We start from the raw sequence: 115,343 nt of genomic DNA on the forward strand, positions 1-115,343 counted from the left end.
CCGGATTATTCCAGGTCGACTTCGGATGCAGCCCGGCATCCATGCCTGATCCGACCGAGGACAGCGTCGGCGCCTTGGTGAACACTTCGGCGTCGGGACCGATGCCGACCTCGAGATACTGGCTCCAGGCATTCTGATCGATCAGCACCTGCTTCAGTTTCATCGCCTGCTCGGAGCCGGGCTTCAGCTTGGAGAGATCGTCGCCGACCAGGCGCACCACTTCCTTGCGGATCGCGTCCGCCGAGGACGGATTGCCGCGCGCCCGCTCCTCGATCACGCGCTCCAGCATCGAGATCGCGAAGGTGACGCCGGCGGCCTTCAGCACCTGGAGATCGACCGGCGCCAGCAGGTGCGGCCTGGCCTTGTCGCGGCCGTCGGGCGGGGTGTTGGCGAGGATCGCCTCGAAATCGCCGATCCGCTCGCCGCCCGTGGCGCGCAGCGCGGCCGCGGGATCGCTTTCCTCGCAGAGCGCGCTCACCGTCGGGAACCGCGCCGTGACATCGAACACACCGTCTGCCCGCACCGCGACGACGGCCGGCCCGCCGGCCTGCGGCAACCAGACCCGCCCGACCAGCGTGCCGGCGGTGCCGTCCTCCGGCAGGACGTCTTTTGACGTGAGTGAAATCATCGGCACATCTCCCTTTTTGGTTTTGTCGGCTTGTTAGCACAGTCCGCCCGGCGGCGTGAAACAGCGGTCACGGCATTGTCATAGAGGGGTAACATCGCCCGTCAATGCTGCCGTCCGATCCATCTAACACACTGAAAGACGGACCTTGATGACGACCTCCGCCCTCACCGACGAAGCCTTGCGGGATGAAGCCTTGCGCGCCCGGATCCATCAGGAGATGGCCGACAGCCTCGACGAGGAACTCGAGCTCGAGCTCGACGACATGAGGCTCGACGAGCTCGACCATGACGGCGCCGCCGGCAGGCCGTCGATCGACCGCAAGTTCTATTTCCGCGAATTGCTGCGGCTGCAGGGCGAGTTGGTCAAGCTGCAGGACTGGGTGCAGCACGAGAAGAAAAAGGTCGTCGTGCTGTTCGAGGGCCGCGATTCCGCCGGCAAGGGCGGCGTGATCAAGCGCATCACCCAGCGGCTCAACCCGCGGGTCTGCCGGATCGCGGCGCTGCCGGCGCCCAACGAGCGCGAGCGCACGCAATGGTACTTCCAGCGCTATGTCTCGCATCTGCCGGCCGGCGGCGAGATCGTGCTGTTCGACCGCAGCTGGTACAACCGCGCCGGCGTCGAGAAGGTGATGGGGTTCTGCAGCGACGAGCAGTATGAGGAATTCTTCAACTCGGTGCCGGAATTCGAGCGCATGCTGATCCGCTCCGGCACCGTCCTCCTGAAATACTGGTTCTCGATCACCGACGAGGAACAGGCGTTCCGCTTCTCGATGCGGATCCAGGATCCGCTGAAGCAGTGGAAGCTGAGCCCGATGGACGTCGAGGCGCGGACCCGCTGGGAGCTCTACACCAAGGCGAAGGAAACGATGCTGGAACGCACGCACCTGCAGGACTCGCCGTGGTGGATCGTCGATGCAGTCGACAAGAAGCGCGCCCGGCTCAACTGCATCTCGCATCTCTTGAGCCTGATCCCCTATCAGGCGGTCACCCACCAGCCGGTGGTGCTGCCGCCGCGGGTGCGCAGCCCGGACTATCACCGCGGCCCGATCCCGCAGGAGATGTACGTGCCGGGACGATATTGATTCTGGGCACGAGCACGCTCTGTCCTCCCCCGCTTACGGGGGAGGATCACTAAATCGCGATTGTAGATTGTGAGGCAGCTCACTGGTCCTTTTGCGCCCTCCCTTTAAACCAGAGGTTGCTCGCAATTCGCGGGCTAGAAGGAGGCGTACGCTATGTTGAAAGAACATCTTGAAAGCAAAAGCTCGGCGACCGACCAGCCAGAAAGCTATAAGGGTGTTGCGACACATGCCATCCAAACCCTTGACCTCAGTTGGAGCGCGCCTATTCGTTACGGCGATTGCAAGCTGTCCGGCTTCTTGAACGGCACCCTGAACAACGGCCCCACTCTCAGGCTTCGTTCTGACGGAACAGCAGAATTGCTGGCAAAATTTTTCTCGACCGACGACGGTGATGTTTGGGTTATCGATCGTCTCGTTCTTTTGGACATTCACGGGACGGTGCTTTTTCAGTTTCCACACCTTTCAAGTCCAGAAACCCAGACAGACAACCAAGTGCTCGATTGGGTAGCCGAACTGAGCTTCCCCGCCGTTTTCTTTTCTTCGGTCACAGGGGCGAACATGACCTATCGTTGCTAACCCCTAGGGGCGCGGTTCGCGGCTTATTCGACCTCCCCCACAAGCGGGAGAGGTGAAGTCCGGCACGTAGGCGACCGCGCCCTCGCCTTGCCTACCAATGGTGCAGGCGCGCGCACTTGCTGGCACCGGATACCGACGCTAGGCTTCCCCCGATCTGGTGCAGGGAGGCCCGCTTGACTCAATCCGACGACATCAAAATCTCCGAAGATCGCCGCGACGCGCTGCGCTATGCGCTCGGGATCGGCAGCGGCGCGGCGCTCGCGGCCGCGATGGCAACGCCGGCCTCGGCGCAGACGCCAGCCGACAACACGCTGGATCGCATCCGGGCCAACAAGGTGCTGCGGATCGCGGTGCTGCCGGGCGAGCTGCCCTATTTCAACAAGGACCTCGCCTCGGGCACCTGGTCCGGCTTCTCGATCGAGATGGCCAACGACCTGGTCAAACTGCTCGACGTCAAGCTGGAATATGTCGAGTCGACCTACGGCAATTCAATCCTTGATCTGCAGGCCAACAAGATCGACCTCGGCTTCGCGCTCAACCCGACGCCGCAGCGCGCGCTGGTGGTCGATTTCACCAATCTGGTGTTCCCGCATCCGTTCGGCGCGATGCTGAGGAAGGGGCTGGAAGCCAAGACCTGGGCCGACATCAACAAGCCCGAGGTCAAGATCGCGGTCGACGTCGGCTCGGCCAACGAGGCGGTGGCGCGCCGCTTTGCGCCGAACGCCACCATCAAGTCGCTGAAGTCGCGCGACGAGGTGATGCTGGAAATGTCGTCGGGTCGCGTCGATTGCGTGGTCAACGCGCTGGTGCTCGGGCTGACCGCGATCGCCAAGAACCCGAACCTCGGCACCTACAAGATCCTGGCCTCGCCATCGGTGACGATCGCGAGCGGCACGGCGGTACGGCGCGAAGCCGACAAGCGCTGGCGCGATTTTCTCTCGGTGTGGATCGACTACAACCGCGGCATCGGCCAGATGCGCGAATGGTTCGTCAAGGGCCTCGGCCTTGCCGGCGTCAAGCCCGAGGATGTACCGGTGGAGTTGAGTATCTGAGGCGATTGCCGAGACGGCAGTGATCCCCCTCTCCCGCTTGCGGGGAGGGCCGGGGTGGGGGTGTCGCCACAAGCGACACCCTATGTATGGAGAGAGCCCCCACCCGGATCGCACCTAACGATGCGATCCGACCTCCCCCGCAAGCGGGAGAGGTCAGGCAACTCACACCTTGTCGTAGGTCAGCCCGCGCTCCAACCGCCTCGCCACCAGCGTCGACGGGAACAGGATCGCAAAATAGATCAGCGCCACGATGGTGTAGACCTCGAGCGGCCGGTAGGTGTCGGCGTTGATCAAGGTCGCGTTGTAGACGAGATCGGGTACCGCGATGATCGAGACCAGCGAGGTGTTCTTGAGCTGCGTGACCGACTGGTTGACATAGGGCGCCATCATCGGCTTCAGCGCCTGCGGCAGGATCACGAGCCGCATCAGGCGCCAGCCGCGGAAGCCGAGCGCCTTCGCCGCGTCCCACTGCCCGACCGGCACGCTCTCGATCGAGCCGCGCACGATCTCGGCGTAGAATGCGCCGCCATAGAGCGACAGCACGCTGACGGCGGCGACATGCGCCGGGATGTTGACGCCGATCACGACCGGAAACGCGTAGTAGAACCAGATGATCTGCACCAGCAGCGGCGTGCAGCGGAACAATTCGATATAGGCGATCAGGAGCCAGTCGATCACGGGAATGCGCCGCAGCCGCAGCATGCCGACGATCAGGCCGATCAGGGTCCCGAGGATGATGGTGCCGATCGTGTAGGCGATGGTCCAGCCGAGCCCGAGCCAGAACAGATGGCTGTACTTGGCAAGGATGCCGAAATCCCAGACGTAGTTCATCCTGCCCCTCGGTTGCCGCGCGCTTGATCGCCAAGCATTGCAGGCGGTCTCGCGCGAGTCACGCGATATACCGGGCGGGCGAAAATGCCCGCACCTCGAACGGCGGCGCATCGCACGCGATCATCGCCGCAATTGCGGCGCCCGTTCCGGGGCCAGTGGTGAAGCCGATATGCTGGTTGCCGAAGGCGAGCCAGAGCCCGCGATGTCGCGGCGCCTCGCCGATCATCGGCAGGCTGTCGGGCAGCGTCGGCCGCGCGCCGCGCCAGCGCTCGCCGAGCGCATCGCCAAATTCAACCACGCTGCGCGCCATCGGCACCACCGCCTCGAGCTGCGAAAAATTCGACGGCGCGTCGCGCGCGGTGAGCTCGACGCCGCTGGTGACGCGAACGCCCTGCTCCATCGGCGTCATCAGAAAGCCGCCCTCCGCATCATGGATCGGCCGCAGCAATTTGCGTGCCGGGTTCGGCACGAAATGCTGATGATAGCCGCGCTCGAACGCCAGCGGCACGCGATAGCCGAGCGGCTGCAGCAGCTCGGCCGACCACGGCCCGAGCGCGACCACGACATGGCGCGCGGCGATCTCGCCGTCGGCGAGCTGCACGCGCCAGCCGTCGCCGTGCGGCTCGATCCGCCGGATTCCGGATTGCCTGATCGTGCCCCCGCCAGCGGCGAACATCTGCGCGTAGGCCTTGACCACTGCGCCGGGTGAATCGACCGATGCCGTCTGCGTGTGCAGCAGGCCGACGCTATAGGCAGGAATGATGTTGGGCTCGAGCGCGGAGATCGCCTGGCGATCAAGCACCTCGCTCCTGATGCCGAACTCGGCGAGCGCTGCCTGCTCGGCCTGGGCGGCGGCGAGCCCGTCGCTGCGCCAGGCCTTGAGCCAGCCGGTCTCGCGGATGCGATGGCTGGCGCCGGCCTGCACGATCCAGTCGCGATGCAGCTTCAGCGAGGTCCCGATCAGGCCGTGCAGCGCGGCGGCGCGCGGTTTGGTCTGCCACGGCGTTGCCGCCGCGAGGAAGCGCATCACCCAGCCGGCATTGGCGAGCGCCCACGCAATGTTCCAGCGCAACGCCGGATGCGCGTTGGTCAGATATTTCGGCAGGTTCTTCAGCAGCGACGGCGTATTGAGCGGCAGGATCGAGCCCGAGGAGATGATGCCGGCATTGCCGTAGGAGGTTTCGCTGCCGGGCTCGCGGCGATCGACGACGACGACGGAGAGCCCGCGCTGTTGCGCGGCGAGGGCCGCCGAGACGCCGACCATACCGGCACCGAGCACCGCAACATCGACCTGCTCTGTTGGTTCGCCCTCGCTCATGGCGTCACATCAAGGTCAGCCCGCCATCGACCGGCAGCGTCGCGCCAGTGACGTGGCATGCTTCCGGCGACAGCAGGAAGGCGACGACGGCCGCGACCTCGTCGGCCTCGGCCAGCCGCTGCATCGGATTGGCCTTTGCGACGCTCTCCCAGGTCGCGGTATCAAGCGCGCCGAACAGACCGGGATCCTTGCGGGTGTAGCCCGGCATCACGGCGTTGGCGGTGGCGCCTGACGCGGCGAGCTCGATCGCGAGCGACTTCACCAGCACCTCGAGCGCGGCCTTCGCGGCGGCCGATCCCGGATAGGTGGCGCCGGGCACGAAGCGATGCGGCCCGAAGCTCGACACCGCGACGACGCGGCCTTGCGCGCTGCGCGTGAGGTCGGACAGCGCCGCCGCCGCGATTTCATGGAAGGCCGCAGCCATCACCGCGAAGGCGCGCTCCAGCGCCTCGCGCGGCAGGCTTAAGAATTCGCGCCGGTCGGCAAAGCCCGCGGCGTGCACGATGCTGTCGATCGGCCCGAACGCGGCCCGCGTTGCCGCGACCAGCGCGGTGCCGGCGCCGGCCTTGGCGAGATCGCCGGTGCTCACCTCGACCTTCGCGCCCTTGCTGCGGCATTCCTCCGCGACCGAATTCAGCCGCGCGAGGCCAGCGGCCTCGACGCCCTGTCCGTGCAGCATCAGGGATTGAGCGGGGCCGGCGAGCCGGCGCGCGACTGCGGCGCCGATGCCGGAGCCGCCTCCCGTGATGATCGAAATTCGCATGAGGTACGTGCTGTCAGTGCGATACGAGACAGCGAACTATAGATTCGGCGTCACGAAATGCAAACCGCGCCCCTGGCCATCAGTTTAGCGCCAGGTTCAACGCCAAATCAGCGCCACGGCTCGACCAGGATCTTGGTGTGCGCCTCGGGATTGGCGAGATCGGCAAACGCCTGCGCGACGCCGTCGATGCCGACGCGGCCAGTGACCAGCGATGCGGCATCGACCTGGCCTTCCGCGATCAGGCGCAGCGAATAGGCGAATTCCTCGGGCGTGTAGCCGAGCACATATTGGACGTTGAGCTCCTTGATGATGCCGAGCATCGGCTCGGACTTGTCGGTCTCCATGCAGACGCCGACCACGACGACACGGGCGCTGCGCGGGGCGCCCTCGAACACCTGCTGCAGCACGCCGGGCACGCCGACGCATTCGAAGATCAGCGCAGGCTTCAGCGGCGGCAGCAGCGCCTGCATCGGCGGACGCGCCGCCTTCTCCGCATCGGTCATCTGGGCGTGCTCGGCCCAGCTCGCATAGGGCTGCGTCCTGGCGGGATCGACCACCACATCGGCGCCCATCTTCTCGGCGAGCAGGCGCCGCGCCGGCGAATAATCCGCAGCAACGATCGGTCCGAGCCCCCTGATCTTCAGCGCCGCGATCACCGCCAGCCCGACCGGTCCGCAGCCGATCACCAACGGCACCTCGCCGCCCTGGATGTTGGCCATCGCCACCGCATGCACGCCGACCGCAAGCGGTTCGGTGAGCGCGGCGTGCTCGGCCGCAAGCCCGTTCGGCACTTCGAGCAGCAGCGGCTCGCTGAGCAGCATCTGCTCGGCATAGCCGCCGAGATAATCGTTGGAATAGCCGATGCCCTTCGGGCCCTCCGGCGTCAGCAGCGCCGGCAGCGAGCACACTTTCGTCCCGGGCTTCAGCTTGCGCGTCGTGTTCGGGCCGTAGTCGAGGACCTCGCAGCAGAACTCATGGCCGAACACGACGTCGCGCGACAGATCCATCGGCGTGCGCCCGGGCAGGAACTTGCTCAGCTCCACCATGCGGTGGGCATGCTTGCGTGCGTGCAGATCGGAACCGCAGATGCCGCAGGCGAGCGATTTGACCAGCACCTGGCCGGCGCCGGGCTTCGGCTCGGGCACCCGGTCGACGACAATCTCGCCGTTCCTGAAGATCGCTGCGCGCATATTCCCTCCCGCGTGGGTTTTGTCCCACTCATTTTGATGCGTATTTCGTCTCGCGAAATGCTGTCGCGGATCAAGTCCGGGACAAGCTTTCGCAGCCAGGAGGCTATAGCACGGAGGGTCACCACGTATAGCGCATAACGCCCTTGCCGGCGTAAGACTGTGTCACGTTGGAGAATTCGCCCTCGAAGGTCGCGGCGGCCGACCAGCCATTGCGCCACTTCAGCTCGGCGGAGGCGGTGGTCAGCGCCGAGTCGCTGGCCTGCGCCGCGCCGTTGACCATGAAGGCCGCGCCGGGCAGCGTCTGGAACACCGCACCAACGGCGCGGTCCGGATTGAAGTCATGCGCCCAGGCAACGCGGCCGCGCAGCGTGAAGATGCCGCCGTCAATAACGAACGATTTGTCGGAGCGCAGACCGAGTTCGCTCCGGACGTCGGTGACGCTCTTCGCGGCATAATTCAGCGCGAAGGCACCGCCGCCGGAGACCACGCTCTCCGCATAGGCCGGCAGCTCGAAGCTCGTGAACTGCGCCGCCGCATAAGGCGTCAGCCCGATCCACGGCGTGGCAGTGCGATAGCCGCCCTCGAGCCGGCCCGACCAGGCATTGGCATTGAAGTTGGCGCGCAGATGATCGGCGCCGGCCGCGGCGACGATGCGATCGGTGGTGACATCCTGCCAGCCATAGGCGAGCGCCGCGCTCAAGTACGCCGCGCCGACGCTGTGGCGAACGAACGCACCGGCCTGGAACAGATCAGAGCGGCCCCAGCCGAGACCGTTGACGCTGAAGCTGCTCGCGCCGCCGGCGAGCGCAAAGCCGGCAATGGTGTTCGGCGAGAAGCGGTAGTCGGCGCCAACCGCGGTGCCATAGAGGCTGCTGCTGGTGTTGTTCGAGCCCAGCACCGCATTGCCGCTGGTGGTCTGCGAGCCGCCATAGCCCGCCGCCCATACGCTCCAGCGCTGCTCGAAATCGACCAGCCGCGGCGGCGCCTTGGTATAGATCGCGGCCAGCGCATCGCGCGGCTCGCTCTGGCGCGCCGCATAGGCGAGCGGCATGCTCTTCTCGGCGAACGGCGTCGCCCCCGCGCCGCCGCCAAACCCACCATCGCGCCCGGCGACGAACGGATCGGTCAGCAGACCGAGGAACAGGCCCATCGCGTTGAACGTCGCCTGCTGCGAACCGGTCGCGCCCTCGCCCGAGGCCTGCGTCAAGCCGGCCGGCGACAGCCCGGCGAACACCGCGTTGATACCGCCATTGGCGTTGAAGAAGTTCTGCAGTGTGGCGGCGACGTTCTGCTGATTGACGTTCAGCTTCGACTTCGCGCCGTAATCGAGCGTGAAGTTCAGATAGGTGTTGCTCGCGTCATAGCCGAGCGTCGCGACGAGGTTCGACGGCAGCCCGGTTGAATCGATACCGGCGAACGTGCCGTTGCGGCCGCCGGCCGCCGACAGGATGGTATATTGCTTGGCAATCGTACTGCCGGCGGCGACGCTGACGCCGACCGATCCGGCCAGCGTCGCACTGCCGCTCACCTTGGCCAAGGTGGACGCCGTCGAATTGAGCCCGACGAGGTACAGTGCCCCCGACTGGAAGGCGAGGTTGCCCGCCACGTTCAGGGATGTGCCTGGTGTCGCGTTGCCGGGCATCAGGATGCCGCCGCTTGCAATCGTCGTGTTGCCGACGGTGCCGATGCCGGAGAGCGCGCCGCCGGCATTCACCGTGGTGAGGCTCGACGAGGCGATCGAGCCGTCGACCTGCAGGATGCCGCCATTGACGACGGTGGTGCCGGTGTAGGTATTGGTGCCCGACAGGGTCAGCGTGCCGCTGCCGGTCTTTTCAAAATTCGCCGGACCGGTGCGACCGCCGCCGAAACAGCCACAGATATGGAATGGGTTCAACGGATCGAAGTCGGCAAGCACGCCGCTGAGCGTCGTCGAGAGATTATTGCTGCCAACGGCGAGGGTGTTGCCTGAGCCGATATAATAGAAGCCAGAGCCTGCGATCGAACCCGCGGTGATGCGCCCGTCGCCGTTCAGCCCCGTGCTGAGCGAGAAATCGACCAGTCCGGTGCCGTTGGTGATGAACTGTGCGTTGCCGCCGGTCGCGTTGTTGAAGAACTTAATGGTACTGCCGGCTTCAGTGGTAATGGTGGCGTCGCCCGCGGTAGCGAACGCCGTGAAGATGTGTTGGCTGCCGGCCTGGTTGTCGATAATCGCATTGCCCGCGGTGGCATAGGCATCGAACTGGAGAACGCCGCCAGCCCGATTGACGATCGTCGCGTTGGCCGCGGTCGGCGCCTCCACCGGGTTGATACCGACAGATCCGAAATAGAGCACGCCGCTGTTGTCGAAACTGGCGTTCGCCGCCGTGCTGTTCTGAAAAAAGGCGACCTGACCGCCCGCGAGCGTAACGATGGTTGCCGAAGCCGCAGATGAGGACTCGAAAAACTGCGTCGAGCCGCCATTGGTGCCGTTGGTGATGGTGGCCTGCCCTGCATTGGTGTGGCCCAGAAACACCGCGGCGCCGCCGTTGGAGTTGTCGATCACGGCCTTGGCGGCCGTGCTGGTGTCGGAGCCGCCGGGAGGACCAAACGCGTCGCCGAACACCACAGTGCCGCCGTTGGTGTTGGTGAACCTGGCGTTGCCGGCAGAACTGGTGTCGCGGAACACTGTGAGCGCACCATCGGTGTTGCTCACGGTGGCATTGCCAGCGGTGCTGCTGTCGCGAAACTCCGTGATGCCGAAATTCTGGTTGACGATCGTCGCCGTCGACGCCGTGGTGGAATTGTAGAACGTCGTGGTGGCGATCCCGTTGAAGCCGTCGTTGACGATCTTGGTGATGCCCGCGGTGTTGGCATTCACGATGTCGAACTTGCCGTCGACGGCGACCTCGCCGACGATCGAAGCGGTGTGGCTGGCGTCGCCGAGTTGCAATGTCGCGCAATCGCAGATCGTGGTGCCGCCGGTGTAGGTGTTGGTGCCGAGCAGCACCACGCGGCCGAGGCCGCCTGAATTATCCAGCACCGTCAGCTTGCCGGGGCCGTTGCCGTCGGCGATGTTGCCGGCGATCGTGAGCGTCACGCCATTGGCGTCGATCGCGCTGCCGATCGCCGACGTGTTGATCTTGAAGTTGTTGCTGAAAGTCAGGTTGATGAGGCCGTCGGCCTGAAACGAGGCATTGTCGAGCGTGACGGTGCCTGACCCGACCGAACTGTTGTTGCTGACGACAACGGTCGTATCGACCACCAGCGTGCCGCCGGAATAGGTGTTGGCGCCGGAGAGCTGCACATTGGAGAACGCGGACGCCGACGAGTCGATCAGGCGCAGAACCCCGGCGCCGACGCCGTCGGCGATCACGCCCTGGAGATTGACCTGGGCGCCGTTCGCATCGACCGTGCCGCTGGCCGCATTGACCGCGATGTTGTTGGCGAAGGCGACGCTCGAAACCGTCGGCGACTGCATCTGGAACGTGCCGCCATTGAGCGTGATAGTGCCGGTGCCGACCGAATCCGCATTCGTCACCTGCACGGTACCGGCGGAGATCAGCGTGCCGCCGGAATAGGCATTGGTGCCCGCGAGCACCAACGTGCTGTTGCCGAGCTGCTGCACCATCGCCGGACCGCCAATGCCGTCGGTGAGGTTGGCGTTGATCGTGATGGTCTGGCCGTTGTTGGCCTGGTTGATCAGGCCGCCGGTCGGCCCGGACAGGCTGAAGCCAACCGGGTTGCCATTGATCGTGTAGGATTGCGAATTGGCGGTGAAGCTCCAGGACCCCGGCAGCATCAAGCCGGGCCCGATGGTGACCGTCGCCGATCCCGATGAATCGAAAATGGCTGACTGGTTCGGGAGGATCGGCGGCGCGCCGGCCGACGTGGTCGACCAGTTGGTCGGGAGTTCGTAGACATCGGTGCTCGTCGAGCTGCCCGTGCCGCCCCAGGTGTAGCTCTGCGCTCGTGCCGAACCGGTCGGCAACGCGATTGCGCTGGTCAGGGCGCAGAGTGCCAGGGCCATCGCAGCGCGAGACGACCGACCAGCTGACAGGAAAAAGAACGAACCAAAATGCACGTACCCGACCCCCAAACGCTCTGCGGCGCTCTTGGGGCTAGGGTTAGCACGCGGCGAACCGTGAGGTTCGCCGATCGTTTCCGAAATCCGGTGATTCAGCGATCCGAGATCAAAGATTTCGGCCCGACTGTTGTACCCGCGCAACGCTAGTTGAAGCCGGCTTCGCAACCGACGCACGATTTCGTCCGGACGCTCAGGCGTTCGGCGACGGCTCGCTGGCCACGGTCAGCAGCTGCGACCGTCGGACGCGCTCGCGATGCGCGGTGTAGAGGCCTGAGGCGACGATGAAGCCGGCGCCGAGAATGGTCCAACGGTCGGGCACTTCGCCGAAGATCAGGAAGCCGAGGATGCTGACCCACAGCAGCTGCGTGTAGGAGAACGGCGCGAGCACCGAGGCATCGCCATAGCGGAACGCCAGCACCACGATCCACTGTCCGACGGTGGACGCAACACCGATCAGGATGCCGAACATGATGTCGTGCCAGCTCGGCGTGACCCAGACGAACGGCACCAGCGCGCTGACGATGGCGACGCCGACGATCGACGAATAGGTCATCACGGTGATCGGGCGCTCGCTGCCGCTCATCATGCGCGTCAGGATCAACGTGGCCGCCCACGCCAGCGCCGAGACGATCGGAAAGATCGCGGCGGGATGGAAGGCACTGGTGCCCGGCCGCAGGATGATAAACACGCCGGCGAGGCCGACCGCGGTCGCGATCCAGCGTCGCATACCGACCCTCTCACCGAGGAAAGCGATCGACAGCGCGGTGACGAACAGCGGCGAGACGAAGCTGGTGGCGGAGGCTTCGGCGATCGGCAGGAAGCCGAGCCCCGTGATGAAAATCAGCGAGGAGCCGAGCAGCGCGGCGCCGCGCAGCACGTGCAGGCCGGGACGGCTGCTGCGCAGCGCGAACAGCGGCGAGCCTGGCAGCATCGCCGGCGTCATGATCATCGCAAACACCAGGAAGCGGATCCAGGCGATCTCGATCGAGGGCAGCGTGGAGGAGAGATATTTTGCCGTGACGTCGGAGGTGCCCAGGAACACGGTCGACAGCAGGATCAGCGCGATGCCCTTGAACGGCCGGTCGGTGCGGGTGGGCGCCTTGCTTGTCGCTGCGGGCGCGGTCTTTGCGGGCAATGAAAGGGGAACGCTGTCCAGCCTGGCGGCCACGGCTGCGGGGGGCGGTGTCACGGCAATCTCGAAGGCAAAATAAAGGGAATCTGCTCCTCGTACAAAACGCCAATTCCGCCGCGAGAACAATGCCCGAAAACGGGACTCCGATATGCGCCAGCGCGCGCGACCGCCCGCCGCAGGCCGTGTGCCGCCGCAACTGCAACAGTTTGTTAAGAACTGTGTGGAGCGGAACGCCCTCAGAGCATCGGCAGCGAGCGCGGCTTCGGCCCGCGCGGGAACGCGGCATCGAGCGCGGCGAGTTCATCGCCGCTGAGCTTCAGAGTTCCTGCCGCCGCATTCTCCGCCGCGTGTTCCGCGTTCGACGCCTTCGGAATCGCGAGCACCGACGGCAGCCGCGTGAGGAAACTTAGCGCCACCTGGCGCGGCGTTGCCTTGTGCGCCTGCGCGATCGATTGCAGCAGCGTGCCGGCCCTGCTCGACGACGAAGGAAAATCATTGTGACCGAACGGCGAATAGGCGACGACGGCGACGCCGTGCTGCTCGCACCACGGGATCACGGCGTGCTCGATGGCGCGCTCCTGCAGATGGTAGAGCACCTGGTTGCAGGCAATCTTGCCTTCACCCGCGACATCGAGCAGTTCGTCGAGATCCTCGGTGTCGAAATTACTGACGCCCCAGGACCGGATCTTGCCCGCCGCGATCAATTCGTCGAACGCCGCGACCGTCTCGGCAAGCGGAGTGGTTCCGCGCCAGTGCAACAGATAGCAATCGAGGCGATCGGTCTTCAGCCGCTTCAGCGAGCGCTCGCAGGCGGTAATAGTGCCGCGCCGCGAGGCGTTGCTCGGCAGGACCTTCGAGACCAGGAACAGTTCGTCGCGCCGGCCGGACATCGCATCCGCGATCACAAGCTCGGCGTCGCCATACATCTCGGCGGTGTCGATATGCGTCATGCCGGCATCGATGCCGCGCTTCAGCGCAGCGACGGCCGCCTTGCGGTCACCGCGATCGAGATACCAGGTGCCCTGCCCGATCACCGAGACCTGCGGGCCGTTGTCGCCGAATTTTTTCGTCTGCACGATCGCCTCGTTCTGCGTAGTTCCCTTGTGGCTCCGCGCAGGACGATAAAGCATACCGACGACCATGTCTCCACATCGTCATCCCGGCGATATCTCCACATCATCGTCCCGGCGAAGGCCGGGACCCATACTCCGCAGCAGTCGTCGTTGGCGGGACTCGCCATTCCACCCGTTGTGCAACAACAGATATTCGTGGTTATGGGTCCCGGCCTTCGCCGGGACGACAGCTGTATTGTGACGCGCGCTCTCGCGTCTCTCGACGCGCATCAAACGTTGAGGTTCATCCACACCGCCTTAGGCTCGGTAAAATTGTCGAGCGCGGCGGTGCCGTGCTCGCGGCCGAGGCCGGAATCGCGCTCGCCGCCCCACGGCAATCGCACGTCGGTGTAGCCATAGGTGTTGATCCACACCGTGCCGGCGCGGGCCTTTTTGGCGAAGCGCTGCACGCGGCCCATATCCGCGCTCCAGACGCCGGCAGCGAGGCTGTAGGCGGTGCCGTTGGCGATGCGCAGCGCATCGGCCTCGTCCTTGAACTTGATCACGCTGACGACGGGGCCAAAAATCTCCTCCTGCGAGATGCGCATCTCGTGCGCAACGTTGGCGAACACCGCGGGGCTGATGAAATAGCCGAGGTCACCGACCCGCGCACCGCCGGTGGCCAGCAGCGCGCCCTCATGCTTGCCGATCTCGACATAATCGAGGATCGAGCGCATCTGCTTCTCGGAGATGACTGGCCCGAGCGCGGTGGCGCGATCGGCGGGATCGCCGATCCGCAACGCTTCCGCACGGTCGACCAGACGCTCGACCACCTCGTCATAGGCGTTCTCCTGCACCAGCACGCGCGAGCCGGCCGAGCAGACCTGCCCGGCGTTGAAGAAGATGCCGGCAGCCGCGGCCTTGGCAGCGGCTTCGAGATTGGCATCGTCGAAGATCACATTGGCGGACTTGCCGCCGAGCTCGAGCGAGACCCGTTTGAAGTTGCCGGCGGCGCCCTTCATGATGCCGCGGCCGACGCCGGGCGAGCCGGTGAACGTCACCTTGTCGACATCGGGATGATTGACCAGCGCGTCGCCGACGACGCGACCGGGCCCGGTCACGATGTTGAGCACGCCCTTCGGCAAACCGGCCTCGAGCGCGAGCTCGCCGATGCGCAGCGCCGACAACGAGGTCAGCTCGGCCGGCTTCATCACCACCGTGCAGCCGCAGGCGAGCGCCGGCGCGAGCTTCCACATGCCGATCATCAGCGGGAAATTCCACGGCACGATCGCGGCGACCACGCCGACCGGCTCGCGCACCATATAGGTCAACGCGTCGTCGCGCGCCGAGACCACATCGCCGCTGATCTTGTCGGCCCAGCCGGCGTAATAGGTCAGCGTGTCGATGGCGGCCGGAAAATCCTGGCGCAGCACACCCGCAATCGGCTTGCCGGCATCGAGGCTTTCGAGCGCGACAATCTCGTCGGCATGCTGCTTCAGCAGTTCAGCCCATCGGAGCAGAATGTGGCCACGTTCGGCCGCGCGCATGGTGCGCCACGGCCCCTCGAAGGCGCGGCGGGCAGCCGCCACGGCACGATCGACATCGGCCTCATTGCCTTCGGCAATCGTAGCGATCACCTGCTCGGTGGCGGGATTGAGCGACTTGAAGGTATTTCCGGACAACGAACGGACGCGGGCGCCGTCGATCAGCAGCAGTTCGTCCCTGATGGTCGGGGCGCGGCGGGCGTCACGCTCATAGTCATATGCAACGGACATCATATTTCCTCCTGGTGTTGTCACTCAACCTAGGAGACTTCGATCAGCAGTAAATATGATATCTTGTGCCTATTGGCATGCCAAGGATATGAAGTCAATTTCATAAGTGGTGACCACGATGCTGCAGATCGAGATCGAGACCGTCTGGCGCTTTCGGAAAGAGGATAGCCCGCAGACCGCGGTCGTGATGCTCGGCATCCTCAACGAGATCCGGAAGACCGGAAAGATCACCAGTGCCGCCAGCGATGCGCAGCTGTCCTATCGCCATGTCTGGAACCTGATCGAGCAATGGACCGAGTTCTTCGGCGTGCCGCTGGTTGAAACCCACCGCGGCAAGGGCTCGAAGCTGACGCCATTCGGCGAGAAGCTGGTGTGGGCCGGCGAGCGCATGCAGGCGCGGCTCGGGCTGCAGCTCGAGAACCTCGCGCAGGAACTGGTCACCGAGATCAAGCCATTTCTCGAGCAGCGACCGTCGGTGATCCGGGTCCATGCCAGCCACGGCTTTGCGGTATCCAAGCTGCGCGAATTCCTTGATCGCGCGGGCGGCGTCGGCGTCGATCTGCGCTATGTCAGCAACCAGAACTCGCTGGTCTCGCTGGCGCAGGGCGCCTGCGATCTCTCCGGCGTGCACCTGCCGCGCGGCGAATTGCGCGCGCAGGGCATCAAGGCCTGCCGCGAATGGCTCGATCCGCGCGAGGACCGCGTCATCAATTTCGTGACCCGCGAGATGGGCCTGATGGTCAAGCGCGGCAATCCGCTGAAGATCACGACGCTGAAGGACCTCGTCGAGCGCAAGACCCGTTTCGTCAACCGCGACCACGATTCCGGCACGCGGCTGCTATTCGATCAATTGCTGAGGCTGCATAAGATCCCTGAAGGGCGGATCAACGGCGCCCAGCATATGGAATTCACCCATGCGGCGGTCGCCGCCTATGTCGCAAGCGGCATGGCGGATGCGAGTTTTGGCGTCGAGGCCGCGGCGCGGCAGTTCGGGCTCGATTTCATCCGCCTGCTCACGGAAGATTATTTCTTCGTGTGCAAGCGCGCCTTCCTCGAGACCGAGCCGATGCAGCGCGTGCTCGACATCATGAAGAGCAGCGAGTTCCACAAGGCGGTGGGCGCCCTTCCCGGTTATGTCGCCTCCAACACCGGCGCCGTCAGCGGGGTGAAGGAGTTTCTCGAGAAGCTGCATTCCGACCGCTGATCAGCCAGACCCCGGCAACGGCCGACCTGATGGCCGTCGATCCTTCGGGACTCGCGCCAAGTGCGATAACGATGGTCGACAGTCAGGAAGATAGCTAGCCGAGCCCGCTGATGTCGGCGACCAGCACCGAGCCAGTCACCGATTCCGTGATGTAGAGGCGGTCGCGGTCGGCGCCGCCGATGGCGACATTGGTGCAGCTCGGCCCGGCGCAGGACTTGATCCGCGCGATGCACTCGCCGTTCGGCGCAAACACGAAGACATGGCCGAGCGAGGCGTGCGCGACGAACAGCCGACCGGCGACGTCCATCGTCATGCCGTCGGGTCCGCTCGGGCCGAATAGCGAGCAGAAGCGGCCGACCTTGGAGACGCTGCCGTCCTTCATGAACGGCGCGCGCCAGACCGCATTGTCGCGCGTCATCGCGACGAACAGCACCGCCTCGTGCGGATCGAGCACCAGGCCGTTCGGGCTGATGCCGGTGTCGATCAGGCAGTCGAGCGCTCCGTTCACCCGCAGCCGATAGACGCGGCCGGTCGGATCGTGCAACCCGGTCTGGCCCTGATCGGTGAAATAGATGTCGCCGTTCGAGGCGATGTGCAGGTCGTTGCAGCCGCGGAACGATTCCGAGTTGCGCGAGCGCAGCAGCGGCGTGACCTCGCCGGACCTGGCGTCGAGCTCCATCAAGCCGTGCCGATAATCGGCGATCAGGATGCGGCCCATCGCATCGATCTTCAGCCCGTTCGGCCAGCCGTCATACTCGGCAACCTGCGACCACGACTTGTCCGGCGCGATCCTGAAGATGCGGCCAAACGGAATGTCGACGATGTAGAGATTGCCGTCGGCATCGAACGACGGTCCCTCGATGAAGCAGTCAGTCACCGCGCCCGGGCGGTTGGCGTCGGCCCATTCGCTCGCCACCCTGCGGCGGAATTCCGCCGGCACGACGGAGAAGATTTCAGTCGCGATCAGTTTCGGCGGCGTTTCCAGGAACATCATTGTTGGTTCACCCGTTGGCGGAACGGGGCGAACCATAAAGAAGATTGCTGGCGCCGTCGAATACCCCAAAGCCCACCACGTCATTGCGAGCGAAACGAAGCAATCCATACCTCCATGCGTGGCAAAATGGATTGCTTCGTCACTTCGTTCCTCGCAATGACGGTTGGACAGCCGTCCTGTGCTTACGACGTTTTCCTATTCGGCCGGCTGCGCCGGGCCATAGGCTTCCGAGATCATGTAGCCGGACAGCGTGCCGTACGCCGCGGTCCACGCGGCGGCGACGTCAGGCGTCCAGGCTTCGCCGAGCCCCTTCTCCAGCGTCCACAACAACGCGCCGCCGACCACCGGATAATGCTCGGGCTTGGCGCCGTAGCTGACATGCCGCTTGGCCAGCGCACTCGCGGCCGGCAGGATCGTGTCGAGATTGCTCAGCCCATTCACGACGACGGCAAGCGTCGTCATCAATTTCTTGCGCTGCTCCTTCATGTCGACCGGAAACATCGCCTTCACGGCGGGCGCGACTTCGAACAAGCGGTCGTAGAAAATGACCGCGGCCTGCTCCGAGATCGGCGCGACCTTGCCAAAGCTGTCCTGAACCAGCTTGATTTGAGCCGGATTCATCTCAATTCTCCTCGGTCATGAAATGAGTGCTGCAACGATTTTTCAAAACGCGAGCATTGGTAACCGAAGCCGGCGCTTCGGTTCAAAGCGGAAACGCTTGCCGTCGACGTGATCATCACGCCGCCTCGACGAAGCTGTGGCGCTCATAGAGGAATTCGAGCACGCGCTGCCGGCACTTCAAGTAGCCCTGGTTGGTCGCGAGCTCGAGCCGCTTGCGCGGCCGCGCCAACGGCACCTCGAGCACCTCGCCGATCCGCGCGCTCGGACCGTTGGTCATCATCACGATGCGGTCCGACAGCAGCACCGCCTCGTCGACGTCGTGGGTGATCATCAGGATGGTGTTGCCGAGCTTCTGGTGCAGCGCCATCACCGAATCCTGCAGATGCGCGCGGGTCAGCGCGTCGAGCGCGCCGAACGGCTCGTCCAGCAGCAGCACCTTCGGCTCCATCGCGAGCGCACGCGCGATGCCGACGCGCTGCTTCATGCCGCCCGAGATCTCGCTCGGCCGCTTATCCTTGGCATGCGCCATTTGCACCAGGCTGAGATTGTGCATAACCCAGGCGTCGCGCTCGGCCTTGCTCTTGGTCCTTGCAAACACCTTGTCGACGCCGAGCTTGACGTTCTCGTAGACGGTGAGCCACGGCAGCAGGCTGTGGTTCTGGAACACCACGGCCCGATCCGGCCCCGGCGAATTGACCTCGCGGTTCTCCAGCAGCACGCCGCCATTGGTGGCGCCGGTGAGGCCGGCGACGATGTTGAGCAGGGTCGACTTGCCGCAGCCGGAGTGACCGATGATCGAGACGTATTCGCCCTTCTCGATCGTCAGGTTGATGTCCTTCAGCACCTCCGTGGTGGCGTTGCCGCGGGTGAAGGTCTTGTCGATGTGATCGAGCTTCAGATAGGCCTGCATGACTTCCTCCTCAGTTCGCCGCCGTGCCGCGGGTCACCACTTTGCCGAGGCCCGCAATGAGCCGGTCGAGCACGAAGCCGATGATGCCGACATAGAACAGCGCCAGGATGATTTCGCTGATATGCGAGGAATTCCACGCATCCCAGATGAAGAAGCCGATGCCGACGCCGCCGATCAGCATTTCCGCGGCGACGATCGCGAGCCAGGACAGGCCGATGCCGATGCGCAGGCCGGTGAACATGTAGGGCGCGGCCGCCGGGATCATGATCTTGGTGAAGAACTCCAGCGGATTGAGCTGCACGACCGCCGCGACGTTGCGGTAGTCCTGCGGGATGTTGCGGATGCCGACCGCGGTGTTGATGATGATCGGCCACACCGAGGTGATGAAGATCACGAAGATCGCCGAGGGCTGGCCATCGCGGAATGCGGCCAGCGACAGCGGCAGCCAAGCGAGCGGCGGGATGGTACGCAGCACCTGGAACAGCGGATCGAGCCCGCGCATCGCCCAGACCGACTGTCCGACCAGCGTGCCGAGCGCGATGCCCGCAATCGCCGCCAGCGAATAGCCGTAGGCGACGCGCTGCAGGCTGGCGGAGAGATGCCAGAACAGGCCCTTGTCGATGCCGCCATTGTCGAAGAACGGATCGAGGATCAGCTCCTTGGTATCTTTGAACACTTTCGACGGCGGCGGCAGGCTGGAGCCGGCGCGCCGGCAGATCAGCTCCCACACCACCAGCAGCAGCGCGACCACGATCAGCGGCGGCACCACACGCGCCGCGGTCTCCTTCGCCATCCTGGCGTAGATCTCGGCGCGCGGCGCGCGCTTCGGCGTCATGGTCACGACCGGCGCGGCGGCAGCGGCCGTCGGGATCGCGACCGCCGACACTTCGGTCTTCATGGCAGGCATCGACATTGAACGAAAATCTCCATGGTCAAAAAAAGGAGAGCCGCACTGCTCGCGCGGCTCGCTCAAATCAGACGTCAACACGCTTGATGGACAACGACTTCAGATAGGCCGCGGGATCGGCGGGATCGAACACCTTGCCGTCGAAGAAGGTCTCCTTGCCGCGCGAGGTCGAGGCCGGAATGTCGGACACGCCAAGCTCCTTGGCGGCCTCTTTCCAGAGATCCTCGCGGTTCACCTTGGCGATCAGCGCCTTGGTGTCGAAGCCTGCCTCGTACTTGCCCCAACGGATGTCTTCCGTGAGGAACCAGAGGTCGTGGCTCTGATAGGGATAGGAGGCGTTGTCGCTCCAGAACCGCATCTGCTGCGGCGAATTCTCGATCACGCGGCCGGTGCCGTAGTCGAACTTGCCCTTCATGCGGTCGGTGATGTCCTCGACCGGGCAGTTGATCCACTGCCGCTTGGCGCAGATCGCCGCGGTCTCCGCGCGGTTCTCCGCCTTCTCGCACCACTGCTGGGCTTCCATGACAGCCATCAGCAGCGCCTTCGCGGCCTTCGGGTTCTTGTCGACCCAGGCGGCGCGCAGGCCGAACGATTTCTCCGGATGCTTGTCCCAGAGCTCGCCGGTCGTGATCGCGGTATAGCCGATCTCCTGATGTATCAGTTGCAGATTCCACGGCTCGCAGACGCAGAAGCAGTCCATCGTGCCGACCTTCATGTTGGCCACCATCTGCGGCGGCGGCACCACGATGGTCTCGATGTCCTTGTCGGGATCGATGCCGCCAGCGGCGAGCCAGTAGCGGATCCACAGATCATGCGTGCCGCCCGGGAAAGTCATCGCGGCCTTCACCGCCTTGCCGGAGGCCTTCTTCTTCTCCAGCGCCGCCTTGAACGGCGCGGTGTCGATGCCGACCTTGAGATCGGCATATTCCTTGGCGACCGAGATGCACTGGCCGTTCAAATTGAGCCGCGCCATGATGTACATCGGCGTCGGCTGATTGTTCTGCGTTACCTTGCCGGCCGAGATCAGATACGGCATCGGGGTCAGGATATGCGCGCCGTCGATACCGTTGCCCTCGGAGCCGAGCACGAGGTTGTCGCGCGTGGTGCCCCACGAGGCCTGCTTCTGCACCTCGACATCGGGCATGCCGTATTTGGCGAAGATGCCCTTCTCCTTGGCGACGAACAGCGGCGAGGCATCGGTCAGCGCAATGAAGCCGAGTCTTGGCGCCCTTCACCTCGGGACCGGCGCCCTGCGCGAACGCGCCTGCGGGAAAGTTGAGCTTGGCCGCGGCGAGCAGCGCGGCGGCGCCGCTGGTTGCCTTCAGGAGCTGACGGCGGCTGAGGCCGCGGCTTGGCGGCTTGTCGGTGGGCTTGGTCATCGGTCGTCCTTTGCGTCGTTGCGTTGCGGTGTTGCGTCAGTGCGTCGAGCGCCGTCCTCCGGATGGCGACGCGCGCAGGGCGCAAAAGGGGCGTGCACCGGGAAGGCCCCAGTCTGGCGGCGTCAGAAATCCGATGGGGTAGCCTCGAGGGACGGCTTCAATGGCGTCGGCTAATGATGATTCAAGCCTTGTGCCAATCTACCGCAGTGCAAAAATCGATTTTGACGCAAAGCCTTGCGCAACATGTCGCAGCCCGCGCGAATTTTCCGCGCGCTGCCAAAGCTTGCGATTCGCCCAATCCTTGTGCGGCGCACAAGAATTGGGCAGAAGCGTTCGGAAACCGATCAGGCGTCTTCGGTGACCTTGGCGCCGAGCGGCGCGGGCGCCATTCCGCCGCCGGGCTTCACATGGAATTCGTAGGTCATCAGGCTCCACGGCCCATCCGAACGCTGGCCATCGGGCATGACAGGATCGGTGCGGCGCTCGACCTTGGCGATCAATTCATCCTTCACGCCGAACACGACGTCGGAATCGATGTACTTGTCGCCCTCGACGAAGACATGCGTGATCAGCGGCTCGTAGCCCTTGGCGTTGACCAGGAAGTGCACATGCGCCGGCCGCATCGGGTGACGGTTGGTCTGCGTGATCATCTGCCCCACCGGGCCGTCGGTCGGGATCGGATAGCTGCACGGCACGATAGTGCGGAAGAAGAAGCGGCCGTCGGCATCGGTGATGAAGCGCGCCCGCGACGACGGACCTTCGGTGGCATAGCTCGGCTTCTGCGAGTCATAGAATCCGTCATCGTCCGCGTGCCAGATATCGACCGGCACATTGGCCAGCGGCTTGCCGCCGAGGTCGGTGACGCGGCTCTGCACGAACATGCGCTCGCCCGGCAGGCTTGCCGAGATGTCGGTGCCGTGCGGCGTCACCTTGTGCTCGCCGACATAGAACGGGCCGAGCACGGTGGTCTCGGTCGCGCCATCGCGATCGCGATGGTTGACCGCATCGACGAGCATCGACACGCCGAGCACGTCGGACAACAGGATGAACTCCTGGCGAATGTCGGTGCACTTCTGCCCGGTGCGGGTCAGGAAGCCGATCGCCTGGTCCCATTCCTCGAAGGTGAGATCGGTCCTGCGCACATAATCGTGCAGCGACTTCACCAATTCCTGCAGCAGGAACTTGGCCCGTGGATCGGGTGTCTGGTCGAAGCTGCGGATGACGGCGGCGGTGAGCTCGGTTTCGTTGAACTGGGTCATCTCGGCGTTTCCCTTGACGGATACCTTGGCAGATACTTTGGGCCCCTTCGGGGGCGCGATTGCAGGGGCGACGGTACACCACCAGCTCAATGCCGGTAAGCGGCAGCGGATTGGTGCAGCAGACACTTTTCGGCTATCAAGGCTGCCTTGCAAGCCGGAGAAACGCCTGATGCTAGCCCCCACGCCTGCCTCGCCCGAATCCGCGGGAATGTCGACCACTGCCCTCAACCGCCTCGAAGCGCATCTGAAGAGCCGCTACATCGATGCCGGCCGTTTTCCCGGCACGCAGGTCCTGATCTATCGCCGCGGCAAGATCGTGCATTCCACGGTCCAGGGCTTTGCCGATCTCGAGCGCAAGGCGCCGGTCAAGGACGACACCATCTTCCGCATCTATTCGATGACCAAGCCGATCACATCAGTCGCCTTCATGATGCTGGTCGAGGAAGGCAAGGTCGCGCTCGACGAGCCGGTCGCGAAATATATTCCGGAATGGAAGAACCTCGGCGTATTCGTCGCCGGCACCGCGCCCGCCTTCCTGACCCGCCCACCGACGCGGCCGATGCAGATCGTCGACCTCTTGCGCCACACCTCGGGCCTCACTTACGGCTTCCAGCAGCGCTCGAATGTCGACGCGGCCTATCGCGAGAAGAAGATCGGCGAGGTCATCAAGGCCGGCACGCTCGACGGCATGATCGAGGACCTGGCGAAGATCCCGCTGGAGTTCTCGCCGGGCGAAGCCTGGAACTACTCGGTCTCGACCGACGTGCTCGGTTATCTCGTCGGCAAGATCTCCGGCCAGCCGTTCGAGCAATTCCTGAAGGAGCGCATCTTCAAGCCGCTCGGCATGAACGACACGGATTTCTTCGTGCCGGCCGACAAGGCGCATCGGTTTGCCGCCTGCTATTCCGCCGATCCGCAGGGCGGCTTCAACCCGCTCGCCGCCGAGCGCAAGGGCACACTGACGCTGCAGGACGATCCGACCACCAGCTCGTTCCTGGCGCCGCCTTCGCTGATCTCGGGCGGCGGCGGACTGTGCTCGACCGCGGCCGACTACCTGACCTTCTGCCGGACGCTGCTCAATGGCGGCGAGCTCGGCGGCGTCAGGCTGCTCGGCCCGAAGACGCTGAAGCTGATGACCTCGAACCATCTGCCCGGCGGCGTCGACCTGCCGGCGATGTCGCGCTCGATGTTCGCCGAAGCCGCCTATAACGGCATCGGCTTCGGCCTCGGCTTCGCCGTCACCATGCACCCGTCGCAGACGCTGATCGCCGGCAGTCCAGGCGAATTCAACTGGGGCGGCGCCGCGACGACGTCGTTCTTCATCGACCCGGCCGAGGAGCTGATCACGATCTTCATGACCCAGGTGCTGCCGTCGAGCGCCTATCCGCTGCGGCGCGAGCTGCGCACCATGGTCTACGCCGCGATCACCGAGAGCAATCTCTGACACGACGTCATTGCGCGGCGCACACTCCTCGTTCGAGCATGATCCTTTCGGAAAACCGCTTCACACTTTTCCGGATCTTGCTTTGGGCGCCGCGGAACCTTTCTGATATAAAACTATTTCCTTTGGCGAATTTTTCCCGCCTCCCCTAAGCTCGCAGCGAATGGGCACCGACCCGGGGACTTCGTGCCGAAACTGACATTGCCAGTCCGTCTCGCGCTTCTGGTCGCGGGAACGATGTTGCCGCTGATCATCTTCGCGGTCGGGATCGTCTTCCACAATTATCAGCGGGATCGTCAGGCGGCCACGCAGCGCGTGCTGGAGACGGCGCGCAGCATCCGTCTGCTGCTCGATGCGGAAATGCAGCGCATGACCGGCGGGCTGCAGGTGCTGGCCCTGACCAACTCGCTGCGCAACAGCGACTTCGACAACTTCCGCCGCGTCGCGGTCGGTTTCATCGACCAGTACGGCAAGGAAGGCGTGGTGCTGGTGGCAGACCGCGCCGGACGCCAGGTGTTCTCCTCGCTGACGCCGGACACCGCGAGCCTGCCGCCGCGCAACAATCTCGAGATCCTCGAGAAGGTGTTCGCGACGCGGCAGCCGCAATACTCCAACCTGTTCTTCGGCGCGGTGAAGCAGCGGCTGATCATCACCGTCGAGGTACCGGTGATGCGCGACGGTGAGGTGCTCTACGACATCTCCTTCAGCCCGCCGATCGAGGTGTTCCAGGCCATCATCGAGAAGCAGCGCCTCAACCAGGACTGGACCATCTCGATCTTCGACAGCGACGGCGTCAACCTCGCGCGGGTGCCAAATCCGCAGGCGACCATCGGCCAGCGCGCCTCGCCATCGCTGTTTGCCGAGATGTTCCGCCGCGGCGAGGCGACGCTGCCGACCGTGTCGCTGGAGGGCGTGGCGCTGATCACCGGTTTCACCAGGTCGCGCGTCACCGGCTGGACCGTCGCCGCGGGGATCGCCGAGAACTCGCTGGTGGCGCCGCTGTGGCGCTCGCTGGCGATCACCAGCGTGATCGGCGGCATCCTGCTGCTGGTCGGGCTCGGCTTTGCGGTGCGGATGGCAACCACGATCGCGCGCGGCGAGATGCTGCACGACCTGCTGATCGAAGAGCTCAACCACCGCGTCAAGAACACGCTGGCGATCCTGCAATCGATCGCCACGCAGACCTTCCGCAGCGCAAGCCGCACCGAGCGCGACAAGTTCGAGGGGCGGCTCGGCGCGCTGGCGGAGGCGCACAATCTGCTCTCCACCGACAAATGGCAGGGCTCCGACTTCCAGGACGTCGTCAGCCGCGTGCTGCGGCCCTACCTCTTGAACACGTCCGAGCGGGTCAGGATGTTCGGCCCCCGCGTGCCGCTGTCGCCCCGGCTTGCCTTGGTGCTGTCAATGATCCTCCATGAGATGGCGACCAACGCCGCCAAATATGGCGCACTGTCCAACGACACCGGCACGGTGACGCTGGACTGGGAAATCCTCAACGAGAGCCCCGGACCGAAGCTGCGCATGATCTGGACCGAAACCGGCGGCCCACAGGTCACCGCGCCGGTCCAGCGTGGCTTCGGCTCCCGGCTGATCGAGCGCAGCGCCCGCGACCAGCTAGGTGGCGAGGCCACCGTGGATTTCCTGCCCCACGGCGTCGTCTACACCGTGACCAGCACTCTCGAAATCGACGGCTGACCCGACAGGAGTGGCCGATCCTGCGACATCTTGGCACGCAAGTTGCTATGATTGGCGGGTTCGGCCGGCCAGAAACAGGGGGAAGTCATGTCGACCATCGCAGCGGAAGCGACAGTTGCGCGCAAGCCGCTTTACACATCACTGTTCGTGCAGGTGCTCGTCGCGCTGCTGCTCGGCATCGTCATCGGCATGGCCGCGCCCGATTTCGCGATCGGGTTGAAGATCTTCAGCGATGCCTTCCTGAAGCTGATCTCGATGATCGTGGCGCCGATCGTGTTCTGCGTCGTCGTGCACGGCATTGCGGGTGCCGGCGACCTCAAGAAGGTCGGCCGGGTCGGCGTCAAGGCGCTGGTCTATTTCGAGGCGATGACGACGGTTGCGCTCGTGGTCGGCCTGCTGCTCGCCTATCTGTTCGGCCCCGGCCACGGCATGAACATCGACACCTCGACGCTGGATGCCAAGGCGCTCGGCAACTATGCCAACAACGCGCAGAAGCTGAAGGGCGAAGGCATCGGCAGCTTCCTGCTCAACATCATTCCGACCACCTCGTTCGACGCGCTGTCGCGCAACGACGTGCTGCAGGTTTTGTTCTTCGCCATCATCTTCGGCGTCAGCCTGGCGCTGGTCGGCGGCGAGAAGGGCGAGAAAATCTCCTCCTTCATCGACGCGGTCTCGACCGTGCTGTTCCGCGCCATGGGCCTGATCGTGCGCTTCGCGCCGATCGGCGTGCTCGGCGCCGTCGCCTATACGGTCGGCAAATACGGCGTCGGCTCGCTGAAGCAGCTGCTCTCGCTGGTCGCGCTGTTCTACGTGTCGGTCGCGATCTTCGTGCTCGGCGTGCTCGGCGCCGTGATGGCACTCGCCGGCATCAACATCCTCAAATTCCTCGGCTACCTGCGCGAGGAGCTGATGATCGTGGTCGCCACGGCATCGTCCGACGCGGTGCTGCCGCAGGTGATGCGCAAGCTGGAGCGTTTCGGCGTCAAGGATTCGGTGGTCGGCCTCGTGATCCCGACCGGCTATTCCTTCAACCTCGATGCCTTCTCGATCTACCTGACGCTCGCGGTCGTGTTCATCGCGCAGGCGACCAACACGCCGCTGTCGTTCGGCGACCTGATGCTGGTGCTCGGCGTGTCGCTGATCACCTCGAAAGGTGCGCACGGCGTGCCCGGCTCGGCGATCGTCATCCTGGCGGCGACGCTCAACGCCGTGCCGAGCATCCCGGCGATTGGCCTCGTGCTGGTGCTCTCGGTCGACTGGTTCATCGGCATGGCGCGCGCAGTCGGCAATTTGATCGGCAACTGCGTCGCCACCGTCGTGGTCGCGGCATGGGAAGGCGACCTCGACCGCGACAAGGCCCGTCGCGTGCTCGAAGGCGCCGAGGCGGTTGACGTGACCGCGGGCTGAGCCGCGCGTCCCAAGCCGAGCGGCGTCCCGCGCGTGGCGCGGGGCGCTGACTTACTTGATCAGCCTCAAATACGGCGGCAGTTGCCGGGCCGTCGATTGTTCCAGCACGGGCTCATCCGAAGCGATCATGTCACAGAGGGCCTTCAGCTCGGAATCCGTCACCTTGTGGAGCTCCATCCGAAGCTCGAGGATGGCGAGAGACAACAGCCGTGCCGTCTCCGTGTTCGCCCGGTCGGTCAGGAACGCCTGACATTCCTCCAGCGTTGCAAGCAGCGCCAGCAACCGTTCTTCCGTGTTTGCGACCGGCATATCTTCAACTCCCGAAGCCGCGAGGTAGAGTCGAGGCGTTCCCCTCTTTCGCTTCATTGGCCCCTCCCGCCAGAGTTCGCCGGCTTGTCGTAGGCACACATTTGTTCCAGATGATTGAGAACTTTTGGGCAATTGTCCAGCAACATTCCGAAAGCCTGACTTGGACTTACGTCAAACTCTTGCAAATCGGATGATTCAGTCAAGCACCCGCCGGCCCCTTCTCGACCTCAGGCTGCACTAGCTGGGGTTGCATCCGTGCAACGACGCCCGTACAATATAGTGGCCCGTAGAACTACGGGCGCTGTGCATTGACGCCTATTATGCATGTGCGCAAAATCTGTGTCGATCAAACTCGCGCTAGTTGTGGTTTGGTCAATATTTTGCCAAATGTAGAGGGCGGGGTGTCGACAGACACCTTGGCGCGGTCGACTTCAGGTAGTCGACCGAGTCGGTACTAGGGTGTTTCCTTGCGCGTTTGCGTTTGGATACCATCCCGCGATCTTCCTGGATTTCGTAGTTCAGACGAACTGGCGATCCACTCGAGCTTAACGCGGTACATCATGAACGTGTCCCTGACCCAGCCGGGCCAGGGATTCTCGATTTGAAGGACGGGTCACAAGAATGAACAGATCAGCAGCAAAGAAGATGAAGCAGCGCAGTGCCGGCAAGCCGGACATTGAGTTGGGCAAGCGGATTCGCCTGCGCCGTGTCGAGCAAAAGATCTCGCAGGCCGAACTCGGCGACAAGCTTGGCGTCAGCTTCCAGCAGGTTCAAAAGTACGAGAAGGGCGTCAACCGTGTCGGCGCTGCCCGCCTTCAACAGATCGCGACCGCGCTGGATGTGCCGGTCACCTTCTTCTACGACGGCGACAATAAGGCCCGCGAAGTCGAGAGCCTGCTGTTCCTCGACAGCGCGTTCAGCCTCCGGTTGCTGCGCGCCTACAGCAAGATCAAGGATCAGACGGTGCAACGTCAGCTGGTGTCGCTGATGGAATCGATCGCCGCCAACGAAGACTGAGCGCGGATCGGGTCGCGTCGCCGCGAACGCGATCCCACCACACCGCAACGGCCGGTCACCGGCCGCTGCGGCTGCACACGCCGGTCGGGCCAGGAAGACGTCGAAGCGCTGCCATCGCCGATGGTAGCGCTTTTTCTTGAGGCGCGGCTGTCTTTCAAGATTTTGTGATCCAGGCGGATAGCTTCAGTCCCCGCCGGATGCGCGGTCATGAAGCGGCGACGAGCATCGCGTCATGATCCCGCCGCTCCACGTGAGCATGATCTTCGCGCAGGTAGCCGCGCATGCGCGCCGCTCTTTTCAGCTCGCGCTTCGACTGCCGATCTCGCGCAGCGCATGCGCGCGCAATGCGTCGCTATTCTGTCGCGCGGCCAATTGTCGCCCGCACATCAGGCGACCTCATAACTCCCGCATTTCCTCAGTTGAACCGGCGCCGCCAGAACCAAGTGCACGAGCTTGTCTTTTTTGTCGCAGCAACGAAGTGGCCCGCATGGACGTTCTCAGGCTTCAACCAAGGAGATCTCGATGAATATCAAGCTTGCCGTTATTGGACTCGCCGCGCTTGGAAGCGCAGCGTTGATGTCCGGCGCGGCATCCGCGATGCCCAACGGGCTTCCGCAAGCCGGTCACATCGCGGGCGAAACGTCCAATGTCGACAAGGTGCGCCAGGTCTGCGATCGCTGGGGCCGCTGCTATTGGCGACCGGGCGCATACGGCTACTACGGACCGCGCCATCACGGATGGCATCATCGTCCGCAATTCCACCATCGCCCGCATCATTACGGGCACCGCCCTCATCACGGCGGACATCATGGTGGCCATCACGGCGGACACCATCGCTAATCATCAGCGAGGGGGCTTCGGCCCCCTCACCCTTCCGCGCTAGAGCGCTGCCAATACCGCCTTCGCGACATCGGTCGTGCCGTTGCTGCCGCCGAACTCAAACGGCTTGATGCCGTCGGCGTAGACCTTGTCGACCGCGCGCTCGATCCGTTCGCCGGCTTCGGCGGCGCTTTCGAGTCCATGCTTGTCGGCGAGCCAGTCCAGCATCATCGCGGCCGACAGGATCATCGCGGTCGGATTGGCCTTGCCCTGCCCCATGATGTCGGGCGCCGTGCCATGACACGGCTGAAACACCGCGTAGCGGTCGCCGATGTCGGCTGACGGCGCCATGCCCATGCCGCCGATCAGACCGGCGGTGAGATCGGACAGGATGTCGCCGAACATGTTCTCGGTCACCATGACGTCGAAGTCCCACGGACGCTTCACCAGCGCAGCCGCGGCCGCATCGATGTAGAGGTGGTCAGCCCTGACGTCGGGATGACGCCTCGCAGTCTCGTCGAAGATGTTCCGGAAGAATGCGAACGCCTTGAACACGTTCGCCTTGTCGACGCAGGTCAGCCCGCCATTGACCTTGCCGCGCGCCTTGCGGCGTTCGGCGAGCCGGAACGAGAACTCGAACAGCCGCTCGGAGGTGTGGCGCGTGATCACCATCGTCTCGCGCGCCTCGCTGTCGGTGACGACGCCCTTGCCCATCGAGGCGAACAGGCCCTCGGTCGATTCCCTGATCACGACGAGGTCGATACCCCGCTGGTCGGCGCCGACGATCGTGCTCGATACGCCGGGGATCAACCGCGCGGGCCGCACGCCGGCGTAGAGATCGAAGATCATGCGCAACTCGATCTGCGGCGCGATCTCGGTGTTGTCGGGGTAGCGCACCGACGGCAGGCCGCAGGCTCCGAGCAGGATCGCGTCGGCCTCCTCGCACAGCCGGATCGTGCTCTCCGGCATCGACTTGCCGGTTTCCTTGTAATGGCCCGCGCCGGCCGGCGCCTCGGTGAAGCGAAATTTGAGACCGGCCGACGCCTCGATCTTGCGCAGCACGTCGAGCGCCGGCGCCATCACCTCGGGGCCGATGCCATCGCCACCGAGGACGGCGATGTGGAGTGCGTTGTTGGCCGACATGAGATTCTCCGGAGCACAACAGTCATTCCGGGGCGATGCGGAGCATCGAACCCGGAATCTCGAGATTCCGGGTTCACGCTTCGCGTGCCCCGGAATGACGGAAGGGAGACTACGGCGTCAGCACCGCGCGGCCGACCAGCTGGCCCTTCTGCAGGTTGGTCAGCGCCTCGTTCGCCTTTGCCAGCGGCATCGGCGTGACCGGGATCGCCGGAATCTTCTTGGTCCGCACGAGGTCGAGCAGCTCCTGGGTCCTCGCGCAGATTGCCGACATAGCTGCCCTGGATGGTGACCGCCTTGATCGGGATCAGCGGCAGCGCCCAGGGCGCGCCGCCGCCGAACAGGCCGACGATCACGAGCTTGCCGCCCTTGGTCAGGCAGTCGAAGCCGAGCTGCGAGGTCTGGGCGTTGCCGACCAGATCGATCGCGGCACGGATCGGCTGGCCGGCCTTCTTGACAAGCTGTTCCAGCGCGTCGGGCGCCTTGCCGTCGACGGTCGCGAGCGCGCCGGCGGCTTCGGCCGCCTCACGCTTCCTGGCGTCGATATCGACCACGATCGCACCCTTGCCGCCCATCGCCTTCAACAGTGAGAGCGCCATCAGCCCGAGACCGCCGGCGCCGAAGATCACGATCGGTGTGTCGAGATCCTTCTCGACCTTCTTCAGCGCGCTGTAGGTCGTGACACCGGAGCAGGCATAGGGCGCGGCCGTGACGGGATCGAGCCCCTTGAGGTTGAGCAGATACTTCGGATGCGGCACCGTCATGTGGTCGGCGTAGCCGCCGTCGCAATAGACACCGAGCGCATTCGGCTTGATCGCGCACATGTTCTCGTCGCCGCCGAGGCAGGTCGGGCATTTGCCGCAGCCGAGCCAGGGATAGGCCAGAGCGATATCGCCGACCTTGAGGCCGCCCTTGTCGGCGTCCCTGACGTCGGGCCCGAAGGCCACGATCTCGCCGACCGTCTCATGGCCCATCGTGCGCGGCAGCGAGACGCCGCGATCCTTCAGGGACAGCGGCTTGCGGCCGTGGCCGAGATCATAGCCGCCCTCCCAGATATGCAGGTCGCTGTGGCAGACGCCGGCGGCCTTGACCTTGATCAGCACCTGCGTGCCCGACGGCTGTGGCGTCGGCTGATCGACCTCCTTCAAGGGGGCGTTGAAATCGACGACCTGGAAACTCTTCATCGCTGTTCTCCCGTAGCTTGTTCTTGCGGCGGACCTTGCCACGCCTGCCCGTCCGGGACAAACGCGGTGTCGGCCTCCGGATATTTAGATCAGGGGATGATGGCAAGCCGCGAACTGGCCGGGCGCAACCACGCGCAGTTCCGGCACTTCGCTGGCGCAGCGCGCGTCGGCCCGCGGGCAACGGGTGCGGAAGCGGCAGCCGGAGGGCGGCGCGATCGGCGACGGCGGCTCGCCGACCGGCACGCTCTGGGTCGGGCGGACATCCGGATCCGGCACCGGGATCGCCTCGATCAGCAGCGCGGTATAGGGATGCGCCGGCCGTGCAAACAACTGCTCCGACGGGCCGACCTCGCAGAGCCGGCCGAGATACATCACCGCGACGCGATCTGAGACTGCCTTCACCACGGCGAGGTCGTGGGCGATGAACAGCAGGGTCAGGTCGTAGCGCGCCTTCATCTCCTCCAGCAGATTGAGGATCTGGGCGCGGATCGAGACATCGAGCGCGGACACCGGCTCGTCGCAGATCACGAATTCCGGATTGAGCACCAGCGAGCGGGCGATGCAGATGCGCTGGCATTGTCCGCCGGAGAATTCATGCGGCAGGCGTCCGCTCACCAGCGCCGGATCGAGGCCGACCGCCGACAGCACGTCACTGACGCGCCGCCGGCGTTCCTCGGGATCCTTGACGCCCGCGATCACCAGCGGCTCGGCGACGATGTCGCCGATCCGCCGCCGCGGATTGAGCGAGGCAATCGGGTCCTGGAAGATCAGCTGCACGCGCCGGCGCATCTTGCGCAGTGGCTCGCCCTTCAGTGTGGTGAGATCGTGCCCATCGAACAGCACCTTGCCGGAGACGGCCTGGCGCAATTGCAGCACCGCGCGGCCAAGGGTGGACTTGCCGCAGCCGGATTCGCCGACCAGCCCCAGCGTCTCGCCGCGCGCGATCTCGAGACTGACATCGGAGACGGCATGGATGGTCTTGCCTCCCACCGAATATTCGACGACGAGGTTTTCCACCTTCATCAGCGGATCGGGTGCTGCCTGCAGCATCATGCGCGGACCCCCGCGGTGATCGGATGGAAGCAGGCGTAGAGATGCTCCGGCGTTTCGGCCCGGCTGAGCTGCGGCTTCTCCGCGCCGCAGCGCTCCGCGGAATAGCGGCAGCGCGGCGAGAACGAGCAGCCCTTGAGCGGCCGGGTCGGATCGGGCGGCCGCCCCGAAATCGCCGGCAGCGGCGTATGCGGCGCGACGTCGAGCTTCGGCAGCGCGGCGAGCAGCGCCTCGGTGTAGGGCATCCGCATCTGCTTGAACAAGGCAGGCGTCGGCGCGCGTTCGACGACGCGTCCGGCATACATCACCGCGACCTCGTCGGTGCGGCCGGCGACCACGCCGAGGTCATGCGTGATGATGATCATCGCCATGTGACGGCGCTGCTGCTCGCGCGCCAGGAGATCGAGGATCTGCGCCTGGATCGTGACGTCGAGCGCGGTGGTCGGCTCGTCCGCGATCAGGAGCTGTGGCTCGCAGGACAGTGCCACCGCAATCGCGACGCGCTGGCGCATGCCACCGGAGAGCTGGTGCGGATATTGCGCGAGGCGCTGCTCGGGCGCGGGAATGCCGACCGCCGCCAACAGTTCGATGCTGCGCTGCCGGGCCTCGGCGAGATCGAGCTCGAGATGTTCCACAATGGTCTCGATCAGCTGGGTGCCGATGGTCAGCACCGGATTGAGCGAGGTCATCGGGTCCTGGAACACGACCGCGAGCGAGCGACCGCGCAGCTTGCGCAATTTCTCCGCCGGCAGTTTCGTCAGATCCTGCCCGTCGAACATCACGCGGCCGGACAGTTTCGCCTTCTTGGGCAGCAGCTGAAGGATCGCGCGCGACAGCATGGTCTTGCCGCACCCGGACTCGCCGACGATGCCGAGCGTCCTGCCGGCGCCGACGGCGAGATCGACATGATCCACCGCCCGCAGATTGCCGCGCGGCGTCGGCAGGTCGACCACCGCATTCTCGACCGAGAGCAGCGTCCGGCTCATAGCGCCCCCTGCCTGGGATCGGTCAGCGCACGCATCGTATCGCCGATCAGGTTGAACGAGAGCACGGTCAGGAACATCGCGATCGCCGGAATGAAGGCGACCCGCGGCGCCACCTCGAGGCTCTCACGCCCCTCCCCGATCATGCTGCCCCAGCTCGAGATCGGCGGCGGCACGCCGAGGCCGAGGAACGACAGCGAGCCCTCGACCACGATGGTGACGGCGACGCCGAGCAGGAAGAAGGCGAGCAGCGGCAGCATCACATTGGGCAGCAGCTCGCGCAGCAGGATGCGCGCATGCGTGGCGCCGAGCGCCTGCGCCGCGATGACGAATTCGCGCCGCGCCAGCGACAAGGTCGCCGCCCGCGCCACCCGCATGAAGGCTGGAATGCCGAGCACGCCGAGGATGCAGGTCAGATTGAAGATCGACTGGCCGAGGTAGGCGGTGACCGCAAGCGCCAGGATCAGCGGCGGGAACGCCAGCAGCACGTCCATGCTGCCGACCACGAAGGATTCGAAACGGCCGCGGAAATAGCCCGCGAGCATGCCGAGCGCGCCGCCGATCGTGACACCGATCATCGGTGCGCAGAGACCGACGATCAGCGAGATGCGCGCGCCATAGATCAGCCGCGACAGCTCGTCACGGCCGAGACCGTCGGTGCCGAGCCAATGCTCGGCGGAGATCGGCGCCCGCCGCTCCAGCATGTCCATGTCGGTCGGGCTCGGCAGCGGCAGCAGGTCGGCAAAGATCGCGACCGTGAACACCAGCGTCATCCAGCCGATCGCGATCCAGAACAGCATGCCGAGCCCGCGGCGGCGCCGAGCCGGCGTCGCACCGGCCTCTTCCTCGAGGCTGAGCTCAAGCGTGGCCATGGCGGATCCTCGGATCGAGAAGGGCGTAGAGCATGTCGACGATGAAATTCATGATCACGAAGCCCGCGGCAACCAGCAGCACCACGCCCTGCAGGATGATCAGATCGCGGGTATAGATCGCGCCGACCAGGAGGCGGCCGATCCCCGGCAAGGCGAAGATCGACTCGACGATGACGGCGCCACCGATCAGGCGGCCGATATTGATGCCGGTGATGGTGACGAGCGTCAGCGACGACGGCTTCAGTGCGTGCACGAACAGGATGCGCGACGGCTTGAGGCCCTTCGCCTTGGCGAGCGCGATGTAGTCCTCCTGCAGCGCCGCGATCATGTCGGAGCGCAGCACGCGCATGATGCCCGGCCATTCCGCAAGCCCGAGCGTCAACGCCGGCAGCACCATGAAGCGCAGATTGGCGACCGGGTCCTCGGTGAACGGCACGTAGCCAGTCGCCGGCAGCAGGCGCAGCTCGACCGCAAACAGATAGATCAGCAGGATCGCGGACAGGAAGGTCGGCACCGACAGCATGCCGAAGGCCGAGCCGGTCATGAAGCGGTCGAACGCGCTGCCCGCCTTGGCCGCGCAGGCGATCGCCAGCGGCACGCCGATCGCGAGCCCGATCAGCTCGGCCAGGATCATCAGCTCGAACGAGACCGGGACGCGGTCGCTGACAGCCTGCAGCACCGTCTGCCCGGTGCGGAAGGATCGTCCGAAATCACCCTGCAGGATGTGCCACAGCCAGCCGAGGTAGCGCAGCCAGATCGGCTGATCGAGCCCCATATCGTGACGCAGGGCCGCGACGTTCTCCGGCGTCGCCTGGTCGCCGAGGATCACATAGGCCAGATCGCCGGGCAACAGCGAGGCGATCACGAAAGTCAGGACCGAGACCGCGATCAGCACCGGTACCAGGTACAGGAGCCTGCGCGCGACGAAGAACAGCATGAAAGGCTATTCCTTCCAGGCGTCGGAGACGTCGAGCACCCCGTTGAACATCTTCGGCACGCCCTTCACCTTCGCGCTCGAGATTGCGTAGTAGGTGTTCTGGAAAGTCCAGAACCAGATTGCTTCCTTGTTGATCAGGCGGCTGATCGCGCAATAGTCCTCGGTGCGCTGGGCGACGTCGGCCGTGGTCCGCGCATGCTCCAGCAACCGGTCCAGCTCTGGATTGGAGTAGTTCGCGAGCGCCACCGGGCTTCCGGTGTGGAAATTGGCGTACATCTGCGGATCGGGATCGGCGAGATCGACGATGCGCCACGGCGTGAGCTGGAACTGGCGCATGAAGGCGCGCGGCGGAATGGTTGCCTGATCGACCTGCTCGATCTCCATGTTGGCGCCGATGCGCTTCCAGAATTGCTGCAGCACCTGGCCGCCGGTGCGGCCGCGCGGCGTCGCCGTGACCAGCATCTTGAATTCGACCGGCTTGCCGTAATCCCTGATCAACGCCTTGGCCTTTTCGACATCGTAGGGCAGCGCGCCGTCATCCTTGCACTTCACCCAGGACCCGTCGCCGTAGGGATTGCTGGCCGGTCGCGCCAGACCATTGGTAATCGCCTGCGACATCTTCGTGCGGTCGAGCGCCATCACCAGCGCCTGACGCACGCGCACGTCGTCGAACGGCGGGACCTTGGTGTTGAAGGCAGCGACTGCAGCCCCCGAGCCTTCATAGGTATGCACGGTCAGGCTCGTGTCCTTACGCGCCCTGATGATGTTGTCGGCATCGGCTTCGTCGTCCCAGATGATGTCGGCCTCGCCCGATTGCAGCGAGGCAAAGCGCGACTGTGCATCCGGCAAGGGCTTCAGGACGATGCGGTCGAGATACGGCTTGCCCTTGTTCCAGTAGTCCGGGTTCTTCTCGAGCACCATGCGGTCGCCGGCGGTCCAGGACTTCAGGATGTAGGGACCGGTGCCGACCGGGTTGCGGTTGTAGTCGTCGCCCTTGGTCTTCCATGCGGTCGGCGACGGCATGACGTTGTTGGAGCTTTGAATGGTCTGCGTCGCCGGGAAGTTCACGGCCGGGTCGCTGAAATTATAGACCACCGTCAGGTCGTCGACCGGGTTCACGCTGATGATGTTCGTGATGTAGAAGGCGCAACGGCATTTGTTGGCGGGATCCTTCTGGCGGTCGAAATTCTCCTTCACCGCCTGCGCGTTGAATGGCGTGCCGTCATGGAATTTGACGCCTGGCCGCAGCTTGATGGTCCAGGTCTTGAAGTCTTCCGAATGCTCCCATGACAGCGCGAGCTTCGGCTTCACCTCGCCCTTGTCGTCGAGTGTGGTCAGCGTGTCGAAGATTGCGGCCGCCGCGGTATTGGCTGAGGTGTCGTAGACGCCGACCTTGAGCGGGTCGAAGCCGGGAATGTCGAGTTCCTGGCCAACGTTGAGCGTGCCGCCCAGCTTCTGCGCATTGGCCGATGCAGCGAATGCCGCGGCACTGAATCCCGCCACAAGAAATATGCGCGCAACGGCGTGCGCGCGCCCGACCAGCTTCATCAATGCTCCCTCCCAGGTGGGCGACGTCCGGTGTTCCGGATCGTCGTCTGTTGGGCGGCAGATTGTCCGGAATCGCCGCGCGCGACAAGACCGTAATGCGGATGAAAAGCCGCAGGCTTAATGACGCGCCGTCTTTGCCGGTTGCGCCGCGAAGCCTGCGATCTGATCCTCGGAGAGCCCGATCTCCTTCAGATAGGACAGCGTGTGCTCGCCGAGCGTCGACATCCGCTTGCGCGCACCGACCGCAGCGCCGGACATGCGGAACGGCAGATTGAGCACCTTGAAGCTGCCGCCGCCGTCCGCAACCTCGGCCAGCGCGCCGCGATGGGCGATTTGCGGATCGGCGAGCGCCTCGCGCACGGTGCGATAGGCCGATGACGGCACGCCATACTCGTTGAGCGCGGCAAGGCAGGCCTGCGTGCTGACCGAGCGCGACCATGCCTCGACGCCCTCCATCAGGCCCGCCCAGTTCTCCCGCCGATCGGAATATTTGGCGAAGCGCGGATCGGACACCCAATCGGGACGACCGATCACCTGCATCAGGTTCTGGAACGTCTTCTCGCTGGCGATCGCCACCATCACGTAGCCGTCGGTGGTCTCGATCGGGCCGAACATCGGGCGCTGGGTTTGCTTCACCTCGAATTGCGACCATTGCAACTCGTTCAGGGTCAGGCTCAGCATCGATTCCAGCATCGAGACGTCGATGTGCTGGCCCTTGCCGCTGGCGGCGCGCTGGTAGAGCGCCGCCGAGATCGCACCGAAGGCGTAGACGCCGGTCAGCACATCGGCGTGGTAGATGCCGCAATAGTCCGGCCGGTTGCGGCCCGGTTGGTAGGCGAGATGCGCCATCTCGTAGCCCGAGGCGGCATGGATCACCGGCGCATAGGCCGGCAATTCCGCCGACGGGCCGGTCTGGCCGTAGCCGGAGATCGAGCAAAAGATCAGCTTCGGATTGATGTCGCGGATAGAGGCATAGTCGAGCTTCAGCCGCCGCATCACGCCGGGACGGAAATTCTCCACCAGCACGTCGGCGGTGGCGATCAGCCGGCGCACGGCTTCGACGCCGGCCGGCGACTTCAGGTCGAGCACCAGGCTGTTCTTGCCTATATTGAGCTGGCCGAACGCCGTCGAGCAATTGTTGCGCACCGGCGGCCGCGTCCGCATCGTCTCGCCCTCGGCGGGCTCGATCTTGATCACCTCCGCGCCCATGTCGGCGAGCATCCGCGTGCAATGAGGTCCGGCGATCGTGGTCGAAAAATCGAGCACGCGAAGGCCGTCGAAGCTCCGTGTCAAATTCCCCTCATCGTCAGCGGCTATGGTCGTCGGCAAGGCTTCCTCCACCTTCGTCATTGGTTGTTCGGCGTCGCGTGACCCTAAAGTGAGCCGCCCTGGCAGGAAAGCGTCTCGTCCAGACCGGGAGCGCGGGCCGTCTTGCATTTTACTCAAAGGCAGATTGGACCCGATCTTGCATAGCCATGTCACGGGCTGGAACGAGGGCGCTTGTTGAAGGTCTTATTCGTCACGACGGAGATGGACGATTTCGTCCGCGTGGGCGGGCTCGCCGCCGTTTCCGCCGCCCTTCCACGGGCGCTCCGCCCGTGGAGCGACGTCAGGATCATGCTTCCCGGCTACCGGGATGTGGTCGAACAGTTCACGCATATTGAAATCGTTGGGCAATGCCGAGCGCTCGCCGAGATGCCGGCCTGCACGCTCGGGCGTGCGTCGACCAGGGACGGACTTCCGGTCTACGTGCTGCTGTGCCCGCAACTCTACGAAAGGCCGGGCAATCCCTATGGCGATGAGTCCGGCCGCGACTGGCCCGACAACGACATCCGCTTCGGCCGCTTTGCCTCCGCCGCTGCCGAACTTGCAGCCGGGATGCTGGACAAGAATTGGGCAGCGGACCTCGTACACGCCAACGACTGGCAGGCCGCGCTCACACCGGCCTACCTCGCCTGGCGCGGCGCGCGGATCCCCTCGATCCTGACCATCCACAATCTCGCCTATCAGGGCCTGTTTCCGAAGGACTCGCTGCGACGGATCGGCGCACCGGAAAGCTCATTCCACATCGACGGGCTGGAGTTCTACGACAAGCTCTCCTTCCTCAAGGGCGGCCTCGTCTACGCCTCGCATCTGACCACGGTCAGCGCGACCTATGCCAGGGAGATCACGACCGCAGAGCTCGGCTGCGGCCTGGAAGGCCTGCTCCGGGTGCGCTCCGACGCCGACCAGCTGACCGGGATCCTGAACGGCATCGACGAGAGCTGGGACCCGCGCCACTGCGCGCAGCTCGCACAGCCGTTCGGCTCCGGCGACTGGAAGGGCAAGCAGGCCAACGCCGACTATGTCCGCCGCCAGTTCGGCCTTGCGGTCTCGCGCGGGCCGATCTTTGGCCTCGTCGCCCGCCTCGTGCATCAGAAAGGCGTCGACCTCGTGCTGTCGGCCGCCGACGAGATCGTCAGGGACGGCGGACAGATCGTCGTCACCGGCAGCGGCGAGCCGGCCATCGAGGATGCGCTGGTGGCCGCGCATCGCCGCCGGCCCGATGCGATCGGCGTGATCATCGGCTTCAACGATGGGCAGGCGCGCCGAATCTTCGCCGGCAGCGATTTCACCCTGATGCCGTCGCGCTTCGAGCCCTGCGGCCTCAGCCAGATGTATGCGCAGCGCTTCGGTTCGCTGCCGATCGGCCACCAGACCGGCGGGCTTGCGGAAACCATCGCCGACGGCGAGACCGGCTTCCTGTTCGCGCAGCCGTCGGCGGAATCCTTCCTCGGCGGCGTCAGGCGCGCCTTCGACGCCTACCGCGTCAAGGACCGGCTCAACGCCATGCGCTCCAGCGCGATGGCCAAGTCCTACAGCTGGGACCTGTCGGCCGCCTGCTATGGTGCGCTGTACAAAAGGCTGATCATGACGCGCGTGATGGCGTAGGCGGCTCGCCTCGCGGGCTTGTGAAGCCCGGCGTTTGTGGGATCCCACCGGCCCGGTAACAATCGGGTCATTGCACCGAACCTTTCAGGCAATCACGTCGCCACACGGCTGGACGACGACGCATGCGTGAAATTGCGAATGATGACTTTTGGCCAAACGCGATTGCGATGGAGGAACATCATGGACGTCAACGAAGAGCGCCTCAATTCATTCATGGGAAAGATGATCGGCGATGTCGGCGCGGCGATGAATGCCTCGTTGATGCTGCTGGGCGACAAGCTCGGGCTGTACAGGGCCCTCGCGCAGGGCGGGCCGATGAATGCCGCGGCCTTGGCCAAGGCAACGGGAACGGCCGAGCGCTACATCCAGGAGTGGCTGTCGGCGCAGGCGGCCTCCGGCTACATCGAGTACGACAAGGCATCCGGAAAATTCTCGATGCTGCCCGAGCAGGCGCTCGCGCTGGCCGACGAGGACAGCCCGGTCTTCCTCGGCGCCGTCGGAAGCCTGGTCGGCGCGACCTTTCTCGATGAGCCAAAAATTACCGACGCCTTCAAGACCGGCAAAGGCGTCGGCTGGAACAGGCGCAGCGAGTGCCTGTTCTGCGGCACCGCCCGCTTCTTCCGCACCAGCTACAAGCACTATCTGGTGCAGGAATGGCTGCCGGCGCTCGAGGGCGTCGTCGACAAGCTGAAGAAAGGCGCCGTCGTCGCCGACGTCGGCTGCGGGCACGGCGTCTCGACGCGATTGATGGCGGAGGCGTTTCCAAAATCAACCTTCTACGGCTTCGATTATCACGAGGGCTCGATCGAGGCGGCGCGGAAGTCCGCGCGGGAGGCGGGATTGTCGGACCGCGTTCATTTCGAAACGCATTCCGCCAAGACATTCCCGGCCAAGGGCTATGACCTGGTGTGCTTCTTCGACTGCCTGCACGACATGGGCGATCCGGTCGGCGCCCTCAAGCATACCCGCTCCACCCTCGCCGACGACGGCACCTGCATGCTGATCGAGCCGTTCGCCAACGACCGGCTGGAGGACAACCTCAATCCGATCGGGCGCGTCTACTACGCCGCCTCGACGATGATCTGCACGCCGGCGTCGCTGGACCAGGAGGTCGGGCTCGCGCTCGGCGCGCAGGCCGGAGAGGCAAGACTGCGCGAGGTGGCGCGCCAGGGCGGCTTCTCGCGGTTCCGCCGCGCCGCGGAAACGCCGTTCAACCTGATCCTGGAAGCTCGCCCGTAAGACGGGCAACCGCACAATGCGATTGGGCGGCGACATCACGCCGCCGCCCAACGCTGCAATGCTGATCTCACGCCCCGGCCGCTCGTTGCGGCCTGCGTCCTCGACGCCCCGCTACCAGTCCTGTTGCGATTGCCAGAAGTACTGGCCGCCGCGCCGGCGCGGATTGGCCGCTTGCGGATTACCGTAAATCTGGGGATTGCCGTACTGAGGATTGCTGTATTGGGGACTGCCATACGGAGTACCGTATTGGGTGCCCGATTGGGGATTCCAGCTGCGCTGATAGAAGAAGCCGAAACCGTCGTCGTCTCTGCTCGCAACCATGTCGTCGGTCATCATGGGCCGGGTCGGCTTGCGCGTGATGAAACCGCCCTGAGGCTGGTTGCTCAGAACGGCGACGAATTCGGTGCGATAGTTGGTCTCGGCGCTCAATGGCTCGTCCGAGATGATGATCGAAGAGCGCGCAACGGCGGTCGGCGCGATGCGATCCAGCACATCCTGCGGGATGGTGATGCGGTCGAGCGCGTTCCTGGCGCTGTCGCCGTCGTCGATCGACACCTCGGTCCAGCGCAGACCGCCCGCGTCGTTGCGTGCCATCGCCGTGTAGATGTGCGTGCCGATCGGTTTGTCCGGATCGCGAATCGTGACTGGAACCTCGATGCTCGAGTCGAACACTTCGCCGCCATCAGCCCACGGCTTGTGGGTGTTGCGCCGAACGTAAAGCTTCTGCGTCGCGCGGCTGATGTAGACGGACACCGGCTCCAGCGCGAGCTTCGCCTCGGTCGCCGCCTTCTGGGTATCGGCTTTCCTGGTCTCGGCCGCCTTGGTGGCGTCCTTGGCGGCGGCTGCGGCGTCGAGCTTCGGCTTGGCGTCGCCCTGGGCGGCCTCGAACTGCGTGGTCGCTTCCGCGGCCTTGGCCACCGCCTTCTGCTTCAGATCCTCGGCGCGCGCCTTGGCCTGGTCGGTCTTGGCCGCGGCGAGCGTCTTGTCGGCCAACGCAACCGCAGCATCGGCACGGGTCTTGATCTGTTGCAATTTGCGCAGCGACGCCGGTGTGAACAGTGCGGCCTCCTTGGTCGCGGCTATCGAAGCCTTCTTCGCCTCGTCGGCTGCCTTGGCGGCATCCGTGGCCTCGCGGCTGAGCTTCTCGGCGCGCGCCGGAGCTGCCGCAATGGCTTGCGCGTTCGGCACGAACAGCGCCGGATGGGTGAAATCGACCGGGGCCGGGTCGTTCGGCGCGATGATCACCCGCATCCCGATCCGGGTCTTGTCGAACAGCTTCTCGGCAAAATCGTAGGGCATCCGGACGCAGCCGTGCGAGGCCGCATATCCCGGCAGCGGCCCGCCATGCAGCGCGATGCCGTTCCAGGTGATGCGCTGCATGTTGGGCATCCAGGCATCGTCATACAGGGTCGAGTGGTGATCCTTGTCCTTCTCGATCAGCGCAAAGACGCCGGCCGGCGTCTCGCGTCCCTTGACGCCGCTCGAGACCGGCGCACGGTAGATCCAGCCCTCGGCGTCGTAGAGCGTCACCTTCTGGGCCTTGATCGACACGATCGCCATGATCGGCTCGCCAGCGGTGCGCGGCGCGGTCGCCTCGACGGCTGCCGCGGGACGCTGCTCTTTCGCCGCGACGCCACCGGTCAGTGACGCAAGTGTGACCATCGCTGCGAAAGTCACAAAGGCGGGTTGGCCCCAACGCCGCATCGCTCCGGTGGTTTGCGCCGTCGTCGTTCGATGTACCATGCCGCTCCTCGGTCGAAATGCCTGCCCGCGCTCCGTCAATCCCGTACCAGACCGCGATTTTGGATTGATTAATCGCCGCCACGGTCCAACGCGCGAACTCGCTCCTGGGGACCATCGGACTCGTTCCAGCAGCAAATCACTTATGTATTCACTCATATATGACGGCACATGCAGGAGAAAGGGTGCCGCGCAGCAAAACCGACCGGTAGCCGTATCCCAGTCTGGTCGGTGGCGGCCAATGGTGCCGCGGTTGCGCCCTGCCATCATGCCGTCCGCCGCGTCTCCGGCATCACCAGCCAGATCACGAACAGCCCGAATGCGGCGATCCCGGCGAGGCCCATGAAGGCCGTGCTGCTGCCGAGCTTGTCGCTGACATAGCCGGCCAGCACCGTGCTGAGCGACGCGCCAATGCCGACCGCGGTGCCGACAATGCCCTGCGCCAGGTTGAAATGGCCGCTGCCGAAGGCGATGTCGGCCACGATCAGCGGCACCATTACGCTGAAGATCGCCGCGGTGATGCCGTCGAAAATCTGCACCATGACCAGCACATAGGGGTCACGCACCGTCGCGAACAACAGGCCGCGGATCGCCAGCGCGGCGAATGCGATCAACAACAGCGGCCGCCGCCCCCAGGCCTGGGCCTTGCGGCCGACCGACGGCGAGGAAAGCGCGACGATCGCCTGCGGCACAATGATGCAGGCCGCGATCAGAACCGGCGCCCATTGGCTCGACCGGGTCGTCACCACGCCCGCCATCAGGGGCAGCATCGCGGCATTGGCGAGCTGGAACAGCATCATCGCGCCGGCGAAGATCAAGAGCGGCCGCTGCCGCACCAGGCCGACGACGCTGGTGGCGCGCTTGTCGGGGACTTCCCGTTTCACCTCGCCATGGGCCTGCGCGATGTCGATCTCGCGCTCGCGGATCCGGGCCAGCGACAACAGCGTCGGGATCGCCAGGATGAAGGTGACGAGGAACACCGAGCGGCTCGACAGCAGATAGCCGCAGGCGCCCATCAGTGCTGCGGCCGAGCCGCTGCCGAGCGAGGCGAAGCGCGCATTGCGGCCGAGCCGCTCGCCGATCGCAAGCGGCCCGACCAGGCCGAGGCTGATCGCGGCGATCGCCGGACCGAGCACGCAGCTCGCGAGCGCGTGCAGCGTCGCGGCGAGCGTCACCACGGGAAAGATCGGCCAGAGCGCGTAGGCCAACGCGCTGGCGCCAATCGCGGCCACCGCACAGCCCGCAACGACCCGCTCGGAGCGCGCCGCATCGACGATCGCTCCGCCGGGCATCTGGCCCAAGAGTCCGATAATGCCGCCGATCGAGAGCACGAAGCCGATCTCGACCTGGGTCCATTTCTGCGTCGTCAGATAGACCGCGACGAACGGGCCGAAGCCGGTCTGCACGTCGGCCAGGAAGAAGATGAACCAGTCGAGGCCGCGCTGGCTTTCCCGCGACGGCCCGCGCGGTTCCTCCGGAGTGGGCTGATCGGGGACAATTGACACAACGTTGGTGCTGCCGGCTGATCGCTCGCCACGATCGTCGCCAACCGTCTCTAAAGAAGAGTTCGGACGCGCGACCAGCTCTACCCCCCTAATGTTCGTAATCCCATGGATGCAGGCTTCCCGCCGCGCCCAGCACGATCAGCGGCGTATCTTCCTTGTACTCGGGCGCAGCGCTCACCTGCTGCTTGTTGAGGTCCAGCGTGATGCTGTCGCTCTTGCTGGAAACACCGGCGAAACGCAGCGCGTTCCAATCGACCACGATCTTGCGGCTGCCGACGCCGAGGAAGCCGCCGAAATCGATCACTGCGGCGCGGACCTTGCCGTCGCGGTCGACAATGACGTCGACGATACGGCCCATGTTCTCATTGGCGGAACTGCGAACGTCGCGCCCGAGAATGCCGTGCGCATCGCGAGCACCGATCACGGTCACCGACGGCGGCGGCGACGGTTCCTTGGACGGTTCCTTGGACGATTCCTTTGAGGGCTCCTTCGCCTGCTCCTTCGGCGTCGCAGAGGCTGCTGGCGGCGCCTGGGCTGCCGGCGGCGCAGGAGTTGCTGGCGTTGCTGGCGGCGCCTGCACGGCCGGCGGCGATGGTGCAGGCGCCGGCGCTTCGTCGTCGGCGGCCCGGACACCCGCGCATGCCAGCAGCGCCGCTGCGACCAGCATCATCATCATCCTCGGACGCATGTTACCCTCCCCGCGATTTCCCGGCGCACGCATGCCGCGCGACGACGCTCAATGCGTCAGCACGATAGACACCTGGATCTGGCCGCGCGTGCGCAACACTTCGAGCGACACCTCGTCGTCATGGCGGCGCAGCCTCAGATCGACGCTGGAAGCGCCGAGTCTAAGGTCGCGCAGCACCACGTCGTTGAGGAACTCCGGCAGCCGCGGATCGCGCAACCTAATCTCGCCGCGCGCGGTGTCGAACTCGAGGCCGAGCGCCGCCTCCAGCAGCGTGAACGGCGTCGCGCTCGCCCAGGCCTGCGGTGCACAGGCCACGGGATAGAGCACCGGGCCGCGCCGGCGCTCGCGGCGGAAGCCGCAGAACAATTCCGGCAGCCGCCGCAGTTCCATATAGCTCGCGGCGTCGAACAGGCCCTTGAACAGATGCGCGACCGAATGCTTGAGGCCGTAGCGGGCAAATCCGAGCGCGATCAGCGCATTGTCATGCGGCCAGATCGAGCCGTCGTGATAGGACATCGGGTTGTAGCGCACTTCGCCCGCGGCGACGGTGCGGATGCCCCAGCCCGAGAAGAACTTCTGGCTCATCAGATCGGCGGCGACCCGCCGCGCGCGGTCTTCCCGCACCATACCGGAAAACAATGCCTGGCCGGCATTCGACGTGCGCACCTTGCAGGGCTGCTTGGCGCCGTCGAGCGCGACCGCATAGGTGCCGAGCTCCTCGCACCAGAATGCTTCCTCGAACCGCTCGCGCAGCCGCTCGGCCTCGGCTTCCAGCTTCGCAGCCTTGTCGGCAAAGCCGAGCTTGCGCGCCGCGCGCGCGGCAAGCTGCTTGCCGGCAAACACGTAGCCCTGCACTTCCGCGAGCGCGATATTGCCCTCGGCAAGCGTTCCGTCGGCGTGGAAGATGGCGTCGAACGAATCCTTCCAGCCTTGATTGCGCAGCCCCTCCTCGGTGGCGCGCTGATATTCGACGAAGCCGTCACGGTCGGGATCGCCCGGGCCGTCGATCCATTGCAAGCCGGCCTCGACCGCGGGCCACAGCTCGCGCAGCGTCTCCAAATCGCCGGTGCGCTCCAGATAGAGCCCGGCGAGCAGCACGAACAGCGGAGTCGAATCGACGCTGCCATAATAATGCGCGAACGGCACCTCACGAAGCGCGGCCATCTCGCCGCCGCGCATCTCGTGCAGGATCTTGCCTGGCGCGGCATCGGCCAGCGGATCGACCGCCTTGGCCTGGAACAGCGCGAGCCGCTTCAGCACGCCCTTGGCGATCCGTGGATCGACCCACAGCATCTGCAACGCGGTGATCAGCCCGTCGCGGCCGAACGTCGTCGAATACCAGGGAATGCCGGCATAGGGGTAACGGCCCTGCGGCGTCTCGGTCATCAGCATGTTGAGGTCGGCCATCGCCTGGCACAGCACCTCGTTGAAGATGTTGTTCGAGGTCTCGATGCTGGCTGCGCCGGCCGACGAAGTCCGCATCTCGCGGCGATGCGCCAGCAGGCCGCGGAAGAACGGCACCGGCTTCTGCATGATCGGCTTGTTGCAGGAGACCGCGACGAACAGCGACGTGACCTGCCCCGGCTCGAGATCGAAATGATAGGTCGCCGCGTTGACCGACAGCCGCGTCGGCCGCGGATCGAAATGCAGCGCGGTGATCCGCGTCTGCTCGTCGAGGCCGCAATATTCCAGCACCACGTCGGTCGGGCCGAGCAGCTTGCTCGAGCCGATGCCCCGCCGCGGCCGGCGCTCGCCGCGCACTTCGAACAGATCGGCAAAGTCATTGTCGAACAGCAGCGTGAGATCGAAGCTTGCGGCATGATCGCCGTGATTCTGCAGGCCGATGCGCTGATAGGCCGTGCCGCGCCACAGAAAGATCGAGCGCACGATATGCAGCGTGTCCTTCGGCAGCGTGAGGCGGTCGTCGCGATAGACGTCGGAATTGGTAAGGTCGACCGTCAGCGCCGAATTGTCGTCGCGCATGTTGGAGCCGAGCAGGAGCGGCTGCACGTCCTCCAGCACCATTTCCAGCCGCGCCAGGTAGCGGGTGTCGGCGTTGAACAGGCCGTCCGGCCCGCCGGCCGAGGCGCCGATGTCGCCATGGCTGTCGAGCACGATGAAGGTGTCGTCATGCTTGAGCGAGCGCCGCGGCCGCGCCGCGGGCCCAGTCATCGGAATGTAGAACGGCGATTCGGCGACGTGCTCCGTGATGCGAGCGGTGATGATCTGCGTAACGACGTCAGCTGCCATCTGAACCTCTGGCGACTTTGCTTGGCCCGTATCCTGGTTCGAACGAACGCACCGGAACGCACAAACGCACTTGACGACGCGGGGTCAGGCCGCGCTGGTGGAAAGTCGGCCCATTTCACGCGCGACCAGGTCGCGGTAGGGGCCCCTTCCCTTCACGAGGATATCGGGCGGACCGTCCTCGACGATCCGGCCGCCCTGCAGCACAAGCACGCGGTCGAAGCTGCGCAACGTCGCGAGGCGGTGCGCGATCGCGACCACGGTACGCCCGCGCATCAGCCGCGACAACGCCTCGCGGATCGCCTCCTCGGAGTCGGCATCGAGCGCCGCGGTGGCCTCGTCGAGCAGCAGGATCGGCGCATCCTTCAGGAAGGCGCGCGCGATCGCGATGCGCTGGCGCTGGCCGCCGGAGACCTTGACGCCGCGATCGCCGACGATGGTGTTCATGCCCTCGGGCAAAGTTTCGATGAAGTCGCAGCGCGCCGCGATCGCCGCCCGCAGCACCTCGTCGTCGGTGGCGTCCGGCCGGCCGTAGCGGATGTTCTCCAGGATCGAACGGTGGAACAGCGAGATATCCTGCGGCACCACCGAGATTGCGGCGCGCAGGCTTTGCTGCGTGACGCGCGAGATGTCCTGGCCGTCGACGGTGATGTTGCCCTGCTCGACGTCGTAGAAGCGCTGCAGAAGGGTAAACAGTGTTGACTTGCCGCCGCCGGAGTGGCCGACCAGGCCGACCCGCTGGCCGGGCTGGATGCGCAGGCTGAAGCGCTCGAACACCTGCAGGCCGCCGGGATAGCGGAACGAGACGTTGTTGAAGGCGATCGCGGCGCCGCTCTTCACCAGCGCCTCGGCCTCCGGATGGTCCTTCAGCTCGTGCGGCTGCAGCAGCGTCGCCAGCGCCTCGGTCAGCCGCGCGACATGCTGGGTGACGTCGACCAGCGCGACCGCGAGATCGCGGGTGGCGCTGAGGATCGAGATGCCGAGCGTGCAGACCAGCACGACGTCGCCGGTGGTCGCCGCGCCCTGCTGCCAGAGGCTGAGCGCCCAGGCCAGCATCGCGATGGTCAGGATGACGGTCACGCCGGCGTGAATGAGACGAAGCTTCTCGAGGTAGCGCAGGGAACGGCCACGCGCGACGAGTTCCCGATTGACGGTCGCATCGAAGCGTTCGTGCTCATAGCCGAGGCCGCAGAACGCGCGTACCAGCGGCAGGTTGTTGATGACGTCGACCATTTCGCCGTCCACGGCGGCCGCCCTGTTGGCGAAATCGTCATGCAGCGGCCGGCCGGCGGCGGCGATGCGGAACATGGCCACCACCATGGTTCCGGCGATCAGGATCAGCACTGCTGACATTGTCACGCTGACTGTTCCAACCAGGGCGATCGCCGCGAAGGTCGCGATGCAGGGCGGCAACACGTTCCATACGAACATATTCTCGACGGTGAACACCGCGTTCGAGGTCGCCGTGATCCGGCTGGTCAGCATGCCCGGCAGCCGGTCCGTGAAATAGCTCGGCGCGTGGCCGGTGAGATGGCGGAACATGTCGCGGCGAAGATCGCCGGTGACGCTGACAAAGGTGTAGCTCGCGGTCCAGCTCGCGATCCGCCACAGGAAGTTGTCAGCTGCAATCAGTGACATGAGCAGAGCGAATGCCAGCCATACGCCGTTCGCGGCCGACGGCCCTGCCGACAGCGCATCGACCAGATTCTTCACGCCGTATTGCGTGCCTACCGAGCAGGCAACCGCCGCAACAACGGCTGACAAAATCACAACATGCGACGGCAGACGCCGGCGCAGATAGCGCAACACAAAGGGAAACGGACGATGCGCGTATCCTGACAGATGGTCCATGACGTCCTGCAAAGCTGTTGAAGGTGAACGAGAAAATTCTAGTCGAAGCTCTCGCGCACGATGACGTGAAGGGCGGCGGTGGGATTCCTTGATGCAGCCATCACTGCGCAACAATTTTGCAACGCTGGCATAGGCAAAACCGTGTTGGAGCGTGATGGCATCAGCAAGACCACAGTGTGATGGAAGAAAGAAGCGGCAGATCTCCCACATCTAAGGAACCTCGCACGTGCGAGAACGTTCCCGTCTTTGGCATGTCGGTGCCATCTGAGGGCTGAGGGTAGTTCATTCCACATTACAAACAGGAGACGGAGAGATGCGCATCGCGCAGGTTGCCCCGCTGACGGAGGCTGTTCCCCCCAAGCTCTACGGCGGCACCGAACGGGTCGTGCACTGGCTGACCGAAGAACTTGTAACACTTGGACATGACGTGACGTTGTTCGCCAGTGGCGATTCTCAAACCTCCGCGAAGCTCGATGCGACCTGGCCGAAGGCACTGCGGCTCGACGGCTCGGTCCGCGATCCCAATGCGCTCCACATGGTGATGCTGGAACGCGTGCGGCAGAAGGCCGACGACGAGGAGTTCGACTTCCTGCACTGCCATCTCGACTATTATCCGTGGTCGCTGTTCGCGCGGCAGCCGACGCCGTTCGTCACCACCTTGCACGGACGGCTCGACCTGCCGGAGCATCAGCCGGTCTTCAACACCTTCTCGAAGATTCCGGTGATCTCGATCTCCAACGCGCAGCGGCGGCCGGTGCCGCAGGCGCATTGGGTGCGCACCATCCATCACGGCCTACCGGAGAATCTGCTGACGCCGCAACCGGCGAAGCCGTCCTATCTCGCGGTACTCGGGCGCATCGCGCCGGAGAAAGGCGTCGATCGCGCGATCAAGATCGCAACCCGCTGCGGCATTCCGCTGAGGATCGCGGCTAAGGTCGATCGTGCCGACCAGGAATATTACGATGAGTTGATCAAGCCGCTGATCACCAGCAACCCGTTGGTCGAGTTCATCGGCGAAATCAGCGACCGCGAGAAGCCGGATTTTCTCAGCGGCGCGATCGGGCTCCTGGTTCCGATCGACTGGCCGGAGCCGTTCGGCCTCGTGATGATCGAAGCGATGGCCTGCGGCACGCCCGTCATCGCCTATAACCGCGGCTCGGTGCCGGAGATCATCGAGGATGGCCTGACCGGCTTCATCGTCGAGGACGAGATCAGTGCGATCTCCTCCGTCGGCCGCCTAGGAACGCTCAATCGCGACGCGATCCGCAAGCAGTTCGAGACCCGCTTCACCGCGCGGCGCATGGCGCTCGACTATCTCGCCGCCTTCCGCGGCCTGATGGAAGCCGAGCCGCGCTTCAAGCTGGTGGCCAGCGCAGAGTAGCAGTTGCAGCGGCCGATCGAATGATCCGGCGGGCCGGCCGGCACCATCCGTGCCGGTCCGTCGGGTCGTTCGATTGTCAATAATACCGTCGTGAGCGGCGGCAACTCTCACGCAGCAAAACACTACGCATGCCCGCGTCGCACGATTGCTGCGACGCACCAGCGATGACAGGTTTCCCCATCAGTTCGGCTGATATCGCCTTTGCGAATGCCAAATTACGTGCTCTTATGCGCCGCGCTTGAGCAAAAAATAATAAGCGAGCGGACGGAGCAACCGTGCCGAGATCGCGCAGGGGGAACGTTATGACAGGGGACCGCAAGCCGTCGGCCATTAATAATGCCGCACCGACCAGAGCCTCACAAAACAAGCTGAACCGCCGCAAATTCCTCGCCAAGACCGGCGGCGTGCTGGCGGCAGGCGCGTTCGGCGCCGTTCCGCTGCGCGGCTGGGCGGCCGATCCGATCAACATCGGCGCGCTCTATCCGACCACCGGCAGCATGGCGCAGATCGGCGTCGGCTGCGTGGCTGCGGCCAAGCTCGCGGTCGACATGGTCAACGAGGCCGGCGGCATCAAGTCGCTCGGCGGCGCCAAGCTCAACCTCATCGTCTCGGACGTGCAGAGCGACACCACGGTGACGCGCACCGAGACCGACCGCCTGATCACGGGCAACAAGCTGTCGGCGATCCACGGCTGCTATGCCAGCGCGCTGACCTTGATCGCGAGCGAAGTCTGCGAACGGGCGAAGGTCCCGATCATCACCGGATCGAGCTCCGATCAGCTCAACAAGGGACGCACCTACACCTTCACGCCGTTCGCGCGCGCTTCGCAGTTTGCCAAGGCGCAGCTGCAGATGGCCAAGCTGGTCAGCGAGCAGGCCAAGGTCGCCGTAATCTTCGAGAACACCGCGTTCGGCACCTCGACCTCGAACGGGCTGAAGGAGCTGGCGCCGGGCGAAGGCGTCGAGATCGTGATGTTCGAGCCCTACTCGGCCGGCTTCACCGACGCGAGCCCGCTGATCAACAAGGTCAAGGCCTCCGGCGCCAACACGCTGTTCTCGCTGTCCTATCTCAACGACCTCATCCTGATCGTGCGCACCGTAAAGCAGGTCGGGCTCAACATCGCGATCAACGGCGGCTCCGGCGGCTTCGTGATGCCGGACTTCTACAAGAATGTCGGCAATGCCGCCGAGGGGCTGCAGGGCGTTGCGCACTGGAACCACGACGTCAGCGACGACGCGCAGAAGGTGAATGTCGAATTCAAGAAGCGCACCGGCGAGTTCGCGTTCGAATATGCCGGCGGCCTGGTCGCGCAGACCTTCATGCTGGCCGACGCGCTGGAGCGCGCCGCCTCCGCCGATCCCAAGAAGGTGCGCGAGGCGCTCTCGACGCTCGATGTTTCCTCGGGCTTTGCTGCGATGGCGCCGGGCGGCAAGGTGAAGTTCGGGCCGGACGGCAAGAACGTCTACGGCCGCCCGGTCGGCGTGCAGTGGCAAAACACCGATCTCGTCAGCGTCTTCCCGAAGGAAGACGCCCGCGCCCCGCTGATGAAGACCTGAACCGCGGTCGCATCGCATGTGGGAGACACTGGCCCAGGCCGTGATCAACGGCCTGCTCATCGGCGGCATCTACGCGCTTGTCAGCATCGGCGTCACGCTGATCTTCGGCGTGGTCAAGATCGTCAACTTCGCCCAGGGCGAGTTCGTGATGATCGGGATGTATATCTCGTTCTTCCTCGCCACCCAGTTCGGCATCGATCCACTGGTCTCGCTCGTGGTCTCGATGCCGGTGCTGTTCCTCGCCGGCGTCCTGATCCAGCATTTCCTGATCCGCAGGGTGCTGGGGCCGAACGACATGCCGCAGATCTTCCTGACCTTCGCGCTGTCGCTGTTGCTGCTCAATCTCTCGCTGATGTTGTTCAGCGCCAATTACCGCACAGTCCACACGTCCTATTCGGATGCGGCGTGGCATATCGGCGGGCTGTACATCCCGGTGGCGAAACTGATCGCCTTCGCGGTCGCGATGGCGCTAAGCGGGCTGCTGTGGGTATTCCTGCACACCACCGATCTCGGCCGCGCGATGCGCGCCGCATCGCAGAACCGCGACGTCGCGATGCTGATGGGGATCAATCCGAACCGCGTGTTCGCGGTCGCGTTCGGCACCGCGCTGGCGCTCGCGGGCGCCGCCGGCTCGCTGCTGATGCCGTTCTATTCAGCCTATCCATTCGTCGGCCAGGTGTTCGTGCTGATGGCGTTCGTCGCGGTCGTGATGGGCACGCTCGGCAATGTGATGGGCGCGCTGATCGCAAGCCTGATGATGGGCGTCGCGGAATCGCTCGGCATCCAGTTCGTCGGCGCCGATTCCGGCTTGATCGTGGTGTTCGCGCTGCTGCTGCTGACGCTCGCGTTCAGGCCGAGCGGGCTCGGCGCCAGGAGGGGCCGGTGATGCAGACGTCCAGCAACTTCAAATGGCTGTGGCTCGCGATCGGGGCGGTCGTCATGCTCGCCTTGCCCCAGCTCGTCACCTCATCGTTCGCGATCGACATCTTCATCCGCATCCTGCTGTTCTCCTTCATCGGCGTCGCCTGGAACCTGATGGGCGGCTACGCCAAGCAGCTGTCGCTCGGCCACGCCGCCTATTTCGGGCTCGGCGCCTACACCTCCACCATCATGCAGGTGAACTACGGCATCTCGCCCTGGATCGGGATGATCGCGGGCGGCGTGGTCGCGATGCTCGCAAGCCTGCCGATCGGCTGGCTCTGCTTCCGCCTGCGCGGTCCCTATTTCACCATCGCCACCATCGCGACAGCCCAGGTGCTGATGCTGATCTTCCTCAAGTTCCGCGACTTCGCCTGGGGCGCCGAAGGCACCACGATCCCGAACCTCGGCAGTGCGCCGTTGATGATGCAGTTCGAGGAAAAGTCGTCGTACTATTACGTCGTGCTCGGCCTGCTCGTGGTCGGGCTGTGGATCACCTACAGAATCGAGAAATCCTGGATCGGCTACTATCTCGTCGCGATCGGCGAGGATGAGGACGCCGCCGAGGCGGTCGGTGTCAACGCGCCGAAGGTCAAGCGCGACATCTACATGATCAGCGCGTTCCTGACCGCGCTCGCCGGCACCTTCTACACGCAATACATCTACTTCATCGATCCCGCGACCGCGTTCAGCTTCAACGTCTCGATCGAGGCGGCGCTGGTGTCGATCGTCGGCGGCATCGGCACGCTGTGGGGACCGGTGATCGGCACCGTGCTGCTGGAGACCACGTCGGCGCTGCTGCAAAGCTGGCTCGGCAGCTCGGTCGGCGGCATCCAGCTCACGGTCTACAGCCTGATCCTGATGGCTGTCATCCTGTGGCGGCCGACCGGACTGATCGGGTTCGCGACCGACATCTATCACCGCACCGCCCGGCGCAAGCCGGCGCGCGCCTGAGGTCGTCGCGATGGCAGAAGCACTCGTCATCAAGGGTCTCAGCAAGCGCTTTGGCGGCCTGCGCGCCGTGCAGGACGTCAGCTTCACGGTGCAGGAGAACGAGACGGTCGCGCTGATCGGGCCGAACGGCGCCGGCAAGACCACGAGCTTTCATTTGATCACGGGATTTCATCGGCCGGATTCCGGCTCGGTGCTCGCCTTCGGTCACGAGATCGTGGGGCTCAAGCCGCATGATGTCTGCGCGCTGGGCCTTGCCCGCACCTTCCAGGTGGCAAAGCCGTTCGGCGCGATGACCGTGCTCGCCAATGTGATGACCGGCGCGTTCCTGCGCGACCGGCATATCGCGGCCGCGCGCAACAAGGCGCTCGAGGCGATCGAGTTCGTCGGCCTCTCCGTCAAAGAGCAGACCCCGGCCAAGGACCTCACCACCATCGACCAGCGCCGGCTGGAAATGGCCCGCGCGCTGGCAACGCAGCCAAAGATCCTGCTGCTCGACGAGGTGATGGCCGGACTCAACCCGGCCGAGATCGACCAGGCGGTGGCGCTGGTGAAGAAGCTCTCCGCCAGCGGCCTCACCATCGTGATCGTCGAGCATGTGATGCGCGCGATCATGGCGGTGGCTCGCCACATCGTGGTGCTCGACCACGGCCAGAAGATCGCCGAGGGCGCGCCGAAGGAGATCGTGGAGAATCCGGAAGTGATCCGCGCCTATCTCGGCTCCTATGTGCATCCGCCGGCGCAGGGAGACGCCCATGCTTGAGCTCTCGCGCGTCAGCGCCAGCTACGGCTCGGTCCCTGCCATCACCGATGTCAGCATCTCCATTGGCGAGGGCGAAGCCGTCGGCCTGTTAGGTGCCAATGGTGCCGGCAAGAGCACGACGCTGCGCGCCGTCTCCGGCCTCGTCAAGCTGTTCGGCGGCAAGGTCACGTTCGACGGCGTCGACCTCGCCACGCTGTCGCCCTACCGGATCCCCGAGCTCGGCATCGCGCATGTGCCGGAAGGCCGCCAGGAGTTCCCGGAAATGACGGTGCAGGAGAATCTCGAGATCGGCGCCTACACGCCGAAGGCCAAGGCGGATCGCGCGCGCACGATGGAGCTCGTTTACAGTATCTTCCCGCGGCTCGCCGACCGCAGGAAACAGTTCGCCGGCACCATGAGCGGCGGCGAGCAGCAGATGCTCGCGGTCGGCCGCGGCCTGATGCTGAAGCCGCGCCTGTTGATGCTGGACGAGCCCTCGCTGGGCCTCGCGCCTGTGATGACCGACGTCACCTTCGAGAAGATCGGCGAGATCCACAAGATGGGCACCGCGATCCTGCTGGTCGAGCAGAATGTCAGCCGCGCGCTGTCGCTGGTGCAGCGGGCCTACGTGCTGGAAAGCGGCAATGTGATCATGCAAGGCAGCAGCGCCGAGCTCGCGGGCAACAAGCAGGTGCAGGCGGCGTATCTCGGGATTTGAGATACTTGCCAACTCAGTGCGTAAGTTAAGTGCCACGTCATTCCGGGATGGTCCGAAGGACCAGACCCGGAATCTCGAGATTCCGGGTTCGATGCTTCGCATCGCCCCGGAACGACTTCGTCACGTCACCGCCGTCCGCTTCGGCTCGACGATCTCGAACATCCGCGGGAATTCGTCCATCAGCGCCATCAATTCATCGAGCCGCTGCAGCTCGCCGGATGTCTTGATCCTGCCGGCATCGACGGCGTCCGGGAAAGTGGTCAGCTTGGCGATGACCTCGTCCAGCACGCTGCGCGCCAGCGTGAAGCTCGCCTGCGCATCGGCCGCCTGCGCACCCCTAACGTAGGTCAGGGCTGAATTCTCGAGATTGAGCACGAAGGTCTCGCCGGTATCGGTAAAGCTCCAGTTCAGCACGATGCGCTTGCCTTCGGCCTTGGGGCCGTTGAGGCGGATGCCGAGCACGTCCCAAAGCTGCTCGGTGCGCAGCGCAGCCAGCGTCTCGCGCGGCATCGGCGAGCGCGGCGGCGTCTTCGGCATGCCCTGCCGCAGCTCCTGCGCACCGAACAGATAGGCGTTGCGCCAGGTCGAGCTTTCCGCGGCATAGCCGAGCTGCTCGAACGTGTCGGCGAGGAGCGAGCGCGCGGCCTGATTATCAGGCTCGGCGAACACGAGATGGCTGACGGCCTGCGCCACGAAACGGAATTCGCCCTTGGCAAAATCCGCCGCGGCGCGTTTCAGGATCGCGTCGGCGCCGCCCATATACTCGACATATTTCTTGCCGGCCTCGACCGGCGGCAGCGGATCGAGGTTGACCGGATTGGCATCGTACCAGCCGAGATATTTCTGGTAGATCGCCTTCACATTGTGCCTGATGTGGCCGTAATAGCCGCGGCCGTGCCAGGCGCCCTCCAGGCTCTGCGGCAGGCGGATCGTCTCGGCGATCTCGGCTGCATTGAGCCCATGGTTCATCAGACGGATGGTCTGGTCGTGCGCGTATTTGTAGAGGTCGCGCTGCTCGCGGATCATGCTGTCGATCCGCTCCCGCCCCCACACCGGCCAGTGGTGCTGGCCGCACATCGCTTCCGCCTTGCCGCCCCACATCTGCAACGCCTCGCCGAGATATTTCGACCAGGCCAGCGCATCGCGCACATCCGCGCCGCGGAACGGCAGCAGATTGTGGAAATTGTGCGTGCAGTTCTCCGCAAGATTCAGGAGCTTGTAGCGCGGGATGAAGAAATGCATCTCCGCCGGCGCCTCGCTGTTCGGCGCCATCTGGAATTCGAACTCGACGCCGTCGATCACGCGCTTGTCGCCGGTCGCGATGATCAAATCGGTCGGCCGCAGCAGCGCCACGCCGCCCGCCGCCATAGTCTTGCCGAGGCCGCAGTCGACATGGCCGCGCACGCCCTTGGCGAGGAACGGCCCGAACTGGTATTGCGCACGGCGCAGCATCGCCGGCCCCGCGATGATGTTCTCGGAGACCGCATGCTCCATGAAGAGGTTCGGCGCGATGATCGGCACGCCCGTCGCCAGCATAGCGTCGTCGAGCACACCGCGGGCGCCGCCCCAATGGTCGGTGTGGGTGTGGGTGAAGATGACGGCGGCGACCGGCCGCTTGCCGCGGTGCCGGAAGTACAATTCCATCGCGGCGCGCGCGCCCTCGATCGAGGTCAGCGTGTCGACCACGATGACGGCCGTGTCGCCCTCGATCAGGGTCATGTTGGCGATGTCGAGGCCGCGCACCTGGTAGACACCCGGCACCACCTCGAACAGGCCGTGATGCATGTTGAGCCGCGACTGCCGCCACAGGCTCGGATCGACGGTCGCGGGCGCTTTCTCCTCGGACAGGAATCCGTAGGGCTCGAGACTCCAGACCGCCCTGCCCTGGGCCGAGGTGACGCGTGCGTTCTCGATGGTGCCGAGAAAGCCGCGCGCGGCGTCGTCGAAGTCCCTGGTGTCGGCGAACGGCAGCGCCTTCAGCGTCGCCGCGTGCTGCGCGATGACCGGCGCGGATGCCGCCTTCGGACTTTCGTGCGACGTTTCGCTTGCGGTTGTCTGGGCCATACTCAAGCACTCCCTCGATTGGCGGAAATCGGTTCCGATCGCGCTTCCCTCAGCGGAATTGCACGCCCTCGAACTGGCCGCTACGGCGCCAGCCGTCGATATATTTGAAGTAGGCCAGCGCGCCCGAGGGATGGCCGACACTGAGCTTGGCCGCGGGACCGGGCTCACGGCCCTCATTGTTGTAGTAGCCGGGCGTGCAATCCGGCCCGCCGATCATCCGGCCGACGCCAGTCAGCAGCAGTTCGACCCAGCGATCCTCGGCTTCCTTGCTGACCTCGATTTCCATGAAGCCGTTGTCCTGCGCGTGGCCGACCATCAGCGCGATGGTGCGCGCCGCTTCGGTCAGATTGTGTGGCACGTTGGAGATCAGATTGGCGCCCTGGGTCGGCTGCACGAAGAACACGTTGGGGAAGCCGTGCACGTGGATGCCGTGCTTGGTACGCATGCCCTCGGCCCAGTGCTCCGATAGCTTGATGCCGTCGCGGCCGGTCAGATCGAAGCCCGCGCGCCGCTTGTACTCGGTACCGACCTCAAAGCCGGACGCATAGATGATGCAGTCGAGCTGATACTCCTTGCCCGCAACGACGATTCCGTTCTCGGTGATCTCATCGACGCCCTTGCCGTCGGTATCGACCAGATGGGTGCCCGGCGTACTGAACGCCTGCAGATAGGCGTCGTGGAAGCATGGCCGCTTGCAGAGCTGGCCGTACCAGGCCTTGAGATTCCTGGCAGTGTCGGCATCGCGGACGATGGTGTCGACCCGGTTGCGGATTTCCTCCATCTTCTCGAAGTCAGAATCCTCGAACGCGGCCCGCATGTTCTCCACGCTTCGCTGCTCGCGCGGCAGCAGCATGATCTTGGCGCGGATCCGCTTCGACAGGTCGGTCCAGCCGTCCTGCACCAGATCCTCCTCGGCCGATCCGCCGGCCTGGTTGGCGGTGAAATTCTCCAGCCAGCGCTGTTGCCAGCCCGGCGTCGCGATCTCGGCAAACCAGTCGGGATCGATCGGCTCGTTGCCGCGCACATCGACCGACGATGGCGTACGCTGGAATACGTAGAGCTCCTTGCAGGCGCGCGCGAGGTGCGGAATGCATTGCACCGAGGTCGCGCCGGTGCCGATGATGCCGACGCGCTTGTCGGCCAGCTTCTCCATCAGCGCGCCCTTGGGGTCACCGCCGGTGTAGTCGTAATCCCAGCGGCTGGTGTGGAACGAGTGGCCCTTGAAGCGCTCGATGCCGGGAATGCCGGGCAGCTTCGGCACGTGCAGCGGGCCGGTGCCGATGCCGACATATTGCGCGGTGAACGCGTCGCCCCGCGTGGTGCGGATGATCCAGCGCGATTGCGCCGCGTCCCAATCGAGGCTCGTCACCTCGGTGTGGAACAGCGCATTGTCGTAGAGATTGAATTGCCTCCCGATCCGCTGGCAGTGCGCGAGGATCTCCGGCGCATGCGCGTATTTCTCGGACGGCATGTGGCCGGTCTCTTCGAGCAGCGGCATGTAGACCATCGACGCCGTATCGCACTGCGCGCCGGGATACCGGTTCCAGTACCAGGTGCCGCCGAAATCGCCGCCCTTCTCGACAATGCGGACGTCCGTGAGCCCGGCCTCGGTCAGCCGCGCCGCGGTGGCGAGCCCGGCGAAGCCGCCGCCGATAAAGGCGAAGGTGACGTGATCGGTCTTCGGCGCGCGCTCAACGACCGGCGTGTAGGGATCGTCGAGATAATGCGCGAGCTGGCCCTTGATCTGGAGATACTGGTCATTGCCGTCGGGACGCAGCCGCTTGTTGCGCTCCTCCTGATACTTCAGGCGCAGCCTCTCCTTGTCGATCGCGGCGGGCTTTGCGTCTCGGGCTTGCTCGGTCATCGTCATCGGGAGTCGCCTCGCTCCAGCGGTTCCTTGTCCTTATTCCCGGCAGATAAACCGATATCGACACGATTTGCAAATTCATTCCGATATATTGACAAATCAGGCCATCTGCGACCAATATTCCGTATGATAGCATCTTCCCCTGCCGAGACTCAGGCGGACCCGTCCTTTGCGACCACCCTTGCGCATGGGCTCGATGTACTGGCGGCGTTTCGCCGTCATCCCGGCTCGCTGTCGAACGCCGAACTCGCGTTGCATACCGGCCTGTCGCGGCCGACGGTGTCGCGGCTGACCTACACGCTCGAGCAGCTCGGTTATCTCAGGCGCGACACCAAGGGCCGCTTCGTGCTCGGGCTGGGTGCGCTCGCCGCCGCCTATCCTGTGTTGTCCGCGCTGAAGGTGCGTCAACTGGCACGTCCGCTGATGCGCGACTTCGCGACCTATGCCGGCGGCACGGTGTCGATCGCGATGCCGTTCGGGATCGACTTCATCTATGTCGAGACGCTGCGCACGACGGATACGGCGCCGCACGTGCCCGACGTCGGCTTTGTCAGCACGCTGGCGCCGACCGCGGTGGGGCGCGCCCTGCTGTCGCTGTTCACCGAGGACGAGCTCGGCGCCTATGTCGCGCGCGTCAAGGCCGAGCGCCCCGACGAATTCGATTACGTGCAGAAGCGCACCTTGCCCGACATCGAATTGTGCCGCGAGCGCGGCTTTGCCGTCTCGCTGGGCGAATGGCGGCGCGAGATCTTCGGCGTCGCCGCCCCGCTCTATCGGACGCCGACCGGCGAATGCCTGTCGGTCAATTGCGGCGTCCCCTCCTTCCGCTTCAGCGCCGAGCAGATCGAGCGCGAATGCGGTCCGCGCATCCTCGGACTCGCCCGCAGCATCCGCGCGCTGGTGGAGGAAGGTTAGGCGGCGCGCTGGCGGCACAGGCTGCCTGCCATCGCGCCACGCGACGGCCGCCGCTTCACCTCGCCCCCGCGTGCGGAACGCATCGTTAGATGGGTTCCGGGTGAGGGGGAGCCTCCGCAAACGCAACTATCACTGTATTCGCGGAAGCAGCCCCTCCCCCCCCCTCTCCCCGCGAAGAGCGGGGCGAGGGAGCCCAGCCCTTCGCCACTCGACGCGACAATACCACGCTCTAATCATGCGATGCCGGCCCGCTGTCGCGATAGGCCCACAGGCATTCGCGCGGCAACGCGACCTGTGCCTCGACGCCGACCTGATGGCGCGCGGCGGTGCCGAGCTCGATCGCTTCCAGCCGTTTGCCGAACAGCTCGATGCCGTAGGCGGTCTGGGTGCCCTGATATCTACGGTCGAGCACCTTTGCCGAGAACGTGTTGGCGCCGTCGGGCCGGCCGATCGCGATGTTCTCGGGCCGCAGCGCGATCCGCACTTTCTCGTCGGGCTTGAGCGCCTGGCACAGCGCGACCTCCCCCTGCCGGCCGTCACCGAAATCGACCACGCCATAGCGGCCATTGCATGTGACGAGCGTGCCCGCGAGCTCGTTGGTGGCGCCGGTGAAATTGGCGACGAACAGATCGGCCGGACGGTTGTAGATCACGTCGGGCGTGTCCATCTGCAGCAGCTTGCCGTCGCGCATCACCCCGATCCGGTCGCCGAGCACGACCGCCTCGGCCTGGTCATGGGTGACGTAGAGCGCGGTCATCCCGGTCTGCTTGAGGATGACGCGAAGGTCGTCGCGCAGCCGCAGACGCAGTTTGGCATCGAGGTTCGACAGCGGCTCGTCGAGCAGGAGGAGTTGCGGCCGGTACACCGTGCTGCGCGCCAGCGCGACGCGCTGCATCTGGCCGCCCGACAGCGCCACCACCGGCCGGTCGGCATAGTCGGACAGTCCGACCAGCGCCAGCGCCTCCTCGACCATGCGGGCAGCATCGGTGCGCCCGATCTTGCGGTGCTTCAGCGGATAGATCACGTTCTGCCGCACCGTCATATGCGGCCACACCGCATAGGACTGGAACACCATGCCGAGATCGCGCGAACGCGGCGGCACGAGGATGCCGCTTGCCGGCGAGGAGACCACCCGCCCGGAAATGCTGATCTCGCCACCGGTCGGATGCTCGAGCCCGGCGACGCAGCGCAGCGTCGTGGTCTTGCCACAGCCGGACGGCCCCAGCAGCACCACGATCTCGCCGGCCGGCACGCCAAAGCTGACGCCGTCGATGGCCGGGCGGCCGATCGAGAATTGCTTCCTGAGATCGGTGACTTCGAGCGTCGCCGTCATCGCTGCACCATCAGCCTATTGCCGGTAGCCAAACGTCTTGTCCCAGTCCGCGACCCACGCCGCGTGCAGCTTCACATACTCGTCGAACTTCGGATACCAGAGCTTGACCACCTTTGGATCGAACCCCTCCGGATATGCCGGCGGCGCCTTCAGGGATGTGAGATTGCCAAGCTCCTTGATCATGAAGGTCTGTCCTTCCTTGGACAGACACCAGTTCAGGAACAGCTTTGCTGCATTGGGATGGACCGCCGTCTTCGGAATGCCGGTCGCGTAGGGATTGACCGGAGCGCCTTCGGGCGGAAAGAAGATCTCGATCGGCGCGCCGTCCTTCTTCTTTTGGTAGATCACGTTGTAGAGCAGCGGCGCGATCGCGATCTCGCCGCGCACCAGCGCATCGGCCGTCGGCGCGCCGGAGGGATACAGCACCGGATGGGTCGCGGCCTGCTTTGCCCAATAGTCCTCGCCGAGCACCTGGCGCTCGAACATGATCCGCGTCCAGGTGGTGCCGCCGGACTGCGCGAACACCTGCCCGATCAATTTGTCATACTGCGGCTTGGTCAGGTCCATCCAGGATTTCGGCGGGTCCTTCACCAGCTCGGCGTTGTAGGCGATCGACCAGGCGATCGTCGCGCGCGGCCAGTATTTCGGCGAGATCAGCGCGTGCGGATCGTAATCGGCCGCGTTCGGCGGCGCGTAATCCTGGAACAGGTCTTCCAGCGGCTGCATCAGCGCGCGGTCGGAATGGTCGACGACGTCGGCGATCAGCTTGCCGGCCGCGGCCTCAGTCTTCACGCGGGTGATCAGCTGGCCGCCGGGCGCCCGGACCATCTCGACCTTGATCTCGGGAAAGCGCTTATTGAAGGCCTTGATGACCTGCTGCTCGATCTCGGCGAAGTTCGCGGTGTAGTAGACGAGCTTGCCTTCGGACTTGGCCGCCGCGATCAACTCCGCCGAGCCGAACTCCTGCGCCTGTGCCGCAGGCGCCAATGCAAGCGTCGCCACGCTTGCAAAGGCCAGTGTGGTGAAGGTTCGTCTATCCATCGCAATCCTCCCCTTATTCGTTGTTATCCGGTCCGCGCCACGTTGCCCTGCGCCGATCCGCGCGACAGCCAGTTGGCGCCGCCGATCAGGACACCGAGCAGCACGGTCTGCACCAGGCTGAAGGCCGCGGTCTTGCCGATATTGCCGCCCTCATAATAGTCGAGCAGCAGCACCGACATCACCATGGTGTTGCTGGTGTAGAGGAACAGCGACGAGCCGAGCTCGCGGATCGCCAGCACGAACAGCAGCGTCATCGACGCCAGCACCCCCGGCCGCGCCAGCGGCAACACGATCGTCCTGATGGTGCCGAGCATGCCCTTGCCGCAGACCCAGGCGGCCTCCTCGAGTTCGCGGTGGATTTGCAGGAACGAGGTCGACAGCGCCTTCACGGTGTCCGGCATGAAGCGCGCAATGAAGGCCAGCGCGAGAATCCAGATCGTGCCGTAGAGCCCGCCCGGCACGCCGATCCAGGCCCAGAGATAGGCGACGCCGAACCACCAGCCCGGGGATCGCGACCGGCAGCGTCGAGATCAGGTCGATGGCGCCGCGTCCGCTGACGCGGGTGCGATGGATGGTGTAGCCGATCGCAAAGGCGAGCGCGCCGCCGACAACGGCCGTGATGACGCCGACCTCGACCGCATTGTAGATCGAGCGCATCGTCAACGGATTGTCGAAGATGCTCTCGAAATGCGTCAGCGAATATTGCCGCATGTCGAACAGGCTCGCGACGTCGCGGATGAACATGAACTTGCGGAACGCCGCGACGATCAGCGCCAGCGACGGCAGCACCACGACGATGAGGAGGTAGACGATCCCGATCGCGAAGGTGAGCCAGCGCCATGGGCCGAGATCGAGGCTGCGCGGCCGGAACGCCTTGCCCGCGACGGTGGTATAGCTGCGTCCGCTCAGCAATTTCTGCTGCAGATAGACCAGGAGCCCCGTGACCACCATCAGGATGATCGCGACCGCAGCCGCGGTGTTGTAGAGCGGCGGCGACCAGTTGGTGAGCTTGAAGATGTAAGTGGTGAGCACGTTCAGGTTGGTCGGCGCGCCGAGCACGGCGGGGATGCCGTAGATGCCGAGCATCACGATGAACGACAGCAGCATGCCCGAGACGATCGCCGGCATGATCAGCGGGAACGTCACCGTGAACAGGGTCGCGACCGGGCTCGCGCCGGAGATCTCCGCGGCCTCCTCCAGGCTCGGGTCCATGTTGCGCAGCGCCGACGAGGTGAACATGTAGACATATGGCGCGTAGTAGATGCCGAACACGAACACCAGGCCCCACATCGAATAGAGATCGACGCGCAGGTCGGAGCCCATCCACTTGAACATCGTATTGATCAAGCCGGTCTTCGGCGAGCCGAGAATGGCCCAGGCCACCCCCGCGACCAGCGGCGGCGCGAACAGCGGCAGGATGCTGGCCGCGGCGATGAAGCCCTTGAACGGCGTGTTGGTGCGCACCACGATCCAGGAGAACAGGAGCCCTATCGCGACCGCGATCACCGTGCCGCCGCCGCAGGCAATCAGCGTGTTGAGCAGCGCTTCGGCGACGTTCGGATTGGCCAGCACGGCGAGGAAATTGGCGATCGACAAATGGCTCAGGCTGAGACGGATGCCGTCGACCACCGGATTGGTGTCGGTGAGCGCGCCGAGCAGCAGCATGAAGACGGGATAGATGACCAGGAAGGTCAGGATCGCCAGCAATGCCGCGACCCAGAGGCCGGTGAACGCGCGGCGGCGAGTTCCCTCGCTGGCGCTTCGCATGGCTTCGCTGCGCCGGTCGGCCTGTCCGTGCAATGCGCGTTCCCTCTTGCGGCCCGATCTGACGCCGGGCCTGCTTGTATACCAAGGGTAGTCGATCGCGACTGTGACGCAAGCTATCCGAAAGTCGCTTCGGCGCGATTCTGTGACGCACCGCGGGAACACGAAATCGATTGATCGCGTTCGCACGCTGCTCCACCGCCGTCGTCCCGGCGACGGCCGGGACCCATACTCCGCGGCGGATGTCTTGAACGGGACTCGTCGTTCCAGCACGCCCAACAAGCAGCATCGGTGGTTATGGGTCCCAGCCTGCGCCGGGACGACGATGCGGGTGGGGCGGAATTCGAGATGCCAAAACAGCCACTCGGTGTCATCACCCGCGCAAGCGAAAGCGGGTGATCCATCACTGACACCTCACTCCAAGGCATGGACGGCCTCCCGAATCGGACCAATCCAGCCAATGTTGATGTGTCAGCTATGTCTCCGAACACCCGTCAGTGATCTGTCCGGGCTGAACATCGAGCCGGGCGATGACAGATGTGGATGGGACGCAGTTGCGTCGCTACAGGCTGCCGTGACGCCGGCCCGGAACAGTCCGGGCCGGCGTCGGCATTCTAGGCAAGGTAATTGCCTTCGAGCGCCGGCATGATGTCGAGCACTTCGAAATAGTGGTCCCAGAACCTCGTCTCGCGCAGGTGGTCGCAGAACCACGCCCAGGCCGAGAGGTCATCGGTCTCGCAGATCATGACGTCGGTCGCCCTGGTCGAGAAGGCCTCCGGCTCGAACCAGCGCACCTTCAGCTCCGGGCGACGCCGGAGCAAGGGAATGACCTCCTCATGCAGGAAGGCGAGACGCTGCTCGGTCTTCAGATCGAGCCAGTGCCGCGTGGTCTTGACCATGACGAAGATATGAAACCTGTGCGGATCGTCCTCGTGTTCGGGAAGCACGGGGGACGAGGTCGTTTGCAGTGTCACCATTGATCGGTTCTCCTTTCACGGCCATAATGTGAGTAATTGCTCATATTCCACAACTCGCGTTTTGGGAGATGCCCCTCATGCCGGCGAAGCGGCGCATCAAGGCCCGGAAACAGCCGCTTCAGCAGCGTTCGCGGGAAACCGTGGCGGTGATTCTGGAAGCGGCGGCTCGCGTTTTGGAAGCGGGCGGGCTCGAGGGCTACAACACCAATGCGGTCGCCGAGCGCGGCGGGATCAGCGTCGGCTCGGTGTACCAGTACTTCCCGAACAAGGACGCGCTGACGCTGGCTTTGATCACGAGGTTCGAGGACGCGCTGCTGGCGAAAGTGCGGGATGCGGTCGCGGCATCCGAGGGCAAGAGCCTGACGGTATCGCTCAGCCTGATCGTTCGGGCCCAGCTCGAGGCGCATGCCGAGCGCGCCGGGCTCAATCGCATTCTGGAGGCCGAGGAGGATCGCCTGCGCCCGGCGTCATTGGGCACGTCAGCGACCGGCGAATTGAAGGAACTGGTCGCCGCCCTGCTGGCGCGGCATCGTCGTGAGATCGCAAGGTCAGTCGACGATGACGCCATCGAGGATCTGATCGTGATCAGCCGCGCCATGGTCGACCACGCGCTTCAAAACGACCTCTCGCAGGCTGCGGCCAGCCGCCGGGTGCTGCGCGCCATCGAAGGATATCTGTTCGGTCCGCGGCGGGACTTCTGACGCTTCCGGCAAGGCCGCTTCGCATACGCATCATGCAATGGCGCGGCTGGGGAACGGGATGCCGGCGTAGTACATGGCGGTCGCGGAGACATTTCAGGCATGCTCGAGAAGACCCCGACCACCGCGGCAACGGCGCCGATCACCGATGGGTTGCCTTGGGAACGCCGCCGCTGGGCGGTGGCCGCGATCTTCACGGCGCTGGCGATGGCCTCGCTCGATACCGCGATCGCCAATATCGCGCTGCCGGCGATTGCGAGCGATCTGCATGTCAGCCCTGCGGAAGTGGTCTGGGTCGTCAACGTCTATCAGATCGCGCTGGTCGCGACGCTGCTGCCGCTCGGCGCGCTCGGCGAGATCGTCGGCCACCAGCGAATCTATCTCGGCGGCCTGCTGCTGTTCACATTGGCGTCACTCGGCTGTGCCCTGGCGTGGTCGCTGCCGAGTCTGCTGGTTGCGCGCACCTTGCAGGGGCTCGGCGCCAGCGGCCTGATGAGCGTCAACACAGCGCTGGTGCGCTTCGTCTATCCGAGCCGGATGCACGGCCGCGGCTTCGGCCACAATGCGCTCGTGGTCGCGACCGCCTTCACGCTGGGGCCGACCATCGCCTCCGGAATCCTCGCGCTCGGCCCATGGCCCTGGCTGTTCGCCGTCAATATTCCGTTCGGCGTCGTCGCGTTGCTGATCGGCATGAAGACGCTGCCGACGACGCCGCGCGCCACCCACGCCTTCGATTTCGCCGGCGCGGCGCTGGCCTGCGCCTGTCTCGGCCTCTTCATCATCGGCATCGGCAGCGCCGCGCACAAGGCCGCGCCGGCGCTTGTCATCGCCGAGCTTGTCGGCGCCGTCCTGTTCGGATGGATCCTGACCCGGCGGCATGCCGACCATCCGGCGCCGATGCTGCCGATCGACCTGTTCCGGCGGCCGATCTTCGCGCTGTCGGCCGCGACCGCCGTCTGCTCATTCGCTGTGCAGGGCCTCGCCTTCGTATCGCTGCCGTTCTACTTCGAGGACATATTGCACCGCTCGCAGGTCGAGACCGGCTTCTTCATGACGCCCTGGCCGCTGGTGGTCGCCTTCATGGCGCCGATCGGCGGCCGGCTGTCGGACCGCTATCCGGCCGGCATCCTCGGCGGCATCGGCATGCTGCTGCTCGGACTTGGCATGGTGCTGCTCGCGACCCTGCCGACCGAGCCCAGCGTCGCCAACATCGTCTGGCGCACGATGATCTGCGGCATCGGCTTCGGTTTCTTCCAGACCCCGAACATGAAGGCGATCATGTCGAGCGCGCCGTCGCATCGCAGCGGCAGCGCCAGCGGCATCGTCGCGACCGCGCGGCTGACCGGGCAGACCAGCGGCGCCGCCCTCGCCGCGCTCTGCTTCGCGCTGGCCGACCGCGAGGGCGCCACCGTGGCGCTGGCGCTGGGTGCCGGATTCGCCGCGCTCGGCAGCGTCATGAGCTTCCTGCGTTTGGCGGTCGCTTCACCGCAAAAGTCATGACAGGTATGCGGCGCGCACAGTCCGCGGCCAAACACCACAGCATCAACTTTCTTTCGCGCTGCGAGCGCATTTTCTTGATTTGAACCGTTCCAGTTTCAAGGCCAACATCGCGCTGCAGTCCGGTCGGAGGATCGGACCATTCAGGGGATCGCGATGGCAAACCTCAAAATTAACGGCAAGACAATCACTGTAGACGTCGAGGACGATACGCCACTGTTGTGGGCTATCAGAGAGAACGTCGGACTGACGGGGACCAAATACGGCTGCGGCATCGCCCAATGCGGCGCCTGCACCGTGCATATCGACGGCGTCGCGATGCGCTCCTGCGGCGTCACGGTGAGCGAAGCGGCCGGCAAGGAAATCACCACGATCGAGGGTCTCGCGGCGGGCGGCGTGATGCACAAGGTGCAGCTCGCCTGGATCGCCAGCGACGTGCCGCAATGCGGCTATTGCCAGAGCGGCATGATCATGGCCGTCGCGGCGCTCTTGAAGGACAATCCGAAGCCGACCGACGACGACATCAACGACGCCATCACCAATATCTGCCGCTGCGGCACCTTCCAGCAGGTGCGCGAGGCGATCCATGCTGCCGCGAACGCATAAGGACGCAGCGATGAACCAGCACGTCATGCCAAAACTGAATCGCCGCGCCTTTGTGATCGGCACCGCAACCGCCGGCGCCGGCCTCGCGCTCGGCCTCGACCTGCCGTTCGGCGGCCCCGCCGTGGTGCGCGCGGCCGACGGCGCGCCTGAAGTCAACGCCTGGGTCGTGATCCGGCCCGACGACACCGTGGTGATCCGCATCGCCCGCTCCGAAATGGGCCAGGGCACGCTCACCGGCCTCGCCCAGCTCGTCGCCGAAGAACTGGAATGCGACTGGTCGAAGGTCACGACAGAATATCCGACGCCCGGCCAGAGCGTCGCCCGCAAGCGCGCCTGGGGCGACTTCTCGACCGGTGGCAGCCGCGGCATCCGCACCTCGCAGGATTATGTCCGCAAGGGCGGCGCCACCGCGCGCGTTATGCTGATCCAGGCGGCAGCCAACGAGTGGAAGGTGCCGGCCTCGGAATGCAAGGCCGTCAACAGCGTCATCACCCACACGCCCTCGGGCAAGACGACGACCTACGGCAAGGTCGCGGAAGCCGCGGCCAAGCTCGAGCCGCCGGCCGACGTCAAGCTGAAGGACCCGAAGGACTGGACCATCGCCGGCAAGGGCCTGAAGCGGCTCGACACCGTCGACAAGACCACCGGCAAGATGGTCTACGGCATCGACGTCAAGCTGCCGGGCATGCTGAACGCCGCGATCAAGGATTGCCCGGTGTTCGGCGGCAAGGTGAAGAGCTTTGACGAGGCCAAGGTCGCTGGCATGAAGGGCGTCAAGAAGGTGGTGCAGGTCGGCGACAGCGCCGTTGCCGTCGTCGCCGACACCTGGTGGCACGCCAAGACCGCGCTGGATGCGTTGCCGATTGTCTGGGACGAAGGCCCCAACGCCAAGGTCTCCAGCGAGACGATCGCGACGTGGCTCGCCGAAGGTCTCGACAATGCGCAGCCGGCCTACATTGGCAACCAGAATGGCGACGCCAAGGCGGCGATCGCCGGCGCTGCCAAGAAGGTCGAGGCGATCTACAGCTATCCCTACCAGAACCACGCCACGATGGAGCCGATGAACGCCACCGTGCTCTACACGCCTGACAAATGCGAGGTCTGGTGCGGCACGCAGAATGGCGAGGCGGCGTTCGCGGCGGCGCTGGAGGCCTCCGGCGTGCCGGCGGAGAAGGTCGACGTGCACAAGCTGATGCTCGGCGGCGGCTTCGGCCGGCGCGGCATGACCGACTATGTGCGGCAGGCGGTGGCGATCGCCAAGCAGATGCCGGGCACGCCGATCAAGCTGCTGTGGTCGCGCGAAGAGGACATGCAGCACGGCAAGTATCACCCGATCACGCAGTGCAAGCTGACCGGTGCGTTCGATGCCGACAACAACCTGGTCGCGCTGCACTACCGGCTGTCGGGTCAATCCATCCTGTTCTCGGTGCGCCCGGAAGCGCTGCAGAACGGCATGGACCCCGCCGCGTTCCAGGGCGTCGCGCAAGCCGGCGAGGCCGCGATCGGCTATTCGGTGCCTAACCTGCTGGTCGAGCATTCGATGCGCAACCCGCACGTTCCACCGGGCTTCTGGCGCGGCGTCAACGTCAATCACAACGCGATCTACATGGAATGCTTCATGGACGAGCTGGCGCTGGCGGTCGGGCAGGACCCGCTCGAATTCCGCCGCAAGCTGATGGGCAAGCACCCCAAGCATCTCGCCGTGCTCAACGCCGTGGCCGAGAAGATCGGCTGGGGCACGCCGGCGCCGCAGGGCGTCTATCGCGGCATCGCGCAGGTAATGGGCTATGGCAGCTATGTTGCCGGCGCCGCCGAGATCTCGGTGACCGACGGCAGCAAGATCAAGGTGCATCGCATCGTCGCCTCCACCGATCCCGGCTATGTCGTCAACCCGGCGCAAGTCGAGCGGCAGATCGCGGGCTCCTTCGTCTACGGCCTCAGCGCGCTGTTCTACGGCGGCTGCACCGTGAAGGACGGCCGCATCGAGCAGACCAATTTCGACACCTACAACTCGATGCGCATCAACGAGATGCCGAAGGTGGAATCGGTGATGGTGCCGAGCGGCGGATTCTGGGGCGGCGTCGGCGAGCCGACCATCGGCGTTGCGGCGCCGGCGGTGCTCAACGCCTATTTCGCCGCGACGGGAAAGCGCATCCGCAGCTTCCCGCTGCGCAACCAGAACATCAGCTTCGCCTGATCAAACCGGAAGCGGCGGCCCCGACCGGCCGCCGCCTCCTTTTTTCGGATTCTCGTGCATGGCCGTCACGCGTCATCAGACGCGCAGGGATGTGATCCGTGGCGCCGCTGCCGTCGCAGCGGCCGCCTTGGCGCGTCCGGCGTTGGCGCAGGCGGCGCCGCGCATCGCGGTGATCGGCGGCGGCTTCGGCGGCGCGGCCTGCGCGCGGGCGCTGCGGCGGCTCGACACCAAGCTTCAGGTTACGCTGATCGAGCCGAACAGGACTTTCACCGCCTGCCCCTTCAGCAACGAGGTGATTGCAGGTCTGCGCGAGCTTGCCGCGCAGCAATTCACCTATGACAAGGTTGGGGCCGACGGCATCACGATTGCCGCACAGGCGGCGACGAAGGTCGACGCGCAGGCGCGCAGCATCGCGCTCGCTGATGGGACAACGCTGTCCTATGACCGGCTGGTGCTGGCCCCCGGCATCGACATGCGCTTCGACGCCCTCTCCGGCTATGACGAGGCAGCGGCCGAGAAGATGCCGCACGCCTGGAAGGCCGGCGAGCAAACCATGCTGTTGCGCAAGCAGCTTGAAGCCATGGACGATGGCGGCCTCGTCGTGATCGCGGTGCCGGCTGCGCCGCTGCGCTGTCCGCCCGCGCCTTACGAGCGCGCCAGCCTGATCGCGCATTATCTGAAGGCGAACAAGCCGAAGTCGAAGATCCTGGTGCTCGACGCCAAGGACAATTACTCGCAGCAGAAGCTGTTCGAGAAGGCCTGGACGGAGCTCTATCCCGGCATGATCGAACGGATCGCGCTGTCGCAGGGCGGACGGGTGACGTCGGTCGATCCGGCGACCAACGAGATCGTCACCGACTTCGGCAACTACACCGCCGCGGTCGCCAATGTGATCCCGCCGCAAAGGGCCGGCCGCATCGCTGACATCGCCGGCGCCGCCGACCACACCGGCTGGTGCCCGATCGATCCCGTCACATTTGCTTCAAAGCTCGTGCCCAACATCCACGTCATCGGTGATGCCGCGATCGCCGGCGGCATCCCGAAATCCGCCTCCGCGGCGGCAGCGCAAGGCCGCGCCTGCGCGGCCGCGATCGTGAGCGCGCTTGCCGGCAAGGCGCCGGAGACGCCGCGGCTGGATGGTGCCTGCTACAACACGGTCGCGCCGGGCTACGCCTTCTCGCTGAAGGGCATCTATCAGCCGAAGGAAGATCAGTACGCCGAAGCGGAGGTCACCACGAGCCCGGTCGATGCGCCGCGCGAACTGCGCCAGCGCGAGGCCGATCAGGCGCTCGACTGGTTCAAGAGGATCACGGGAGATGCCTTTGGCTAGGCTCGCCCTCACAATGCTTCTCGCCGCGGGACTGTTCGCGGCCTGCTGGCCCGTCGGCGCCGAGGAGCTGCGGAATTACACCGTCGTGGGCGATGCGATTCCGGCCTCGCTGACGGGAACCAGGGGCGATGTGGCGCGCGGCCGCGCCCTGATCGTCGAGCGTTCCTCCACTTGCATCCTCTGTCACAGCGGCCCATTTCCCGAGCAGGCGTTCCAGGGCGACCTCGCGCCGAACCTTGCCGGAAGCGGCAGCCGCTGGTCGGAAGGACAGTTGCGGCTCCGCCTGGTCGATGCGTCGCATCTCAACGCGGCGACGATCATGCCGTCCTACTATCGGGTCGAAGGGCTCGTGCGGGTCGGCACCTCTTGGCGCGGCAAGCCGATCCTGTCGGCGGAGCAGATCGAGGATCTCGTGGCTTACTTGACGACACTGCGGAACTAGGACCAATCAATCGATGGCGAATTCGGACCACACCACACGCCGGACGTTTCTGAGCCTGACTGGCGGCGCCGCCGCGCTGGTGATCGTGCGCCCCGTGGACGCGACGCCGGCGATGCTGTCGGCCGCGATCCGCAATGTCGTCGGCGAGGCCGATGTGCACACCGGCAAGGTCAAGCTCGACATTCCGCCGCTGGTCGAGAACGGCAACACGGTGCCGATGACGGTCAGCGTCACCAGCCCGATGACGGCGGACGAGTATGTGAAGAGCATCCACGTCTTCAACGAGAAGAACCCGCAGCCGAACATCGGCAATTTCCATCTCGGGCCGCGCGCCGGGCGCGCCCAGGTGTCAACCCGCATCCGCCTCGCTGACAGCCAGAAGGTCACCGCCATCGCGCGGCTGTCCGACGACACGTTCTGGTCTGCAACCGCCGACGTCGTGGTGACGCTCGCTGCCTGCACCGAGGAGGCGATCTGATGCCGTCGGCCCTGATCAATGTCCCGGCCAAGGCCAAGCGCGGCAGCGTCATCGAGATCAAGACGCTGATGTCGCACATCATGGAGACCGGCTACCGCCACACGGCCTCGGGCAGCGTGGTGTCGCGCGACATCATCACGAGCTTCACTTGCCGCTTCAACGGCAAGGAAGTGTTCCGCGCCGATCTTTATCCTGCGATCGCGGCCAATCCGTTCATCACCTTCTTCACCACGGTGACCGAGAGCGGCAAGTTCGAATTCGAATGGATCGGCGACAAAGGGTTTTCGGAGACCGCGCAGGCTTCGATCACGGTCGAATGAGGATTGCGGTCTGCATCGCGCTGCTGACGGCGATGGCGGGCGCCGCGCTCGCGACCGAGATCCCGCGATCCGAACGCCGCTCCGGCTACAGCTTCATGAGCGCCGACAGCAAGGCGATGCAGGACGAGGACACCGCCAATCCCGGCATGCTGTCCGTGCTCGACGGCGAGGCCTTGTGGACGCGCAAGGCCGGTACCGCAAACAAGGCCTGCGCCGACTGCCACAACGACGCCCGCGTCAGCATGAATGGCGTCGCGGCGCACTATCCGGCCTTCGACAAGGCGCTAGGCAAGCCGGTCGACCTCGAGGGACGGATCAACCTCTGCCAGAGCAATCACCAGCAGGCCTCGCCTTTCGCCTATGAAAGCCGCGAGCTGCTGGCGCTGACCGCCTATGTCGCACGGCAATCGCGCGGCATGCCGATTGTGGCCGACGACGATCCGGAGCTCGCGCCGTTCGTCGAACAGGGCCACGCGCTGTTCATGCAGCGGCAGGGCCAGCTCAATCTCGGCTGCACCAACTGCCACGATGATAACTGGGACAAGAAGCTCGCGGGCAGCGCGATCACGCAAGGGCAGCCGACCGGCTATCCGCTGTACCGGCTGGAATGGCAGGCGCTCGGATCGTTGCAGCGGCGGCTGCGCGCCTGCATCACCGGTATCCGCGCGCAGGCTTATGATTACGGCTCGCCCGAGCTGGTCGAGCTCGAGCTCTATCTGATGACGCGGGCGCGTGGCATGCCGGTCGAGACGCCGGCGGTCAGGCCTTGACTACACAGCTCCATCCGCGTCATTGCGAGGAGCGGAGCGACGAAGCAATTCATCCCTCCGCGCGCTGGGTAGCAATGGATTGCTTCGCTTCGCTTGCAATGACGGCGAAATGTGCGGGCTTCAGCGCTCGGCGAACGCCTTCTCGACCACGAATTGCGCGGATTCGCCGTGATTGCCTTCGACGAAGCCGCGGCCGTTCAGCAGCGTGCGGGTGTCGGCGACCAGCGCCGGCGAGCCGCAGATCATGACGCGGTCATGCGCGGCATCGAGCGCCGGCAGGCCGATGTCGGTGAACAGCTTGCCCGAGGTGATGAGGTCGGTGATGCGGCCGCGGTTATGGAACGGATCGCGCGTCACGGTCGGGTAGTAGATCAGCTGGTCGCGTACCAATTCGCCGATCAGTTCGTCCTGCGGCAGCTTCTCGGTGATCATCTCGCCATAGGCGAGCTCCTTGACGCGGCGGCAGCCGTGCAGCAGCACGACCTTCTCGAACCGGTCGTAGGTCTCGGGATCCTTGATCACGCTGAGGAACGGCGCGAGGCCGGTGCCGGTGCCGACCAGATAGAGGTTGCGACCATCCTCGAGGTTGTCGATGACCAGCGTGCCGGTCGCCTTGCGGCTGACGATGATCTCGTCGCCTTCCTTGAGGTGCTGGAGGCGTGAGGTCAGCGGGCCGTCCGGAACCTTGATCGAGAAGAACTCCAGCGTGTCCTCGTAATTCGCGCTGGCGACGCTGTAGGCCCGCAGCAGCGGCTTCTCGCCGACCTTGAGCCCAATCATGGTGAACTCGCCGTTGCGGAAGCGGAACGACGGGTTGCGCGTGGTCTTGAAGGAGAACAGCGTGTCGGTCCAGTGGTGAACGCTGAGGACGCTTTCCTGGTTGAAATTGCTCATCGTCAGTTTCCTTGACGCGCGGGCCGGATTGGCGGCAAAATCATTTGTACACGATCGTTCGTATACAAATGAATAATCCAGCTTGATCCGGCCGTCAAGCCACGGGCACAATGGCCGGCGAAGGCGTTGAACCTAAAGGAAAAACCATGGCGCACGATGCACCCCAGGCGACCGGTCCGAGCAAGCTGGTGATCCGCAATATCGGGCTATTGCTGTCGGGGGCCCTGGAAAAGCCGATCCTGGATGCCGACACCATCGTCGCCGAGAACGGCAAGATCACTGCGATCGGCCGCCTCAAGGATGTCGACACCGAAGGCGCCACCACCATCGTCGATGCCAATGGCACGACGGTCGCGCCCGGCCTGATCGACAGCCACGTCCACCCCGTCGCCGGCGACTGGACGCCGCGGCAGAACCAGATCAACTGGATCGACAGCTATCTGCATGGCGGCGTCACCACCATGATCTCCGCCGGCGAAGTGCACATGCCCGGGCGGCCGCGCGACGTCGTCGGGCTGAAGGCGATGGCGATCTTCGCGCAACGCGCGTTCTGGACGCTGCGTCCGGGCGGCGTGAAGGTGCATGCCGGCGCGCCCGTGATCGAATGCGAGATGGTGGAGGACGACTTCAAGGAGATGGCCGCCGCCGGCGTCAAGCTGCTCGGCGAGGTCGGGCTCGGCGGCGTCAAGGACGGACCGACCGCGCGCAAAATGGTCGGCTGGGCGCGCAAATACGGCATTCAGAGCACGATCCACACCGGCGGCCCGTCGATCCCGGGCTCCGGCCTGATCGACAAGGACGTGGTGCTGGAGGCCGACACCGACGTGGTCGGCCATATCAATGGCGGCCACACCGCCCTGCCCGACGACCAGATCCGCTGCATCTGCGAGGGCTGCAAGCGCGGGCTCGAGCTGGTGCATAACGGCAATGAGCGCTCGGCGCTGTTCACGCTGCGCACCGCGCGCGAGATGGGCGATTTGCACCGCGTCATCCTCGGCACCGACGCGCCCGCCGGCTCCGGCGTGCAGCCGCTCGGCATCTTGCGGATGGTCTCGCTCTTGTCCTCGCTCGGCGAGCTCCCGGCCGAGCTGGCGTTCTGCCTGGCGACCGGCAACACCGCGCGGATGCGCGAGCTCGATTGCGGTCTGATCGAGGTCGGCCGCTCGGCCGATTTCGTGCTGATGGACAAGGCACAGCATTCGCCGGGCAAGAACATCCTGGAGAGCGTTCAGCTTGGCGATCTCCCGGGCATCGGCATGACCATCATCGACGGCATCGTCCGCACCCAGCGCAGCCGCAACACGCCGCCCGCGGGCAAGGTGCCGGAGGTGGTGGCGAAGTGACGTGCACCAAAGCCGTTGCGCGGAGGTGACGGGGTGAACAGCGGTGCAACATATCCGGTGTCGCCCCGGGCGAAGGCCGGGACGGCGCTGAGCGTTTGGTGCCACTCGTCAGTCATACATTCAATTGCTCTCAGGCTGATGTGCTGGATCGGTTGCTCAACCCCTTGAGCGGGCTGCCAGATCGCGCGCCCGGCGGCGCGCGGCTTTGCCGCGCCGGCGCCGTCACCGAACCTTGTTTTCAGCTGTCACCGTTGAGGTGTAGTCTGCCCGCAAGCGAACCTTAGCCGGCAGCACTCGCAAGAGGCATTTTTCGATCCGGATTTAAGTTCTTGCTGCTGCATGCCGCCGTGCCGTGTCGATCCACATCACACAATCAGGAGGCAGCCGATGACGATGAGGCCAGATCCTACGTTCCACGCCTCGCCGAAGCTCGCGATGGAAGCGCCGGCCGAGAGCTTTGCCTACACCGTGCTGCTCAGTCCGGATTTCTCGAAGCCGGACGCACTCGCGGTGATCGACGTCAAGCCCGGCTCCCCAACCTACAGCAAGATCGTCCATACGGTGACGATGCCCAACAAGGGCGACGAGTTCCACCATTTCGGCTGGAACGCCTGCTCGTCGGCGCTGTCCCCGCTGGCAGGACACGCCTTCCTCGAACGTCGCTATCTCATCATCCCCGGCATGCGATCCTCCCGGATCTATATCGTCGACACCAAGCCGGACCCGACGCAAGCCAAGATCCACAAGATCATCGAGCCGGAGGAAATCTTCAAGAAGACCGGCTATTCGCGACCGCACACCATCCACTGCGGGCCGGAAGGCATCTATGTCAGCACGCTCGGCGGGAGCGGCAAGGACGGCACCGACGGCCCGCCCGGCATCTTCATCATGGACTGCGAGACATTCGAGGTGCTCGGCCGGTGGGAGATCGATCGTGGGCCGCAGACCAAGCATTATGACTTCTGGTGGAATCTGCCGCGCGACTACATGGTGAGCAGCGAGTGGGCCTTGCCGCCGCAGTTCGAGAACGGCATCGTGCCGGAAGACCTGCTGTCGAACAAATACGGCCATCGGCTGCATTTCTGGGACCTGCGCGCCCGACGCAATGTCCAGACCATCGACCTCGGCGCCAATCATCAGATGGCGCTGGAGGTGCGTCCGGCGCACGATCCGGTTCGCGAACACGGCTTCGTTGGCGTAGTGGTCGATACCACGAACCTCGAGGGTTCGATCTGGACCTGGTGGCGCGAGGGCGGCAAGTTTCACATCGAGAAGACGGTGACGATCCCGCCCGAGCCTGCATCGAAAGACCAGTTGCCGCCGTTGCTGCAGGGTTTCGGCGCCGTACCTCCGCTGGTGACCGATATCGACTTGTCGATGGATGACAAGTTTCTCTACGTCGCCTGCTGGGGCACCGGCGAGATGCGCCAATACGACGTCAGCGATCCGCGCAAGCCGAAGCTCGCCGGATCGGTCCGCATCGGCGGCATCGTTCATCGTGCGCCTCATCCGAACGGACAGGCTTTTGCCGGCGGGCCGCAGATGGTCGAGATCAGCCGCGACGGCAAGCGGGTGTACTGGACCAATTCGCTCTACTCGACCTGGGACAACCAGTTCTATCCGCAAGGCATTCCCGGCGCCGAGGTGATGGCGAACGCAAGCCCGGGCGGAGGCCTCGAGCTGGCGAAGGACTACTGGGTCAGCTTCCCCGACGGCTACCGGGCGCACCAGATCCGGCTCGATGGCGGTGACTGCTCCACCGACTCGTTCTGCTATCCGTCGGTCTAGGGCGTTCGCGAGCGAAGTGGGTACCGGTTCGCGTGAAAAGAAACGCGTCAAAGCAAGAATCCAGAGCCCGTTCCGATTCGATCGGAACGGAAAAGGCCCTGACGTGAGCCCCGCCGACTGGACTCCGGCCTGGCTGTGGCTGGCGGTCATCGCGAGCGGCCTCTACCACGGGATCAACCCGGGCATGGGCTGGCCGCTCGCGGTTTCTGCGGGGTTAATGCAGAGGAGTTCGCGCGCGCTGGTGACCGCGCTTGGCCCGCTCGCGATGGGTCATTTGCTGGCGATGTTGCTGGTGATCCTTCCGTTCGCGCTGCTGATCACGCTCGTCGAATGGCAGCGCACGATCCGGATCGGCGCGAGCCTGCTCGTCATCCTGTTCGGCGTCTATCGGCTGATCGACCGACGCCATCCGCGCGCCCTGGCGCGGATACCGCCGACGCAACTCGCTTTGTGGTCGTTCGCCGTGGCGATCGCGCATGGCGCGGCGCTGATGCTGGTGCCAATCTATCTGGGGCTGTGCCGCGAGGCTGAAGCCGACCAAGGCCATGCGGCCGCCAACAGCCTGATCGACACCAGCCTCACGATGGCCGTACTGGTCTCGATCGTCCATGCCGGCGCGATGATCGCCGCCGGCGGATGCCTGGCGTGGCTGGTCTACCGCTATCTCGGCCTCAAATTCGTATCCCGGAGCTGGTTCAACCTGGACACGGTTTGGGCGCTCAGCCTGGTGCTGGTGGGTGTCGTCGCGCTGGCGCTTGCTCTTGCGACGTAGTGCGGGCGCGGCACCCTGCCCGTAGGTAAGACGCTGGAGATCGCACGAAGCAGTAGCGGCGACCCGTCACCCTGAGGTGCACGCGCAAGCGTGCCTCGAAGGGTGAACAGCCCACGGCAGAAGTCGGGGCCGTCGACCCTTCGAGACGCCACGCTGCGCGCGGCTCCTCAGGGTGACGGGGATAGATAATGTCACCGCAGCCTGCCGAGCAGCGCGATCAGCGTCTCGCGCTCCTTGGCGTCCAGCGGCGCCAGCGTTTCCCTGGAGATCACCAGCGCATTGGGCGCGGCCTTGTCGGCCATTTGCTGGCCGGCGCGCGTCAGGCTCACCAGCAGGCGGCGGCCGTCGTCGGGATCGGGCGAGGTCTCGGTCAGGCCGCGCGCGGTCAGGCGATCGATCACGCCCTTGATGGTCGCAACGTCCATCGAGGTCAGCCGCCCGAGCTGGTTCTGCGAGCAGGCGCCGACCTCCGACAGCTTCGACAGCGCTGCCCACTGCGTCGGCGTCAGATTGATGCCGATCTCGCGGGCGAAGATCACGGCGTGGCGCTGCGACACCTGGCGCAGGATGAAGCCGATCTGCTCGTCCAGCACGTATCCCGGCTTGGTCGCCTTCCCGTTTCGCTTCGGTGCCGCACTCCTCGCCATTGTCTACTCCGCCCTTTACAGCGACAGATGCGCGTCGCGGATATCCGGACGCGCATCGAGTTCCGCCATGGTGCCGCCGAAGCAGATCCGGCCGCGCTCGATGATGTAGGCGCGATCCGAGATCAGCCGGGCGAAATGCAGATTCTGCTCGGAGACGACGATGCTGACGCCCTCTTTCTTCATCGCCAGGATCGCATCGACCATCTGCTCGACGATCTTGGGCGACAGGCCCTCCGAGGGCTCATCGAGCAGCACCAGCGACGGATTGCCCATCAGCGTGCGCGCGATCGTCAGCATCTGCTGCTCGCCGCCGCTCATGCGCCCGCCGGGCCTGCCGCGCATCTCGCCGAGGTTCGGGAACAGCTTGAACAGTTTTTCGCGATCCCATTGCGGCGCGCCTGCCCGCTTCGGCTGGCGGCCGACCTCGAGATTCTCCTCGACCGTCAAATCCGTGAAGATGCGCCGCTCCTCCGGGACATAGCCGAGCCCGCCGCGCACGATCGCGTGCGTCGGCAGATCCGAGACGTCCCGGCCCTCGAACATGACGCGGCCGGAGCGGTTCTCGACCAGGCCGACGATGGAGCGGAACGTGGTCGATTTGCCGGCGCCGTTGCGCCCGAGCAGGGCAACCACTTCGCCTTCGCCGACCTCGAGCGCGATGTCGAACAGGATATGCGCCGGGCCGTAGAAGCTGTTGAGATCCTTTACCGTCAGCTTCATGCCGATGCCCCCTCGCGGTGCCGGGCGTCATAGACGAGGCCCTCGCCGAGGTAGATCGCCCGCACCTGGGCATTGCCGCGGACTTCCTCGGGCGAGCCTTCGGCGATCAGGCTGCCGCGGTTGAGCACCAGGATGCGGTCGGCATGCTCGAACACCACGTCCATGTCGTGCTCGGTGAACAGCACGCCGATCGACTGCTCGCGCGCGATCCGCGCCGTCAGCCGCATCAGCTCGACGCGCTCGCGCGGCGCCATGCCGGCGGTTGGCTCGTCCATCAAGAGCAGCTTCGGCTGGTTGGCGAGCGCGATCGCAAGCTCGAGCCGCTTGACGTCGCCATAGGCGAGCTCGCCGCAGGGCCGCTCCGCATAGGCACCCATGCCGACCAGATCGAGCAGCCGCCCGGCCTCGTCGCGGGCGTGGCGGGCGGTCGAGGCCCACAGGTTGAACAATTGCCCGCCATGCGAGACCAGCGCGACCTGCACGTTTTCGCGTACCGTCATGGTGGGGAATGTCGCCGCGATCTGGAAGGTGCGGCCGACGCCCATGCGCCAGATCACGCGCGGCTTCTTGCCCGTGGTCTCCGCGCCCAGCACGCGAATGCGGCCGCTGTCGGGAATGTTCTGGCCGTTGAGCATGTCGAAGCAGGTGCTCTTGCCCGCGCCGTTCGGCCCGATCAGCGCCAAAATCTCGCCGGCACGCAGTTCGAAGGAGACGCCGCGCACGGCATGCACGCCGCCATAGGATTTGGTCAGCCCCTCGACCGACAGCAATGTGGGAACCATGCTCATTCGGCGCTCTCGATGCGGGAGGTCAGCAAGGGCGATACCGACGACGAGGATTTGCGCCGGCGATGCATGAAGGCTTCCAGCGTGCCGACGATGCCCTTCGGGAACGCGACCACGATCAGCACCACGAACGCGCCGAGCACGAGTTTTGACCAATCGGTCTGGCTGACCAGCCAGATGTTGAGCGCCTTGTAGACGATGGCGCCGACCACCGCGCCCGACACCGTCTCGACACCGCCGAGCAGCACCATGACCAGCGCATCGACCGACAGCGAGATGCCCATATTGTCGGGGAACACGCTGCCCTTGAGATAGGCGAACAGCGCGCCGGCAAGGCCAGCGACCGTGCCCGCAATGACGAAGGCGGTCCACTGGATGCGCTTGCCGTCGATGCCGATGGCTTCGCTGCGCAGCGGCGAATCGCGCGTCGCGCGCAGCGCGAAGCCGAACGGCGAGAACACGATGATGCGGAGGATCACCACCGCGAGCGCGGCGATGCCGAGCGACAGCCAGTAGAAATGCGACGGGCTCGCCGCCCATTTCTCCGGCCAGACCCCGAGGATGCCGTTGTCGCCGCCGGTGACCGACACCCATTGGAACGCGATCGACCAGACGATCTGGGCAAAGGCCAGGGTCAGCATCGCGAAATAGACCCCGGAGAGCTGCACCGCGAAGAAGCCGAATACGGCGGCGCCGAGGAGCCCGAGCAGCGGCCCGAGCAGCAGGCAGGCAATCATCGGCAGGCCGGCCATCTTGGCGAGCAGCGCCACGCCATAGGCGCCGAGGCCGAAATAGGCGGCGTGGCCGAACGAGGCGAGCCCGCCGACCGACATCAGGAAGTGCAGGCTGACCGCGAAGATCACGAAGATCGCGATCTCCGAGCCGACCGTGAGCAAATAATTGCCGGCGACGAACGGCAGCGCGGCGGCGAGGACCAGCACGGCAATCGCGGCGAACCGCTCGTTCATCGTCAGCGGACGCCACGGATTGACGGTCAGCCCCGGCGTGCGCCGTGCCGGTGCCTCCGGCTTGCCGAACAGCCCCCACGGCCGGACGATCAGCACCACCGCCATCACCAGGAACACCAGGATGATGGAGATCTTCGGGAAGATCAGGATGCCGAAGGCGTTGAGCTCCGAGACCAGCACCGCCGCGACGAAGGCGCCGATGATGCTGCCGAGGCCGCCGATCACGACCACGACGAAGACCTCGACGATGACGCGCAGATCCATCGCGTGATTGACCGCATCGCGCGGAATCTGCAGCGCGCCGCCGAGCGCGGCGAGGAAGACGCCGAGCGCGAACACGCTGGTGAACAGCCATTTCTGATTGACGCCGAGCGCCGCGACCATGTCGCGGTCCTGCGTCGCCGCGCGCACCAGCACACCCCAGCGGGTGCGCTGGAACAACAGCCAGAGCACGCCGAGCACGACCGGCCCGAGCACGATCAGGAACAGGTCATAGCTCGGAATATTCTGGCCGAAGAAATCGATCGCGCCCTTGAAGCCGGGCGCGCGGCGGCCGACCAGATCGTCCGGCCCCCAGATCAGCACCACGAGGTCCTCGACCATCAGCGTCAGGCCGAAGGTGGCGAGCAACTGGAACAGCTCCGGCGAATGATAGATCCGGCGCAGCAGCACCATCTCGACCAGCACGCCGATCGCGGCCACGGCCAGCGCGGCAACGACGATGCCGCCCCAGAAGCCGAGCGCACCGGAAAAGCGCTCGGTCAGGGTAAAGGCGACATAGGCGCCGAGCATGTAGAACGCGCCATGCGCGAAATTCACGATCCGCGTCACGCCGAAGATGATCGACAGACCCGAAGCGACCAGGAACAGCGACGCCGCGCTGGCAAGACCGGTCAGGAACTGGACGACGTAGAAGGCCATGGGCGGTCCGCGTTGGAGTTTCCGTTCACCTCGCCTCGCCCCGCCTGCGGGGAGAGGTCGAATTCAAGCGCCAGCTTGAATTCGGGTGAGGGGGACTCTCCGCGCGCTCGTTCGCGGAGATAGCCCCTCACCCCACCCCTCTCCCCGTAAGAACGGGGAGAGGGAGAAGTTCAAGTCTCTCCCCGCAAGAGCGGGGCGAGGGAGAAGAAAAAAATCAATCCTTCGGCCGCAGCTTATCGATCTCGGCATCGCTGGGCAGATAGTCCGCCCCCTTGCGATAGGCGGTGTCGACCATGATGCCCTTGCCGTCCTTCAGCGCGGTCTTGCCGGTGAAGGCGCCCAGCGTCGACTGGTGATCGATCTTGCGGAAGGTGATCTCGCCGAATGGCGACGGCATCGAGATGCCTTCCGCCGCCGCGATCAGCTTCTCCGGATCACTCGAGCCGGCCTTGGCAAGGATCGCCGCCGCCGCCTTGATGGTCTGGTAGCCGACGATCGAGCCGAGCCGCGGATAGTCGTTGTACTTGGCCTGGTAGGCCTTCAGGAACGCGTCATGTTCCGGCGTCTTGATCGCGTACCAGGGATAGCCGGTGACGATCCAGCCTTCCGGCGTCTCGTCCTTGAGCGGATCGAGGTATTCCGGCTCGCCGGTCAGGAAGCTCACCACGGTGCGGCCCTTGAACAGGCCGCGGGTGTTGCCTTCGCGCACGAGCTTGACGAGGTCGGCGCCGAAGGTGACGTTGAGGATCGCTTCCGGGTTCGCCGCGGCAACCGCCTGCACCACCGGACCTGCGTCGATCTTGCCCTGCGGCGGCCACTGCTCGTCGACCCACTGGATATCGGGCCGCTTCGCCGACATCAGCTTCTTGAACACCGCGACCGCCGACTGGCCGTATTCATAGTTCGGCGCGATCGTCGCCCAGCGTTTTGCGGGCAGTTTTGCGGCTTCTTCTACCAGCATCGCGGCCTGCATGTAGTTGGAGGGACGCAGGCGGAACGTGTAGCGGTTGCCCTTCGACCAGGTGATGGCGTCGGTCAGCGGCTCTGCCGCCAGAAAGAACACCTTCTTCTGGTTGGCGAAGTCAGAAACGGCAAGGCCGATATTGGAGAGGAACGTGCCGGTGAGCATCGCGACGTTCTCGCTCGACACCAGCTCGTTCGCCGCGGTCTGGGCATCCGCCGGCTTGCCGCCGTCGTCCTTGGAAATGACCACGAGCTTCTTGCCGCCGATGCCGCCGGCGGCATTGATCTCCTCCACCGCGAGCTGCCAGCCCTTGCGATAGGGCTCGGTGAATGCCGGCAGCAAGGAATAAGAGTTGATCTCGCCGATCTTGATTTCGCTCTGCGCCATGGCCTGCGTTGTCATGGCACTCGTTGCCATGGTCGCGACCGCGATCGCCAATCCCGCCCCTACGAAATAACCACGCATCCCGTCCTCCAGTTTTTCTTCAAAGAGATTATCGCAATCCGTCTTCGCCCTTGATCTCGCCGACCGTCAGCCCGCCGACACGCGGCAGCGGCCGTCCGCTGTCGGTTACCGCGACCGCGACCATGATCTCGTTGGCCCGCGGCGCGTCGTTGATCTGCACTTCCATGCCGTCGAAATGGCTGCGCACGAAAGCCGCGTCCTTGTGCCCGAGCGGAATATCCAGCGTGGTGCCGGGCCCCGAGCGCTTCTTCGACGACGGGATCAGCGCCGCGCCCTTCGACAGCACCTTGCGCACCGGCGCGCCCATCTTCGGATGCAGGATCGCCGCCGCATGCTCGAGCTCGCCATTCTCACCGACGGCGGCGGCCTTGCCGTAGCTGTGCGCCTTGGCGCCGTCGATGCCGAGCGCGGCGACGGCCCGCTTCGAGAGCAGTTCGCCGAGTTCCTCGCCGATCGCGATCAGCGGCGACAGATCCTCGACATAGCGGCCGGCAAAGGGGTTTTCGATCACGGCGATCGCGGCAGCACGCCTTGTCGGCGGTGCGATGGTCTTGCCCATCTCCAGATGGGTCTCCTCGACCACGGTGACGATCTTGCGAATGACGGCGCTCATCTTGCCTCGCTCCCGGTCATGCCCGCAGCATGTGTTCTGTCGTTCTTCTCAGTAACGCGTGCGACGCCGGCGCCCCAATCCCAGTTGCACCGACAAGCCGCGTTTCGGCCAGTAGACGCAATGCCGCGCCTTCGATCAATCCCGACATCAGGAGGTCACGCGCCCGCGCCGCCCCCGCCTCGAGCGCCTGCTCGATCTCGCGTCCCGAGAGCCGCCCGACATCGCGGGTCACCAGCCGCGCGCCAAGGTCGCTGTCGGGCTGCAATTCGCTCGCCGGACAGCGCAGGATCGCGGGGTGATCCGGCAGATCGACCGCGTTGGCGATCACGGTCGCCGCGGCATCCGCCTGCGACGCCGTCCGCGCCAGTACGGTGACGGCATCGGCAATGCCCAGCGAAAAGCTGCGACCGTGGCGGCCGCTGGTCGCGATGCCGCGGACTGGCGTGTCGGCATCGACCATTATGGTGCGCATCACGCCGCGACGGTCCGGCCGATCCATCAGGCCGACGGTGAATTGTTCGCCGTCGCCGAGATGCAGGGCGATGTCGCCGCCATTGTTGACATAGGCGCGGTCGAGCGGCGTGGCCTCAAGCATCGCGCCGAGGATTTCCTCGGCGACGGAGCCCGCGACCGCCGCCATCGGCGTGATGAAGCAATCGGCGGCAAACGGCGCGACCGCTGCAAGCATCCGCCGCGCGACCACGCCTTTCAGCGTGCACCCGCCCGGAGCGGCTGCGCTGCGCAGTTCGGTCAGTTCCGCGCAGAGTTCGTCAAGCAATCCGGTGAAGCGCGCCGCCGCAGCCTGATAGGCGGTACGAATGTCAGCATCGCCGCCCTTGGCCTCGACAACCAGATCAATCGGACCGTCCTGCAAATGCAGCCGCTTGCCGTCAGGAAGAAGCGCAATTTGCGGGAGCCGCTTCATGCACGCCGCCCCGGAAGATACGGCATCGGCCGGACCTCGGCACTGTCGCGCAGCGACGACAGCGGCCGGACATAGTCCATATGGCCGCCGAGCGCCGCATAATCGGACATTCGCATCGTGAATTCGATTGGCGCCACCAGCGCAGGCGTCGGCACGTAGCCGAAGGCACCGGCCGGCATCTGCGTGACATCGACCATGTAGGTGATGCCGCCGCCCGGCCAGACATAGACCGGCGCGCCGCCGCTGGTCACCCGCGTCAGCGCGTCCTTTACCGAACGGGTCAGCCGCACCGGATTATCGGTGACGCCGGCGCGCAACGATCCGCCCGCGCCGCCCATGAACAGCACGGTGCACAGCGCCGGCTCGCAATTCTCCTGGATGCGCTCGACCGAAAATCTGAGATCGGCGGGCATCTCGGTCTCGACCGGCTTCAACGCCTCGTCGAGCACGTAATAGGACGCATGCTCGCCGGTGGTCGAGACCATCAGCATGGTGAGCCCCGGCCGCGCCTCCTTCGCATTGAAGGGGCCGAGGATCGACAGCGGATCGGAGATGTTGGTGCCGCCCCATCCGGTGCCGGGATCGGCGACCTGGAAATAGCGGCCCGGCGTCGAGCGCCGCCCCTTCATCTTGATCCCGGTGTCGGCGATGTCGAGCAGCTTGCCGGCCTGGTGCTCGCTGAGCACGCCGGTGATGTGATCGTCGACCACCACGACCTCATCGACCTTGCCGTGCCATTGCTTGGCGAACATGCCGATTGTCGCCGAGCCACAGCCGACCCGCATGCGCTCTTCTGCCACACCATTGACGATCGGCGGCCTGCCGGCCTGCACCACGACGGTGGCGCCGCCGTCGATGGTCAACTCGACCGCCTTGCAGTTGGAGAGATCCATCAGCGTGTCGCAGGTGACGCGGCCTTCCTTCTTGGAGCCGCCGGTCAAATGATGCACCCCGCCGAGCGAGAGCATCTGCGAGCCATATTCGCTGGTCGTGACATGGCCGACCGCCTCACCGTCCGAGCGCACGGTCGCGGTTTCCGGGCCGAGGTAGCGGTCGGTGTCGATCTTCACCTTGACGCCGCAATACGAGAAAATGCCTTCAGTCACCACGGTGACCATGTCGACGCCGTCGACCTCCGACGACACGATGAAGGGCGCCGGCTTGTAATCCGGATAGGTTGTTCCTGCGCCGATCGCGGTGACGAACAGTTCGGGCTGGCGGACGATCTTGCCGTCCCAATCGCCGCTCACCTGGAACGGAACCAGCTTGCCGCCATGCGACACGGTGCGCTCCAGCACGACATGCGGATCGACGCGCACCAGCGTGCCGTCATGGTTGGCATAGCGGTCGCAGGCGCCGGCCGCGCCCGGCTTGATGTAACACATCACCGGACAGGCATCGCAGCGGATCTTGTCGCCGGCGGCGACGGTCATTGTGTCAGCCATCGTGACCAAGCCTGGACTTGTGGCGGCGGTCGATCATACTGCGCTTCCGCCTCCCATGCATATCATTCGTATACGAATGATCCTGCGCGCGAGCCCGTGACCTGTCAAGCGGCCTTTGCAATCAAACCGTGCCCTTCGCGTGCGCACCCTGTTCATAAAGCGGGCACGCGCTGCAGCGCGGCATGCCGCCGCTTGCACGTTTGTATACAAACGTTATCCTCGTCGGCGATCCGACGCTGACGTTGCAGCGCAAACATCAAGGGAGAACCGGGGCAATGCGCCTGACCGTGAACGGCAGGAATCATGATGTCGACGCCGCTCCCGACACCGCATTGCTTTACGTGCTGCGCAACGACCTCGAATTGAACGGACCGAAATACGGCTGCGGGCTCGGCGAGTGCGGCGCCTGCGCGGTGCTGATCGACGGCGTCGCTGCGCGTGCCTGCGTGATTCCGATCGAGGGCTGCGCCGGCCGCAACATCGTCACGCTCGAAGGTCTCGGCAGCCGCGAGCACCCCGATCCCGTGCAGGATGCCTTCATCCACGAACAAGCCGCGCAGTGCGGCTATTGCCTCAATGGCATGATCATCACCACCAAGGCCTTGCTGACGCGCAATCCCAATCCGTCTGAGCATGAGGTGCTGGAGGCGCTGCGCTACAACCTCTGCCGCTGCGGCGCGCATATCGAGATCATCCGCGCGGCGATGCGTGCGGCCGGCCACGCGCTCGAGGCGCGCGATTGATGGTGGACGCACGGGCTCCTGAGCAACGCCAGCGCGGCTCGCTGTCGGTCGTCCGCCCTGCGGTGCTGGGCGCCGAAGATGAGTTCGAGACCTTCATCACCATCACGGCCGACGGCACGGTCAATGCCTATAACGGCCATGTCGATCTCGGCACCGGCATCCGCACCGCGCTCGGTCAGATCGTTGCCGAAGAGCTCGACGTCTCCTTTGCCCGCGTCGTCGTGATCCTCGGCGACACCGCCGTGGTGCCGAACCAGGGCCCGACGATCGCAAGCGAAACCATCCAGATCACCGCCGTTCCCCTGCGCAAGGCCGCCGCGCAAGCGCGACACTTCTTGCTCGCACGCGCGGCCGAGCGGCTTGAGCTGCCGGCGAGTAGCCTCGCGATCGAGGACGGGCTGATCCGCGGCCACGACAACCGCAGCGTCAGCTATGGCGAGCTGATCGCGGACGAAACCATCCGGCTCGATCTTGCCGACGACGTTCCGGTCAAGGCCGTGAGCGCCTATTCCGTCGTCGGCAAGTCCGTGCCGCGCGTCGACGTGCCGGCGAAGGCCACCGGCGAGCTTGTCTACGTTCACGATGTGCGCGTGCCCGGCATGCTGCACGGCCGCGTGGTCCGCCCGCCTTACGCCGGCGTCGATGCCGGCCCGTTCGTCGGCACCAGCCTGATTGCGGTCGATGAAGCTTCGGTGCGCGATATTCCAGGCCTCGTCGCGGTGGTGCGGATCGGCGATTTCGTCGGCGTCGTTGCCGAGCGCGAGGAGAATGCGATCAAGGCCGCCGCGCAGCTCAAGGTGAGCTGGAAGTCGGGACCGGCGCTGACCGATCTTGCCGACGTGGAGAAGGCGCTGCGCGCCAATCCCTCGACGCCGCGCCAGCTGATCGACAAGGGCGACGTCGACGCCGCGCTCAAGGCCGCCGCCAAGCCGATGCAGCGGACTTATCTCTGGCCCTACCAGATGCACGGCTCGATCGGCCCGTCCTGCGCGGTCGCCGATTACAGCGAGGGCGCGGTCCGGGTCTGGTCCGGCACCCAGAACCCGCACATCCTGCGCGGCGACCTCGCGCTGCTGATCCAGCGACCGGAATCCGAGATCGACGTGATCCGGATGGAGGCAGCCGGCTGCTACGGCCGCAACTGCGCCGACGATGTCTCTGCCGATGCATTGCTGCTGTCGCGCGCGGTCGGCCGCCCGGTGCGCGTCCAGCTCACCCGCGAGCAGGAGCATGCCTGGGAGCCGAAGGGCACCGCGCAGCTGATGGACGTCAATGGCGGGCTCAACGCCGACGGCAGCGTCGCCGCTTACGATTTTGCCACGCGCTATCCCTCGAACGGCGCGCCGACATTGGCACTGCTGCTCACAGGGCGGATCGCGCCTGAAGCCGCGGTGTTCGAGATGGGCGACCGCACCGCGATCCCGCCCTACGACTACGAGAACATGCGCGTGATCGCCAACGACATGCCGCCGATCGTGCGCGCGTCATGGTTTCGCGGCGTCTCGGCGCTGCCGAACACCTTTGCGCATGAATCCTACATCGACGAGCTTGCGGCGGAGGCGAAGGTCGATCCGATCGAGTACCGGCTGCGCTATCTGAAGGACCAACGCGCGATCGATCTCGTCAATGCCGTTGCCGAGCGCGCCGGCTGGACGCCGCGCCCGGTGTGGAAAGAACCCGAGGCGGACGGCGATATCGTGCGCGGCCGCGGCTTTGCTTATGCGCTGTACGTGCACAGCAAGTTTCCCGGTTACGGCGCAGCATGGTCGGCGTGGATCGCCGATGTCGCCGTCAACAAGGCGACCGGCGATGTCAGCGTGACCCGCGTCGTCGCCGGCCAGGATTCCGGATTGATGATCAATCCGGAGGGCGTGCGGCACCAGATCGAAGGCAACGTGATCCAGTCGACCAGCCGCGCGCTGATGGAGGAAGTGTCCTTCGAGCGCGGCGCGGTGGCGGCGCGGGAATGGGGCGCCTACCCCATCATCAAGTTTCCTGAGCTGCCGAAGATCGATGTGTTGATGCTGCCGCGGCAGGATCAACCACCGCTCGGCGTCGGCGAGTCCGCCTCGGTGCCGAGCGCCGCCGCGATCGCCAACGCGATCTACGACGCGACCGGGGTCCGCTTCCGCGAATTGCCGTTCACGCCGGAGCGCATCCTGAAGGGATTGCGCAGCGAGCAACCGGTCGCACCCGCCCCGCTCCCGCCGCCTGCGCAGACGGCCGACCTCAACAGATGGCAGAATCCCTTTGCAAAGCGCGGCGGCGTGCTCGCCGGCATTGCCGCACTCTGCGCAGCGGCGATCGGCATCGGCGCGGCCGTGCTGCCCTGGCGCGCGATCGCGCCGATCGCCCGGCCCGACGCCTCGGTCTATTCCGCTGCGACGATCGCCCGTGGCAAGGAGCTTGCAGCGCTCGGCGCCTGCGCCGTCTGCCATACGTCGGAGCATGGCGTTCCGAACGCCGGCGGTCGGCCGCTGGAGACGCCGTTCGGCACCATCTTCACCACCAACATCACGCCCGATGTCGACACCGGCATCGGCGCCTGGTCCTATCCCGCCTTCGAGCGCGCGATGCGCGAGGGCATTCATCGCGACGGGCGCCATCTCTATCCGGCGTTTCCATACACGCACTTCGCTAGGACCAGTGATGCCGACCTGCAGGCGCTCTATGCCTATCTGATGGCGCAGGCGCCGGAGCGCGCCGAAACGCCGGCCAACGCGCTCGTCTTTCCGTTCAATTTGCGGCCGCTGCTCGCCGGATGGAATGCGCTGTTCCATCAGGCGCAGGCGTTCCAGCCCGATCCATCGAAGTCAGCGATATGGAATCGCGGCGCCTATCTGATCGAAGGGTTCGGCCATTGCAGCGCCTGCCACTCGCCGCGCAATGCGCTCGGCGCCGAACGGCAGCGCGCCTATCTCGCTGGCGGCTTCGCCGAGGGCTGGGAGGCGCCGGCGCTGACGTCGCTGTCGAAGGCGCCGATCCCCTGGAGCGAGGACGAGCTCTACGCCTATTTGCGCACCGGCGAGTCGCGCCTGCACGGCGTTGCCGCAGGGCCGATGGCGCCGGTCGTGCAGGAGCTCGCCGCGCTGCCCGACCAGGACATCCGCGCGATGGCGGTCTACCTCGCCTCGTTCAACCAGGGCACCAATCGGTCGGCGCACGATGCCATGGCCGCCAAGCTCGAAGCCGGCACCGTCGTCACCACCGCCGCCTCGGCGGGGGCGCGGATCTATCAAGGCGCCTGCGCGGTCTGCCATGAGGTCGGCGGCCCGCCGCTGTTCGGCAGCCGGCCGTCGCTGGCGCTGAACAGCAACCTGCACAGCGACGCGCCCGATAATCTGATCCAGGTGATCCTGCACGGCATCGCCAAGCCGGCCGTGACCGATCTGGGCTACATGCCGGCGTTCAAGGACAGCATGAGCGACGGCCAGGTCGCCGAGCTCGTCAGCTTCCTGCGGCGGCAATTCGCCCCTGATAAGCCTGCCTGGGCCGATGTCGCCGCCACCGTCGGCCGTATACGGCAGACCATAGCGCGCTGACCTGCCATGTTCCGCCCGATACCCACTGGGCGGGCGGCGCCCGGCAGGCTAAGGTTCCCGCATGACCGTGACAGATATCGCGACCCGGACCTACAACCACGGCTGGCGGCTCGACCCGATCGTGCGCAGCCTGCTGGACACCGATTTCTACAAGCTGTTGATGCAGCAGATGATCCGGGAATGCTATCCGGACACGCGCACGACCTTTTCGGTGATCAACCGCTCGACCCATATCCGGCTCGCCGAGGTCATCGACGAGGCCGAGCTGCGCGCCCAGCTCGACCACGCCCGCACCATCCGCTTCACCAAGAAGGAGCTGATCTGGCTCGCCGGTAACACGTTCTACGGCAAGACCCAGATGTTCTCGCCCGATTTCATCAACTGGCTGTCGAACTTCCGGTTGCCCGAATACGAGCTGCACAAGGTCGACGGCCAGTACGAGCTGCATTTCCACGGGCCGTGGACCCACACCACGATGTGGGAGATCCCGGCGCTCGCGATCCTCAACGAGCTGCGCTCGCGCGCGGCGACCAAGACCTACGGCCGCTTCGCGCTCGACGTGCTCTACGCCCGCGCCAAGGCCAAGCTGTGGGCCAAGGTCGAGCGGCTGCGCAAGCTGGACGGCTTGCGGCTGTCCGATTTCGGCACACGCCGCCGCCATGGCTTCCTCTGGCAGCGCTGGTGCGTCGAGGCGGTGAAGGAAGGCCTCGGCCCCTCCTTCACCGGAACGTCGAACGTGCTGCTCGCGATGGACAACGACCTCGAGGCGATCGGCACCAACGCACATGAGCTGCCGATGGTCGCGGCCGCGCTCGCCAATGACGACGAGGCGCTGCGCTGGGCGCCCTATCGCATCCTCGACCAATGGCGCCACACCTATGGCGGCAACCTCTTGATCGCGTTGCCTGATGCCTTCGGGACAAAACCGTTCCTGCGCGACGCGCCCGATTGGGTCGCCGACTGGACCGGCTTTCGTCCCGACAGCGCGCCGCCGATCACGGCCGGCGAAGAGATCATCAAATGGTGGAAGCAGAAGGGCCGCGATCCCAAGGAGAAGCTGCTGGTGTTCTCCGACGCGATGGATGTCGGCTCGATCGAGGAGACGTTCCACCATTTCAAGGGACGCGTGCGCGTCAGCTTCGGCTGGGGCACCAACCTCACCAACGATTTCGTCGGCTGCGCACCCGATGGCACCGCCGAGCTCGACCCGATCTCGATCGTCTGCAAGGTGACGTCGGTCGACGGACGCCCGGCCGTCAAGCTCTCCGACAATCCGGAGAAGGCGACCGGCATCCCGTCCGAGGTCGAGCGCTATCTGCGCGTGTTCGGCAATGTCGGCCGTGTTCGCACCGCAGTTCACGTCTAACAAAGCGTTTTCAAGACGAAGTGGACACCGGTTCGCGTGAAGAAAACGCGTCAAATAAAAGACTCCTCGCCAACCCACCACTCCCATCGACTGACCTGACGAGCTTCGCATGCCCGCACCCAAGCCGCCTGCCTTCGAAACCCTGAGCCTGCACGCCGGCCAGCGCCCCGATCCCGCGACCGGCGCGCGCGCGGTTCCGATCTATCAGACCACGTCCTACGTGTTCCAGGATGCCGATCATGCCGCGGCGCTGTTCAATCTGGAGCGCGCCGGCCACATCTACACCCGCATCTCGAACCCGACGACCGCGGTACTGGAAGAGCGGATCGCCGCGCTCGAATGCGGCGTCGGCGCGATCTGCACCGCCAGCGGCATGGCCGCGATGCATCTTGCGATCGCGACCCTGCTCAATGCCGGCGACCACATCGTCGCCTCCGCCTCGCTCTATGGCGGCACCATCAATCTGCTGGCGCACACGCTGCCGCGGTTCGGCATCACCACGACCTTCGTGAAGCCGCGTGCGCTCGACGAATTCCGTGCCGCGATCAAGCCGAACACCCGCCTCGTGATCGGCGAGACCATCGGCAATCCCGGCCTCGAAGTACTCGATATCCCCGCGGTGGCTCAAATCGCGCATGACGCGAAGATTCCGCTGCTGATCGACAACACCTTCGCGACGCCCTATCTCAGCCAGCCGATCGAGCTCGGCGCCGACATCGCGATGAACTCGGCGACCAAGTGGATGGGCGGCCACGGCATCGCGATCGGCGGCGTCATCGTCGACGGCGGGCGGTTCGACTGGCGCGCCTCCGGTAAATTCCCGCAGCTCACCGAGCCCTATGCCGGCTATCACGGCATCGTCTTCGACGAGCAGTTCGGCAAGGCCGCCTTCATCATGCGCGCCCGCACCGAGGGCCTGCGCGATTTCGGCGCCTGCCTGTCGCCGACCAACGCGTTCCAGCTCTTGCAGGGCATCGAGACGCTCGGCGTCCGCATGGATCGCCATGTCAGCAACACCCATGCGGTGCTGGACGCCCTCGCCGCGAACAAGGCGGTCGACTGGGTGCTGCATCCCTCGCTGGAAACGCATCCGGATTACGCGCTCGCCAAGAAGCTGTTGCCGCGCGGCGCCGGCTCGATCGTCAGCTTCGGCATCAAGGGCGGCCGCGCCGCCGGCAAGAAGTTCATCGAGTCCTTGAAGCTGATCAGCCATCTCGCCAATGTCGGCGACGCCAAGACGCTGGTGATCCATCCCGCCAGCACCACGCATCAGCAGATGGACGCCGAGCAGCTCAAGGCCGCCGGCATCGGCGAGGAGCTGGTGCGGCTGTCGGTCGGCATCGAAACTGCCCAGGACATCATCGACGATCTCGGCCAGGCGCTGCGCGCCTCGCAAAGGACTTGAGCGCCATGCAGCTTTCCGTGAACGGATCAGACACTTTCATCGCGACCGGCGGCAAGCCGTTCGATCCGTCGCTGCCGGCGGTGGTGATGATCCACGGCGCCGGCTTCGATTCCTCGACCTGGGCGCTGCACAGCCGCTGGTTCGCCCATCATGGCTATTCCGTGCTGGCGCCGGATCTGCCGGGCCACGGCCGCTCCGCCGGCAAGCCGCTTTCGACCATCGCCGAGATGGCCGACTGGATCGCGGCGCTGATCACGGCAGCCGGCGCGTCGAAAGCGCGGCTGATCGGCCATTCGATGGGCTCGCTGATCGCGATCGAGACCTCGGCGCGGCATCCCGAGAAGGTCTCCGGCCTCGCGCTGATCGGCACCGCCGCGACCATGACGGTCGGCCCCGATCTGTTGAAGGCCGCCGAGGCCAATGATGTCGCGGCGATCGACATGGTCTCGATCTGGGGCCTCGGCTTCCAGGCCGAGCTCGGCGGCAGCCTCGCGCCGGGCCTGTGGATGCACCAGGGCGCGCAGCGGGTGCTGCAGGAGGCGAAGCCGGGGGTGCTGTACAACGACCTCAACGCCTGCAACGCCTACCAGAACGCGCTCACGGCTGCTGCCGCGGTCAAGGTGCCCGCGACCTTCGTGCTCGGCGAACGTGACATGATGACCCCGGCCAAGGCCGGCAAGACGCTCGCCGCCGCGACGCCGAACGCCCGCACCGTGGTGCTCGCGGGCGCCGGCCACATGATGATGGTCGAGACGCCCGACGAACTGCTGGCAGCGCTGCAGTAGCGGCGCGCAAGCTCCTCTTCCCTTCTCCCCTCATGTCCGCCGTAGCCTTGGCGAAGGCGGATGTGGGAGAAGGTGGCATAGGCGGCCAATGGCCGCCGTTTCTAAACAACGCCGACGCGCAGCGTCGGCTACGGCGGCGGATGAGGGGCTCTCTCCGCAGATGAGATCGGGGAGGCAGAACCCTCACCCCGCTCCGATGCTCTTGCACTCGAACTGCCGTTTGCCGCTGAGGTTGGAGAACCTCCTTCGAAGGTGCGCGCCCCCAAAATATCGAAAACAACCCCATGCAAAGTAGCAGGGCGCCCGCCGGCGCGCGGAGAGGCAACTTGACATGTCGGGCAAATCAGCGATATCTTCTATTATTCCGAATTTTCGCCAAACGTCATCGCATGCGCATCCGCGCGTGCGGATGCTGTCGCCGCCTCGAACCCAGTGAACTCCCGAAGTCAGACTGGTAGGTCAAGGCTGCGCGCAGTCACGTGACCAGCAGGATCCAGGGAGTTCCGACTACAAGGAACACGGCAAGAAAGAAGAGCGTCACAAGCAGGCCAAGCCGATAGAGCTCCCGCTGTGTGAGATAGCCGCTGCTTACGAAGATGACGTTCTGGCTGCCACCCTGGGGCGTAATGACTGAGAAGTAACTGCTTGCAAACAGCAGAGCAAACGCCATCAACGGTGCGGGCACGCCTCCTCGGATGCCGACGTCAACAAAGACGCCGAGCAAAGCCAGCACCTGTGAAGTCTGACTGACAAACATGTAGTGAATTAACACATACAGTGCGACCAGTATGACGTAGGTCATCTGCCACGAAAGGCCGACGATGTAGGACGCCAGCCGCTGGCCGACGTAACCCATAAACCCGAGTTCGTTGAGCTGCCCGCTCAAGGCAAACAGCACGGCAAGCCACAGAAACGTTTCGAGGGCCTCTCCGTGTTCTGCAATGTCCTTCAATCCTATGACATTTGACATGAGCAACATTCCGAGGCCAGCGAAAGCGACGCTGGTCGAATTCAGCTGCAACGAATCGCCAAATACCCAACCCAGGATCATGAATGCGAAGATTCCGGCCGTGATCCATTCATCGCGCTTGAGCGGACCAAGCTCCGCAAGCTCCTTCCGGGCAGCAACGGGTGCGTCGGGTGTTTGGCCAATCCCTGGCGGGAAAATGCGCGCCACAAGCCAGGGAAGCAGCAAGAGCGCAATCAGCGCAGGCACTGCGGCCACGACCAGCCACTTGCCGAAGCCGATTTCTACCCCGAACCCCTTGGCTATCTGGACCCCGAGCGGGTTGGCCGAGGTGGCGGTCATCCAAAGCGCAGACGAAACCGACAAGCTCGCCATCCCGCAGAACATGAGATAACCGCCCAGTTTACGCCCCTCGGACTCCTCCGGTCGCGAACCGGACCCGCTGGCGACCGACAGCACTATCGGGAACAGAACCCCACCTCGCGCCGTGTTACTGGGAAAACCCGGAGCAATGATGGCGTCCGTTATGACGATACTGTAGGCAAGCCCGAGAGACGATTTGCCGAACAGACCGACCATGAACAGGCTGATCCGCCGCCCCAAGCCCGACTTCACCACGGCGAGCGCGACCAGGAAGGCAATCACGACCAGCAGCACGCTGGCGTTGGCAAAGCCCGCAAAGGCCTTCGCCGGCGAAATAGTGCCGGTCAGGACCACCGCCGCGACAGCGAGCAGCGCGGATGGGAGCAACGGAAAAGAGCCGATCAGGACCGATGCGATCGCCGATGCAAACACGGCGAACAGGTGCCAGGCGGGCGGGGTCAATCCAGCCGGAACGGGTGTCAGCCAGATGCCGACCGCCAGCATGAACGGCAACGCCGGCTTCAGGAATGTGAGGGGGCGTTTCATGGCTTGGACGTTCCTGCGCCGGGCTCACTTGGTGTTGACAGAAATCGGACCTTGCCGCTGAGCCCCATCGACTGGCCCTGAACGACACCGTCTTCGTTTTCCAGAAGAAAGCGCCAGGAGAATTCGTAGGTGCCCGTCGCCCCCTTGTACCGACCGCTGCCGCCCACAAATGTCCCGACGATGCGATTGCCTGCCGGGGTGGTTTCGCCGCGAAGCTCGCTATAGACGTGATTGTCTGTGTCATCCGTCCAGACAGCCCGTCCTGTCAGGCCGGTAGCGCTGTCGTTGAGTAGGATGGCCTCAGCGCGGAAGCCCAGCGCAGGACGTGAGGACCCGTAGAGCATGAGTGATCCGCTGTAATCGGCAACCGAAGCTCGTCGATCGCCACCGAGTCCAATGTCGCGGCGGCTGCCAGCCGCGGTCCACGTTCCGCTGAACTCGTGCCACTCGGAATCTTCGGAGGCAGCTTGCACCGGCGACACAGCGCCAGCTCCCGCAAGTATTAGCGCGACGAAAAGAAGAGATGATCTTTGCCAGCCATCGCGCCGGAGCCACGGTGCAGCGCGGAAGCTGCGGCCGCTCATCATCAGACAACCGCACCAGAGCGCAGCGAAAAGAAACATATTTCGCCTCCGCGTATACTTAGGGCCGGATACCTGCACGGAATTGAAATCCCGCCTTGACATGGATCAATCGATGTCAGGCGCAGAGTGCGCAGCACCTAAACGGAGCCGAGAAGGCCAACGGGAGATGATTTCATGTCAGACGCCTCAGCGCCTCGACGCGTACTGGATCCGATGGAACGAACCTCGGAGACCTTATTCGGTCTGATTATGGCACTTACCTTCATCTGCTCCCTGAGTATCGCATCGGGTGCTGGCATCAACATTCGTACGATGCTGCTGGGAGCGCTAGGCTGCAATCTGGCCTGGGGTATTGTTGACGGCGGTCTTTATCTTCTGGCTCGTATCAATGACCGGGGTAACAAGGCTCTCACGCTTCGCGCAATCAGGCAGGCGCCCGATCCCGAAACAGCGCAGCGCATCATCTCAGATGCATTGCCGCCTCAATTGGCGGCAATCCTACCTCTGGACCGACTGGAAGTCCTTCGGAAAACTTTGCAGCAATTGCCTGAACCGTTCCTTGGTCCAAGGCTGACGAAGCGCGACTGGACGGGAGCGCTGGGTCTTTGCTTGTTGAGTTTCTTTTCGATCTTCCCGCTGACAATTCCGTTCGTGCTGCTGCGCGACCCCAGATTAGCCTTGCATGTGACCTACGTTGTCGCCATCGTGATGCTGTTCTGCTGCGGTTACGCATTTGGAGTCCGCAGCGGGTTGCGGCCCTGGATGGCAGGGCTGTCGATGGTGGCTATGGGGAGTGCACTGGTTGGCGTCGCGGTAGCTCTTGGAGGATAAGCGACAGTGCGGCAGCGAAAAGACGCAACACGTGGTCGCTCGATCACAGGGGTGGTCGCGCTATGGCTTTTGCTTTCGACCAGCGATCTCGCTTTTGCCCAAGCCCCCAACCCAGCCGGAGCAATCGGCCTTGGTAATCGCGGATGGTCGGCGGCCGACACCAACCACACGACGTCTGCGAACGAACTGGAATTCAGCGCCCGCGCGGGACTTGCGTCCGACTACATCTATCGCGGCGTGACATTGTCCAATCACGGACCTGCAGTCGGCGCCGCCCTGGAAGCAAGATGGGGCCAGCTCTATGCCGGCACAACGGTCGCCACCGTCAACCTGCCGACACAACCAGCCGCCGAGTTCACCTACACCGCTGGTATCCGTCCGACATTCGCAACCATCGATTTCGATTTTGGCGTGACCTATTTCGCCTATCCCGGAGAAAGACTTCCCGGCGAAACCAACGGAATCAATTATTGGGAGACGGTCATCCGCGGTGACCGGAAAATCAGCGAACAAGTCCGCCTTGCCGCAGGCTACGCCTATTCGCCGAACGTCTCGAACACCGGGGCTTGGAGCCAATATGTGGCAGGTGGCGTCGGCTGTGATGTGCCGAGCCAATTGCTGCCGCACGACGTCGCCATATCCTTCACAACCGCTGCCGGTTATTCCTGGTTCGGCAATCAAAGCCAGCAGCTCGGCGGATTCCCTTTACCTTCCTATCTCAATTGGCAGGCGGGCGTGACCTTCACCCACAAGGCTTTCAACTTCGACCTGCGCTACTACAACACCAATCTGACGAAGGAAAACTGCTTTGTCTTTACCGGCGATCCAAACGCGCAGCCAGGCGGTCGTGTAAACCTCTCCACCAACCCGGATGGCCTGACCTCGAACTGGTGCGGCGCGACGTTTGTCGCCAAGGTCTGGTTTGCATTGAACTAGTCAGGAACTTTGGGGCTTAGGGTTGTTGCCGGGCCGCCCGGCCCGCATGCCGAGTTGCGAATGAAGTCTCTATCCGCGGAGACGGACCCCTCACCCGCTTCACTGCTTCGCCGGCTTCCTCCCGATCGGATGGATCTCGATCGCGCGCAGGCGGCCGAGGCGGAGCACGTCCATCGACAGGGTCCGGTCGATCCGGCTGTGATCGAGCGCGCGGATCAGATCGTCGACACCGTTGATCTCGATGCCGTCGAGCCTGATCACGACGTCGCCGGGCAACAGGCTGGCACGCGCGGCCGGGCTGTCCGGTTCGATCTGCATCAAGAGCGCGCCCATCTTGTTCTCGACACCGGCCAGCACCGCGTGGCGCCGCGGCACCGGCGCGGTTTGTCCCGCGACGCCGATATAGGCGCGGCGGACATAGCCGTGCCGGATGATCTCCGACAGCACGAACTGCGCGGTGTTGCTGGCGACCGCAAAGCAGATGCCCTGCGCGCCGTTGATGATCGCGGTGTTGATGCCGATCACCTCGCCCTTCGACGACACCAGCGGCCCGCCGGAATTGCCGGGGTTGAGCGCGGCGTCAGTCTGGATCACGTCCTCGATGGTCCGCCCGCTCACCGAGCGGATCGAGCGTCCGAGCGCGGACACCACGCCGGCGGTCACCGTCGATTCGAAGCCGAGCGGATTGCCGATCGCGACCACGAGCTGGCCGCGCCGCAGCGTCTTGGAGTTGCCGAGCGACGCGTAAGGCAGATCGCGCGCGCCATCAGCCCGCAGCAGCGCGAGATCAGTGTCGGGATCGACGCCGAGCACATGCGCATCGGTGACGAAGCCCTCGGTGTCGCGCAGGCGGATCTCCTTCGACGATCCGACCACGTGGCTGTTGGTCAGCACGAAGCCATCGGGCGAGATCACGATGCCCGAGCCGAGGCCGCCGCGCTCGCGCGCATTGCGCAGCTTCGGCCCGGTTTCGACCCGGACCACGGCCGGGCCGACGCGGTCGGTGACGTCGATCACGGCATTCGAATAGGCATCCAGCAAGGCCCGGTCGTTATCCCGGGCAGCATCGGCCGTTCGCGGTGACGGCGTGTCACCGGCGGTATCTGAGGTAATATCCAGCATGGCGAGAGTCCTTTGGTCTCCTCAGATGGTGACCGGTTCCCCGCGCCGCAAGTGGTTACGCCCTGCACCTGCCCGGATGGCTAGGGCTGCGTCTCTGACGCGCGATTGACTCAGTGTCATTCCGGGGCTCGCGAAGCGAGAACCCGGAATCTCGATGCACGACCTCTGGATTCCCCGATGCGCGATTGCGCATCTGAGGTTCGCGACTTCGTCGCGCCCCGGAATGACGGAATGGACTGTCAAGTCACGGACACAACGCTAGGTCGCCCGCCGCAGCGGGCCGCCGCGCGCTTTAACCGGATCGAGCAGCGACCAGTCGCCCTCCGGCAGCACATGGCCTTTCGGGAACGGCGCGCGCAGCTCGAGGCCGAGCGAGCGCAGCACGCGGTCGTCGCGGTAGTAGCATTGCAGCACCACGCGGACGAGCGTCGCCGCGGCAGCACCGCCACGGCTACGAAACTCCCGCGCCACCGCATCGCGCCCGGCATCGTCGAGCTCGGCGAGCGGCTTGCCCGCGAGATCAGCCAGATGATCCAGCGCCTGCGCGACCAGCGCGGTGTCGCGGCCGAGCGTCGCCAGCATGTCGGCCTGGATCGCGGCATCGTCCGCACCCGGCACCTTGTACTCGTCACTTTCGGGAACGATCATCGCGGCGACGGTGCGCAGATCGGCGCGCTGGGCTGCGGTCAGTTGTTTTGCATCGGACATGGACGGTCTCAGTCGAACAGGTTGGCGAGGCGCTGCTTCATCTGGTCGGCGATGTAGAGCGCAAGGGCCTGGATGGTGGAGGTCGGGTTCACGCCGCCCGAGGTGACGAAGATGCTGCCGTCGACGATGAAGAGGTTCTTCACGTCGTGCGAGCGGCCCCATTCGTTGACCACGGAGCGCGCCGGATCGGTGCCCATCCGCGCGGTGCCGAGCAGATGCCAGCCGCCCCACGGGATCGGATCGTTGATGCAGATGTCGGTGGCGCCGGCGGCCTCGAGAATCTCCCGGCCGCGCGCCAGCCCGTGATCCATCATCTTCCGGCTGTTCGCGCTGATCGTGTAGTCGATCTTCGGCGCCGGGATGCCGTGGCTGTCCTTCAACACGGGATCGAGCGTGACGCGGTTGTGCTCCTCCGGCAGATCCTCGCAGATCGCCGATACCGCGAGACGATGGCCGTTGAGCTTGCGGAACACGCGGTGATGATCCTTGCCCCAGGGCAGGATGCCCTTCTGCTCGCTCGCGACCGCCTCGAACACCGGCCCGGCGCCGCGGCCGAACTGGATGCCGTAGCCGCGGACGAAGCCGCGCGACAGATCGGTGTCGTAGAACTCCTTGCTCCACAGGCAGGTCGGCGGCGCGCGGTTGCTGTCGGTCGGCTCCTTCACGAAGCCGTAGATCTGCGCGTAGGGGTGGAACATCAGGTTCTTGCCGACCAGGCCCGACGAGTTGGCGAGGCCATTCGGGAATTTGCCTGACACCGAATTGAGCAGCAGCCGCGGCGTGCCGACACCGTTGCAGGCGATGATGACGACTTCGGCCGGCTGAAACTGCTCGACGCCGTCCTTGTCGTAATAGACGACGCCGGAGGCCATGCCGTGCTCGTTGGTCAGGATCTCGCGTACCCGGCAATGGGTCTTGAGCTCGACCCCGGCGCGGACCGCGTGCGGCCAGTAGGTGATGTCGGTCGAGGCCTTGGCACCCTGCGCGCAGGCCGGCGTGCAGTGGCCGAGATTGATGCAGCGCGCCCTGCCCTCGTAATCCATCGTCGCCACGGTCGTGTCCGACGGCCACCAGTGCCAGCCGAGCTTGTTCATGGCCTTGCCGATCAGCGGGCCCGACAGCCCGAGCGGCTGCTGCGGCATCGGCGGGTGGCTCAGCGGCGACAGCGGATCGCCCGACAGGCCCGAGACGCCCATCATCCGATCGTTCTCCTCGAAGAACGGGGTGAGCGCGTCGTAGTCGATCGGCCAGTCATCGGCGACGCCGTCGAGCGTCTTCACCTTGAAGTCGGACGGATGCAGCCGCGGCCAGTGCGCGGTGTACATCACCGTCGAGCCGCCGACGGCGTTGAAGTTGACGACCTTGATCGGCGAATTGTCGTCGTTGATCGGATAGTCCTCGGGCCGCTTGCGGACGTTCGGGCTGGACGACCACTCGCCGTAGAACTTCGCCTCCCAGTCGCGCCCGGTGCTCGGATATTCGGCCGGATTCATCCAGCCGCCCTGATCGAGGCAGAGGATATGCATCCTGGTATCGGCGAGGCTCCAGGCCACCGCGGCGCCGGACGCGCCCGCGCCGATGATCAGGACGTCAACGGGATCGTTCTTCATTCTTGTTCCTTGATCTCAGATGACCCGTCATTCCGGGATGGTCCGAAGGACCAGATCCGGAATCTCGAGATTCCGGGTTCGATGCTCTGCATCGCCCCGGAATGACAACCCCACAACTTTAATTGACGATTCTCACCGGCAAGCTTCGTATACCGCGGATGAAATTGGAATAGAGCCTTTGCGGCGGGCCCATCATCTCAAAACGCAGATCGCGCGCCAGAACCTCCTCCCAGAGGATGCGCAGCTGCTGCTCGGCGAGGCGGTCGCCGACGCAGCGGTGGACGCCGGCGCCGAAGGCGAGATGCTGGCGCGGCTTGGCGCGGTCGATGATGAATTCATCGGCACGCTCGATCTTGTCCTCGTCGCGGTTGCCGGAGATGTACCACATCACGACCTTGTCGCCCTTCTTGATCCGGCGGCCGGCAAGCTCGACTTCGTTGCGTGCGGTGCGGCGCATGTGCAGCACCGGCGTGTGGTAGCGGATGGTCTCGGACACCAGGTTCGGGATCAGCTCCGGCCTCGCGCGGACCAGCTCGAACTGCTCCGGGTTCTCGCACAGCGCCATCAGCCCGGCCGACATCGAATTGCGCGTGGTGTCGTTGCCGCCGACGATCAACAGCCCGATCGTGCCGATGAACTCGCGCGGCTCCAGATTCCGCGTCGCGTCCGAATGCGCCAGCATCGAGATCAAATCGAAGGTCGGCGGCGCATCGGCCCGCGCGTCCCACAGCTTGCGGAAATATTCTCCCATCTTGACCAGCTCGGCGGTGCGTTCCGCCTCCGAATGCACCACCGCGTCGGGGGATTCGACGTTGGCGATCGCGACATCCGACCACCAGGTCAGCTTGGCGCGGTCTTCCGAGGGGAAATCGAACAGCGTCGCCAGCATCATGTTGGTGAGGTCGACCGAGACCCGCTCGGCCCAGTCGAAGGTCTCGTTGCGCGGCAACGCATCGAGCACGGCTGAGGTGCGCTTGCGGATCAGGGCGTCGAAATTGGCAAGGTTCGACGGCGCTACGATCGGCGCCACCGTGCGGCGCTGCGCGGTATGGCCGGGCGGGTCCATGCGGATGAAGCTCGGCCGCTCCTGCCCCTTCGGCTGGTCCGCGACCTGGATACCGCCAAGCTCGGAGGCCGACGAATAGTTCTGGTGATCCAGCTCGACCGCGAAGATGTCGTCGTAGCGCGTCACCGACCAGTAGGGGCCGTAGGCCGACGCCTCGCAATAATGCATGGGATCGTCGCGGCGGAGCTGCGCGAACAGCGGCCGCCAGGTGTCGTCCTGATAAAGCCGGGGATTGCTGACGTCTATGGACGTCGGCCTGCGCAGCGCCTCTCCCATCGCTTCACTCCCGTTAGGTTCCGTCGCCGCTTGGCGGGCGATCGTCGTGTCGGGCCGACGATAAAGGGAATCCCGCGGCCGAGTAAAGCCGCGGGGCGGACAGTCCGCCGCGCGGAATGCGCGCGGGCCGACGCACCCGGCAAATCCCGATAGCTGCCCCGCTCCGCGATGTTTGTCGGCAGCAGGAAGACCGGTTAGCCTTGCCGGCAATCAATCCATCGGGGAGCAACGACAGGTGGCCGAATTGCGCCAGGACAACACCGCCCAGACGGCTGCGCTGGACTACGACGTCATCATCATCGGCGCCGGCCTGTCCGGCATGTACCAGCTCCACCGGCTGCGCGAGCTTGGTCTCAGCGCGCGCGTGTTCGAGGCCGGCACCGGCGTCGGCGGCACGTGGTACTGGAACCGCTATCCCGGAGCGCGTTTCGATTCCGAGAGCTATTCCTACGGCTACTCGTTCTCGAAGGAGCTGCTCGAGGAATGGGAATGGTCGGAGCATTTCGCCGGCCAGCCCGAGACCTTGCGCTACTGCAACTATGTCGCCGACAAGTTCGACCTGCGCCGCGACATCCAGTTCGAGAGCCGGGTCGCGTCCGCGATGTACCAGGACGACACGCGAAGCTGGCGGGTCACACTCGAAAGTGGCGCGCAGCACTCCTGCCGCTTCCTGATCACCGCGATCGGCCCGTTGTCGACGCCGACCCTGCCGCGCATCGAGGGCCGCGACGATTTCAGGGGCCAATCGTTCCACACCGCGCGCTGGCCGAAGGAGAAGGTGGATTTCACCGGCAAGCGCGTCGCCGTGATCGGCACCGGCGCGACCGGCATCCAGACCATCCAGACCATCGCCGGCGAGGTCGGGCATCTCACCGTGTTCCAGCGCACCGCCAACTGGGCGGCGCCGCTGCACAACGGCAAGATCGACGCCGAGACGCAAGTCAGGATCAAGGCCGGCTATCCCGAGATCTTCGCGCGCTGCAAGGAGACCTTCGCCTGCTTCGTGCATACGCCCGATCCGCGCGGCGCGTTCGAGGTGAGCGCGGAGGAGCGCGAAGCGTTCTACGAGAAGCTCTATGGCGAGCGCGGGTTTGGCATCTGGCAAGGCAACTTCAAGGATATCCTGATCGACCGCGCGGCGAATGCGACGATCAGCGACTTCGTCGCGCGCAAGATCCGTCAGCGCGTGAAGAACCAGGCGGTCGCCGAGATGCTGATCCCGAAGAACCACGGCTTCGGCACGCGGCGGCTGCCGCTCGAGACCTTCTATTACGAGGTCTACAACCGCGACAATGTCGAGCTGGTCGATATCAAGGAGACGCCGATCGAGCGGATCACGCCCGAGGGCATCCGCACCAGCGACAAGGACTACGCCTTCGACATCATCATCTACGCCACCGGCTTCGATGCCATCACCGGCAGCTTCGACAGGATCGATTTCCGCGGCGCACACGGTGCGCGGCTGAAGGAGAAATGGACGCACGGCCCGGAAACCTATCTCGGGCTGATGGTCGACGGCTTCCCCAACATGATGATGCTGATGGGCCCGCACACCGCGCTCGGCAACATCCCGCGCAGCATCGAATACAGCGTGGACTGGGTCACCGGGCTGATCCACTTTGCGCAGGAGAGAGGCCTGACCTTCCTCGATGCCACGCCTGAAGGCACCGCGAACTGGACCGAGCATGTCAAGGCGCTCGGCGTCGGCCTGCTGTCCAACGAGGTCGATTCCTGGATGACCGGCATCAACCGCAACGTCGAGGGCAAGCAAACCCGCATCGTCGCCCGCTACAGCGGCAGCGCCCCGGCATATCGCGCGCGATGCGACGAGGTGGCGGCGAAGGGGTATGCGGAGTTGCGGTTGGGGTAACTCTCTCAATGACGCGAGACGCCCGCCCACCCGCCGCCGTCGTCCCGGCGAAAGCCGGGACCCATAACCACAGGGTTGGGTTGTTGAAGGAGGCTATGGCCCCAGCACCGTGCAACAATGACCATCGGTGGTTATGGGTCCCGGCCTTCGCCGGGACGACACCGAGTTTGATGCACGATCTAACTCGCCCTACGCCACCCTACCACGCGTCAATGCACGGCCGCTTGCGATGCGTGCGCGGCTCCGGCTTCGGCACCGAGCGCAGGCCGGCCATGATCCAGTGCCTTGTGTCGGCGGGATCGATCACCTCGTCGATTTCGAGCACCGAGGCGATCGAGACCGCCTTGCCGTTGGCGTAGAGCTCGGCGACCTTGGTCTGGAAATACTTCTCGCGCTCGACCGGGTCCTCGATCGCCTCCATCTCCTTGCGGAAGCCGAGGCGGACATAGCCTTCGAGACCCATGCCGCCGAACTCGCCGGTCGGCCACGCCACCGTGAAGAACGAGGCGTGGAAGCCGCCGCCGATCATCGACTGTGCGCCGAGGCCATAGCCCTTGCGCAGCACGATGCCGAACAGCGGCACCGTGATGCTCGCGCCGGTGACGAACATCCGCGCGACGTGGCGCACGATCGCGGTCTTCTCTGCCTCGGGGCCGACCATGAAGCCCGGCGTGTCGCAGAGCGAGACGATCGGAATGTCGAAGGCGTCGCACAGCTGCATGAAGCGCGCGGCCTTGTCGCCGGCAGGTGCGTCGATCGCCCCGCCGAGATGCTTTGGATTGTTGGCGATCAGGCCGAACGGCTTGCCCTCGATGCGGATGAAGGCGGTGATCATGCCGACGCCGAAATCGCGCCGGATCTCCAGCACCGAGCCTTCGTCGGCGATCAGGTCGATCACGTTGCGGATGTCGTAGACCCGCAGGCGATTTTCCGGGATCGCACGGCGCAGCAGCCGCTGGTCCGGCGCCTTCCAGTCCTGCACCGCGCCCTGGAAGTAGGACAGATATTTCTGTGCCACCGTGGTCGCCTCGGCCTCGTCCTCGACCAGGATGTCGATCACGCCGTTCGGCGACTGGAACGAGACCGGGCCGACCTCGGCCGGATGGTAGACGCCGAGCCCGCCGCCCTCGATCATCGCCGGACCGCCCATGCCGATCGACGCATTTTTGGTGGCGATGATGACATCGCAGACGCCGAGCATCGCGGCATTGCCGGCGAAGCAATAGCCGGAGACCACGCCGACCACGGGCACCAGTCCGGAGAGTTTTGCGAACTGCACGAAGGACGGGCCGTCGAGGCCGGTCATGCCGAGCCGGTCGGTATCGCCGGGACGACCGCCGCCGCCCTCGGCGTAGAACACCAGCGGCATGCGCCACTGCTCGGCGAGGCCGAGCATGCGGTCGATCTTCTTGTGGTTCATATGGCCCTGGGTGCCGGCGAGCACGGTGTAGTCGTACGAGATCACCATGCAGCGCGCGCCGTCGGCGCCGAAATCCTTGGCGTTGACGGTGGCGACGCCTGATATCAGGCCGTCGGCCGGCGTGTTCTTGATGAGATCTTCGACCTTGCGGCGGCGGCGCTGCGCCGCGATCGCGAGCGACCCGTATTCGACGAACGAGCCCTCATCGACCAGCTGCGCGATGTTCTCGCGCGCGGTGCGCTGGTTGGTCTTGCGGCGGCGCTCGACCGAGGCCGGGCGGTTCTCGTCCAGTGTGATCGCCTTGCGCGCGATCAGCTCGGCGAGATCAGGCCGGATGTGATCGAGATCGATCGCGGCCTCCTCCGCCGCGTGATGGCCGTCGACCTCGGCAGGCTCGAAGAACAGGATCGGCTCGCCATGCATCAGGGTGACGCCGATGCCGCCCGCGATCCTGGTCACCCGGCCGCCATGCGGCGCCGTGACCAGATGCTCCATCTTCATCGATTCCAGCACCGCGATCTGCTGGCCGGGCCGAACCAGATCGCCCTCCGCGACCTCGATCGCCACGATCGTGCCCTGCAGCGGCGCCGGCACCGGGAGCGATCCCTCGGGCGCTGCTTCGGCAGCAACGGCCTTGGTCGCAGCCGCCTCGCTCACTTCGATCAAGGGTGCGGCGAGATCCTGCGCCGCGCCGACCAGCGCCGCAACATGGGTATCGATGAAGTTGGTGCTGATCTTGTTCCGGCCAAAGCTCTGGTGCGCCAGAATGGCGCCGAGGAACGGGATGTTGGTGGCGACGCCGCCGATCCGGAATTCACGCAAGGCGCGCGATGCCTTGTGCACCACGTCGGTCCATTTTGGACTCGGCGAATGGACGATGACTTTTGCCAGCAGCGAATCGAACGCGGCAGAGGTCCGGTAGCCGGAATAGCCGAACGTATCGACGCGAACGCCGGGGCCGGACGGCAGGTCGAAAACGGCGAGCGTGCCGCCGGTCGGTTTCGTGATGCCCTTCTCGTCCATCACCTCCATGTTGACGCGGAGCTGCATGGCGTAGCCGCGCGGCAGCGGCACGGTGGCCTGCGCCAGCCCAAGCGAAGCGAGCGTGGCGCCGGCGGCGACCGCGAGCTGCGCGCGCACGAGGTCGACGCCGAGCACCTCCTCGGTGACGGTGTGCTCGACCTGCAGTCGCGGATTGGCCTCGATGAAGGCGAAGGCACCCTCGCCTTCGCCGGCTTCGTCATCGACCAGGAATTCGAAGGTGCCGAGATTGTCGTAGCGCGCAGCCGTGGCAAGCTGCTTCGCCGCCTCGATGATGCGCGCGCGCATTCCCTCGCTCAGCGACGGGCTCGGCGCCACCTCGATGAGCTTCTGGTTGCGGCGCTGGATGGTGCATTCGCGCTCCCAGAGATGGCTGATGACGCCGTGACGGTCGCCGATGATCTGCACCTCGATATGGCGCGCCTTGCGGATCAGCCGTTCGACATAAACCGCATCGTTGCCGAACGCCGCCTTGGCCTCCGACTGGCAGCGCGCATAGGCCTCGTCGAGCCTGGCGGCGTCCTCGACCAGGCGCATGCCGCGCCCACCGCCGCCGGCGATCGCCTTGATCATCACGGCGGCGCCGGCGCCGAGCGCGGCGAAGAACGCCTTTGCCTCGTCGAGACTGGTCGCGCCTGATGTGCCGGCAATGATCGGGACGCCGCATTTTTTCGCCAGCGCCTTTGCCTTGGCCTTGTCGCCGAACAGATCGAGCGCCTCTGGCGACGGGCCGACGAAGGTGATCTTCTCCTCGGCACAGCGCCGCGCCAATTGGGTGTTCTCGCTGAGGAAGCCGTAGCCTGGATGCAACGCGTCGCAGCCCGCGGCCTTGGCCGCCGCAACCACCGCCTCGATGTCGAGATAGGCTCGCGCGCCGCGGCCGGGGATCTCGCGCGCCTCGTCGGCGGATCGGACATGCAGCGAGGCGGCATCGTCGGCGGGATAGATCGCGACGGTCGCGATGCCGCTGTCGGCAGCGGCGCGGGCAATCCGGATCGCGATCTCACCGCGGTTGGCAATCAGCAATTTCTTGAAGGACATGATCGGTTCCGTAAGTTTGCTACCTCGCCCCGCCTGCGGGGAGAGGTCGAAATTTGCGCGCAGCGCGAATTTCGGGTGAGGGGGACTCTCCGCGAGCTCGCCTGCGGAGACTCCCCCTCACCCGAAGCCTACGCTTCGCTTCGGCTTCGACCTCTCCCTGCAAGCGGGGCGAGGTGATGAGCGCGCGGCATCCCGTACACATTTGCACTAGCGATCCTTCATGGTCGGATCGAGCACGACACGCAAGGATTCCCCGAGCGCATTGAACGCCAGGGAGACGACGAAAATGGCAAGACCCGGCGCATACATCTGCTCCGGGGCGATTTCCATGTATTGATAGGCGCGCGCCAGCATCGCGCCCCAGCTCGGGTCCGGCGGCTGGATGCCGAGGCCGAGGAACGACAGGCTGGCTTCGGCCAAGAGGGCAGCGGCGAGCAAGAGCGTCACTTGCACGATGACCGGCTGCAGCGTGTTCGGCAGCACGTGCCGCCACAGCACATGCCATGTCGGCGCGCCGAAGCCTCTGCAGGCATCGACATAGAGCTCCTGCCGCACGATCAGCGTGCGGGCGCGGACGATGCGCGCCAGCGCCGGAAACATCGTGATGCCGACCGCGATCATGCCGTTGGTCAGCCCGATGCCGAGCGCGCCGGTGACGGCGATCGCCAGCACGATGGCGGGGAACGACAGGAAGGTGTCGATGATGCGGCTGATGATGTCGTCGATCCAGCCGCCGAAATAGCCGGCGATCAGGCCGACCGGCAGCCCGATCAGGACCGCGACGCCGACCGCAAGCAGGCTAGCATAGACGGTGGCCGGCGCGCCGTAGATCAAGCGGGAGAAGATGTCGCGGCCGAGGTCGTCGGTGCCGAGCAGATGGGCCGGCCCCGGCGGCGCCAGCATGTTGTTGACGTCCTGCGCGGTCGGCGCATAGGGCGCGATCCAGGGCGCGCCGATTGCGACGACGACGAGCACCACGAGCACCAGGATCGACAGCGCGGCGCGGAGGTCGCCGGCGAGCCAGCGCGCAAAGCGCCGCAGTCGCGTCGGCCGGGCCGGTGCCTTCAGGGGTGCAAGCGCCACCTCGGTCATTGCTCGATCCTCGGATCGACCGCGGCGCAGAGCAAATCGGTGATCAGGTTCACCGCGATCACAACCACCACCATGGTGAAGACGACGCCTTGCACGATCGGGAAATCGCGCTGGATCGCGCCGCGCACGATCAGGCTGCCCAGGCCGGGAATGGCGAACACCGCCTCGATCACCACGGTCGCCGCCAGCATGCGGTTGACCAAAAGGCTGATGATGGTGAGCAGATTGACGCCGACATTCTTCAGGCCGTGCTGCCAGAGGATGCGGGACATCGACAGCCCCTTGGCATGCAGCGTGCGGACATATTGCGACGACAGCACCTCCAGCAGCGCCCCGCGCAGCTGGCGCGCGACCTCGGCCATACCGTAGGCCGCGATCGCGATGCCAGGCAGCAGCGCATGCCTGATCGCATCGACCGGCGAGGCGCTGAAGGATTTTGCGCCGGTCGCCGGCAGCCAGTTCAGCTTCAGCGAGAATTCCGCCACCAGGATCATCGCGAGCCAGAAGCCGGGCACCGCGACGCCGAGCGACGCCAGCATGCTGATCAGCTTGTCGATCCAGCCGTTCGGCTTGATCGCGGCCATCACGCCCATCGGGATGCCGGTGACCAGCGCCAGCGCCAGCGCGATCACGACGATCAGCAGCGTGTTCGGAAACGCGCGCCCGATCGAGTCCGCGACCTTCTCGCCGGTCAATAGCGATTGCGAGAGATCGCCTTGCGCGACATTGCCGAGCCAGGCGCCGTATTGCACCAGGAACGGGCGGTCGAGGCCGTAGATCTTCCTGATCTCGGTGATCCGCGCGTCGGTCGCGTTGTCGCCCGCCAGCGTCACGGCGATGTCGCCGGGCACCAGCTTGAGTAGCGCGAACACCATGAAGGTCGCGAGCAGGATCACCGGCAGCGCCTGCACGAGGCGGCTGCCGACGACCTTGACCGGTGACCGTCGCGCCATCGCCTAACTCCCGAGCCAGACGTCGTCGTATTTCGGCTTGCCGAGCAAGTTCGGCCGATAGCCCTGCACCTTCTTGTTCATGGCGACCAGCTCGAACTGGAACGCCAGCGGCGCGACGAAGGCGTTCTCCATCACCAGCCGCTGCACGGTGGAGAACGCCTTGCGCCTGGTGTCGATGTCCTCCGAGGCGCGCGATTCCTTGATCGCAGCCTCGAGCTCGGCCGGCACCGGCGCGCGGCCGCCATTGTAATAGGCGTCCTTGGTGAACATCAGCGAATAGGTCAGGCTCGGGTCGGGCCGCCCGGTCCACGCCGAGAGCAGCCCGGCGCCCTTCTTCTCCGCACCGAAGAAGGCCGCGGAAGCTTCCGCGATCGGAGCGTTGACGAAGCGCACGCCGATGCCGGCCTTGCGCAGCTGCTCGATCAGGATCTCCTGACGCTGCACCGAATCCTGGTCCGGATAGCCGCCGAGCTCGATTGGGGTACCCTCCTTGAAGCCGGCCTCGGCGAGCAGCTTGCGCGCTCGGTCGGGATCATAAGGATAGAGTTTTGCGACCTCGGCGTCGTAGGCCCAATGCGCCTTCGGCAGGTTCATGTAGGCGGGCTCCGCAAGACCTGCGAGCGCGGCCTTGACGAAGGACTCGCGATCGATCGCGAAGTTGAGCGCTTGGCGGACCTTGAGATTGTCGAACGGCGGCTTGGCCCAGTTGAGGAATATCTGAAGCACGTAGAGCGTCGGGCCATGCACCACCTTGACGCTGGAGGCGCGCTCGATGATCACCTTCTGCCGCGGCGGCAGCTGGTAGATCAGATCGTTCTGCCCGGCGGTGACCGAGCGGGCGCCGGTGGTGAGCTCGGGAATGATCGAGATCTCGATGGCGTCGGGAAGCGGCCGCTCCGGCTTCCAGTATTTCTCGTTGCGCTTGACCACGATCTTCTCGCCGTCGGCCCAGCTGACGAACGAATACGCGCCGGCGCCGACCGGCTTGCGCGTCACGACGCCGCCCTCGGCCGCCTTCAGCGCCGTCGGCGACACCATCATGCCGGCGCGGTCGGAGAGGATGCCGGGGAGCGCGGTATCCGGTGTCTTCAGCTTCAACGTCACCTGCTGCGGGCCGGTGACCTCGACCGCGGCGACCGAGAGCAGATCGGTCTTGATGTTTGACTTCGCATCGCTGCGGTTGCGCTCGAGATTGAACTTGACGGCTTCCGCATCGAGCGGCGTGCCGTCATGGAAGGTGACGCCGGCGCGGATGTTGAGCACCAGCGTGGTGGGGTCGGTGAACTTCCAGCTTTCGGCAAGGCCGGGCTTCGGCTTCAGCGTGTCGAATTCCCATTCGGTCAACGTATCGTACATCGTGAACAGGAAGGCGTGGTCGGAGCCGGCGCCGCCGGTCGCCGGATCGAGGCTCGACGGATTGGCCGGCGCCGAGATGCGCAAGGTGCCGCCCTTCTTCGGCGCGCCTTCCGCAAACGCACGGCCGCTGAGCGTGGTGCTGGCCAATGCGCCCGAGATCAGCGCCATGGCCTCGCGTCGTGTCGTCATTGTCATGGCGTCGTCTCCGGTTGTGAGTTCGGCGAAAAATTCAGGCGGTCGGCGAAATGGCAGGCCACCCAGTGATCGGGCTTCAGCTCGCGCCACTCCGGCACGCGGTCGGTGCAGAGCGGCTGCGCGTGCGGGCAGCGGGTACGGAAGCGGCAGCCCGAGGGCGGATGGATCGGGCTCGGCACCTCGCCCTGCAGGACGATGCGGCTCTCCTGCCGCATCGTGGATGGCAGCGGCCGCGGCTCGGCTGACAGCAGCGCGATCGTGTAGGGATGCAGCGGGCGCTCGGCGACCTCCTCGGTCGGCCCGAGCTCGACGAACTGGCCGAGATACATCACCGCGACGCGCTCGCTGATATGCGAGACCACGGCGAGATCATGGGTGATGAAGACGTAGGTCAGCCCGAGGTCGCGCTGCAGATCGGCAAACAGATTGAGCACGTCGCCGCGGATCGACATGTCGAGCGCGGCCACCACCTCGTCGCAGACGATCAGTTTGGGTTTGAGCGTCAGCGCGCGGGCGATCACGACGCGCTGCTTCTGGCCGCCGGACAGCTGATGCGGGTAGCGCGCACCGAACTCCTGCGGCAGGCCGACGCGCTCCAGCGCCTCCCGCGCCTGCCGCTCGCGCTCGGCACGGCTGCCGACACGTGCGAGCTCCAGCGGCTCCAGCACCGAGGCCAGAATGGTCATGCGCGGATTGAGCGCGGCGTTCGGGTCCTGGAAGATGATCTGGTAGTCGCGGCGATGGTTTTGAAACTCCCGGCGTGGCAGCGCCGTTGGATCGATGGCGTCATGCAGGATGGCGCCGGCGCTGGGATTGAGCAGGAACACCAGCGCGCGGCCGATCGTGGTCTTGCCCGAACCGGACTCCCCGATGATGCCGAAGGTCTCGCCGCGGCGGACGTCGAAATTGACGCCGTCGACCGCCTTCACGGTGGCGCGGCGGTCCGAGGTCTGGAAGCGGACCTGAAGGTCTCGCACCGAGACGATGGCATCGCGGCGGGGCTCGGCACCGGCTGTGGTCATTGCGTCGCGACCTTCGCAGCAGCCGGCGCGCCAGGCGGATGCAGCGCGCCCGGCAGATTGAGCTCGGCAAAGCGCCAGCAACGCACCCTTCTGCCGCCGCCGGCATCCTGCAGCTTCTGCCCGGCCTCGCAACCTTTGGCCGCATGCGCGCAGCGGGCCCGGAAGCGGCAGCCATTCGGCATCTCCGCGATCGACGGCACCCGGCCCGGGATCGACGGCAGGCGGCCGTGGCGCGGGCTCAAATGCGGCAGCGAGCGCAACAGTCCGGACGTGTAGGGATGCAGCGGCCGCACCAGCGCCTCGTCGACGGTAGCGTCCTCGATCACCTCGCCGGCATACATCGTGATCATCCGCGTGCAGGTCTCGGCGACGACGCCGAGATCGTGGGTGATCAGCATCAGCGCGGTCTTCGAGGTCTCGCTGATGTCGCGCAGCAGCTCGAGGATCTGCGCCTGCACGGTGACGTCGAGCGCGGTGGTCGGCTCGTCCGCGATCAGAAGCTGCGGCCCGCAGATCAAGCTCGCCGCGATCATCACGCGCTGGCGCATGCCGCCGGACAGCTGGTGCGGATAATCGTCGATCCGCCGCTCGGGCGAGGCGATGCCGACGCGGCGGAGCATCTCCAGCGTTTTGGCGCGCGCCTCCTCATGGGAAACATCGGTGTGGACGCGCAGCGTCTCGGCGATCTGGTGGCCGACGGTGAAGACCGGGTCCAGCGCGCTCATCGGCTCCTGGAAGATCATCGCGATCCGCTTGCCCCGGATCGCGCGCATCTGCCGCGCGCTGCAGGAAGCGAGATCGACGCCGTCGAACAGGATCTTGCCGTCGAGGCCGGCAAAATTGCCCGGCAACAGCCGCAGGATCGACAGGCCGGTGATGGTCTTGCCGCAGCCGCTCTCGCCGACGATGCCGACGCGCTCGCCGGGCGCGATGTCGAAGTCGATGCGGCGCGTCGCCTGCCAGACGCCCTGCGCAGTCTTAAAGCGGATGCCGAGCCCGCGCACGGACAGCAGCGGCCGCGCGACCTCGCGCGCCCCCTCCGCCCTGCGCTGTGCCGGCTGGTCTGCCTCCATCAGCCCGCCGCCCGCTTCTTCTCTTTCACCAGCTGCTCCTCCATCAGCATCTCGGTGCCGATGATGCCCTCGCGGGTGAGCTCATCGAGCTCGGCGTCGGAAAGCCCGAGCATGCCGCCGAGGATCTCGCGGTTGTGCTCGCCGAGCGTCGGCGGCACCGAGCGGATCGCGAACGGCACATCGCTCTCGCGAAACGGCATCGATGGCTGCGGATGTCGTCCGATGAACGCGCGGTCGACATGCTGGATGAAGCCGCGCGCGTGGAGCTGCGGATCCT

At 65.2% G+C, this 115,343-nt stretch carries 93 protein-coding genes and 3 pseudogenes (2 of these 96 cut by a window edge); 38 read left to right on the forward strand and 58 right to left on the reverse strand.

Going from position 1 to position 115,343, the window contains the following annotated elements; genetic code table 11:
- A protein-coding gene (locus tag ACVWZM_RS05880; protein WP_168859173.1) for a fumarylacetoacetate hydrolase family protein crosses the window boundary here: on the reverse strand, positions 1-628 show its 5' portion. It extends 545 nt beyond the left edge of the window; the window shows 628 of its 1,173 coding nt (coding positions 1-628); it begins with the start codon at positions 626-628; the stop codon falls past the left edge of the window.
- 148 nt (positions 629-776) lie between these two features.
- Here ACVWZM_RS05880 and ppk2 point away from each other — a divergent pair, with 148 nt between their 5' ends.
- From ppk2 to ACVWZM_RS05895, 3 genes are all read left to right on the forward strand, one after another.
- Positions 777-1,709: a polyphosphate kinase 2 gene (gene ppk2 / locus ACVWZM_RS05885; RefSeq protein ID WP_456852180.1), complete on the forward strand. Its 933-nt coding sequence runs from the start codon at positions 777-779 to the stop codon at positions 1,707-1,709.
- 153 nt (positions 1,710-1,862) lie between these two features.
- Positions 1,863-2,285 (forward strand): DUF6294 family protein, encoded by a 423-nt coding sequence (locus tag ACVWZM_RS05890; protein ID WP_028331873.1) that lies wholly within the window; start codon positions 1,863-1,865, stop codon positions 2,283-2,285.
- 173 nt (positions 2,286-2,458) lie between these two features.
- Positions 2,459-3,337, forward strand: a complete 879-nt coding sequence (locus ACVWZM_RS05895; RefSeq protein ID WP_076827009.1) for a transporter substrate-binding domain-containing protein — start codon at positions 2,459-2,461, stop codon at positions 3,335-3,337.
- Between the two features lie 162 nt (positions 3,338-3,499).
- On the opposite strand, the gene ACVWZM_RS05900 is transcribed toward ACVWZM_RS05895, so the two are convergent.
- The 8 genes from ACVWZM_RS05900 to ACVWZM_RS05935 form a co-directional block, all read right to left on the reverse strand.
- Positions 3,500-4,168: an amino acid ABC transporter permease gene (locus ACVWZM_RS05900; RefSeq protein WP_016839817.1), complete on the reverse strand. Its 669-nt coding sequence runs from the start codon at positions 4,166-4,168 to the stop codon at positions 3,500-3,502.
- Positions 4,169-4,226: 58 nt separating this feature from the next.
- The gene (locus ACVWZM_RS05905; protein WP_456852182.1) at positions 4,227-5,486 is read right to left on the reverse strand and encodes an NAD(P)/FAD-dependent oxidoreductase; all 1,260 of its coding nucleotides are present in this window, start codon (positions 5,484-5,486) and stop codon (positions 4,227-4,229) included.
- A 4-nt stretch (positions 5,487-5,490) separates the two neighbouring features.
- Positions 5,491-6,249 carry an SDR family NAD(P)-dependent oxidoreductase gene (locus tag ACVWZM_RS05910; protein WP_253587467.1) on the reverse strand — a complete coding sequence of 253 codons (759 nt, stop codon included), beginning with the start codon at positions 6,247-6,249 and terminating at the stop codon, positions 5,491-5,493.
- 107 nt (positions 6,250-6,356) lie between these two features.
- Positions 6,357-7,439: a zinc-binding dehydrogenase gene (locus tag ACVWZM_RS05915; RefSeq protein ID WP_057017508.1), complete on the reverse strand. Its 1,083-nt coding sequence runs from the start codon at positions 7,437-7,439 to the stop codon at positions 6,357-6,359.
- A 118-nt stretch (positions 7,440-7,557) separates the two neighbouring features.
- Positions 7,558-11,445 carry an autotransporter domain-containing protein gene (locus ACVWZM_RS05920; protein WP_456852184.1) on the reverse strand — a complete coding sequence of 1,296 codons (3,888 nt, stop codon included), beginning with the start codon at positions 11,443-11,445 and terminating at the stop codon, positions 7,558-7,560.
- A 247-nt stretch (positions 11,446-11,692) separates the two neighbouring features.
- Positions 11,693-12,637, reverse strand: coding sequence for a DMT family transporter (locus ACVWZM_RS05925; RefSeq protein WP_199805253.1), 945 nt, complete (start codon positions 12,635-12,637; stop codon positions 11,693-11,695).
- A gap of 233 nt (positions 12,638-12,870) precedes the next feature.
- Positions 12,871-13,710, reverse strand: coding sequence for an aldo/keto reductase (locus ACVWZM_RS05930; RefSeq protein ID WP_168859178.1), 840 nt, complete (start codon positions 13,708-13,710; stop codon positions 12,871-12,873).
- 266 nt (positions 13,711-13,976) lie between these two features.
- Complete coding sequence (locus ACVWZM_RS05935) at positions 13,977-15,461, reverse strand: aldehyde dehydrogenase family protein (RefSeq protein ID WP_168857913.1); 1,485 nt, start codon at positions 15,459-15,461, stop codon at positions 13,977-13,979.
- A gap of 118 nt (positions 15,462-15,579) precedes the next feature.
- Between ACVWZM_RS05935 and ACVWZM_RS05940 the strand changes: the two genes are divergently transcribed.
- Positions 15,580-16,665 (forward strand): substrate-binding domain-containing protein, encoded by a 1,086-nt coding sequence (locus ACVWZM_RS05940; protein WP_456835335.1) that lies wholly within the window; start codon positions 15,580-15,582, stop codon positions 16,663-16,665.
- A 94-nt stretch (positions 16,666-16,759) separates the two neighbouring features.
- Here the strand turns inward: ACVWZM_RS05940 and ACVWZM_RS05945 are convergent, their stop codons facing one another.
- The 6 genes and pseudogenes from ACVWZM_RS05945 to ACVWZM_RS05970 all read right to left on the reverse strand — a co-directional run bounded on the left by ACVWZM_RS05945 (position 16,760) and on the right by ACVWZM_RS05970 (position 22,735).
- A complete protein-coding gene (locus tag ACVWZM_RS05945) occupies positions 16,760-17,659 on the reverse strand; it encodes an SMP-30/gluconolactonase/LRE family protein (RefSeq protein WP_253640373.1) in 900 nt (299 codons plus the stop codon).
- Between the two features lie 195 nt (positions 17,660-17,854).
- On the reverse strand, positions 17,855-18,280 hold the full coding sequence (locus tag ACVWZM_RS05950; protein ID WP_076827212.1) for a globin family protein: 426 nt from the start codon (positions 18,278-18,280) through the stop codon (positions 17,855-17,857).
- A gap of 115 nt (positions 18,281-18,395) precedes the next feature.
- On the reverse strand, positions 18,396-19,190 hold the full coding sequence (locus ACVWZM_RS05955) for an ABC transporter ATP-binding protein (RefSeq protein ID WP_057017512.1): 795 nt from the start codon (positions 19,188-19,190) through the stop codon (positions 18,396-18,398).
- Positions 19,191-19,200: 10 nt separating this feature from the next.
- Entirely contained in the window at positions 19,201-20,103 is a 903-nt protein-coding gene (gene ntrB, locus ACVWZM_RS05960; protein ID WP_253640374.1) for a nitrate ABC transporter permease, read from the reverse strand.
- A 61-nt stretch (positions 20,104-20,164) separates the two neighbouring features.
- Positions 20,165-21,476, reverse strand: a pseudogene (locus tag ACVWZM_RS05965) (CmpA/NrtA family ABC transporter substrate-binding protein).
- A gap of 344 nt (positions 21,477-21,820) precedes the next feature.
- Positions 21,821-22,735 carry an intradiol ring-cleavage dioxygenase gene (locus tag ACVWZM_RS05970; protein ID WP_076827021.1) on the reverse strand — a complete coding sequence of 305 codons (915 nt, stop codon included), beginning with the start codon at positions 22,733-22,735 and terminating at the stop codon, positions 21,821-21,823.
- A 169-nt stretch (positions 22,736-22,904) separates the two neighbouring features.
- Here ACVWZM_RS05970 and ACVWZM_RS05975 point away from each other — a divergent pair, with 169 nt between their 5' ends.
- From ACVWZM_RS05975 to ACVWZM_RS05985, 3 genes are all read left to right on the forward strand, one after another.
- Positions 22,905-24,179, forward strand: a complete 1,275-nt coding sequence (locus ACVWZM_RS05975) for a serine hydrolase domain-containing protein (protein ID WP_057017516.1) — start codon at positions 22,905-22,907, stop codon at positions 24,177-24,179.
- A 183-nt stretch (positions 24,180-24,362) separates the two neighbouring features.
- Positions 24,363-25,871, forward strand: coding sequence for a sensor histidine kinase (locus ACVWZM_RS05980; protein WP_200844599.1), 1,509 nt, complete (start codon positions 24,363-24,365; stop codon positions 25,869-25,871).
- Between the two features lie 87 nt (positions 25,872-25,958).
- Positions 25,959-27,278 carry a dicarboxylate/amino acid:cation symporter gene (locus ACVWZM_RS05985; protein ID WP_057017518.1) on the forward strand — a complete coding sequence of 440 codons (1,320 nt, stop codon included), beginning with the start codon at positions 25,959-25,961 and terminating at the stop codon, positions 27,276-27,278.
- 51 nt (positions 27,279-27,329) lie between these two features.
- On the opposite strand, the gene ACVWZM_RS05990 is transcribed toward ACVWZM_RS05985, so the two are convergent.
- A complete protein-coding gene (locus ACVWZM_RS05990) occupies positions 27,330-27,644 on the reverse strand; it encodes a hypothetical protein (RefSeq protein ID WP_156436237.1) in 315 nt (104 codons plus the stop codon).
- A gap of 564 nt (positions 27,645-28,208) precedes the next feature.
- On the opposite strand from ACVWZM_RS05990, the gene ACVWZM_RS05995 reads away from it, so the two are divergent.
- Entirely contained in the window at positions 28,209-28,604 is a 396-nt protein-coding gene (locus ACVWZM_RS05995) for a helix-turn-helix domain-containing protein (RefSeq protein WP_016844123.1), read from the forward strand.
- Between the two features lie 522 nt (positions 28,605-29,126).
- On the forward strand, positions 29,127-29,444 hold the full coding sequence (locus ACVWZM_RS06000; RefSeq protein ID WP_076827027.1) for a hypothetical protein: 318 nt from the start codon (positions 29,127-29,129) through the stop codon (positions 29,442-29,444).
- 39 nt (positions 29,445-29,483) lie between these two features.
- On the opposite strand, the gene ACVWZM_RS06005 is transcribed toward ACVWZM_RS06000, so the two are convergent.
- From ACVWZM_RS06005 to ACVWZM_RS06040, 8 genes and pseudogenes are all read right to left on the reverse strand, one after another.
- Entirely contained in the window at positions 29,484-30,566 is a 1,083-nt protein-coding gene (locus ACVWZM_RS06005) for an isocitrate/isopropylmalate dehydrogenase family protein (RefSeq protein WP_076827029.1), read from the reverse strand.
- 109 nt (positions 30,567-30,675) lie between these two features.
- Positions 30,676-31,747 (reverse strand): annotated as a pseudogene (locus ACVWZM_RS06010) (alcohol dehydrogenase).
- An 84-nt stretch (positions 31,748-31,831) separates the two neighbouring features.
- Complete coding sequence (locus ACVWZM_RS06015) at positions 31,832-32,800, reverse strand: oligopeptide/dipeptide ABC transporter ATP-binding protein (protein ID WP_253587476.1); 969 nt, start codon at positions 32,798-32,800, stop codon at positions 31,832-31,834.
- Positions 32,797-33,783, reverse strand: a complete 987-nt coding sequence (locus ACVWZM_RS06020; RefSeq protein WP_057017524.1) for an ABC transporter ATP-binding protein — start codon at positions 33,781-33,783, stop codon at positions 32,797-32,799. Before ACVWZM_RS06020 ends, ACVWZM_RS06015 begins: the two co-directional genes overlap by 4 nt.
- On the reverse strand, positions 33,780-34,652 hold the full coding sequence (locus ACVWZM_RS06025; protein ID WP_456852186.1) for an ABC transporter permease: 873 nt from the start codon (positions 34,650-34,652) through the stop codon (positions 33,780-33,782). Before ACVWZM_RS06025 ends, ACVWZM_RS06020 begins: the two co-directional genes overlap by 4 nt.
- A complete protein-coding gene (locus ACVWZM_RS06030) occupies positions 34,639-35,589 on the reverse strand; it encodes an ABC transporter permease (protein WP_057017526.1) in 951 nt (316 codons plus the stop codon). The genes ACVWZM_RS06025 and ACVWZM_RS06030 overlap by 14 nt, the downstream gene beginning before the upstream one ends.
- A gap of 6 nt (positions 35,590-35,595) precedes the next feature.
- Positions 35,596-37,137, reverse strand: coding sequence for an ABC transporter substrate-binding protein (locus ACVWZM_RS06035; protein ID WP_456852188.1), 1,542 nt, complete (start codon positions 37,135-37,137; stop codon positions 35,596-35,598).
- Positions 37,138-37,254: 117 nt separating this feature from the next.
- Entirely contained in the window at positions 37,255-38,487 is a 1,233-nt protein-coding gene (locus ACVWZM_RS06040) for a CaiB/BaiF CoA transferase family protein (RefSeq protein WP_456835339.1), read from the reverse strand.
- A gap of 153 nt (positions 38,488-38,640) precedes the next feature.
- On the opposite strand from ACVWZM_RS06040, the gene glgA reads away from it, so the two are divergent.
- Positions 38,641-40,068 carry a glycogen synthase GlgA gene (glgA, locus tag ACVWZM_RS06045; RefSeq protein WP_253587478.1) on the forward strand — a complete coding sequence of 476 codons (1,428 nt, stop codon included), beginning with the start codon at positions 38,641-38,643 and terminating at the stop codon, positions 40,066-40,068.
- A 180-nt stretch (positions 40,069-40,248) separates the two neighbouring features.
- The gene (locus ACVWZM_RS06050) at positions 40,249-41,307 is read left to right on the forward strand and encodes a class I SAM-dependent methyltransferase (RefSeq protein ID WP_057017529.1); all 1,059 of its coding nucleotides are present in this window, start codon (positions 40,249-40,251) and stop codon (positions 41,305-41,307) included.
- A gap of 111 nt (positions 41,308-41,418) precedes the next feature.
- On the opposite strand, the gene ACVWZM_RS06055 is transcribed toward ACVWZM_RS06050, so the two are convergent.
- From ACVWZM_RS06055 to ACVWZM_RS06075, 5 genes are all read right to left on the reverse strand, one after another.
- Positions 41,419-43,050 (reverse strand): L,D-transpeptidase family protein, encoded by a 1,632-nt coding sequence (locus ACVWZM_RS06055; protein ID WP_456852190.1) that lies wholly within the window; start codon positions 43,048-43,050, stop codon positions 41,419-41,421.
- A gap of 263 nt (positions 43,051-43,313) precedes the next feature.
- Positions 43,314-44,552 (reverse strand): MFS transporter, encoded by a 1,239-nt coding sequence (locus ACVWZM_RS06060; protein WP_229190824.1) that lies wholly within the window; start codon positions 44,550-44,552, stop codon positions 43,314-43,316.
- 88 nt (positions 44,553-44,640) lie between these two features.
- On the reverse strand, positions 44,641-45,228 hold the full coding sequence (locus tag ACVWZM_RS06065) for a PRC-barrel domain-containing protein (protein WP_141340353.1): 588 nt from the start codon (positions 45,226-45,228) through the stop codon (positions 44,641-44,643).
- A 60-nt stretch (positions 45,229-45,288) separates the two neighbouring features.
- The gene (locus tag ACVWZM_RS06070; protein ID WP_456835341.1) at positions 45,289-47,490 is read right to left on the reverse strand and encodes an amylo-alpha-1,6-glucosidase; all 2,202 of its coding nucleotides are present in this window, start codon (positions 47,488-47,490) and stop codon (positions 45,289-45,291) included.
- 84 nt (positions 47,491-47,574) lie between these two features.
- Positions 47,575-49,338, reverse strand: a complete 1,764-nt coding sequence (locus ACVWZM_RS06075; protein WP_076827043.1) for an ABC transporter ATP-binding protein — start codon at positions 49,336-49,338, stop codon at positions 47,575-47,577.
- Positions 49,339-49,651: 313 nt separating this feature from the next.
- Between ACVWZM_RS06075 and ACVWZM_RS06080 the strand changes: the two genes are divergently transcribed.
- The 6 genes from ACVWZM_RS06080 to ACVWZM_RS06105 all read left to right on the forward strand — a co-directional run bounded on the left by ACVWZM_RS06080 (position 49,652) and on the right by ACVWZM_RS06105 (position 55,604).
- Positions 49,652-50,719 carry a glycosyltransferase family 4 protein gene (locus ACVWZM_RS06080; RefSeq protein WP_057017535.1) on the forward strand — a complete coding sequence of 356 codons (1,068 nt, stop codon included), beginning with the start codon at positions 49,652-49,654 and terminating at the stop codon, positions 50,717-50,719.
- Positions 50,720-51,021: 302 nt separating this feature from the next.
- The gene (locus ACVWZM_RS06085) at positions 51,022-52,275 is read left to right on the forward strand and encodes an ABC transporter substrate-binding protein (protein ID WP_168857900.1); all 1,254 of its coding nucleotides are present in this window, start codon (positions 51,022-51,024) and stop codon (positions 52,273-52,275) included.
- 16 nt (positions 52,276-52,291) lie between these two features.
- A complete protein-coding gene (locus ACVWZM_RS06090; RefSeq protein ID WP_028334343.1) occupies positions 52,292-53,161 on the forward strand; it encodes a branched-chain amino acid ABC transporter permease in 870 nt (289 codons plus the stop codon).
- A complete protein-coding gene (locus tag ACVWZM_RS06095) occupies positions 53,161-54,147 on the forward strand; it encodes a branched-chain amino acid ABC transporter permease (RefSeq protein WP_168857899.1) in 987 nt (328 codons plus the stop codon). The genes ACVWZM_RS06090 and ACVWZM_RS06095 overlap by 1 nt, the downstream gene beginning before the upstream one ends.
- 10 nt (positions 54,148-54,157) lie before the next feature.
- On the forward strand, positions 54,158-54,907 hold the full coding sequence (locus ACVWZM_RS06100) for an ABC transporter ATP-binding protein (protein ID WP_076827049.1): 750 nt from the start codon (positions 54,158-54,160) through the stop codon (positions 54,905-54,907).
- Positions 54,900-55,604, forward strand: coding sequence for an ABC transporter ATP-binding protein (locus ACVWZM_RS06105; protein ID WP_456852192.1), 705 nt, complete (start codon positions 54,900-54,902; stop codon positions 55,602-55,604). The genes ACVWZM_RS06100 and ACVWZM_RS06105 overlap by 8 nt, the downstream gene beginning before the upstream one ends.
- Positions 55,605-55,724: 120 nt before the next feature.
- On the opposite strand, the gene ACVWZM_RS06110 is transcribed toward ACVWZM_RS06105, so the two are convergent.
- Positions 55,725-57,668, reverse strand: a complete 1,944-nt coding sequence (locus ACVWZM_RS06110; protein WP_168857897.1) for an alkyl/aryl-sulfatase — start codon at positions 57,666-57,668, stop codon at positions 55,725-55,727.
- A gap of 49 nt (positions 57,669-57,717) precedes the next feature.
- On the reverse strand, positions 57,718-59,538 hold the full coding sequence (locus ACVWZM_RS06115) for a flavin-containing monooxygenase (RefSeq protein WP_456852194.1): 1,821 nt from the start codon (positions 59,536-59,538) through the stop codon (positions 57,718-57,720).
- A gap of 123 nt (positions 59,539-59,661) precedes the next feature.
- On the opposite strand from ACVWZM_RS06115, the gene ACVWZM_RS06120 reads away from it, so the two are divergent.
- A complete protein-coding gene (locus ACVWZM_RS06120) occupies positions 59,662-60,450 on the forward strand; it encodes an IclR family transcriptional regulator (protein WP_057017541.1) in 789 nt (262 codons plus the stop codon).
- Between the two features lie 229 nt (positions 60,451-60,679).
- Here the strand turns inward: ACVWZM_RS06120 and ACVWZM_RS06125 are convergent, their stop codons facing one another.
- The 5 genes and pseudogenes from ACVWZM_RS06125 to ACVWZM_RS06145 form a co-directional block, all read right to left on the reverse strand.
- Entirely contained in the window at positions 60,680-61,783 is a 1,104-nt protein-coding gene (locus ACVWZM_RS06125; protein ID WP_456852196.1) for an ABC transporter ATP-binding protein, read from the reverse strand.
- Positions 61,784-61,798: 15 nt separating this feature from the next.
- Complete coding sequence (locus ACVWZM_RS06130; RefSeq protein ID WP_168857894.1) at positions 61,799-62,824, reverse strand: ABC transporter substrate-binding protein; 1,026 nt, start codon at positions 62,822-62,824, stop codon at positions 61,799-61,801.
- Between the two features lie 23 nt (positions 62,825-62,847).
- A complete protein-coding gene (locus ACVWZM_RS06135; RefSeq protein WP_456852198.1) occupies positions 62,848-63,285 on the reverse strand; it encodes an ABC transporter permease in 438 nt (145 codons plus the stop codon).
- 499 nt (positions 63,286-63,784) lie between these two features.
- Positions 63,785-64,591: pseudogene (locus ACVWZM_RS06140) on the reverse strand (ABC transporter permease); the annotation flags it as partial.
- Between the two features lie 611 nt (positions 64,592-65,202).
- The gene (locus ACVWZM_RS06145; RefSeq protein WP_016846500.1) at positions 65,203-65,565 is read right to left on the reverse strand and encodes a darcynin family protein; all 363 of its coding nucleotides are present in this window, start codon (positions 65,563-65,565) and stop codon (positions 65,203-65,205) included.
- A gap of 77 nt (positions 65,566-65,642) precedes the next feature.
- Here ACVWZM_RS06145 and ACVWZM_RS06150 point away from each other — a divergent pair, with 77 nt between their 5' ends.
- The 9 genes from ACVWZM_RS06150 (at position 65,643) to soxA (ending at position 73,903) form a co-directional block, all read left to right on the forward strand.
- Positions 65,643-66,266 carry a TetR/AcrR family transcriptional regulator gene (locus ACVWZM_RS06150; RefSeq protein ID WP_210262874.1) on the forward strand — a complete coding sequence of 208 codons (624 nt, stop codon included), beginning with the start codon at positions 65,643-65,645 and terminating at the stop codon, positions 66,264-66,266.
- Positions 66,267-66,365: 99 nt separating this feature from the next.
- A complete protein-coding gene (locus ACVWZM_RS06155; protein WP_168857892.1) occupies positions 66,366-67,763 on the forward strand; it encodes an MFS transporter in 1,398 nt (465 codons plus the stop codon).
- A 153-nt stretch (positions 67,764-67,916) separates the two neighbouring features.
- Positions 67,917-68,366, forward strand: coding sequence for a (2Fe-2S)-binding protein (locus ACVWZM_RS06160; RefSeq protein ID WP_016846497.1), 450 nt, complete (start codon positions 67,917-67,919; stop codon positions 68,364-68,366).
- A gap of 10 nt (positions 68,367-68,376) precedes the next feature.
- On the forward strand, positions 68,377-70,563 hold the full coding sequence (locus tag ACVWZM_RS06165; RefSeq protein WP_168857891.1) for a xanthine dehydrogenase family protein molybdopterin-binding subunit: 2,187 nt from the start codon (positions 68,377-68,379) through the stop codon (positions 70,561-70,563).
- A gap of 58 nt (positions 70,564-70,621) precedes the next feature.
- Positions 70,622-71,893, forward strand: a complete 1,272-nt coding sequence (locus tag ACVWZM_RS06170) for an NAD(P)/FAD-dependent oxidoreductase (RefSeq protein WP_253587485.1) — start codon at positions 70,622-70,624, stop codon at positions 71,891-71,893.
- A gap of 13 nt (positions 71,894-71,906) precedes the next feature.
- Complete coding sequence (soxX, locus tag ACVWZM_RS06175; protein ID WP_168857914.1) at positions 71,907-72,335, forward strand: sulfur oxidation c-type cytochrome SoxX; 429 nt, start codon at positions 71,907-71,909, stop codon at positions 72,333-72,335.
- 13 nt (positions 72,336-72,348) lie between these two features.
- Complete coding sequence (locus tag ACVWZM_RS06180; RefSeq protein ID WP_076827069.1) at positions 72,349-72,813, forward strand: SoxY-related AACIE arm protein; 465 nt, start codon at positions 72,349-72,351, stop codon at positions 72,811-72,813.
- Complete coding sequence (gene soxZ, locus ACVWZM_RS06185) at positions 72,813-73,133, forward strand: thiosulfate oxidation carrier complex protein SoxZ (protein ID WP_168857889.1); 321 nt, start codon at positions 72,813-72,815, stop codon at positions 73,131-73,133. The genes ACVWZM_RS06180 and soxZ overlap by 1 nt, the downstream gene beginning before the upstream one ends.
- Entirely contained in the window at positions 73,130-73,903 is a 774-nt protein-coding gene (gene soxA, locus ACVWZM_RS06190) for a sulfur oxidation c-type cytochrome SoxA (protein ID WP_168857888.1), read from the forward strand. Before soxZ ends, soxA begins: the two co-directional genes overlap by 4 nt.
- Positions 73,904-74,023: 120 nt before the next feature.
- On the opposite strand, the gene ACVWZM_RS06195 is transcribed toward soxA, so the two are convergent.
- Complete coding sequence (locus ACVWZM_RS06195) at positions 74,024-74,797, reverse strand: ferredoxin--NADP reductase (RefSeq protein ID WP_168857887.1); 774 nt, start codon at positions 74,795-74,797, stop codon at positions 74,024-74,026.
- Positions 74,798-74,943: 146 nt separating this feature from the next.
- Between ACVWZM_RS06195 and ACVWZM_RS06200 the strand changes: the two genes are divergently transcribed.
- From ACVWZM_RS06200 to ACVWZM_RS06210, 3 genes are all read left to right on the forward strand, one after another.
- Positions 74,944-76,140 (forward strand): amidohydrolase family protein, encoded by a 1,197-nt coding sequence (locus ACVWZM_RS06200; protein WP_076827077.1) that lies wholly within the window; start codon positions 74,944-74,946, stop codon positions 76,138-76,140.
- Between the two features lie 387 nt (positions 76,141-76,527).
- Positions 76,528-77,928: a selenium-binding protein SBP56-related protein gene (locus tag ACVWZM_RS06205; protein ID WP_168857886.1), complete on the forward strand. Its 1,401-nt coding sequence runs from the start codon at positions 76,528-76,530 to the stop codon at positions 77,926-77,928.
- A gap of 103 nt (positions 77,929-78,031) precedes the next feature.
- The gene (locus ACVWZM_RS06210) at positions 78,032-78,700 is read left to right on the forward strand and encodes a hypothetical protein (RefSeq protein ID WP_168857885.1); all 669 of its coding nucleotides are present in this window, start codon (positions 78,032-78,034) and stop codon (positions 78,698-78,700) included.
- A gap of 191 nt (positions 78,701-78,891) precedes the next feature.
- On the opposite strand, the gene ACVWZM_RS06215 is transcribed toward ACVWZM_RS06210, so the two are convergent.
- From ACVWZM_RS06215 to ACVWZM_RS06250, 8 genes are all read right to left on the reverse strand, one after another.
- The gene (locus ACVWZM_RS06215; RefSeq protein ID WP_057017555.1) at positions 78,892-79,347 is read right to left on the reverse strand and encodes a MarR family winged helix-turn-helix transcriptional regulator; all 456 of its coding nucleotides are present in this window, start codon (positions 79,345-79,347) and stop codon (positions 78,892-78,894) included.
- A 15-nt stretch (positions 79,348-79,362) separates the two neighbouring features.
- Positions 79,363-80,067, reverse strand: a complete 705-nt coding sequence (locus ACVWZM_RS06220) for an ABC transporter ATP-binding protein (RefSeq protein ID WP_038383941.1) — start codon at positions 80,065-80,067, stop codon at positions 79,363-79,365.
- The gene (locus ACVWZM_RS06225) at positions 80,064-80,855 is read right to left on the reverse strand and encodes an ABC transporter ATP-binding protein (protein WP_016842451.1); all 792 of its coding nucleotides are present in this window, start codon (positions 80,853-80,855) and stop codon (positions 80,064-80,066) included. The genes ACVWZM_RS06220 and ACVWZM_RS06225 overlap by 4 nt, the downstream gene beginning before the upstream one ends.
- Positions 80,852-82,741, reverse strand: a complete 1,890-nt coding sequence (locus ACVWZM_RS06230) for an ABC transporter permease (protein WP_057017557.1) — start codon at positions 82,739-82,741, stop codon at positions 80,852-80,854. The genes ACVWZM_RS06225 and ACVWZM_RS06230 overlap by 4 nt, the downstream gene beginning before the upstream one ends.
- Before the next feature lie 214 nt (positions 82,742-82,955).
- Entirely contained in the window at positions 82,956-84,170 is a 1,215-nt protein-coding gene (locus ACVWZM_RS06235) for an ABC transporter substrate-binding protein (protein WP_168859097.1), read from the reverse strand.
- A 28-nt stretch (positions 84,171-84,198) separates the two neighbouring features.
- Complete coding sequence (locus tag ACVWZM_RS06240) at positions 84,199-84,783, reverse strand: amino acid synthesis family protein (RefSeq protein WP_016842455.1); 585 nt, start codon at positions 84,781-84,783, stop codon at positions 84,199-84,201.
- Positions 84,784-84,799: 16 nt separating this feature from the next.
- Positions 84,800-85,708 carry a UPF0280 family protein gene (locus tag ACVWZM_RS06245; RefSeq protein ID WP_168859096.1) on the reverse strand — a complete coding sequence of 303 codons (909 nt, stop codon included), beginning with the start codon at positions 85,706-85,708 and terminating at the stop codon, positions 84,800-84,802.
- Positions 85,705-87,153, reverse strand: a complete 1,449-nt coding sequence (locus ACVWZM_RS06250) for a 6-hydroxynicotinate reductase (protein ID WP_168859095.1) — start codon at positions 87,151-87,153, stop codon at positions 85,705-85,707. Before ACVWZM_RS06250 ends, ACVWZM_RS06245 begins: the two co-directional genes overlap by 4 nt.
- 275 nt (positions 87,154-87,428) lie before the next feature.
- Between ACVWZM_RS06250 and ACVWZM_RS06255 the strand changes: the two genes are divergently transcribed.
- The 5 genes from ACVWZM_RS06255 to ACVWZM_RS06275 all read left to right on the forward strand — a co-directional run bounded on the left by ACVWZM_RS06255 (position 87,429) and on the right by ACVWZM_RS06275 (position 94,994).
- The gene (locus tag ACVWZM_RS06255) at positions 87,429-87,896 is read left to right on the forward strand and encodes a (2Fe-2S)-binding protein (RefSeq protein ID WP_076827089.1); all 468 of its coding nucleotides are present in this window, start codon (positions 87,429-87,431) and stop codon (positions 87,894-87,896) included.
- Positions 87,896-91,438, forward strand: coding sequence for a molybdopterin cofactor-binding domain-containing protein (locus tag ACVWZM_RS06260; protein WP_456852201.1), 3,543 nt, complete (start codon positions 87,896-87,898; stop codon positions 91,436-91,438). Before ACVWZM_RS06255 ends, ACVWZM_RS06260 begins: the two co-directional genes overlap by 1 nt.
- A 61-nt stretch (positions 91,439-91,499) precedes the next feature.
- Entirely contained in the window at positions 91,500-92,804 is a 1,305-nt protein-coding gene (pncB, locus tag ACVWZM_RS06265; RefSeq protein WP_028343682.1) for a nicotinate phosphoribosyltransferase, read from the forward strand.
- A 109-nt stretch (positions 92,805-92,913) separates the two neighbouring features.
- Entirely contained in the window at positions 92,914-94,209 is a 1,296-nt protein-coding gene (locus ACVWZM_RS06270) for an O-acetylhomoserine aminocarboxypropyltransferase (RefSeq protein WP_069276947.1), read from the forward strand.
- Between the two features lie 5 nt (positions 94,210-94,214).
- Positions 94,215-94,994, forward strand: coding sequence for an alpha/beta fold hydrolase (locus ACVWZM_RS06275; protein WP_456852203.1), 780 nt, complete (start codon positions 94,215-94,217; stop codon positions 94,992-94,994).
- Positions 94,995-95,469: 475 nt separating this feature from the next.
- Here ACVWZM_RS06275 and ACVWZM_RS06280 read toward each other — a convergent pair whose 3' ends face one another.
- Complete coding sequence (locus ACVWZM_RS06280; RefSeq protein WP_168859091.1) at positions 95,470-96,870, reverse strand: DASS family sodium-coupled anion symporter; 1,401 nt, start codon at positions 96,868-96,870, stop codon at positions 95,470-95,472.
- Positions 96,867-97,493: a hypothetical protein gene (locus ACVWZM_RS06285; protein WP_168859090.1), complete on the reverse strand. Its 627-nt coding sequence runs from the start codon at positions 97,491-97,493 to the stop codon at positions 96,867-96,869. Before ACVWZM_RS06285 ends, ACVWZM_RS06280 begins: the two co-directional genes overlap by 4 nt.
- A 135-nt stretch (positions 97,494-97,628) precedes the next feature.
- On the opposite strand from ACVWZM_RS06285, the gene ACVWZM_RS06290 reads away from it, so the two are divergent.
- Together ACVWZM_RS06290 and ACVWZM_RS06295 are read left to right on the forward strand one after the other, a co-directional pair.
- Entirely contained in the window at positions 97,629-98,285 is a 657-nt protein-coding gene (locus tag ACVWZM_RS06290; protein ID WP_456852205.1) for a VIT1/CCC1 transporter family protein, read from the forward strand.
- A 6-nt stretch (positions 98,286-98,291) separates the two neighbouring features.
- Positions 98,292-99,221 (forward strand): TorF family putative porin, encoded by a 930-nt coding sequence (locus ACVWZM_RS06295; protein WP_456852207.1) that lies wholly within the window; start codon positions 98,292-98,294, stop codon positions 99,219-99,221.
- A gap of 99 nt (positions 99,222-99,320) precedes the next feature.
- Here ACVWZM_RS06295 and ACVWZM_RS06300 read toward each other — a convergent pair whose 3' ends face one another.
- The 4 genes from ACVWZM_RS06300 to ACVWZM_RS06315 form a co-directional block, all read right to left on the reverse strand.
- Positions 99,321-100,343 (reverse strand): S1C family serine protease, encoded by a 1,023-nt coding sequence (locus ACVWZM_RS06300; protein WP_456852209.1) that lies wholly within the window; start codon positions 100,341-100,343, stop codon positions 99,321-99,323.
- 258 nt (positions 100,344-100,601) lie between these two features.
- Positions 100,602-101,051, reverse strand: coding sequence for a hypothetical protein (locus tag ACVWZM_RS06305; protein WP_168859086.1), 450 nt, complete (start codon positions 101,049-101,051; stop codon positions 100,602-100,604).
- An 8-nt stretch (positions 101,052-101,059) separates the two neighbouring features.
- A complete protein-coding gene (locus ACVWZM_RS06310; RefSeq protein WP_168859085.1) occupies positions 101,060-102,661 on the reverse strand; it encodes a GMC family oxidoreductase in 1,602 nt (533 codons plus the stop codon).
- Between the two features lie 118 nt (positions 102,662-102,779).
- Complete coding sequence (locus tag ACVWZM_RS06315; RefSeq protein WP_456852211.1) at positions 102,780-104,003, reverse strand: cytochrome P450; 1,224 nt, start codon at positions 104,001-104,003, stop codon at positions 102,780-102,782.
- Positions 104,004-104,238: 235 nt separating this feature from the next.
- Between ACVWZM_RS06315 and ACVWZM_RS06320 the strand changes: the two genes are divergently transcribed.
- Entirely contained in the window at positions 104,239-105,873 is a 1,635-nt protein-coding gene (locus ACVWZM_RS06320; protein ID WP_456852213.1) for a flavin-containing monooxygenase, read from the forward strand.
- 199 nt (positions 105,874-106,072) lie between these two features.
- On the opposite strand, the gene ACVWZM_RS06325 is transcribed toward ACVWZM_RS06320, so the two are convergent.
- The 7 genes from ACVWZM_RS06325 to ACVWZM_RS06355 all read right to left on the reverse strand — a co-directional run.
- Positions 106,073-109,375 carry a carboxyl transferase domain-containing protein gene (locus ACVWZM_RS06325; protein WP_456852215.1) on the reverse strand — a complete coding sequence of 1,101 codons (3,303 nt, stop codon included), beginning with the start codon at positions 109,373-109,375 and terminating at the stop codon, positions 106,073-106,075.
- A 207-nt stretch (positions 109,376-109,582) separates the two neighbouring features.
- Complete coding sequence (locus tag ACVWZM_RS06330; RefSeq protein ID WP_456852217.1) at positions 109,583-110,467, reverse strand: ABC transporter permease; 885 nt, start codon at positions 110,465-110,467, stop codon at positions 109,583-109,585.
- A complete protein-coding gene (locus ACVWZM_RS06335) occupies positions 110,464-111,420 on the reverse strand; it encodes an ABC transporter permease (RefSeq protein ID WP_057015154.1) in 957 nt (318 codons plus the stop codon). The genes ACVWZM_RS06330 and ACVWZM_RS06335 overlap by 4 nt, the downstream gene beginning before the upstream one ends.
- Before the next feature lie 3 nt (positions 111,421-111,423).
- Positions 111,424-112,971, reverse strand: coding sequence for an ABC transporter substrate-binding protein (locus ACVWZM_RS06340; RefSeq protein ID WP_456852219.1), 1,548 nt, complete (start codon positions 112,969-112,971; stop codon positions 111,424-111,426).
- Positions 112,968-113,993: an ABC transporter ATP-binding protein gene (locus ACVWZM_RS06345; RefSeq protein ID WP_456852221.1), complete on the reverse strand. Its 1,026-nt coding sequence runs from the start codon at positions 113,991-113,993 to the stop codon at positions 112,968-112,970. Before ACVWZM_RS06345 ends, ACVWZM_RS06340 begins: the two co-directional genes overlap by 4 nt.
- The gene (locus ACVWZM_RS06350; RefSeq protein ID WP_168858907.1) at positions 113,990-115,066 is read right to left on the reverse strand and encodes an ABC transporter ATP-binding protein; all 1,077 of its coding nucleotides are present in this window, start codon (positions 115,064-115,066) and stop codon (positions 113,990-113,992) included. The genes ACVWZM_RS06345 and ACVWZM_RS06350 overlap by 4 nt, the downstream gene beginning before the upstream one ends.
- On the reverse strand, positions 115,066-115,343 hold the final stretch of the coding sequence (locus ACVWZM_RS06355; protein WP_456852223.1) for a CaiB/BaiF CoA transferase family protein. 2,155 nt of this gene lie beyond the right edge of the window; only the last 278 of its 2,433 coding nucleotides appear in the window; its start codon lies off the right edge, out of view — the gene reads right to left on this strand; its stop codon occupies positions 115,066-115,068. Before ACVWZM_RS06355 ends, ACVWZM_RS06350 begins: the two co-directional genes overlap by 1 nt.

Source organism: Bradyrhizobium sp. USDA 4501, assembly GCF_054062115.1.

Coding starts and splice junctions, on each gene's coding strand:
- ppk2 (WP_456852180.1), top strand. CDS start 777: ATGACGACCTCCGCCCTCACCGACGAAGCCTTGCGGGATGAAGCCTTG.
- ACVWZM_RS05890 (WP_028331873.1), top strand. CDS start 1,863: ATGTTGAAAGAACATCTTGAAAGCAAAAGCTCGGCGACCGACCAGCCA.
- ACVWZM_RS05900 (WP_016839817.1), bottom strand. CDS start 4,168: ATGAACTACGTCTGGGATTTCGGCATCCTTGCCAAGTACAGCCATCTG.
- ACVWZM_RS05905 (WP_456852182.1), bottom strand. CDS start 5,486: ATGAGCGAGGGCGAACCAACAGAGCAGGTCGATGTTGCGGTGCTCGGT.
- ACVWZM_RS05910 (WP_253587467.1), bottom strand. CDS start 6,249: ATGCGAATTTCGATCATCACGGGAGGCGGCTCCGGCATCGGCGCCGCA.
- ACVWZM_RS05915 (WP_057017508.1), bottom strand. CDS start 7,439: ATGCGCGCAGCGATCTTCAGGAACGGCGAGATTGTCGTCGACCGGGTG.
- ACVWZM_RS05920 (WP_456852184.1), bottom strand. CDS start 11,445: ATGGCCCTGGCACTCTGCGCCCTGACCAGCGCAATCGCGTTGCCGACC.
- ACVWZM_RS05935 (WP_168857913.1), bottom strand. CDS start 15,461: ATGTCCGTTGCATATGACTATGAGCGTGACGCCCGCCGCGCCCCGACC.
- ACVWZM_RS05940 (WP_456835335.1), top strand. CDS start 15,580: ATGCTGCAGATCGAGATCGAGACCGTCTGGCGCTTTCGGAAAGAGGAT.
- ACVWZM_RS05945 (WP_253640373.1), bottom strand. CDS start 17,659: ATGATGTTCCTGGAAACGCCGCCGAAACTGATCGCGACTGAAATCTTC.
- ACVWZM_RS05950 (WP_076827212.1), bottom strand. CDS start 18,280: ATGAATCCGGCTCAAATCAAGCTGGTTCAGGACAGCTTTGGCAAGGTC.
- ACVWZM_RS05955 (WP_057017512.1), bottom strand. CDS start 19,190: ATGCAGGCCTATCTGAAGCTCGATCACATCGACAAGACCTTCACCCGC.
- ntrB (WP_253640374.1), bottom strand. CDS start 20,103: ATGTCGATGCCTGCCATGAAGACCGAAGTGTCGGCGGTCGCGATCCCG.
- ACVWZM_RS05970 (WP_076827021.1), bottom strand. CDS start 22,735: ATGACCCAGTTCAACGAAACCGAGCTCACCGCCGCCGTCATCCGCAGC.
- ACVWZM_RS05975 (WP_057017516.1), top strand. CDS start 22,905: ATGCTAGCCCCCACGCCTGCCTCGCCCGAATCCGCGGGAATGTCGACC.
- ACVWZM_RS05985 (WP_057017518.1), top strand. CDS start 25,959: ATGTCGACCATCGCAGCGGAAGCGACAGTTGCGCGCAAGCCGCTTTAC.
- ACVWZM_RS05990 (WP_156436237.1), bottom strand. CDS start 27,644: ATGAAGCGAAAGAGGGGAACGCCTCGACTCTACCTCGCGGCTTCGGGA.
- ACVWZM_RS05995 (WP_016844123.1), top strand. CDS start 28,209: ATGAACAGATCAGCAGCAAAGAAGATGAAGCAGCGCAGTGCCGGCAAG.
- ACVWZM_RS06000 (WP_076827027.1), top strand. CDS start 29,127: ATGAATATCAAGCTTGCCGTTATTGGACTCGCCGCGCTTGGAAGCGCA.
- ACVWZM_RS06005 (WP_076827029.1), bottom strand. CDS start 30,566: ATGTCGGCCAACAACGCACTCCACATCGCCGTCCTCGGTGGCGATGGC.
- ACVWZM_RS06015 (WP_253587476.1), bottom strand. CDS start 32,800: ATGATGCTGCAGGCAGCACCCGATCCGCTGATGAAGGTGGAAAACCTC.
- ACVWZM_RS06020 (WP_057017524.1), bottom strand. CDS start 33,783: ATGAGCCGGACGCTGCTCTCGGTCGAGAATGCGGTGGTCGACCTGCCG.
- ACVWZM_RS06025 (WP_456852186.1), bottom strand. CDS start 34,652: ATGGCCACGCTTGAGCTCAGCCTCGAGGAAGAGGCCGGTGCGACGCCG.
- ACVWZM_RS06030 (WP_057017526.1), bottom strand. CDS start 35,589: ATGCTGTTCTTCGTCGCGCGCAGGCTCCTGTACCTGGTACCGGTGCTG.
- ACVWZM_RS06035 (WP_456852188.1), bottom strand. CDS start 37,137: ATGAAGCTGGTCGGGCGCGCGCACGCCGTTGCGCGCATATTTCTTGTG.
- ACVWZM_RS06040 (WP_456835339.1), bottom strand. CDS start 38,487: ATGACGAAGGTGGAGGAAGCCTTGCCGACGACCATAGCCGCTGACGAT.
- ACVWZM_RS06050 (WP_057017529.1), top strand. CDS start 40,249: ATGGACGTCAACGAAGAGCGCCTCAATTCATTCATGGGAAAGATGATC.
- ACVWZM_RS06055 (WP_456852190.1), bottom strand. CDS start 43,050: ATGGTACATCGAACGACGACGGCGCAAACCACCGGAGCGATGCGGCGT.
- ACVWZM_RS06065 (WP_141340353.1), bottom strand. CDS start 45,228: ATGATGATGATGCTGGTCGCAGCGGCGCTGCTGGCATGCGCGGGTGTC.
- ACVWZM_RS06070 (WP_456835341.1), bottom strand. CDS start 47,490: ATGGCAGCTGACGTCGTTACGCAGATCATCACCGCTCGCATCACGGAG.
- ACVWZM_RS06075 (WP_076827043.1), bottom strand. CDS start 49,338: ATGGACCATCTGTCAGGATACGCGCATCGTCCGTTTCCCTTTGTGTTG.
- ACVWZM_RS06080 (WP_057017535.1), top strand. CDS start 49,652: ATGCGCATCGCGCAGGTTGCCCCGCTGACGGAGGCTGTTCCCCCCAAG.
- ACVWZM_RS06085 (WP_168857900.1), top strand. CDS start 51,022: ATGACAGGGGACCGCAAGCCGTCGGCCATTAATAATGCCGCACCGACC.
- ACVWZM_RS06090 (WP_028334343.1), top strand. CDS start 52,292: ATGTGGGAGACACTGGCCCAGGCCGTGATCAACGGCCTGCTCATCGGC.
- ACVWZM_RS06095 (WP_168857899.1), top strand. CDS start 53,161: ATGCAGACGTCCAGCAACTTCAAATGGCTGTGGCTCGCGATCGGGGCG.
- ACVWZM_RS06100 (WP_076827049.1), top strand. CDS start 54,158: ATGGCAGAAGCACTCGTCATCAAGGGTCTCAGCAAGCGCTTTGGCGGC.
- ACVWZM_RS06105 (WP_456852192.1), top strand. CDS start 54,900: ATGCTTGAGCTCTCGCGCGTCAGCGCCAGCTACGGCTCGGTCCCTGCC.
- ACVWZM_RS06110 (WP_168857897.1), bottom strand. CDS start 57,668: ATGGCCCAGACAACCGCAAGCGAAACGTCGCACGAAAGTCCGAAGGCG.
- ACVWZM_RS06115 (WP_456852194.1), bottom strand. CDS start 59,538: ATGACGATGACCGAGCAAGCCCGAGACGCAAAGCCCGCCGCGATCGAC.
- ACVWZM_RS06120 (WP_057017541.1), top strand. CDS start 59,662: ATGATAGCATCTTCCCCTGCCGAGACTCAGGCGGACCCGTCCTTTGCG.
- ACVWZM_RS06125 (WP_456852196.1), bottom strand. CDS start 61,783: ATGACGGCGACGCTCGAAGTCACCGATCTCAGGAAGCAATTCTCGATC.
- ACVWZM_RS06130 (WP_168857894.1), bottom strand. CDS start 62,824: ATGGATAGACGAACCTTCACCACACTGGCCTTTGCAAGCGTGGCGACG.
- ACVWZM_RS06145 (WP_016846500.1), bottom strand. CDS start 65,565: ATGGTGACACTGCAAACGACCTCGTCCCCCGTGCTTCCCGAACACGAG.
- ACVWZM_RS06150 (WP_210262874.1), top strand. CDS start 65,643: ATGCCGGCGAAGCGGCGCATCAAGGCCCGGAAACAGCCGCTTCAGCAG.
- ACVWZM_RS06155 (WP_168857892.1), top strand. CDS start 66,366: ATGCTCGAGAAGACCCCGACCACCGCGGCAACGGCGCCGATCACCGAT.
- ACVWZM_RS06160 (WP_016846497.1), top strand. CDS start 67,917: ATGGCAAACCTCAAAATTAACGGCAAGACAATCACTGTAGACGTCGAG.
- ACVWZM_RS06165 (WP_168857891.1), top strand. CDS start 68,377: ATGAACCAGCACGTCATGCCAAAACTGAATCGCCGCGCCTTTGTGATC.
- ACVWZM_RS06170 (WP_253587485.1), top strand. CDS start 70,622: ATGGCCGTCACGCGTCATCAGACGCGCAGGGATGTGATCCGTGGCGCC.
- soxX (WP_168857914.1), top strand. CDS start 71,907: ATGCTTCTCGCCGCGGGACTGTTCGCGGCCTGCTGGCCCGTCGGCGCC.
- ACVWZM_RS06180 (WP_076827069.1), top strand. CDS start 72,349: ATGGCGAATTCGGACCACACCACACGCCGGACGTTTCTGAGCCTGACT.
- soxZ (WP_168857889.1), top strand. CDS start 72,813: ATGCCGTCGGCCCTGATCAATGTCCCGGCCAAGGCCAAGCGCGGCAGC.
- soxA (WP_168857888.1), top strand. CDS start 73,130: ATGAGGATTGCGGTCTGCATCGCGCTGCTGACGGCGATGGCGGGCGCC.
- ACVWZM_RS06195 (WP_168857887.1), bottom strand. CDS start 74,797: ATGAGCAATTTCAACCAGGAAAGCGTCCTCAGCGTTCACCACTGGACC.
- ACVWZM_RS06200 (WP_076827077.1), top strand. CDS start 74,944: ATGGCGCACGATGCACCCCAGGCGACCGGTCCGAGCAAGCTGGTGATC.
- ACVWZM_RS06205 (WP_168857886.1), top strand. CDS start 76,528: ATGACGATGAGGCCAGATCCTACGTTCCACGCCTCGCCGAAGCTCGCG.
- ACVWZM_RS06215 (WP_057017555.1), bottom strand. CDS start 79,347: ATGGCGAGGAGTGCGGCACCGAAGCGAAACGGGAAGGCGACCAAGCCG.
- ACVWZM_RS06220 (WP_038383941.1), bottom strand. CDS start 80,067: ATGAAGCTGACGGTAAAGGATCTCAACAGCTTCTACGGCCCGGCGCAT.
- ACVWZM_RS06225 (WP_016842451.1), bottom strand. CDS start 80,855: ATGAGCATGGTTCCCACATTGCTGTCGGTCGAGGGGCTGACCAAATCC.
- ACVWZM_RS06230 (WP_057017557.1), bottom strand. CDS start 82,741: ATGGCCTTCTACGTCGTCCAGTTCCTGACCGGTCTTGCCAGCGCGGCG.
- ACVWZM_RS06235 (WP_168859097.1), bottom strand. CDS start 84,170: ATGCGTGGTTATTTCGTAGGGGCGGGATTGGCGATCGCGGTCGCGACC.
- ACVWZM_RS06240 (WP_016842455.1), bottom strand. CDS start 84,783: ATGAGCGCCGTCATTCGCAAGATCGTCACCGTGGTCGAGGAGACCCAT.
- ACVWZM_RS06245 (WP_168859096.1), bottom strand. CDS start 85,708: ATGAAGCGGCTCCCGCAAATTGCGCTTCTTCCTGACGGCAAGCGGCTG.
- ACVWZM_RS06250 (WP_168859095.1), bottom strand. CDS start 87,153: ATGGCTGACACAATGACCGTCGCCGCCGGCGACAAGATCCGCTGCGAT.
- ACVWZM_RS06255 (WP_076827089.1), top strand. CDS start 87,429: ATGCGCCTGACCGTGAACGGCAGGAATCATGATGTCGACGCCGCTCCC.
- ACVWZM_RS06260 (WP_456852201.1), top strand. CDS start 87,896: ATGGTGGACGCACGGGCTCCTGAGCAACGCCAGCGCGGCTCGCTGTCG.
- pncB (WP_028343682.1), top strand. CDS start 91,500: ATGACCGTGACAGATATCGCGACCCGGACCTACAACCACGGCTGGCGG.
- ACVWZM_RS06270 (WP_069276947.1), top strand. CDS start 92,914: ATGCCCGCACCCAAGCCGCCTGCCTTCGAAACCCTGAGCCTGCACGCC.
- ACVWZM_RS06275 (WP_456852203.1), top strand. CDS start 94,215: ATGCAGCTTTCCGTGAACGGATCAGACACTTTCATCGCGACCGGCGGC.
- ACVWZM_RS06280 (WP_168859091.1), bottom strand. CDS start 96,870: ATGAAACGCCCCCTCACATTCCTGAAGCCGGCGTTGCCGTTCATGCTG.
- ACVWZM_RS06285 (WP_168859090.1), bottom strand. CDS start 97,493: ATGTTTCTTTTCGCTGCGCTCTGGTGCGGTTGTCTGATGATGAGCGGC.
- ACVWZM_RS06290 (WP_456852205.1), top strand. CDS start 97,629: ATGTCAGACGCCTCAGCGCCTCGACGCGTACTGGATCCGATGGAACGA.
- ACVWZM_RS06300 (WP_456852209.1), bottom strand. CDS start 100,343: ATGCTGGATATTACCTCAGATACCGCCGGTGACACGCCGTCACCGCGA.
- ACVWZM_RS06305 (WP_168859086.1), bottom strand. CDS start 101,051: ATGTCCGATGCAAAACAACTGACCGCAGCCCAGCGCGCCGATCTGCGC.
- ACVWZM_RS06310 (WP_168859085.1), bottom strand. CDS start 102,661: ATGAAGAACGATCCCGTTGACGTCCTGATCATCGGCGCGGGCGCGTCC.
- ACVWZM_RS06315 (WP_456852211.1), bottom strand. CDS start 104,003: ATGGGAGAGGCGCTGCGCAGGCCGACGTCCATAGACGTCAGCAATCCC.
- ACVWZM_RS06325 (WP_456852215.1), bottom strand. CDS start 109,375: ATGTCCTTCAAGAAATTGCTGATTGCCAACCGCGGTGAGATCGCGATC.
- ACVWZM_RS06330 (WP_456852217.1), bottom strand. CDS start 110,467: ATGACCGAGGTGGCGCTTGCACCCCTGAAGGCACCGGCCCGGCCGACG.
- ACVWZM_RS06335 (WP_057015154.1), bottom strand. CDS start 111,420: ATGGCGCGACGGTCACCGGTCAAGGTCGTCGGCAGCCGCCTCGTGCAG.
- ACVWZM_RS06340 (WP_456852219.1), bottom strand. CDS start 112,971: ATGACAATGACGACACGACGCGAGGCCATGGCGCTGATCTCGGGCGCA.
- ACVWZM_RS06345 (WP_456852221.1), bottom strand. CDS start 113,993: ATGACCACAGCCGGTGCCGAGCCCCGCCGCGATGCCATCGTCTCGGTG.
- ACVWZM_RS06350 (WP_168858907.1), bottom strand. CDS start 115,066: ATGGAGGCAGACCAGCCGGCACAGCGCAGGGCGGAGGGGGCGCGCGAG.